This window comes from Dyella sp. SYSU CM1112 (assembly GCF_058216415.1).
Genome location: NZ_JBZEGI010000015.1, coordinates 1 through 110995, shown reverse-complemented (window position 1 = coordinate 110995; position 110995 = coordinate 1). Strand labels below are relative to the sequence as shown.

Genomic DNA, 110995 nt, shown 5'->3' with positions numbered 1-110995 from the left:
GCCAGCGTCGAACAGTACCGGCGTCTCGATACCGTCCATGCCGACCCAATCCAGCGCGCCGATCAGATGCGGCTGCGCCTGCGTGGCAACGTCGGGCATGGCGCCGATAGCGTCAGAAATGTGCTTCACGGTGATCAGCTCGTTATGGAAAGGGCTTGGGACGGATACGCTGGATCAAGGAGCCTTTTGGATATGGCGCAATGCCGCTATCGCCAAAGCCGCGTTCACTTGCAGCACGCCATTGGACATCTTGCTGCTGCGAAGCAAGAGATCATGGATCGTTTTCGCATCCAGCTTGGGTTCCAGCGACAGCAATAACGCAACGATGCCACTGACATGTGCGGTGGCCATCGATGATCCGGAGGTGAAGTCGTATCCGCCACCGGGTTGCGTCGTGAGAATGTCGTCACCCGGTGCGCTGAGCACCCCGGAAGGTGCTGGCGAGGCGCTGCTGGTGCGAACCACGATCACACCGCGATCATCATCGGGAAAGCCATTCAGTATGCCGCTCGGTGGCATCGCCGCGATCACGATGCGGCCCTGATCAAGCAGCTGCGCAAGCAATCGGTTGAGCAGCGGATCGGCCGGTCCACCCAGGCTCAAATTGATGATGCGCGCATCCGTATCGAGGATGCCGGCCAGTGCCTTGGCGAGCGTAAAGGAGTTGCAGCGCGCGCTTGGCGAGGAGGGCGGATACCAGCACGCTTTGTAAACACTGAGCATCGATTTGGGCGCGATGCCGACAATGCCCTGGTGGTTATTGCCGTCTGCCGCGATGATGCCGGCGACTTCGGTGCCATGATAATCACGATCGAACGCAGCAGGATCATCGCCGACGACATCATGCACATCGCGGATGCGCCCTTGCAGTTCGGGATGCGTCGTGTCTACGCCGGTATCGACGATAGCGATATTGACGCCTGCGCCCTGGCTGATGTTTTGCGCAGCAGCAGCATCGGTTTGCACGAAGCCACGTTGAAGATTGACGTAAGGGTCGTTGTACGTCTGTGCGTGCGCGGGGTTGCCGGCAGCGGTATCCGAGTACACCGAAAAGTTCTGCAATGGCTGCGCCAGCTGCACGCGGCGATCCTTGGCTAGCACCTTGATCAGCGCATCGCGAGAAACACCCGGTGGCGGTTCCAGCACTACGCAGTACAAGCCGAGCGGCTTGATCGGCCAGCCGGCCACTTCGCGCAGGCCGTAACTTTGCTTCAATGCCTCCAGCTCGGAAGAAGCGCGCTCTCCCGCACCGTAGTACTTCGGCGGCGCATAACCCAGCAAGCTGGATCCGGCATGCGTGCTGGGCGGCGTGACCGGATTCGCTACCGCCAGCACGATGTCGCGCTGACTGTTCATGGCGGCGACATGAGTCATCGCAGCAGGGGTGGTGGCCGGTGCGTTTTTTGCCGACGCAAGCGGACGCGTCGATGCACACCCACTCAATGCCGCCATCGCCAGGGCAAGCAGAATGACGCAATGCTTCATGGCGTAGCGACGGGCTCCGCCAACCGAATGCCATGCGTTGCGCGCAAGTGGCTCACTACTTCTTGTGTGGAGGAAGCGGCATCCACCGATGCAACGGTGTAAGCGCCTACGTCATTCGGTCCGCCGACTACCTGCAAGTGGAGTGTGTGCAGCAAGGCGTTCCAGTCGGTCAGCGACATGCTGGCATCCGGCACGACGCGAATCGAGCCGGCGGCGACCGGTGCCGACGGCTGGCTCAGCGTGCGATAGGCCGGTGGATTGTCCGTCGAGTGCAGCTTCATGCCCAAGACGCCAATACCGATGGCCTGCACCAGCACCGCCGCCGCCAAGGCACGGCTCACCCATCCTCCCGAACGGAAGCGCAGATGACTTTCCTCCACGTCGGGGGCGTCGATGCGATTCAACAAGTGCTTCAATCCTGCGTCCGGATCGACCGGAATATCCGACGGAAGCGACAAGGCAAGCCGCAGCCGGCTTTGCTGCGCAAACTCGGCACGGCAGGATTCGCACTGAGCCAAATGATCGCTGAGCCATTCGCTTTGCTCAGGTTCGGCGCTGTTCTGCAATACCCAGGGCATGGCCTCCCAGGCACGCAGGCATTCCTGGCTGGAATCGGTAGGGAACGTCACGACACGCCCTCCTTGTAGGTGAGTGTGCTTTCGGCCAAGGCCGGCAGCACGTTGCGCAATTTGACCCGCGCGTGAAACAACCGCGCTTTCACCGTACCCACAGGGCAATGCATGATGGTGGCGACATCCTCCAGCGTATGGCCCTCGCCATAAACCAGTTCAACCACGACACGTTGATCGGCCGACAAGCGTTCCAATCCTTTGCTCAGCCAATCGCGCAGCTCGCGATCTTCGTCCGGATCCTCGGTGGGGCCATATTCCTCGAGTCTGTCGCTGTCATCGACCGGCTCGTCGCCGCGTTGCCGCAACGTTTTTAGCCCGCAACGATAGGCAATACCCATGATCCAAGTGGAAACGCGCGAGTCGCCACGGAAATCGCCAGCCTTCTGCCATGCGATCCAGAAGCAATCGTTGATCACTTCTTCGATGACATCGGGGCGGCGTGTCAGCCGGGACAGAAAGCGGCAAAGCCTGCCGTGGTAGCTGTGATACAGCGTCGCCAGCGCAGCACGGTCTCCCGCCGACATGCGCTGGAGCAACATGCGATCAGTGGCGTCGGTCTGGATATCGACTTCGTTCATAGGCGCGTAGACGCATGGTCCAGTAACGGTGAATTACCCGTTGAGTGCCGGCCTGGTGCCAAAAGGTTGCGTGGACCTAAAAGGACCAGGCGATCGTCGCCACCCAGGGGGCGGCGGCCAGGCCGGCCCAGCGACGCCGCATCGCCGGGTCGATCGCGATCCGGTCCAGCTCCACCCGCCAGGGACCACTGGTCCATACCAACCCTACCTGCCCGTATTCATATAGCCTGCCGCTGTCATGGTTATAGCGGCCATATTCGACACTATAAGACCCCAGGAAGGATTGGGCGGCGCCGACTCCGGCAGAAAAGGAAAGATGCGGCGCCAATGGCCAATGGACATTGAGGTCCGCCGCGCCGCGCGGCTGATGGTTATTGCCCTGGCCGGTGAGGTAAACGGCCGACAGGCCCAGGGTAAGCACGTCGCGGTAAATCCAGTCGACGCCGGTTTCGGCACGGTTGAACGCGCTGGCGCGAGCGTTGCCGGGGTAGTCGTAATAGAGCAGGCTGGCTTGCATCTGCCAGTTGCTGGAAAGCACCCAATAGCGCGCGCCCTGCACTTGCAGCTCGGAGCTGTCTGCCGATGAACGCAGTTCGGTACTTCCCGCCGCGCTGAACGACCAGCCTGCGGGAGACGTCCAGGACAGCGATCCTTGCAGGGTCGGGGTAACCGGAGTGATGGCAACTCCCCGATCCACCAGTTGCGAACCGAGCGCCACTGTACCGTTGATGGATTGCGCGCGCGCTATCCTGGGACAAACGAGGACGAGGGTCGCCGCCAGACCGATCGCGAAAATTCCCACACTGCCGCGCACGCCAACGTGATGCCATTTACGCCAGCTAAGGCGTCGGCACTCGCGCTCTTTCGCGCCGATCGTGGACGGCATCATGGCATTTGCTATCCGCGCACACAGGGGTGCCGGGCCGGCTCCCGGCCGGCCGCAGCCCAAAACATTCCAAGCGTGTAGGGGTAGCGAATAAGCACCGTCACATCATGCGTTGTTCGTGAATGAAGATTGTTCGTGGCGCTGAGTTTATATCGATCCACCAAGACAACAACGTGTCACGAGTGAAGCGTGCTGAGATAGGTAATCAGATCCTCCAGCTGTTTTGAATCATCCAGGCCGTCGTATTTCATCTTGGTACCGGGCACGATTTCCTTGGTGCGTTTCGACAGGTAGTGCTGCAGGGTATCGGCCGACCATACCCAATGCGTTTGCGGCAGCGCATCCGAATAGTGGTAGGTCGGCAGGGTGCCGGCAGTACGTCCGATCACACCGAACAAGCTAGGGCCTTTTTTATTGTGCCCCTGGATAGTGCTGTGACATTCGGAGCATTCCGTCTTGAATACTTTCGATCCCGCCGCGGCATCACCGGCGAAGGCGGCCGAAGAGGCCAGCAAGCAGCCCATAAAAAGCCCCGCGGCCCCAAGAGACCGCGGGAAGGGCCTCAAACATAATCTGATCACGTTCTGGAACTCCTGTGTTTCTTTGCATCGTTTTCAAAATGCCAGGCTCGCCGTGAGCGAGAACTCATCCAGGTCTCTGGCGTTTTCCGGCGGGAGGCTTGGTTCGAAGCCGAAGATGTCCGTGCCGGAGCCATTGAACTTCGTAAAGCGGAACCAGGTGGCGGCGAACTTCATGTTCGCGATGGAGGTAAACGAGCCGTCCTTGCCGAAGGGTGTCCAGAACACGCTAAACAGGTTGCTGGTGGTGTTCGGATCGCCATAGGGGATGTATCGCACGACATCGTGCGTACCCGTGCTCACCAGGTGGGAAACCGTCACGCCGTAGCTTTGCTTGAAGGTGTAGGTGGCTGACATGGTCCGGTCGTGGGCCACCCCATTCGGCAAGGCGACCAGTCCAGTCGGACTCACCGGCGTGCTGCCGTAGCGGCGACGTTCGTAAATGTCGACGTAGGCCAGCTGCACGATATTGTCGCGATCGCCGAGAAACTGATAAGTCAGGTCGTAACCGAGGTCGGTGATGCTGTCGGCCGGGCCCGTGCGCGGCAGCTGGCGCTTCGTGGTCAGTGCCACCACGCCGGCCGAGAAGAACTGCCTCTTCATATCCTTCATGTAAGCGAAGCGCAGATAGCCGGTGTCGCTCAGCTTGCCGGGATCGCCCGAGAGGGAGTAACCGAGATTGTCCTGCTCGGCAGTGGACAAGGACGTATACGTGCCGATCTCGCCGTACCAGTTGGAGTTATACAAACCGTACAACGTGGTGCCCACGACGCGATTCGCCCAGGCAGCGGTGCTGGACAGATTGAGCAAGGTGCCGGAGGTGCTCGGCGGCCCAAGGCTTGATGCGTCGGGCAGTGCGCCGATCGGATCGTCGAAGCCAGGGCTGTTATTGACGCTGATACCAATGGTGGCGTCGTTCTGGCCTACGTTCAGATCCTTGAGCACGAAGCGCAGATCGACATTGCTGAGCTTGGTGCTGAAATGATTGCTGCCGTCGTTGTCGGTTTCGATTTTCACGAAGCCGCCGATGTTGTTCGTCAGCCGGCCGGCCAGATAGATATCGGCCTCCGTAAGCTCGTTCGAACTTTGGCCTTGGGCAGGGACTGCACGCGTACCGGTAAGTTGCGCGGCGACCGGAATCTTGAAGCCGTTGCCGTCCGTATCGGTGTAGCCGTTCGCCTTGAAACGCATACCGTACGGTGTCAGTGCGGGACCGTAGGCACCGGCGTGGCAATCCGCGCAGGCATTACCCGTCTGGCGCGCATACGCAGGCACGGCTTCGGCGCGTGTGCTGGCCAGCAATAGGAGCATGGCCGAGCCGTACCAGAAGGAGTGGCTCCTGGCCCAGCGCAATCGTCCCGAATGCCGCGTCACACTTCGATTCGGAAAAGACAGCATGGGATCTCCTTGTCTCGGCGATTACAGGGGAGTGAATAAAGAACGAAGCGCATCAGCAACGGCGCCGCTGGGGCAACATGGCTTTCAACACACCATCGCGCAGTACGAAGTGGTGCCACAGCGCGGCGACGATATGCAGCGACACCAAGCCGAGCAGCAGCCACGCGGCGTCCACATGCCAGGTGGTCAGGGTGTCGGCGAGATCTTCGTTTTCGGCCACGATGGCTGGCAGCGTCGCGCCGAAAAAATGCACCGGCCTTCCTTCGGCATCGCTCAGCGCCCATCCAAGCAGAGGTAGCGAGAGCAGCAGTGTGTAAAGCGCGATGTGCGTGAGTCCGGCCAGCAGTCGCACCATCCGCGAGGCGTGGCTGGTATGCGGCAGCTTGCCCAGGCGTAGGCGCAGGATCAGGCGAACCACGAAAAGAATCAGTACCAGCAATCCAAAGTGCCGGTGTCCTTCCAGCAGCCATTCCTCCAAGCTGCGGCCATAGACCTGGTCGCGTACCAGGATCAGTGTTGCCGCCATGCCCACACACAACACGGTGAGCCAATGCAGGACCACCATCGCCTTCGGCCGGGCAGGCACCACGGCATCGTCCGCTTGGCGAGACGTGTCGCGCAGGGATGACTTCACCCCTTCGGAGGCAAACGATGCGTTGCTGGCTCGTGTGGGACGAGTCCCGTTTTCAACCTTCATATCGTGATGCCCTTGCATGCCGTCGCAGCGCTGATCCGCGCATCCAACTACGCGTGGCACGAGGATGCATGCGTTCATCCCCTGCGCACTTTGCCGGGTGAGTGTCGGATCGCGGCGGGAAGGTTGCCTGGCTCGCGCGCAAGTTCATGGACTTCGCGCATGCCGAGGTTGCAGCAGTGGCGCAACTTTTTTTGAGCGCACCGGCACTCAAGTGCATGAACCACTTCTTGCGTGCACGGTCCGGTTGAGCACATGCACATCGAACGCATACCCCTGCAAAAGCATGGCGACAGCCGCGGGATGCTCGTTGCCCTGGAACAGGATCGAAACGTGCCCTTCGACATCCGGCGCGTGTATTACCTGTTCGCCACGAAATGCGACGTGCGGCGCGGGCGGCATGCCCATCGCCGTCTCAACCAGCTGGCCGTGGCGGTACGTGGTTCGGTGACGTTCCTGCTCGACGATGGCGTGACCGGTCCGGTCGACGTTGTGCTGGACGATCCGTCGCAAGGGTTGGTGCTGGGAAATATGGTGTGGCGCGAACTCTACGATTTCAGCGACGACTGCGTGCTGATGGTGCTGGCCGACCAGCTCTATGACCCGGCCGACTACATCACGGATTACGCCGAGTTTCTTCGCGAGGTAAACGGCAGCATGTTCAGAGAGAAAAAGGCGTAGCCGCATGCCAAGGCCGTTAGTGCTTATCGGAGCAGGGGAGTTCGCGCAGATTGCGTGCGAATATTTCGACCATGACAGCGACTACGAAGTCGTGGCTTTCAGTGTAGAGCGCGACTATCTCACGCAAACGAATCTGGCACAGCGCCCGGTGGTGCCGTATGAGTTGCTGGAGCGCGAGTACCCGGCTGCCGATATCGACGTATTCGTGGCGATTCCGGCGACGCAGCTCAATCGTCTGCGTACGCGTTTTTACCGAGATGTGAAACACAAAGGCTACCGATGCGCGACCTATATCAGTTCGCGCGCCTTCGTATGGCGTAATGCCCAGATAGGCAAAAACAGTTTCATTTTCGAGAATAACGTGATCCAGCCGTTCGCAAGCATCGGCGACAACTGCATCTTGTGGAGTGGCAATCACGTGGGGCACCGCACGGTTGTACGCGATAACGTGTTCGTTGCATCGCATGCGGTGATATCCGGCTATTGCGATATCGGTGAAAACAGCTTTATTGGCGTCAATGCCACGTTCAACGATGGCGTCAAGGTCGCGCACGACAACGTCATCGGTGCGGGAGCCTTGGTCACCGGCGACACACAGCCGGGCCTGGTTTACATAGGATCGCCCGCGCGTGCTTTGGCCGGCCGTTCCAGTCTCGACGTGAGGCTTTGACTGCCCATGCTTGCCTGGACCAAGCAAGGGCTCGTGTTCGAGACCGCGCGGCATAGCGTGGGTGCCTGGATGCGGCACTCGGCGTTGACGCCCACGCCTTATCGCCTCGATAACGATCTCATACGCGTCTATGCCGGTTTTCGCGACGACCAGGGCGTCAGCCGGATCGGTTACGTGGATGTGCTGGCGAACGAGCCGCGGCGCGTCGTTCGCGTGGCGCAAGAGCCTGTGCTGGATATCGGGCGCGGCGGCTGCTTCGACGACAACGGCATGATTCTCGGCGACGTCGTCGATGCACCGGGCGGCCTGCATATGTTTTACGTGGGCTTTCAGCAGGTCGCTAAGGCCAAATTCCTGGCATTTACCGGCTTGGCGGTTTCCACCGATGGCGGCAACACTTTCCGGCGCGTACAGGAAACGCCCCTACTGGATCGCGCACCGGGACGCAGCACGATCGGCGCCGTGCATTCGGTCATCCGTGAAAATGGATACTGGCGTTTGTGGTATGCCGTGGGCGACGACTGGGAATATATCGGTGGCCGTCCATTTCCGCGCTATCACATCCGTTATGCGGAAACCGACGACCTTACGAACCTGCCTCGGCACGATCACGTGTGCCTGCTGCCGCAGGGTGGGGAATACCGCATTGGCCGTCCGCGCGTTTATCGCTTCGGCCGCCAATACGTCATGTACTTTACGCGCGGGCATCGCAACGGCGACTACTTTCCGGGTATGGCCTTCAGTGATGATGGCATGCGATGGCACCGCCGCGACGAACGCCTGGGCATGACGTTATCCGACGGCGGCTGGGACTCGCGGACGATCTGCTATCCCGCCTTGATCCGTCAGCGCGACAAGCTGCTCATGTTTTACAACGGCAATGACATGGGCACGGACGGATTCGGCGTGGCGGAAGCGCCAGCCATGCTGCTGGCTGGAGATACGGATGTTTACGATTAGGCCTTACGTCGCGGCCGACGCGAAGGTTTGGGATGCCGTGGTGGCGCGTTCACGCAACGGCAATCTGCTGCACCGGCGCGGCTATATGGATTATCACGCCGACCGCTTCGTGGATTGCTCCTTGCTCATCGAGCGCGACAACCAGGCCATCGCCGTTTTTCCTGCCACGCGGCAGCAACACGTTGTCGTCAGCCATGGCGGCCTGACCTATGCCGGGCTGATTGCCACCGAAGCATTGCGCGCCGAAGCGACGCTCGCCGTATTCGATGCGATCGGCGAGCACTATCGCAACACGCAGGCAACGAGCCTGATCTATAAGCCGGTGCCGCACGTCTTTCATCGCTATCCCATAGAGGAAGATCTCTACGCCTTGCATCGCGTTGGCGCCAAGCTGGTGCGCCGGGATATTTCCTCGGTGATCGCGCTGGACAGCTCGATCGGCTATGCGCCGATGCGCAGGCGCTCCATCAGGCATGCGAGCCGGCAGGGCATCACGCTGCACACCGGCGGCGATCCCGCCGCCTTCCATGCCTTGCTTGCGGACGTATTGCGTCGACATGGCGCGGTGCCGACGCACAGCCTGCAAGAATTGCAACTCCTGCAAGCCCGGTTCCCCTCCGACATCGTCTTGCACCAGGCTTATCACGAAGACAGCCTGGTCGCCGGGGTCATCGCGTATGACCTCGGTCACGCGGTGCATGCGCAATACATTGCGGCCTCGCAGCGGGGGCGGGAGCTGGGCGCTTTGGACATGTTGTTCGATGCCTTGATTACGAACACGTATGCACCGAAGCGTTATTTCAGCTTCGGTATTTCGACCGAGCAGGCAGGTCGCGTGCTCAATGGCAGCCTGATTGCGCAGAAGGAATATTTCGGCGCTCGCGGTGTCGTGCACGATTGCTACGAGTGGGCGCTGGCATGAGCATCCCGTTTCTCAGCCTGAAAGACGCGCATGCCCGCTACGCGGATGAGCTCAAGGCCGCGGCGGTGCGCGTCATCGATTCCGGCTGGTATGTGCTGGGCAACGAATTGGCTGCGTTCGAGCGGGAGTTCGCCGATTATTGCGGCGCACGCTTCGCGGTAGGCGTGGGCAATGGCCTGGATGCGCTGTCGTTGACGCTACGCGCTTACAAGGAACTCGGCCAGCTGCGCGACGGCGACGAGGTGATCGTGCCGGGCAATACCTTCATCGCGAGTTTTCTTGCCATTACTGAGAACCGCCTGATTCCTGTGCCGGTGGAGCCGGATCCCATTCGTCATACTATCGATCCGGCCAAAGTGGAAAAGGCCATCGGTTTGCGCACCCGGGCGATCATGGCGGTGCATCTTTACGGGCAGCTCGCCGATATGACAGAGCTTGGCACGATCGCCCGCCGACGCGGACTGCTGCTGATCGAAGACGCGGCGCAGGCGCATGGCGCAATGCAGGGCGGCCGCAAGGCCGGCGCGTTTGGCGATGCAGCGGGCTTCAGCTTTTTTCCCACCAAGAACCTGGGTGCCCTGGGCGATGGCGGGGCGGTAGTGACCAATCATATGGAACTCGCGCATTGCATCGCGGCGCTGCGCAACTACGGTTCGCTCACCAAATACCATCATCCGCGCCAGGGCATCAATTCGCGGCTCGATGAAATCCAGGCGGCGATGCTGCGGGTGAAGCTGAAGCATCTCGATGAAGACATCGCTCGGCGGCGCCAGGTAGCCCGGCGCTACCGCGACGGCATCCGCCATCCGCTGATTCAACTTCCACTTGCGGCGCAGGAAGAACAGCATGTATGGCATCTGTTCGTCGTGCGCAGCACGTACCGCGATGCCCTGCAGCAGCACTTGCAGGGCAGGGGCGTGCAAACGCAGGTGCACTATCCGGTGCCGCCCCATCAACAGCCGGCTTACCCGCATCTGCACGCCCTGTCCCTGCCGCTGACTGAAGCCTTGCAGCGTGAGGTGCTCAGTCTTCCGATCGGGCCGGCCATGAGCGATGCGGATGTCGACACCGTCATCGATGCGTGCCGGACTTTCGTGGCGTCGGCATGAGCATGCTTCGCGCTAGCGGGTATTCGGCGATGGCGACCGCCGCGCGTCTGGTGTCGGCGCTGGTGGTCGTCAAGTTGGTGGCATGGTTTGCCGGACCTGCGGGTGTCGGACGGCTGGGACAATTCATGAGCCTGATGTCGCTGTTGGCCATCCTGGCCGGTGGCGGCATCGGGACCGGTATCGTGAAGTACGTGGCCGAATACCGGCATGACGCTGCCAAGCTCGCACGCCTGTTGTCGGCGGCACTTTGGTATGCGCTATGTGCCTCGTGCCTGATGGGATGCCTCACGCTGTTATTCAGTGGTCCGATCACGCAATGGCTGTTGGGCGACCGGCACTATCAGAGCGTGATCGTGGTCTTGGCGGTGGCTCAGTTCGGGATTGCGCTGGCCAATTACATCCTCGCGGTCGTCAATGGCTTCATGGACGTGCGTCGTCTCGCGCTGATCCAGGTGCTCGGATCGCTGGGCGCCGTCGCGGCGGTGGTGCTGTTCGCTTACCTGTTCAAGCTCTACGGCGCCTTGCTGGCCCTGATCGTCGGGCAACTGTTGCTGTTGGTCATCGGCTTTCCCGCGTTGCGACGCAGCGGCTATTTTCGCCCCGGCATGTTGCAGGCACGCTTCGACCGCGACATGGTGTTGCGATTGGCGGCGTTCTCGGTGATGACGTTGACATCCGCCTTGCTTTCGCCATTGGTAAGCATCGGTGTGCGGGATCATCTCGCCGCCCATTTCGGCTGGAATCAGGTGGGCTATTGGCAAGCAGTGAGCAAGGTCTCGGATGCCTACCTTCTCTTCATCACTACCGCCATCAATATCTATTACCTGCCCCGATTGGCTGCTGCGAGCGGTCGTGATGCATTGCTGCAGGAATTGCGCGAGGCGTATCGCTACATGTTGCCGGTGGTCGTGGCGCTGGCCATAGTGGTTTATCTCCTGCGGGGATGGGTGACCCGCGTGCTGTTCACTGGCGATTTCGCGGCGGCCGATGCGTTGTATGCCCCGCAGCTAGCCGGCGATGTGCTCAAGATCGCCTCGTTTCTTCTTTCCTACCTGATGCTCGCCAAGGCCATGACGCGATTGTTCGTGGCGTCGGAGTGTTTTTTTGCGGTGACTTACCTGGTGCTGGTTTATCTGCTTACCGCGCGCTTCGGTCTGGCGGGCGCCATGTATGCTTTTGCGGTCAATTATGCGTTCTATCTCGTCTTCAACGTGTGGATCGCACGGCGTTACCTGGGGAGCGTATGAAATGAAGCAGGACATGGCCATGCATCCGTACGGCTTGCCGCTGGTCTCCGTGCTTATCCCGGCCTTCAACCATGCGCGCTTCGTACGGCGCTGCCTCGACAGTGTGCTGGAGGATCCTTACCCCCATAAAGAGCTTGTCATCATCGACGATGGCTCGACCGATGGCACGCCCGATCGCATCGCCGAATGGATAGCCGAGCATGACGGTGAGCTCGCCATCGAATATGTGCAGCGGGACAACCGCGGCATTGCCGCTACGTTGAACGAACTGGCGGCGCGTGCGCGCGGTTCCTTCCTGCGGCTGGGGGCCAGCGACGATTACTTGCTGCCGGGCGGCCTCAGCGTGCAAGTCGGCTATTTGATGACACACCCTTCCAAGTGGGCGGTGATCGGCGATTCGGTGGTGGTGGACGAGGATGGCAAGACCATCCATGCCAGCGGCATGCGTGATCTGCACGGTGCCGATAAACGTCTTTATCGGTCGGAAGAGGGGATACGGCGCGCGGTGATCAGCCAATGGGCCGTAGGTGGGCCGGTGACGCTGATACGGCGCAGTGCACTGGAGACGGTGGCGGGCTGGAGCGAAGGCTTGCGCATCGACGACTGGGATTTCTTTCTTCGCCTGGCCGCGCACGATGCGCTGGGTTTCGTCGACTTGCCGGTTTGTGGCTACCGCCTGCATGGCACCAACGTCAGCCGCACGCGGCATACGCCTACGCGCATTCTCAATCTCACCGAGGCGCAGCGAGTGGCGGTGCAACGCATGCAACTGTTCGACGAACCTTGCCGGACGCTGTTGCGAGCACAGTCGCATTACCTCGGCGCAAAGATTTCATTCTTGCAGCGGCGAGTGGGATGGCTGGCCCTGCACGCTCTCGCGTACGCGATGCTGGTGCTGATCGCAAAGATCCGCCCCCCGACGGTGCATCCGGTCTTGGAGCGTGCATGAGAGCGCTGCTCCGTTTTCCTTCGATATATCTAGGGCTGCCGCTGCTATTTGCGTGCGCCCTTACGTGCATCACCTACACGCTTCCGATCGGTTACGCCGAAGGTTTGTGGCTGCTGGCGGGTGCGGCGTTGATCATCATGCTGCTCGATCTGCTGGCGACTGTGTGCATGCCAGATAGGCCATCTGTTCGTTTGCCGGTTTATGTCGGTACGCGTGGCGCATTCATCGCATTGGCTTTTGCTTGCGCGATCGTCGCGTTCTGTCTGCTCGACCTCACGCTTTTTCCGATTCCATTGATCAGCAATCCCACCTCGTACGCCAACTTGCAGGGCGGCCGGGAACATGTGCGACATATCTCGGACATGTGCTGGGTACTGCCGCCTATCGGCATGCTGTGCGTGCGGCATCGGGCGGTGAGGTATGCGCTGATTGCGGTGGGTTTGCTGTTCCCGGTACTGGTCATTGACCGCAACCGTGTTCTTGCTGCGTTATTTGCTTCTGCTCTGGTAATCGCGCTGCGGCGAGATTCTTCCAAACCGCTGCCGTGGAAGACGATTAGCGTGCTCCTGGTTGCCGGATGCGTAGTGTTTTCGGTGTTGGGCATACTTCGCTCGGGCACGCTGGATTACGTGAGCCTGCCGTTCAGTCCGCTGTTCCGCGCCGCGCCGCAAGGCTTCAAGTGGCTGCTGCTTTACGTCACCGCGGGCCCGTACAACTTCGGCGCCATCCTGGCCAAGCACTACGTCAACAACACGTTCCTGTTTAACCAACTGGTGCCGTTGAGTGGATCGATCGCCACGGCGGGTACCGGCATTCCGCTGGATGCGTCGAACATCAACGTCGGCACGGAGTTCTTTCCGTTCCTGATGGCATGGGGGCCGCTTGGCGCGATCGGCGCCATGTGGGTGCTGTACGCCATGATGGCCTGGAGCGTGCGGCTGCTGGTCCGCGGTATGGGCTTGTTTCCGCTGCTGATCTTTTTGCGGATGTCCTACGTGTGTGTGATGGCGCCGTTTGCGCCGCAGGCTTTCACCTGGACCAACCTTGGATTTATCGCCCTTTGCCTGCTCATGCAGATGGTGGCCGCATGGCTGCCGAACAGGCGCGCCCATCGCGGGCAAGGGTCTTTGCCAGCTTTTTGACGAGACAAAAAAATATGCAACAGGACGAAATCTATTTGATCGACCTCTGGCGAATCATCGTGCGCGAATGGAAGTGGTTCATCGCACCGCTGCTGCTGGTCGTGATCCTGGCGGTGGCATACACGCATACCGCGAAACGGCAATGGGAGGCGACTGCCTGGATCCGCATCGGCCGTATGGGTGACGCACCCAAAAACCAGGATCCGCAAGTTGAACCCCTTGCACGAGTGCTGGAGCGCCTGCAATTCCGGCCGTTCCAGGATCAGGTGCTCGAGAGCCTGAACATCCTGCCTGTTTCGCCGGACGCGGCACTCTATCGCAAGAGCTTGAAACTGGAGCCGCTGCCTTATGCAGGCCCGATGGTGAAGCTCAGTGTGCGGGGCGATTCGCCACAACGGGCTGCTCAGTTAGCGCAGGCGACTGTCGCACAATTGCAGAAGATTCATCAGCGGCTGGAAGCGGCGCCATTGAAGATTGCGCAAGGCCGCCTGGATGAAGCCGAACGTGATCTGCAGCACGCCGAAGCCGAGCGGGATCGCTTGCTGCAGAACGCGGTGTCTAGCGGTAAGGATAGTCAAACTGCGCTGCTTGCCAGTGTCGTGCTCACGAACAGTGACCAGGAAATTCGTGAGCTTCAGCGTACCCGCAGCGAACTTACCGAACTCCTTAGCAGCGCTTACACGTACGAGACATCATTGGCGTGGCCGGTCTACGTGCCCGAGAAGCAAGCCTTTCCCAATCCTCCACTGATGTGGGCGGCGAGTATGTTGATCGGAGGTTTGCTGGGTGCTTTTGCGGCGGTTGTCAGAAATGCATGGCGCAGGGCCGGGGTGCATGCAGCACATGCCTGATACTCGTGTGCGACCGTATCGATAGGCTGGCTCGATCCCGGCGATATGGAAAATCAAATTCCGCTTGTCTGCGTTAGCCCGGATACTCGACGGCAGCCAACCTCGCCGTCGGGGCCTAGCCATGTTTGCGTTTTTCCGTTCGAAGGGTGCGCGTCGCCCGATATCGTGTTTGTGCCTCGATAGGTCGAGCCAATCGCCGAGTTGGTGGCGCCATGCGTTGCTGTTCAGGACGTTGTGCCTGCTGGCATTGTTTTCGTCGGCCCCGATTTTTGCCGGAACATCGCCGGCAGCGCCTGTGAAGCTGCCTGTTTGCGCGGCATGCCATGGTCCTCACGGAGCGGGTTCGGCCACAGGCGTACCGCGCATTGCGGGCATGAATGCGCAATACCTCTCTCACGCGCTGGGCATGTTCAAGACGCGCAAGCGAGCCAGCCCCGTGATGCAGCCGATTGCGCAAACGCTTTCTGATTCGGATATCGCGGCGTTGGCACTTTATTTTTCTGAGCAGCATCCGCCCTTGGCGCCAAACCCTCACCCGGTACCTGCCGATCTGATCGAGGCGGGAAAAACACTGGCGGAACATGGCGGCCACAACCACGTCCCCGCGTGCTTCAGTTGCCATGCCGCCGGTGGCCGCGGAAACGGCCAGCGTTTTCCGAGCATTGCAGGAGAGCCGTTCGTGTTCGTGATCGATCGCCTGCATGAATTTCAGGCTCGCGCTCGCACCGGCAAACCCAAGCCGGGCACGATGACCGACGTGGCATCCCATCTCACCGAAGCACAGATCCGCGATGCGGCAGCGTATCTCTCTGTACTGTCGCCGGGGCAGTCGCATAGCTGATCGAAAACGGCATACGCCTTATCGCGATCCACGTGCCGGTCGGGGAGCGTTACGGATCTGCACGCAACCGCCGCCGCGGATTCCGGCACTTACCGCTTGAGTCGATGACGGTCGACGCCAGCGTCGTTCGCGCGCCGGTTTCGATGCGTCTGTCATAGCCGACCGCGCAGTTTTGCCGGCGACGGGAGATCGAAGTGGATATGCCTTACCAACCTGGCCCCGAGCATCGGGCCGCGTCATTGGACCCTGCGCAGCTGCTGGAAACGCAGCGCGCGTTCGATAGTGTTGCAGCGGATTACGACGGCCCGCGCGGCAATAACGAGCTGATCCAGCGCATGCGGCTGACGATGTGGGACACCGTGCAGCGAGAAATTCCCGAGGGTTCGCGCTTGCTCGACCTGGGTTGCGGTACCGGCATGGATGCCGTGGCATTTGCCGAACGCGGTTATCGCGTGGTTGCCAGCGATTGGTCGCCGCGCATGGTGGAGCGCACGCGCACACGCGCTACCGATGCAGGGCTGCACGAACGCGTCACCGTGGTGCACGTAGGTGTTCATCAGCTCGATCAGCTCAGCGATCGCTTCGATGGTATTTATTCGAATTTTGGGCCGCTCAATTGCGCGCCTGATCTCGCTGCGGTTGCAAATCAATGCGCACGCATGCTGAAGCCTGGCGGCAAACTGGTGTTCTCGGTGATCGGGCGTGTTTGCCCTTGGGAATGGGCCCATTACGGCTTGCGTGGGCGCTTCAAGCGCGCTGCCATACGCGCCGCGCGCGGTGCGACGGCCGTGGGTATGAACCGCCATACGATCTGGACCTACTACTACCTGCCGCGTGAGTTCTACCGTGCGTTCGCGCCGCATTTCACGCTGGAAAGCTACCGCGCGCTGAGCCTGTTCATGCCACCGCCTTATCTGGTCGAGCATTACCGTCGTCGACCCGGCTGGTATGAGCGGCTGGGACGGCTGGATGATCGCTTTGGCGGTTTGCCGCTGTTGCGAGGCATGGGCGACCATTTTCTGATCGTGATGCGCCGGCGCTGATTTATGCGGGCTTCCCATGCAACCGTGCATACGCGCCTGGAAGGCGGGGCATCCGTTACGGCCGAGGGCGTGTCGAGCGCCCCATTGACGATGGCGGCACGACGCATCGGTTTGTCATCGGGTGGCCGGGCCTATCGGGTGGATCTTCGCGATCACCTGATTTTCCCTGGGCTGATCAACGCGCACGAACATCTGCATGTCAATGCAGTGCCACCGTTATTGGCCGGTGCGCCTTTTCCTAACAGCTATGCCTGGATCGACGCATTCCAGGCGCACTTCGAACGGCCGGAGGTGAGGGCTGCCCTGCAATGGCCCAAGGCGCTGCGCATGCGGCATGGCGCGTTGAAGAACCTGCTTGCCGGCGTGACCTGCGTGGCGCATCACGATCCGTGGCATCCCGCATTCGATGCGGTGGATTTTCCGGTGACCGTGCTGCGTAACCAGGGCTGGAGTTACGCCTTGGGATGGCCGGGGTACGGGCCGCCGGTCGAACAGAGCTTTCGGGCTACGCCGTCGGATTGGCCTTGGCTGATTCATCTGGCGGAAGGAACGGATGCGGTGGCGCAGGCAGAATTGGCGCAGTTGGATCACATGGGATGCCTGGCGGCGAATACGGTATTGATCCACGGCGTCGGTTTGAGCGAGCAGGACGTGGAGCGTGTGATCGCCAACGGCGCTGCGGTGATCTGGTGTCCAGGCAGCAACCGTGCCTTGCTTGGCCGCACGCTCGATCCGCGCCGTTTATGCGCAACTGGGCGCCTGGCACTGGGCAGCGATTCGCGCCTCAGCGGCAAGCGCGATTTGCTTGAAGAGCTAAGCGATGTGGCGACGGATGGTGGATTATCGCCTGCGCAGTTGCTTGCACTGGTCACGGCACAGGCTGCGCGCATCTTGCGCTTGTCAGGGCGTGGTGGGGTAGCGCCCGGGATGGCCGCCGATTTGGTGATTGTCGAGGATCGCGGCGGGGATCCTGTCTCCAGTTTGGTCGGCGTGCCGCGCAGCGATATCCGCGCGGTGATACGCAACGGCGCGCCTTGCATCGCCGATCCCGATTTTGCCGAATGGTTTGCGATGGCCGGTGTGGACGCCGTGCCGGTCCATCTCGATGGAAAATTAAAGATGATGGCCCGGTCGCTGGCCGATCCTGCACTGCTTGCACTTGAGCCGGGGCTTGCCCTGGCAAGCGGGCAGCGCGTTGGCATTGCCGGTGCAGCGAGGTGCGGCTGATGTCCGAGCCGATGATGCTTGATCCACTGAGTGCGTATGCACTCTGGGCGGATAGTTACCCGGCGCAGGCACACAACCCGGTGATGCAGGCCGAGGAACGCGCGATGCTGGCATTGATGCCCGCTTCACTGCGGACACAGAACGTGCTGGATGCAGGATGCGGTAGCGGGCGCTATATCCTGCACGCGCTGTCGCGTGGTGCATCGCGTGTCATGGGTGTCGATCTTTCCGATGCAATGCTGAAACGTGCCGGCAGCGAGTTGGATATGCATGGACGCGATGCCGAGATCTTGCTGGCGCAAGGCGAGTTGACTGCATTGCCGGTGCCGGATGCCTGGGCGGATCTGACGATCAGCGGATTGGTGATCGGCCATGTGGAAACGCTGGCGCCGGCCCTGGCCGAGCTGTGCCGTGTTACGCGGCCGGGCGGCACGATTCTGTGCAGCGATGTTCATCCGATCGGCCATTCGCTTGGCTGGCGGCGCGATTTCCGTCGCGACGGCCAGCGCTACGCGGTGCGTCATACGCACTATTTTTATAGCGACTGGCATGCGGCCTGCGCTGCGCATGGCTTGTCGATCGAGCGCGTGCTGGAGCCGATGCTCGATCCCATCGATATTCCTGCCGGCGCGCATTTCGACCCCGTCGCGCTGGAGGTTCCGGTTGCGCTGGTATTTCAGCTAAGGCGCACATCTTGATGCCATCTTTTTATTTTCCATGAGCCGCCCACGTACTTTACTGATCAACCCTACCGTCACTTCGCGTGCAAGTGCGCGGTTTCCCTTGTCGTTGCTGCATCTTTCAGCCGCGCTGGATAGAACGGGCAGCAGCGAGGTGATCGATGGCAATGTCGATCGCGATTTCATCGCAAAGACCTTGCGCACGATGGCGCACGATAGGTTTGACGCCGTGGGCATCAGCGTGATGGGTGGTCCGCAGACCGAGCCGGCGATCGCGGTTTCCGAGGCGATTCGCGAGCATTTTCCAGCCACGCCGATCATCTGGGGTGGTTATTTCCCCACCCTTTATACGGATGTGGCTTTGGGTGCGCCGTATGTCGATTATGCGATCCGCGGGCAGGGCGAAGAAACCTTGCCCGAGCTGGTCGCTGCGCTGAGTGGACGCGCCGGAAGCGATATGGCGCGCATCGGTGGTTTGTCGTGGAAGAACGACGGCGCGATCGTGCATAACCCGAATCGCCGATTTTCGTTGGCAGGCCCGGATGAGGTGCTGCCTTACGACAAGCTTGGCGATCCGCGGCGTTATCTGGCGCGAACCTTTTTAGGAGAACGTACGGCAGCGCATCAGGCGGCGGTGGGCTGCCGTTTCCGCTGTACGTTCTGTGGCGTAGCCGCCATGTTCGGTGGTGCGACGGCACTGCCGGCAGCGGTGCGGCTGGAGCGCGAGCTCAGCTATCTCAAGTACGAACTGGGCGCGGACTCCATCCAGTATTTCGACCACAACTTCTTTGATCGCGAAGAAGACATGATTCCGCTGCTCGATGTGATGGCCAAACTTGAGCTGCCGTGGTGGTGTTATGCACGCTCCGATGCGCTGCTCAAGTTGTCGAGCAGTTCGTGGGAGCGCGTGCGCAAGAGCCGGCTGCGCATGGCTTACATTGGCGCGGAATCACCCAGTGGCCAGATGCTGAAGGAAATCCGCAAGGGCACGCGGCCGGATCAGACGTTGGAAGTGGCGGAACTGTGCCGGCGCAATGGTGTGATACCGGAGCTGTCCTTCATGGTGGCGCCACCAGAGAACACCGAAGAGGAAACCGAACGTACCTTCGAGTTCATCCGCGAATTGAAGCGCATCAATCCCGCCGCGGAAATCATTGTCTATGTCTACACGCCGCTGCCGGAAAGCAGCCGGCATGAAAAAGACCGCGGCAAGCGGCCTTCGACCCCCTTGCTCGATGTGCATGGCGAACCGGTGATATTCCCGCGTACGCCGGAAGAGTGGACGCAGCCGCAATGGGTCAATTACGCCTGCCATGCAGATGCGCCCTGGCTGACTGACAAGATGCGTCGCCGTATCCATGATTTCGTGACTGTCTTGCGTTGCCGTTTTCCGACCGCACAAGACATGCGTTCGCCGCCGTGGGCGAAGCGCGCCCTGAGCGCTGCCGCGGCTTGGCGCTACCGCTATCGCCGCTATGACCGGCCATGGGAACTGGAACTGGCGAACCGGCTGGTGCGTTTGCGCATGCCGCAGGTTTCGGGCTTGTAGGCGCCATGGTGCATATCGCCCAGATCAATGTGCTGCCGCCGCCGCCCGCATGGACGCTCGGCAACGTGCTGGAGCAATGGCCGTCGCTGCGTGACATCGCCGAAGCGGTTGCCAGTGCCGGTGTGCGGGTGTCGGTGATTCAGGCCGCGGCGCACGCGGAACGGTTGACGCGCCACGGTGTGGATTACCACTTTGTGCCGAGTGATAGGGTTGCCCTGGCGTCGCGCGGAAAGCTGTTTGCCGACGTGCTTCGCGAAATGGGCGCCGATCTGCTGCATGTGCATGGCTTGGGATTTGCCGAAGAGGCATTTGCCGTTTCCAAGCATTTGCCGCAGATGCCCATCCTGCTTCAGGATCATGCAGATCGGCCGCCACGCTGGTGGCGCAGACCGCTATCGCGGCGCTGGTATGCGGCGGCTTCCGCGGTGGCGTTCACCGCTCCGGAGCTTGCACAACCGTTCGTGCAAGCGGGTGTGTTGAGCAGGCGAACGCCGATGTTTGCGATTCCGGAATCCAGTAGCCGCTTCACACGCGGCAGCCGTGCCTTGGCGCGTGCGGAGACAGGTCTCTATGGCAATCCGTGCGTGCTGTGGGTAGGGCATCTGAATCGCGGCAAGGATCCGCTCACGGTACTCGATGGCATCGCGAAGGTGTCCGCGCGTTTGCCCGGACTTCAATTGTGGTGTGCGTTTGGCAAGGCGCCGTTGCTGCGGGAAGTGCAGCAGCGCATCGAGCGTGATCCACGCCTGCTTGGACGGGTGCATTTGCTGGGCAAGGTGCCGCATGCGCAAGTCGAAGCGCTGATGCGTGCCTCGGACATGTTCGTATCCGGCAGCCATGCCGAGAGTTGCGGCTACGCGCTGATGGAGGCGATGGCGTGCGGCGTGATGCCGGTGGTGACGGATATCCCTTCGTTTCGCGCGCTGACCGGACACGGTCGCACGGGGTATTTATGGCCTTGCGGAGATTCGGGCCGCCTCGCCGAGGCGCTGGTTTGCGCCTGGGCAAGCCGCCCGCGGCCGGAACAAGTGCGCGCACATTTTGATGCGAACTTGTCGTTTGCAGCCGTCGGACGCCGATGGGCGGATGCGTATGCACAGGTGCTCGGCGCCCAGCATTGGAGGGCTGCGTGAAGATCGCGCTGGTGGTTCCGGGTGGTGTCGACCGTAGCGGCACGCATCGGGTGATTCCCGCGTTTCTTGCCTTGATCAAGCGATTGGCGCGCAAGCACGAGGTGCATGTGTTCGCCTTGCGGCAGGAAGCGAAACCGGGCCGATGGCCGCTTGCCGGCGCTACCGTGCATAACATGGGCGACGGTTGGCCGCGTATTCGCGCGATCGGTGCCCTTTGCGCCGAACATCGACGTGCACCGTTCGATGCGGTGCATGCCATTTTTTCCGGCTCGTGCGGCGTGGTGGCGGTGGCTGCGGCCAAGCTGCTGCGGCGCCCCAGCCTGGTACATATTGCCGGGGGCGAACTGGTGGCCTTGCATGAGATCGGCTACGGCGGCTGCCGCCAATGGAAAGGGCGGTTGCGCGAAGCCGTCGTGCTGCGTTGTGCAGACATTGTGACTGCCGCGAGCACGCCGATCATCGACTCGCTGCGTCGTCTCGGTGTGAGCGCGTGGCGGGTTCCGCTGGGCGTGGATCTGCAATGCTGGCCGGTGCTCGCGCCGCGCAGGCGCCGGACAGGGCCTGCGCGATTGATCCATGTCGCAAGCCTCAATCGCGTCAAAGACCAGACGACACTCTTGCGGGCACTGTCACGGGTGGTCGAGGCGGGCGTGGATATCCAGATGGACGTCGTGGGTGTGGACACGCTCGATGGCGAAATGCAGCATCTGGCGCAACAGTTGGGCGTGCAGCGGCAAGTAAATTTCCTGGGCTTCAAGACGCAGCAAGAGTTGCGTCCGATCATGGCTTCGGCGGACCTGTTGGTGATGTCATCGTTGCACGAAGCAGGGCCGCTGGTGTTGCTCGAAGCGGCGATTGCCGGCGTACCGACAGTGGGCACGGCAGTCGGACATATCGCCGAATGGTCGCCGGTGGCAGCGATCGCGGTAGCGGTGGGAGATCATGCTGCGCTGGCGGATGCCATCTGTCGGGTGCTGGAGGATGAAGATCTGCGGCTTCGATTGGCGGCGGAAGCACAACGCCGCGCCATGCTGGAAGACGCCGATCACACGGTGCGTGTGTTCGACGCCTTATACAAGCATGTTGCAGGAGCCGATCTGGTGCAGTGACCGATACGCGGTGTGTTTGGGTGTATGGCCGCTGTTGGACGCGCGATTTCTTGATTCGTCGACCGTGATTTTCAGGTGGGAGGCGTCGGCGTTTCCAGCGCAGCGCGGACCACATAGAGCGCGTCCATGCGCGGCACCGGATGAATCAATCGGGTGAGCATGCGGCGCAAGCGTGAGGCGGTGACCCAGTTTTGTCCCTGCAACCAAAGCTGAGTACGAATCATGTCCGCACGCTCCTGGATGGCTTCTTCGGTGGGTGCAAAGCGCTGTGTGAGGTACTGTCGGAGCTCATGCAAGGAGCGGCACCATTCGACGCCGGGAAAGCTATGCAGCCACAGTTCTGAGCTGGAAACCTTGGTCAGGGTGTTCCGGCGCGATAACACACGCAGGAGTGCCGGGGTTTCACGTTCGAGGCGTTCGAGAAGTACGCGGGGAACGGCGTGATGGTAATAGCGGTCGACCAGGCGCAGGGGAGGAAGCGCCCACCAGGGAGGGGAGCCGGTCGGACTGTCCCAAAGCACACTCCAGTCGCTGGCGACCATGCGCGTGGCCAGCAACGAGATATCGTTCAAGTGCAGCAAGCGCAAACTGCGTCCGCAGATATTGCCCGCTGCATGCAAGAGCAGATGGCTCATCAAGGCGCCGTTAGACGGATAAGGATTAAGACCCGGCTCAGGCCGACAGGGATAGATGCGTTGGGTGATATCGATGCGAGCGATCGGCAGACGTTCCTGGATGCGCGTATGCAACTCGATATTGATGGGCGTATCGCGATGTTCGCCCAATCCCGGTAGGGGTTGTCCTTGTGCCGGCTTGAAGACGCGATGTTTCCACTGGGTGAAGGAATGTAGATAGCCGAGCTCGCGTAGTAGCTCGGTGGTGCTTTCCACATCGTTTTCGTGGACCAGCAGATCGATGTCGGCCATGGGACGATCGCCGGGTGCGTAGAGTCCGAGCGCGTGCAGGGCGGCACCTTTCAAGGGAACGATTGCCAATCCGGCGATGCGGGCGCTCAGGTCGATTTGCCGTAGTAGGTCGACGATGCGCTGGTGGCGTCGTTCGACGTGCTCGCGTTGTTCGGCAAGAAACTGTCGCCATGGTGATGGCTGCCAGCTGGAGTAGCGATAGAGTAGTGGCGATACACCATGCGCAGCGGCGGCAGCCGAAGCCAGGCGCCATTCCAGTTCGTTCCATGCCGGCGCGGGACGGCCTGGTTGTGCCTGCGCGAGTTCGACGGCCAATGTTTCGGTGGCACGTCGCAAGGCAGCTTTAACGGTTCTGAGCGGTGGCAACATGATGTAAGGCTGGTGTGTGGCATGTCGTGGCCGAGGGCGACGGCAACGTAGCGTTTTCAGTACGGTGTGCTTGCTCGGTGGCGATCAGTTCATTCCACTGCGCCTCGAGCGAGGTGCATGCGTGGCGATGTTCCGGCGTGTCCGTCGCCTTGACTTGCTGCAGCGTGACTTGGGTATGCAACAGATCGCGCACGCGTCGGTAGAAATCCGAGGTATAGGCGCCGCGAAACATCATGGCGAGATCATCGCTGTCCAGCCAATGGGTTTTCTTGCCGAGCTGCGCACGGACCTGTTCGTAGAATTTCGTACCGGGCAAGGGATAGGAAACGCTGACGCCGATATCGTCCGGTGCGGCCAGCGTAATCAATTCACGGGTGGCGAGCAGGTCGGGCAGTTGTTCGCCGAGATAGCCGAGTTGGATGAAGAAGCCGACGCGGATGCCACGTTTACCGAGCCGTTCGCGCGCCTCGATCAGGCTTGCGACTTTGGTGCCCTTGGTCATGGCATCCAGGATGCGTTGGCTACCGCTTTCCGCCCCGATCCATGCCTCTGCGCATCCGGCTTTTGCGAGCGCGTCGGCCATGCGCTCGCTGATCAGATCGGCGCGGGTCTGGATGGTGAATGGTACGGAGCCCTTTTCGGCATCGATGTATTCGGCAAATTCGGTGACCCAATCGACATGGAAGCCGAAGATGTCATCGGCCATCCAGATGTGATCGGGTTTGAATGCGCGCTTCAAGTAGATCATTTCCGTGGCCAGTTCCCTGGCGCTGCGTTGCTTGTAGTGATTGCCCCAGATGGGTTTCGCGCACCAGTTGCAGCGGAACGGGCAGCCGCGTGAGGCCGCCATGTTGAGGCTGAAATAGCCGTGCCTGTCCTGCCATAGGGTGCGGTACTGTTCGATGTCGATCAGATCCCAGGCGGGATGGCCGACGACGCGCGGATCGGGAGGAATCGCGCCAATGCGCGTCACGCGCGATTGACCGTCCACAAGCGTTGCGGTGCCGGACAGATTGCCGATCCATTCCTTTGTGGAAATATCCGGATTGCGATCCAGCCGCTCTACCAATTCGATCAGCGGTGCAATGCCTTCGCCGATAAGCACGGCATCCGCCCCGGCCGCAAGAAAGGCGTCGGGGTGATCGGAGGCATCGGAGCCCGCTACGATGACGCGTGCGCCTTGTGCATGGGCGTCGGCGATCATCTTGCATGCCGCGTCGCGCATGCGGCTCAGGCACATCTTGGTGAGATAGTTGAAATTGTCTTCGTAGAAGACCACGAGATCCGGACGCGCTTCCTGCAATGACGCTTCATACGCTTCGACGCCTTCGGCCACCATGGCGTCGAACAGCGTCACAGGGTGGCCCATTTCTCTTAGCAACGCAGCGATCTGGATCGTCGCGAGCGGTGGATAAGGCTTGCCACGCTCCCATTGTTTGCGGTCGTAGTTGAGGAAATAGGAGTGGCCAACCTGAATCTTTAGCATTTCGGAGAACGCCTCGCGCGTAGCCGCAGGAAATCCGCAGCGTCACGGTCGATGCAGGACATCCCATGGCGCTGTTGGGCGTATGTGCTTGGAAATGACGATTCGGTTGCGGCGCGGCGCGAAAAGTGAAACAGCTTGTTACGTTTGGATGGCTGCGCGCGTCAACGGCGCCATGCAACTTTTCCGCTGGATGCTGGCACTTACTGGAAGTATTCGATGGCCTGGGCCTGGCGTAGTCGTCGCGAATCAGGCGGAGTTTCTGAAAACAATGACAGTATTGCTCTCTGCCAGGTCCACCGACGATATCGTCGCCGACCCATTCTGTGAGAGGCCGCGCCAGCTCTTCTCGACCTGCAAGTGGGTGCTTGGCGGATGTTTCGTCTTTGAAAGTTCAAGCCGTCCTCTGCTGGACCTGGTAGAGGCGGCGTATGGTGGTTTGCCGGCACATCAGTTGGCCAACGCATGGCCGGAATTCCGTGTGACGTTACGTCTGGTGTCGCGTCACCTGCCTTCCTATGTAAGCGATCCGCCTCCGGTAAGCATGCAATCGGGGGGCGGCATGCTGTGCGGCGTGATGGATGCATCGAACTACGTCGTACTGATGCCCGATGAGCGTCGCGCTTTGATCGTGGCCTCGGAAGACATGCTTGGCTACCCCTATCACCTGCGTTATGAACTGATCGAATTTACGGTGTTTACGCTGGCGGCACGAAGCCTGGGGCTGATTCCACTGCATGCGGCCTGTGTCGGCCGCCGGGGCAAGGGCGTGTTGCTACTGGGTGCCAGCGGTTCCGGTAAATCGACGCTTGCGTTGCACAGCCTGTTAAGGGGATTGGACTTTCTTGCCGAAGATGCCGTATTCGTACATCCGGAAAGTCTGCATGCCACGGGGGTGGCGAACTACTTGCACGTCAAGCCTGATGCGCTCCGTTTTGTCGAGGATGATGAGACATGTCGTTGGCTGGAAGGTGCGCCTCTTATTCAGCGACGTAGCGGCGTCGAAAAGCTGGAAGCGGATTTGCGAGAGAGTGGCGGCCATCTCGCGTCAGCGCCTTTGAAGCTGGTCGGCGCGGTGTTCGTATCCAGCACACTGGCCGATCATGCCGATGGATTGCTACAGGCGATGCCCGCCGAGCAGGCCATGCAGCGATTGGCGGACGACCAACCTTATGCGCTCGGACAGTCGGGATGGAATGCCTTCGCAGATCGGCTGGTGCATTCAGGCGTGCACGAGCTTCGACGAGGCCGTCATCCGACGGCATCGATTGATGCTTTGCTGAAACTTTTAAAGTGACCAAGCGTGGCTTGGCTATGCGCTCCGCGATCCCCGGCCGACAGGAGCGCGCGAGAATATGCGGGGTGTGATTGGCCCAATGCGGCGTGGCATTGCTGCGGCATGCGATGGTGTGTGAATTCATGGCAATGACGAATGCATCACGTAGGCCGACTGGGCACGCATTCGAAGCGTTTGTGAGTACGCTTCCTCGCGCTGACCTGAGGCGCATGATCGTGTATGTCGTGCTGTCGCTTGGAGGCGCGCTGACAGGCAGTTTGTCGGCGGTTTTCCTTGTGCCGCTGGTGCAGCCGGGCCATGCGCTGTCGTTCGGACGCTTTGCGTTCGAGCGGCATGGCAACGTTGACGTGCAGGCTGTCTGGTTTCTCGCAGTGACGGTGGTTTTTGCACTGCTGCGCTGGCAATCGGCCCGGTTAGGTGCCTATCTGGTCGGTGCCTATGGCATGAGTTTGCGGCGAAAGGTTCATGCCCGCCTGATCAGTGCGCGCCTGGCTGCATTGGCCAATTCGACGTCGGCGGAAATCGCCAACGTACTGACGCATAACGTGGAGCTCTTGACGCAGGGGTTCGGGGCGTTGCTACAGCTTTTCGTGGCCGCCGTCACCTCGATCGTCAGTCTCGGACTTGCGTTCTGCGTATCGCCCTCGCTCATGCTTGCAGCACCTTTGCTGGCTGCGCTCGGTGTGATCGCATCGCGTGCGTACAGTCGCGAACAGGTGCAAGTCAGCCGTCAGTACGTCATGGATATGACGCGCTTGTTCTGGCTTAGCGAAGATTTTCCCAGGCGTCTGCGTCACGTGCGTTCGTTCGGGCGTGAGGATGCGGAAAAAGCCGGTTATGGAGCCATTTCCGATCGGCTTGGCCATGGCTACCGGCGGCAGCTGGAGCTTGTGGCGTCGGGAAGGTTGATGCTGGAATTGCTGGGCGCTGTCGGTATCGCGGCGCTCTTCGTACTGGCAGGACGCTGGCGAGGTATCGATCATGCTTCGCTTATCGCCGTGTGCTTATTGCTCGGTCGACTTTTGCCTTATCTAGTCGCTACGCGTCAAAGTTTTCAGCAGCTACGTTCAGCCACACCCGCCTTGGAATTGTGGCAGCGATATATGCAGTTGGATGTCGAGCGGGCATCTCCGGCTCCAGTGCGTGGCATCGGAAACGGTCATGCGCTGCATATTGAACGAATAAATTGGAGGCCTCCCTCTGCAGGTCTTGAGATCGAGCATCTGGTTCTTGTGCCCGGTGAGCTGACGCTGATCTGTGGCGATTCCGGAATAGGCAAGAGCAGCCTGGTCGATGTGTTGGCGGGTATGACGGCGCCCGATTATTTCGTGGCACGCATAGGTGCGGAGCGGATTGATTTTGAGCAGTACCAGGCACTTGTTGGGCATGGCGCCTATGTAAGCCAGCATGTGCGGCCGTGGCAACAAACAGTGCGCGAATGCCTTTGCTGGGCAGCTCCCGATGCGACGGACGAAATGATGTGGAGCGCGCTGGATGACGTTGGCTTGCGCAAGAGGCTGGCGCATTCGGCATGTGGTTTGGACACGGCATTGAGCAGCGCATCGAGCCGATTTTCGGGGGGCGAATTGCAGCGTCTGTTGCTTTCACAAGTCATTCTGCGTCGGCCTTCCATAGCGTTATTGGATGAGGCTACTAATGCGCTCGATGTGGCTTCCGAGTTATCCGTCCTCGCGGCGATCAAGCAGCGCTTGCCAAATACGGTGCAGATTGTTGTATCGCATCGCCAGGACGTGATGTCATTGGCTGATACGTGCGTAAGCATTGCGAGTGACCGCGTTGAAGTGTCTGGCAAACATCGCCGTACGCTGCATGTGAAGTGTTGAAAAGTCGGGGCTCCCGCGCTTTTGTCAACGAAGTGTGAAAGAGGCGGTCTGCATATCATATTCCTGAACACACATGCGCTTGTTTGAAAATTGGCAATTCCCTAAGCGATTCAGCTGCTACATTTTGTCTCCCGGTGATTCATCTGCCTTCATCAGGGAGCGCCTATGTTCCATATTCAAGGAAGTTTTATCCGCACGGCAATCGTGGCGACCGTTTTCGCGGCAGGAGGTATGTCTTCGATTGCTGCTGATACGACAGCTATTGCCGATGCGCCGTCTACTGGCTTAGGTCAATCGTGGCCGAATGCGCCGGACGTTAGTGCGAGCCCTCATTGGCACGTATATATTTTCATGCTCCATGGCATCAAATACGTGCAAGTAAATGATTTGAACGGCACGGTGCACGCAGCGATCGAGATTGTGAATGGCACTTCGATGGTGCTGCCGATGGGTGTTGATTCACTACGCGTTGTCGAGAGAGTACGAAGTGCGGTGATATCCCGAAGAATGCCCGGTGCGGAGATTGTGTATAGCGATGCCACCACAACGGTATTGGCGGTACCTCAAAATGACGGCACCACGAGGTTCTACACGGAGGATACTTGCACGAGTCCTTACAGTTGCTCGTCGGGCAGCAATTGAGGTCTTGCGTCGAAGTCGGCTAGCTGACCCAGAGCCGCATAGGTGCAGGAGCGCTCGATTTCTGCAGTTCCAGGGTCCCGCTGCGGAGCAATGCGGTTATTTTCATGTGATCGTCCGATGAGCGCACATGCAGTTGTCCGTTGAAAATTTCAGCGTGACTGCGCATTTCGTCTACATCGCGCGCATAGGCTCCCAGTTTGGCGCCAAGTTGGCGTCGGCGCTCGTTATGGAATAGCGCATGGGCAATGCCATCATCGCTGTAATGGCCTTCGACGCATATGACGATCCATCGTTGCCCGTTTGTTTCTCCGGCGCGAACCTTCAGGTGGACCAGCGAGCAGGTGATTTTTGTACAGACATGCGCTATTGCTTCACAAATGGCGCGATATGCCGCTGCGAGTACAGCCGGTTCCAGTGAATGGAAACCACGGCCTTTGATCTGGCAACTGTAGGCAATGCCTGCTTCATCCAGTGTACGCGCAACGGTCTCGTGAAGCGCCGCGGGTAGCCCGCGATCGCGCCATGCTACAGGGTGCAGGCTTTCGGCTAAGCGATAAACCTGTTGTTGTGCGGCGAGTGCCTGCTTATAGAAAGCATGGTCTTCGATATTGGGCACGACGCGGCGCATCTGTTCCAGGAAGCGATGGTTGTTCACGTGAAGCGTGCCTGCCACGAACTCCAGACTCTCTGCGGCTTGTCGCAAACGGCGCTCACTGAATTGGAGGCTCTGTCGAGCTGTGCTCTGCACGTTGGTCGCTATGAACTTTTCTTCCGTTTCTCGCGTCAGTTGTGCGCTGATGCGTGCCCCCATGGCGTAAAGCCCGGTAATGGCGAAGCCGAGGAACAGCTGTGTTTCGATAAGAGGCAGGTCAGGAGTGTCGGCGTGTAGAAGGGCATTGCAGGTGATGGCAAGTGTTCCGCCCAGCGCCGCTGCGCGCCAGCCGTGTTTGAGCGTCAGCCATGCGACCGGGATGAACATGGCCATTTCGATGATTTGCCTCTGCGTTGCATCCGTCTTCAGGCTCATCCATGCAAAAAGCAAAAGAATGGGTACGAACAGGCAGACCGCATCGACAACGAGCTTGCTACGGATGATTCGCTCGACTTGGGCGCGCATGTGTCCCTTGTGGTAATCCAGTCGTGCGATCAGTGCCCACGGGACGATGGAAAGCAGCGTTACGTAGTTTCCGATGAAATAGCCCGCCGCCATGATGGGTTGCGCATGGAAGGATCCGTCCGGCACGCGCACCAGGGAGACGGAAATATAGCTGTACCCCATCCAGAGGGTTGAGGCGAGCAGGACGCATACGAGGAGTACCTTGATGTCGACCAGGTGTTTCGTAGGGAAAAGATTCAGCCGGCTTCTACACCACCACACCAAGGGCATCGCAAGAATGATTGGCGGGATGGATCGCATCATCACCCAGGCCGGACCAAATGCATGGAGGCAGAGATAAGCCTCATAGGCGTTAGGTATGGCTTCCCCGATGGCGAGTGCGAACCAGTATCGGTAGGGGATCAGAAGCAAACAGATTAGGCGCAACGCCGCGTGCAGATGCCAGTGAGCGTCGGAAATAGGGTGCAAAACCGAGAACGCGAGCGCATAGCCTGCGCCCACGGCAAACTGCCTCAGAACTTTATTTTTCCACCACTCCTTCCCCATTCACTGCGCCTTGATGATTGTTTCGCCGGTGAACTTCAAACGTGCGCAAAAATCGGTGAAATGGAACAACCGCAGACGTGAATTTCGCGTAAACCCATCCGCAACGTAGCCGTCTTTTGGAGAAAACCAGAAATGGTTCGCACACTGTGCTTAAACATCGGCACATTTTGCGTCTCAATCAACGAGAGTTGGATGAGTCGCATGGTTTGATTCAACGCAATGCACAAAGCAGTGACAAGAGAACTGAGCTTGTCATTCCGGAGCAGTCGCGGCAGAAGAATCTCATTTCAACATGTGATGCGACGGCGGATGATTGCCGCCATTGCAGTGAAGTTAGTCGGCATCGTTGTAGCGCAACTTTCACTGAAAGCTACCCCTGCAAGCATGCGCGACCTGTCAACGGAACTGCTCTCAGCCATTCCAACAGGGCGTGCTTACGGAGGGGGGCGAAGCATCGCAATACTTTTACGGTGGGATGGTGCGGCGGCACTAAATTCCTGGTGCCCGGAGCGGGACTCGAACCCGCACAGCCTTGCGGCCGAGAGATTTTAAGTCTCTTGCGTCTACCTGTTTCGCCATCCGGGCTGGAGGCAGCTACCGAGGGAACGGCAGCAGGCGTGGGATCGTAACATGCTACCCATGCCTCGCGAAGCAGATAGATCTGGTTTGGTGCTGCCTGGCGTCAGGCCACAGCGCTTTCGATCGGAATGTCCGGTCGAGCGTATTGCGCCAGGCGTATGGTTGAGTTGGGTCCAGACATTTCGACACAGGTGCTTCGGCCTGACCGGTTATGCTCGTCACGAGCAGTTTCTCGTGCGAGCTGAATCGCCGGCCCTAGCCTTAACTGGCTGAACAGGGTGGCCGATTCTCGGCGAATGCTCCATTCGCCATCGGGCAACTGTATGAGTGAGTAGATCACCATCGGTACGCTCCATTCGGTTAGCAACAACTAGCCTTGCTGGGGTATACGACACCTGTGATTCCCGGACTTGCTCCCTAAATGATGACATCAAACCCGGCGCCCGTATGTAGGGGATTTCCTACATGCGTGTAAGCGTCAGAGGGAGGGGGCGTATTTGGGAAATCCTTCCAAAACGGGGAGTTGTCGTCTTGCAATGTTTTAGCCGTACGCCTACTTTGCGGGTTGCACCAACCCAGGGAGGGCGCAAGATGATCGATGTCGTGCTCGTGGATGACCACGAGCTGGTACGTACTGGTTTCCGGATGATCCTGCAGCAGAAGGACATCCGCATTTGCGGCGAGGCTGGTACGGCCGAGGATGGGCTGCGTCTGATTCGTGCGGTCAGGCCGAATATCGCCCTGGTCGACGTGCACATGCCGGGCATGAGTGGTATCGAGCTCACCGAGCGTGTGGCCAGAGCTCGTCTTGCGACCCGAATAATCGTCGTAACCGTGGTCGACGACGCCCGTTTTCCAAAGCGGTTGTTGGAAGCAGGGGCGCACGGTTATCTGACCAAGAGTTGCGCGGCTGGGGAGTTGCTGGATGCCGTGCGCCAAGTGGCGCGCGGGCGGCGTTATCTCGCGCCAGTCGTGGCGCAACAATTGGCGCTGGCCACGCTCGATGGTGAGTGCTCTCCCTTTGACTCGCTCTCCAGCCGGGAACTGGAGGTGGCCTTGGCACTCGTACGAGGCAAGCCATTGACCGCTATCGGTGAACAGCTCAGTCTGAGTCCGAAAACAGTGTCCACTTACAAGCAGAGACTGATGGAGAAACTGCATGTGGAACACATTGTCGGCCTTGCCCACTTGATGACCGTGCATGGCGTACTGGATACGCACAACAATCAGGTCGGAAACGAAACCGGCACGTTGTCGGTCGAGTCATAAAACAAAAAAGGGCCGGTGCTTCCGGCCCTTTTTCTATTCTCAAATACAGTATGAATGATCAGGAAAGCTTGCTGTCGCGCTGATCCAGCGATTCATCTTCCTGCGTGGCGGCCTGTTTGCTCTCCTCACCAACGGGTGTGGTAATGGGAGCGTGCGGATGTTGCGGCATGGATAGCAGATCGCCTTGCTCGGGCTGATGAACCAGCGGAGCTGGTGTGACGACACTGGTCGAAGCCGATGCCGATGCGTCGGTTGCTTCGGCAGCTACGGGTTCGATGATCTGAGCAACCTCGGCATGCTTCCACGGCTCGCTCGACGAGTTCACCTCGGCCTCGTTCGCTGCAGGTGCTTCCTCATGAGGCACTGTCACAGTCACCACACCCGCTACATGTGGCAACGAAGATTCAGCATCATGGCTGGGCTGGGAGACGGCCTTTTCGACTTCCACGACTGGTTCACGGGGTGGGATCGGTGGCAGCACCGGCAGATTGAACGACGAGGGGACGGGTGCTGGTGCGACGATCAAAGGCACGTCTTCCTGCATGTCCTGTTTTGCCGGATGTCCGTATTGAGGGACCTCTGAAACGGCCTTCACGGGTTCAGCTTCGATCACCACGGGTTCGACCGAAAGATGCACGTTTGCAGGCGCAGGGCCAGCAGTGGTGACGGGCACGTGAGTTGCAGCCGAAGGCTCAGAAACAGGAGCCATAGGAGCTGGCGCGCTGGCCGCTTCGACCGGCGTCTGGGACGCAGCCGGGGCTGCTGCAGCCTGCTTTGTGTGTGGAATGTGCTCGGCGCTGGAAGAGGTGGGATCATCCCGATCCTCATCATCAACATCGAGTGCATTGATCTGCTCGTCCTGAACGGCAGTAGCGGCCGCACCTTCGTGACGGCGGCGGCGGCGGCCACCACGACGGCCACGACGGCGGCGCGACTGGCCTGCGTTTTCCGTCAGAGCTGCGTCGGCCGCATTGGGTGCGGTTTCACCTGTGGCTACCGCGGTGGTTGTTGCTTCGGCCGACTTGGGCTGCTCGACGGATTTTGCGGCCGGAGCGCCGGTTTGCTGCGGACGTTCGGCCTGGGGCTGACGTGGCTGGCGTTCCTGCTGGGAAGGTTTGGCAGATGCAGCGGTATTCGGCTGTTTGTTGCGCTGTTCGGTCGTTGCCGTTTCACCGGCCGCTTGGGGCGACTTCTGCTGACGTTCCTGCTTGGCCCCTTGCTGTTGCTGCTGCGTACGAGCTTGCTGCGATTGCTGCTGCTCGTTGCGCTGACGCTGAGCTTGATTCTTGCCCTGCTGTTGCTGCTGGGTGTTTCCGCGAGCGCTTGCCGGTTGCGTCTCGCGCTGCGGCTGACGTTGTTGCTGAGCGTTATCACCCTTTGCACGCTCATTCCGGCGCTTGTCCTGTGCCTGGCGAGAATCCTTGCGTGCCGCGACGGGGGCCGGAGCAGGGGCTGGCGGAGCGGCGTTGCCGCTACGTAACCAGCCAAAAAGACGGGAAAGAATGCCGCCTTGTGGCTCGGCAGGAGTGGCGACGGCTTGGCGTCTGACTGGGGAAGCTGCAGGGGCAACAGGGGGCGATTCTTGCTCTTCGCGTACCGGAGCAGGACTGGCAGGCACGATGCCACTTACCGCAGGCTGTTCGCTACTGCCCAATACTTGCCCCATCTTCCTGACGACATCGGCCTCTTCAGCGGTGAGGCGCTCGTAGCTGGGCTTGCTGTGCTCGCCCATTTCCGCTTCGCGTATGCGCTGGATCTCGATGTGCGGTGTTTCGAGCTTCTCGTCCGCCACGATTACCACATGCACCTTGTTGCGCAGTTCGATTTCGACCACGCTGGCGCGCTTTTCGTTGAGCATGAAATTGGCAACGGCGGATGGTGCCTGCACCAGCACCTGGCCGGTGTTGTCCTTCATGGCGTGCTCTTCGATCAATCGCAGTGTCGAGAGCGACAGCGATTCCACGCTGCGGATATGGCCATGGCCATCGCAACGTGGACAGACAATCTGCGTAGCTTCGCCGAGGGATGGGCGAAGACGCTGACGTGACATTTCCAGCAGCCCGAAGCGGGAGATGCGGCCGATCTGGATACGCGCGCGATCCAGCTTGGCGGCGTCCTTGAGACGCTCTTCCACCTCGCGCTGGTGTTTGACGTTGTCCATGTCGATGAAGTCGATGACGATCAGGCCGCCCGCGTCACGAATGCGCAGCTGCCGCGCAATTTCTGCTGCGGCTTCAAGGTTGGTATTGAATGCCGTCTCCTCAATGTCGCCGCCCTTGGTGGCCTTGGAGGAGTTGATGTCGATGGCGGTCAGGGCCTCGGTCTGGTCAATCACGATCGAACCGCCGGAGGGTAGACGCACGGCACGCTCGAAGGCGCTCTCGATCTGCGTTTCGATCTGATAGCGCGAGAAGAGGGGGGTGTCTTCCCGGTACAGCTTGAGCTTGCGCAGGGCGTTGGGCATGACCTGCTGCATGAACTCGCGGGCATCGTTGTAAAGCGATTCCTCGTCGATCAGGATCTCGCCGATGTCATTGCGCAGGTAATCGCGCAGCGCACGGATGAATAGCTTTGACTCCTGATAGATCAGGAATGGCGCCTTTTGCGCCTGCGCGGCAGCCGAGATGGCCTTCCACAGCTGTAACAGGTAATCGAGGTCCCATTGCAGCTCTTCGGCGTCGCGTCCCATGCCGGCAGTGCGCACGATGAGCCCCATGTCGTCGGGGACGGTCAGGTGCTCCAGGGCCTCTTTAAGGGCTTGCCGGTCTTCTCCCTCGATCCGGCGCGACACGCCGCCGGCCTTCGGGTTGTTCGGCATCAAGACCATGTACCGACCGGCCAGGCTGATGAAGGTAGTGAGCGCAGCGCCTTTGTTGCCGCGTTCTTCCTTTTCGACCTGTACGACGACTTCCTGGCCTTCCTTCAGCAGTTCGCGGATGCTGGACTTGTATGGATCCAGGCCCGGGACGAAGTACTCGCGGGCGATTTCTTTTAGCGGCAGGAAGCCATGACGCTCGGCGCCATAGTCGACAAAGCAGGCTTCCAGGGACTGTTCGACGCGAGTGATGCGGCCTTTATAGATGTTGGCTTTCTTCTGCTCGCGCGAAGGGATCTCAATATCAAGGTCGTAAAGGGCTTGGCCATCTACGATGGCCACACGCAACTCTTCACGCTGAGTTGCGTTAATCAACATTCTTTTCATTGTGGTTCCTCGGCTTGGCCGCGCGTCGCGCGCCGCGGTGGCGCCGGGTGTGGCGGCCTGTCCGGGGATCGCGCCGCTGCGGTAAAGCGGCAAATAAACGGTAACGTTCCCGATACCGGGCGATTCTTGGCACGCACGCTGCGATGTCTGGCTAATTCGAAACCGGACAAGCAGCTACCCGAACCGTTACGATTAATGGGTGTTCGCGACCGGCTGCCAACGAGGCGGCCGGCTCAAACCTCGCCGGCGTAACAGGCGGGCGCCAAGTCCTTACTGCAATGTCGGCGGACCGGGCTGAGCGCTGTACGAGTATCCTCTCAACCCGGATTTTTTTCAATGCAGACGGTAACTTCGCCCGATGTACCTCAAGGGGTGCGTCAACTCGAGATCGGCCCGGAACGGGACGGCCAGCGTATCGACAACGCTTTGATGACACTGCTCAAAGGCGTGCCGAAAAGCATGATTTATCGCTTGCTGCGCACCGGGCAGGTACGTGTGAACGGCAAGCGCGCGAAACCGGATACGCGTCTCAGCCAGGGCGATATCTTGCGCATTCCGCCCGTTCGGGTGGCAGAGCGACCGGCTGGGCAGGTAGGCGCGCCGGAGAGTGCCATTGCCGCCGTCACGGACGCCGTCATATTTGAGGACAAGCACTTTCTGGTTATCGACAAACCCTCGGGGATGGCAAGCCACGGAGGCAGCGGCGTCAGTTTCGGTGCCATCGAACTCCTGCGCCAAGCTCGCCCCAAGGATCATCTGGAGCTGGTGCACCGGCTGGACCGTGATACCAGCGGCGTGCTGGTCTTTGCCCGCACCCGAGCTGGCCTGACCGGGTTGCAGGCTGCCATCCGTGCGGGAGAAGTCACGAAGCAGTACCTATGTCTGATGGTGGGGCGTCCTTCCAAAGCGCGGTTCGACGTCAATGCGCCCTTGCTCAAATCCGTCCTCCAGGGCGGGGAGCGTATGGTGCGCGTCGCCGAGGGGGGCAAGCCTTCCTTGACGTTCTTCCAGGAAATGGAGCAGTACCCCGGCGCGCGACTTATGCAGGCCACGCTGGGCACGGGACGCACGCACCAGATCCGCGTCCATGCCGCGCACGTCGGTCATCCGCTTGCTGGCGACGTGAAATACGGGGACCGGGAAGCAAACAAGCGTTTCCGCGAACGGGGATTGCTGCGGCTGTTCCTGCACGCCTCACGTATGTCCTTTGAGCTGGACGGGCGCATCTATGATTTTTCGACGCCGCTACCGGAAGATTTGAAGAGCTTTCTGAATGCGCTTGGCACTAAAGGAAAAAGCGCGCGCTAACTTCCAGCGAGCGCAGCAGGGTCCCCCCCGCCAGTGCCGACTCGGCCAAAAGCGCGCAGGCAGTGTGTGCCAGTGCAATAGGCAGCACGCTTCGTGAGCGCAGGAAACACCAGGCCCACCAGAGTTCTCCGACGAAGCACAGTTGCATGAGGACGCCATTGGGCGTGTGCATCAGCGCGAAGATCAGGGCAACCAGCACAATCGCCCATGCCGGCCGCCAAAGCCTGTGTTCGAGGCGGGGCAGCAAAACGAGCAACATCAGCCATTGTTGCAACCATGCCCAGGCGACGTAGGCCAGCACATGGGTAGGTCGTAACCAATGAGGCGCATGACCGTAGAAAAGTGCCAGCCATGCGGTCACCGGCAGAGCAGCCATGGGCCATAACCAATCGCTTGAATGGGCTGGCCATCGCCAGAGACGGGGAATGTGACGACGTTCAATCGCCAGCGCGAAAACCAGCCCTCCCGTGAATGCGACAACACCCAATAGCGTGGGGCGCAAGCCCCAGTGCAGGCCCGCCACCAGCCATAACGGACCTAGCAGACAGCCTGCAACCTCGATCCATGGCCGGAGTCGTCCTTTTACCGGACGCAGCACCAGCCATACCAAGGCGATGAGATAAAGCAGGCACGCCATCCACCACTCCACTTCCCGGGCAGGTGGGGCTGGCTTTGCTTGCGGCGTTGTTCCGGCAGGTACGATCAGTGCGGCCGGCCAGCGTGCTCGCAGCTGGTCACGCAGCGCCAGCATGGTTTCCGCACCGATGCCAGGCGGCAGCCGGAACAGCGGCATAGGCCAATGGGCCGCTGCGCTCGCAGCGATAGGTCCGAGGTCTGCTGACGTCGCTCGATGAGGCAGATCAACCGAGACATCCTGCAAGCGCGGCATGGGCTCGGTAGTCAGCAATTGCACGGAAGCCACGCGCACGGTGGCTTTGGCAGGAATCTGGATGCGCAAGCGAAGCATCCAGGCAGCCTGGGGAGGGACGCATTCGCTCTTACGCGCCAGTCCGCGTAAATCAACGCGCAGCATCTGCGTATCGGGTGTAAACATGCTGACATTCGGAACCACGCATGCAGGCGAGCGATTGCCTTGCCAAACGAGTCCAAGCGTTCCCGGCGTGCTGCTACGTAGCTGCACGACCAGGATGGGCCAATGCTTCAGATCGAGCGCCCACGCAATCGGCAAGCCTAGCTCGAACGGCGTTCCGTCCTCGCTGGCAATGCTTAGCGCACCATCCTGTTCTTTCACCGTCGCGTGCCCGAAGGCCCTGCCGGCGATCAGGTCATGGGATTGGCGCAGTTGCCATTGCCATAGCGGTTGATCGGACTGGACGAGGGCGAGCGTTTGTTGTGCGCGACCGAACAGCTGCGCGCCGGTAATGCGTGAGGCAAGGTAACCGAGAGCGATGCAAACTATGGCGGTGACCAGCCCATAGCCGGCTACCGCCGAGACGGCGTGAAGGCGCCGACGGTTGCTCAACGTTCAAGCAAAGCGTTGACGCGCGCCGCGCAGATGAAATCATTCAATGACAAACCGCCGACATCATGCGTAGACCAGCGCAGCTTGCAATGCCCGTAGCCTGCCTCGATATCAGGATGGTGATCTTCATGGTTTGCCATGAAACCCACCGCATTGATGAAGCCAAGGGTGTGATGGAAGTTCTCGAACCGGAAATTCTTCAGCAGTGCGTCACCTTCTTCACTGAGCTTCCACCCGGGCACCAAGGGTAACAATGCACCGATAGCCGCTTCGTCCAGCGCATGTTCCTTGCCTTTGCGCGGCTGGCAATGCTGGGAGGATAGCGGAAGAGTGGTCATGGCAGATCTCCGTGATGTTCGCAGAAGCGCCGAAACTGTACGCGAAAAGATGTGGGTCCGGGCATTCGGCACGAAACAGGACTAAAATGGTGCGGTATGAGGCAACCCTGTTGGCGAGGGTGCCCTGGTTATTTCCGGAGCAGGCATGATCGAGATTTCCGAACGCGCACAGCAGCATTTTCTGCGCCTATTGTCGCAGCAGGGCATCGATGGGCTCAGCATTCGCGTGCGCGTCACCTCACCCGGTACGCCGGCAGCCGATTGCGAACTGGAGTTCTGCGAACCGCAGGAACTCAGCGGGAACGAATGGACCGTCGAATGCACCGGTTTCGATTTTCATATCGAAGGCGACAGTGCTTCGTGGCTGGAAGGTGCCACCATCGATTACGAGCCCAATCAGACAGGCGGCCAACTGAACATTCGCGCGCCCAAGATCAAGGGTGAACTGCCGGGCATGGAAGCGGGATTGGTCGAGCGGGTGCGTTACGTGTTGGATGCCGAAGTGAATCCGCGTATCGCCGCGCACGGTGGGCGCGTGAGCTTATTGGAAATTGATGCCAACGGCGTGGTCATCCTGCAGTTTGGTGGCGGATGCCATGGTTGCGGCATGGTCGATGTCACGCTGAAGCACGGTGTCGAGAAGACCTTGCGCGAGCGTGTCCCGGAAATCACCGAAGTGCGGGATGCAACGGATCACCAGCGAGGGGATAACCCCTACTACCGCAAGAAGGAAGGTCAGTCCGCCATGGGCTGAGCTCGCTTCTGCGCTCAATCCTTTTCCTTTTGGTGGCGCCGTAGCAGCCAGATGAACACGCTGGCCGAGACCAGGCCAAGTGCCAGTCCCATGCCGGCCCCCCACAGCATCCCATCGTTTCCGTCCAGTGCGCGACCGATAAAAGCGCCAAGCAGAAACAAGACAGGTAAGGGTAAACAGCCCACGTCCGTACTCCACGCGTGCAAACCTGAATCGTGATGCAAAAAAAGCAAGGCCCGCAACTTTGGTTGCGGGCCTTAGGCATATCGTGGCGGCAGATCGTTAACGCTAATCGCCTTGAATGTGTCCTTTCAGCGTATCGAGTTTGCTTGGCAAGGATGAGAAGTAAGCAGCAATATCTTCGATGTCCTGATCGGAAAGCGTGCCGGCAAATCCCTTCATGATCGGATTATTCCGGCGTCCATCCTTGTATTCGTGCAAGGCCTGCTGGATGTATTCATTGTACTGGCCGGCCAGACGCGGATATTGCGGATCGACGGCGTTTCCGTCGGCGCCGTGGCAGGCGAAGCAGGCGGCGGCCTTGGTCTTGCCATTTTGAATGTTGCCAGCCGCAAACACCGGTACCGAGACCAGCACAAGGGCCATACCAAACGAGAGCAGCGTAAGCGCGCGTTTCATGCAGGTGGAATCCTTGGCTGATTACTTCGGAGCAATACTGGACAAATAGGCGGCGATGTCCTCGATCTCTTGATCGGAGAGGCTCTGCGCCTGCGCCATCATGGTCGGATGCGTGCGGTCGCCCGACTTGTACTCATGCAGCGCATTGATGATGTATTGCTCGTTCTGGCCGGCGATTTTGGGAACCGGATATTGCGGGTACGCGTTATTGGTGCCGGGAACACCATGGCAGCCGTTACAGGTGTAGACGAGGATGCGGCCGTTCTTCTTGTCACCGGTCGCGTGGGCCGAACTGCAGCAGAGCAGCGCGGCGGTGGCAGCCAGCCCAAACAATTGCAATCGAGTCATCAAGAGGATCCCCACGGTTCCAGCGGATGCGTGCAACGTATTCCGCCGAGTATAGAGGCTGCCGACGAGCCGTCACAATGGGAGGGCAAGAGGGGATGGTAGCGACAAAAAGCCGCGCAGCAATTCCATGCATGGTTGAGGCCCACAAGGATCTCGGAGCGAATCTTGTGGGGCCGCTACTGGATGAGCCTCTTCAAAACAGGCTCTTGATGATATGGATGCCAGCCGCGTATTCGCCTATCACGGTGCCGAAGCTGACCAGGAAGAAATTCAAGAGGGTACGCGCCACGCGGTTCGTCCACCAGCCGCTCCAGTGCACGATATCGTCGCGAAGATTCTCGAAATCCGCGACACGCGGGCGGCGCGCCCACACTTCAACCATGGCACTGATGCCGCCAGCGGGAATGCCGGGGCGAAACGGTTTGATCGGGGCCGCCACGAATGCGGCCAGCACACTTAGCGGATGGGCTCGTGCAGCCAAGGCGCCAATGGCGGCGAAACACCCCGTAAACAGCACCCAATCGCGCAAAGCCTGTGTCCCAAGCACGGTATTGCGGTGAAAGGCATAGCCAATGGCCGCGAATACCAGCAGCACCAGCCCGACGGCCAGCCATTTCGGCCATTGCGTCTTGGGCGGTGTCTTGGCGAGTTCGGCCACCGTTGCCGTGGGATCGGACTGTTGTACGCGCAGGTGCTCGCATAGACCTTTCAAATGGCCCGCACCGATCACCACCAGGACTTTGCATGGGTTGGCCGTCACCGAGCGGCCAGCCTCTTCGCGTAGCCGTGCCGCCATATACGCATCGCGTTCGGCAATCAGGCTGCCGTACAGCGGTGCCGACTCGCTGGCAAATTCGCTGAAGGCGCTTTCCAGCATGTCACCTTCTTTGAGCTTTTCGATCTCTTTTTCGTCGATGGTCTCGCGTTCGAACACACTGGCCAGCAGACCACCCAGCAAGCCGAAGCGCTGCCATAGGCCGACGCTGCGCCAGGCGCGCTTGAGCGTGGTGCCCACCTCGCGATCGATCAGCCACAACGGCACATGGCGTTCGGCAGCACCGTCCATGGCCGCTTTCATTTCAGCACCAGGCTGAATGCCGTACTGATCGGCAAGACGCTTCTGAAAGGTGGAAAGCACCAAGCTCGCCGCGACCATGCCCGCCTTGCCTTCGCGAATCACGCGGAACAGATCCATTTGCTTGAACGCTTCCGGATCGCGCATGCCTTGGGCACGGCTTTCACACAGTTCCACCGCGACGGCATCGAACGATTCTTTTTCCAGCAAGGCTTGTACCGCCTGCACGCTGGTACGCGAAACGTGCGCCGTACCCAGCACCACATATTCCACGCCATCACGTTGCACACGCTCGATCGGCTGATTTTCGAGATCAGCGGGTGTGGCAAACATAGAAGTGTCGGTTGCGCTCATGCGAAGGATGCAAAGGCAGGAGGGATACGCTCAGCATGGAGATACCGAGAACCCGGCACAAGTCGGCACACGCCAACGTGCGAACGGTTAATCACGAAAACGGCGCAACAGATCGCCATAAGCATCAATGCGGCGGTCGCGCAGGAACGGCCAAATGCGCCTTACGTGTTCGCTGCGCGCCATGTCGATATCGGCGATTAGCAACTGGCGACCGTCGACATTCGCCTGCGCCAGGAATTCGCCCTGGGGTCCCGCAACAAAGCTGCTGCCCCAGAACTGAATGCCTGCACCCACACCGGCCGGATCCGCCTCGAAACCGGTGCGATTGCAGGCTAGCAACGGTAAGCCATTCGCCACCGCATGGCCGCGTTGTACGGTAATCCAGGCCTCGCGCTGGCGATCTTTCTCGGCCTGTTCGTCGTTCGGGTCCCAGCCAATGGCCGTGGGATACAGCAGCAGTTCCGCCCCGGCAAGCGCCATCAGTCGCGCAGCTTCGGGGTACCACTGATCCCAGCACACCAGCACACCCAGCCGGCCGACCGAGGTGTCAATCGGCTCAAAGCCGAGGTCGCCGGGTGTGAAATAGAACTTCTCGTAAAAGGCCGGATCATCCGGGATATGCATCTTGCGGTATTTGCCCGCGATAGCTGCCGAACGATCAAATACCACAGCGGTGTTGTGATACAGCCCAGCCGCGCGCTTTTCGAACAGTGACGCCACCACCACCAGTTTCAGCGCTTCGGCCAATTTTCCGATGCGTTCAGTGCTATGACCCGGGATGCTTTCGGCGGCGTCGAATTCGCTTACCGCTTCGTGCTGGCAAAAATACGGGCCGTTATGCAGTTCTTGCAGCAGCACGAGCTCGGCGCCGGCTGCGGCGGCTTCGCGCAGACCAGCTTCGATGGCGTCGAGATTGGCGTCGCGACTGCCGCGATGGGTCTCTTGCAGCAGCGCGACTTTGAGCGTCTTGGGATTCATGCAGGGAACCTATTCGCCAGCGCAGCGAGGTGGGTTACATAGTGTAGCGGCAGCGGTGGATGATCCGTGCCGGCCGGTTGCCGGAGATCGGCATCTGCCTGGTTTTCACGATGCCGGAAACGGCCGGCGGTCATGCAATGGTTACTGCGCGCGTTTATTCAAGCGATCGCGCGGCCTGCCAAGGATCAGCCGAGCAGACCTGCAGGCAGTTGCATGGTGATGCAATGCAGGCTGCCGTTCTGCCAGATCAGCGGGCGGCAGGGGATTTGCACCACGCTACGTCCCGGATGCGCCTCGCCAATGATACGTGCCGCTGCATCGTCCGCCGCATCGCCGTAAGCCGGTACCAATACCGCACCATTGACGATCAGGTAATTCGCATAGGAAGCCGCCAGGCGCCGACCATCATCGAGGATGGGTTTGGCCCACGGCAGTGGATAGAGCGCGTAAGCCTCTCCACCCGGCGTACGCAGCGCAGCCAACTCCTCGCCCATGTGTTGTAGCTCGAGATGATGCACATCGTTGGCGTCGTCGCAGGCTTGATACACGATGCGATGACCCGGTGCAAAACGCGCCAATGTGTCGATATGCGCATCGGTGTCGTCACCTTCCAGATAACCATGGTCGAGCCATAGCACACGCTGCGCATGCAAGCTGTCGCGCAATATCGCACTCATGTCTTCGCGTGACTGTTCGGGATGACGCTGCACGAGGCAACGCCAGGTGGTAAGAATGGTTCCCGCGCCGTCACTTTCGATGCCGCCGCCTTCCAGCGCCCAGTCAATACGCTTGTGTGCGGCTGAGCCAAACACGCCCGCGTCCACCAAGCCTGCAATCAGCGCATCGTCCTGTTCGGCACCGAACTTTCCGCCCCAGCCGGTAAAGCGAAAATCCGTCAGCAGAAAACGGTCGTTCTCATCGCGCAACGTAATCGGCCCGGAATCACGCAGCCAGGTGTCGTCATACGGCAAGGTCACGAAACGGATACGCGTCATGTCGGCGTTCGAGCCTTGCAGTTCCGCTTCGACATGCGCGCGCAACGCGGCATCCGCCACCACGATGATCAGCGGTTGGAATCGCGTCACGGCGGCGGCTAGCGCGACATAGGTCGATTCCACGGCAGCAAGCCGCTCGGCCCAGTCGGTGCCGGTATGCGGCCAGGCAATCAATACGGCGGCCTGCGGCTCCCATTCGGCCGGCAGGCGCAAGCTGGAATCGGTCATGAAACAGCACTCGCGCTAAAGATGAAGTGCCCGCAGAAGCGGGCAGGCAAGTGCATCAGTTTACAGCCAGGGGCCGTGGGCGAGTAAGCGATACGGCTGGCGGGCTGAGCCGCGCGGCCAAATCCGGCTGCTCATTCCACGCGTGGTATCAATTCACTGCGCCGGGATTGCGGTTATTGCCAGCGGGCGTATTGAGCACGGAGTGAATCACGCGGCTCCTTTCGAAATAGACGATGAAGTGCGCATATTCCCAGCGATTGATCGTCGGGTGCCTGGCGCTATCGCCACCGCGCGGCGAGAGTTTGCGCAGCGGCGCACCATACATCTTCTCGACCTGGGCCATGGTCAAGCCCCGCGCCGGCAAATGCATGCCCTTTTCCTGCTGGACGCGTTGAGTCAGCGTTTCCTGGGCATGGAGGGGCTGGGGTGCGATCAACCCGGCGCCCATGGCGATAGCTGCCAACAAAGGCAGGGTATGACGATGCTTGAACATGATCCCCTCTCCGCGCAAAGCGTTGCTGCGCCGTTGTAGCAGAACTGCCGGGACCGTGCCAACGAGCAAAACCGGCAGATGTGACCCAGCCATGGCTTTACTTCTTGCTTGTTTCAGCAAGAGTCCCGGTAACGGCTCCGCTATCATGTGCGGCTGCGGGCTCCAAGCCCGGTCCGAGTTACTGTCCGATGATTGCGTTTCGCCACTTCGCCCTGCGCCGAGGCAGCCGGCTGCTGCTTTCCGATATCGATCTGGTCATTCAGGGCGGCTGGCGCCTGGGCGTGGTCGGTCGTAATGGCTGTGGCAAGTCCAGCCTGTTCGCCGCGCTGCAAGGACAGCTGGAGGCCGATGCCGGCGAGTTGGATATGCCAGCGAAGCTGCGTCTTGCGTCCGTGGCGCAGGAAACACCGGCATTACCGGACCCTGCGATCGATTACGTGATGGGCGGCGACGTGGAACTGGCTACTGCATTGCGCGACGAGCTTGACGCCCAGGCGCGCGGTGATACCGAAGCGATGGCCCGCGCGCATCACCGCATTGAAGAGCTGCACGGCTATGACGCGCGTGCCCGGGCCGGGCGCTTGCTGCATGGACTCGGTTTCAGTCCCGATACCCACGAGCGCGCGGTACGCGAGTTCTCCGGCGGCTGGCGCGTACGCCTGAACCTGGCGCGTGCGCTGATGGCGCCATCGGAGCTGCTGCTGCTCGACGAGCCTACCAACCACCTTGATCTGGATGCCGTGCTGTGGCTGGAAGAATGGCTGCGACGTTATCAGGGAACCCTGCTGGTGATCTCGCACGACCGCGAATTCCTCGACGGCGTCATCACGCACACGATGCACCTCAACGAGGGCAGGGCGAAACTCTACGCGGGCAATTACAGCGCGTTCGAACGGCAGCGTGCCGAACAATTGCGGCTGCAGCAGATCGCTCACGAGCGCGAACAAGTCGAGCGAGTGCATCTGCAATCCTTTATCGACCGCTTCAAGGCAAAGGCCAGCAAGGCCAAGCAGGCGCAGTCGCGCATGAAGCGGTTGGAAAAAATGGCTGGCACCGAAGCCGTGCGCGCGGAGCGTCCTTTTCGCTTTGAATTTGCCGCACCCGAGCGCCTGCCGGATTCCATGCTGCAATTGGAAGACGTGAATGCAGGGTACGCCTCCCTCCCGCCTCCGCATGAAGGAGAGGGGGTGAGTGTCGTGCTGGCCGATGTGCGTTTCCGCCTTGAGGCTGGCGAGCGCATTGGCTTGCTGGGTCCGAATGGCGCAGGCAAATCCACCCTGGTCAAAACGCTGGTGGGCGAGCTTTCTCCGCTTGCCGGCGAACGCAAAGCGCACAAAGACCTCAAGATCGGCTACTTCGCCCAGCACACCGTAGAAAGCCTGCACGAAGGCGCGAGTCCCTTCAATCACTTGCAAGACAAGGCACCGGGTATCAGCGCTCAAGTGCTGCGCGATTTTCTCGGTGGCTGGAATTTCGCTGGCGACCGCGCCTTCGAATCCGTGGATGGTTTCTCCGGTGGCGAGCGCGCGCGCCTTGCCCTGGCGCTGATCGCCTGGGATAAACCCAATCTATTGCTGCTCGACGAACCGACCAACCATCTCGACCTGGATATGCGCGAAGCACTCGCCGATGCGCTCGCCGATTTCGACGGCGCGCTCGTCCTGGTTTCGCATGACCGGCATCTGCTTGGCATGGTTTGCGACAGTTTCTGGCGTGTTGCCGACGGCAGCGCCGAACCGTTCGACGGCGACCTGGATGATTACGCGCGTTGGCTGCGCGCGCGTGGTGCCGCGCCGAAAAAAAACGAGGCGGAAGCAAAACCTGTCGAATCCGCGGCCGATCGCAGGCGAGCTGCCGCCGCGCAGCGCGAGAATGAAAAAGCCTCGCGCCAGCGCGTCAAGAAAATCGAAACGCGCGTGGCGGCTATCGACGACGAGCTTGCCATGCTGGAGAAAAAGCTTGCCGATCCGGAAACGTATAACGGCCCTACTGCCGAATTGATGAAGCTCGGTCAACGCCAATCCGAATTGCGCAAAGAGAAAGAAACCCTCGAAGCCGAGTGGCTCGAACTGTACGAACTGCTTGAAGCCTGACATGCATGCTCATCCGCTCGCACTGACATGCTGGTTGCCCGCGTTGCAGCGTTTCGATCCGGCGCATCCTCTGCGCCTTTTGCTGCGGCGGGCCGATCGTCTTCCTGATAGTGCACAAGGCTATCTGGGGGGGCTGGCCTCCTATTTTGAATGCGGCGGTGATGCCGTGCCTGCGGCGGCCTTGGTGCGCGACTATCTGGCAGGCGATGCAGAGGGGTTTTCGTGGCTTGCCGCCGATCCTGCGTGGGTACAACCGGATCTCACCGGTGCGCGCCTGATGGCATGCGGCCACATGCAGTTGAGCATGGATGATGCCCAGGGTCTTGCCGAACCTTTGCGTCCGATCTTTGCAGAAGAAGGCATGTCCCTGGACATCGCTTCGCCCGATCGCTGGCAACTGCGGTTGCCCTTGCAAAGTACGTTCCCTGACTTTGCCGCGCCCGAGCAAGCACTCGGGGCCGATTTGTACGAGCACTTGCCTGAGGGAGCGCATGGCCGTCGCTGGCGCGTGCTATTGAACGAAGTGCAAGTGCTGCTGCACCAGCATCCCGTCAATGTGACGCGTCGCCAACACGGCTTGCCACCGATCAACAGTCTATGGTTCTGGGGTGGGGGCTCGTTGCCGCCTCGCGTTACTGCGCACGTAAACGGCGTGCTGGGAGAGGACGTTCTGTTGCTCGCACTTGCGCGACGCGCGGGCATTCCCGCGCAATCACGCGAAAGCGCATGGGCCGATACAGTGCAACGAGGTTGGTTGATCGACCTGCAGGATCAAACGTCCGACGAGATCGCCTCCCGCTGGTGGACATCGCTGCAAGCGCTATCCCGCCAACATGCGGTGCTATACGCTTTCGCCAGCGGGGAGCGCTGGTTGCACCATCCATGGCATCGATTGCGTTTCTGGCGAAGGAACAGCGGGTGAGCGCCTTGATGTTGAAGCGCCGCCCGCTGCTGCGCGAGCCAATGGGTTGGGGCGAAACCCTGCATCCTGTTTTGCAACGCATCTACGCCGCGCGCGGGGTGTTTAGTCCTGAGCAGGCTCAGCATCGTTTGAATCATCTGCTGTCGCCGCAGCATCTGGGCGGCATGCAACAAGCGGTCGCGCTGTTGGCACAAGCGATTCGCGACGACGCTTCGATTGTCATTGCCGGGGACTACGATTGCGACGGCGCCACCGGTACGGCGGTGGCCGTACGCGGTCTGCGGCAGTTGGGCGCGCGCCGCGTGGAATACGTGGTACCCCATCGATTCGTGCACGGTTATGGCCTCACGCCGGAGCTGGTGGCTTCATTGCCGTCACACGCTCAACTCATCGTCACTGTTGACAATGGCATCGCCGGCGTAGCCGGTGTAGCGGCGGCGCAGGCGCGTGGCATGCGGGTGATCATCACCGATCATCATCTGCCCGGTGAGCGTTTGCCGGACGCCGATGCCATCGTGAATCCGAACCTGCACGGCGATGGCTTTCCCAGCAAGGCCCTTGCCGGCGTAGGCGTGATGTTCTACGTGCTGCTGGCGTTGCGCGCCCATCTGCGAGAGCAGGGTGGCTTCGCGTCCAACGCCGAACCCGATCTGTCGAACTTGCTGGATCTGGTCGCACTCGGAACGGTTGCCGATCTGGTTCCGCTCGATTTCAACAATCGCATTCTGGTCGAGGCAGGCATGAAACGCCTGCGCAGCCGTCGCGGGTGTGCAGGCATCGTCGCGCTGATCGAAGCCAGCCAACGAAGCATTGAAACCGTGTGTACGAGCGATTTGGCTTATGCCGTCGGACCACGCCTCAATGCAGCGGGCCGGCTTGAAGATATGCGGGTGGGCGTGGAATGCCTGCTCACGGATGATTCCGCCGAAGCGCGCCGCTACGCCGACTGGCTGAGTACCATCAATCAGGAGCGGCGCGATCTGCAGGCGACCATGGTTGCCGAGGCGGAAACCATGGTGACAGCAGCAACAGCCGTCGAGCTGCGTGCGATCGGCGTCACCTTATTTGAACCAGGCTGGCATGCGGGGTTGGTGGGCTTGGTCGCCTCCAAGTTGAAGGAACGCCTGCATCGTCCTGTCATCGCCTTTGCGCCCGCCAGTGAAGACGACACCAAACAGTTGCGTGGCTCAGCGCGTTCGATACCTGGCTTTCATATACGCGACGCGCTCGCCGCGATCGATGCGCGCCATCCTGGTCTCATCGAACGCTTCGGCGGCCATGCCATGGCAGCAGGCCTGAGTTTGCGCGCCGAACATTACGCATTATTCGCCGATGCCTTTGATGCCATCGCGCGAGAGTGGTTGAACGAAGAACAGCTGCAGGCAGTGCTATACACCGACGGAGAACTGCCCGCCGGACTGTTTACGCTGGACATGGCGCGAACCCTGAGGTTTGCCGCGCCCTGGGGTCAGTCCTTCCCGGAGCCGATATTCGATAACGTGTTTGAGTGCGGCACCTGGCGTCCGATGGGCGAGCGACACCTGCGCTTGAGTTTGCGCGATCCTCGCGATGGAGGAACCCATGACGCCGTCATGTTCAATGCCTATGATGGACAGCCGCCCCCCGCGCGATTGCACGCCGCTTTCGAGTTGACCATCAATGACTGGCAAGGCAGGGAATCGCCGCGACTTCTCCTACGCCATATCGAAGCAATCTAGGGCCTGTCTGCCCGCCATGCCGCGTCATCGCTCAATCGTGTACCGACGTACACGCCTTCGCGCTATCTTTATCTGGCGCGCAAACAGCTCACAGCGCGAGCCACGCCAATAGTGTAAACAGCTCCCGGTCAACCTCCGGAGCGGTGCGGCGTGCATGCGCCATGGCGCTATTTTTTTGATGGATGCGGGACGTGCATGGCGCCTGCGCCACGCTCCTCCACACAGGTTGGTGAATCCGATAACCCGCCATCGATCACGATCGTTGCCTGCACGACTTGCTCGGCGGCGCGACGTGACGTGGGAGAGGGACTTGGGCCACCGCGAAGCTGCTGGCTCACATCCGGATCGATGCGATACGAAAGTGCGGTTTGCACGCGCGCCGGAAGCGGAGTGTCGATGGTGGCCAGTTGCGTCTTGCGCGGCGATGCATCCGGAAGGCCCCATTGCGCCACGGCACGTGCGCGCCGATCATCCGTAACCGGCTCGGACTGCCCGAGCGTCAGACGTCCGGCACCTGGAAGTTTGAGCAGACTGATTCGCTCATACGGTCCGCGTCCGCCAAAACCGTTTGATTTTTTCATAACGCGTGCCTCGCTGATCTCGTCCATTGGTCACGGCATGCAACAGATAGCGATGGTGATCCGCATGGCGCGTATTTATCAAGTGCAGAACATGGGAGAGGCGGATATACGCGTCGCCCTCGTCCAGAATCGCGGGCAAGCGGATATCTGGGTGCGTCGCGTGGACAGCTGGGGCATGGCGCAGGGCGATGCGCGCTGGTTTATCACGCGTGACCGGAACGACGCCACCTGCTGGGTCTATTTCGGCAGCATCGGCGAAGCGCAGGTGCTGGTTTGTTTTGTCGACAGCTATGGCGAAACCGGCTGGCGCGATCCGTCGCGCGCACGAAAAGGTTGCTTTGCTTCACGACGCGGGTTTAGTTGACGGCGGCAGCTTGATCACCGGAAGGGTGTCGAGATTGAGCGAGCTTTGCACGCGATTCGCGGCCTGCTGCGCAGCGGAAGGTGTGGTGAATTGGCCGGCAGCCAAAATCGTCCACGCCTGGTTTTTTTCATCGACCACGGCGACCTGCGTGAAAGGCAGACCCACGCCTAGGGCCTGGAATCGCTTCGCAGCCATGGCCGCCTCATCGCTGGTGACGTACTGCCCCAGTTGAATGGCGTAGGCAGGTTGCCCGGCTGCCGGTGCCGGCGCGCCTACCGATGCCTTGATCGTCAAGGCACCCATCTGCAAGGGAGGTGCTGCGCTAGCCGCGGCAGCGGGTGATGTTGTGGCAGGCGTTGATGTCTTTTTTGTGACAGCAAGCGATTCGCTCGGATGTGCCGTCGTGACAAGTTCACGCACGGCCGTCACCCACCGATCGGCAGCCGTGCTCATGGCATGCCGCCACGTATCCGGCGCCATGGCACCGGCCATAAAGGCGAGTGTGCCGAACAACAGAATCAGCAATACGAATCCGAACTTCGCGAACATATAGTCGGACCAGCTCCGGTAGCACAACAAATGTGTACGCTATGTCATTGCCACATGGCAATGTGTCACATGCGTTCGCCATATTGCTATGGTTGAGCAAGGAGGGCTACAGTCCCCGACCGGGGGGAAGCAGATGCAGTTTCAGAGGGATTCTGCGATTGATCTGCCAGGGGCCGCTCCAGTGTCCATCGGCAACGCATTGCCGCCTTCCGTCATCAACGGGGGGTAGTGCATGAGCGATCATCTGGAATCCAATCTGCTTGGTACCTCGGTGCAATTCGCACACGTCGTCACGCAGATTCGACGGATCGCAAAATTCGATGTCACCGTGCTGATTGGCGGCGAGACGGGTACCGGCAAGGAGCTTGGCGCTCGTGCCGTGCATTATCTCAGCGCACGGGCAACGCGGCCGTTCATTCCGGTCAACTGCGGCGCATTGGCCGATTCGCTGGTTGAAAGCGAATTGTTCGGCCATGAGCGCGGTGCATTTACCGACGCCAGGCAGGCAGCACCTGGACTTATCAGCGAAGCCGAAGGCGGTACGCTCTTCCTCGATGAGATCGACACCCTGTCCATGAAAGCGCAGGCATCGTTATTACGCTTCCTCCAGGACGGCACGTATCGCCGCGTGGGCGGAACGCAGACCCGCCAGACCAACGTACGGCTGATCGCAGCCAGCAATGCCAACCTGGAAGAACTGGTCAAAGGCCGTCACTTCAGGCGAGATCTGCTTTACCGGCTCAAGGTCATGCCGCTGGTCATGCCGCCCTTGCGCGAACGTGGCGACGATGTCATCGAACTCGCGCAAGCATTCCTCGACCGCCTCAACCGGGATTACCGTGGTCGCACGGTGTCCAAGCGCTTTCACCCAGAGCTGCTGGTGGCTTTCCGTCGATACAGCTGGCCAGGAAATATTCGCGAGCTGGAGCATTTCGTGCAGCGCGAGTACCTGTTGTGCGAAGACGAGATCCTCAACGCCGCGCTGCCTTCGGATATGGCCGCACCTCATCCCGGCGATGACCGTTACGAGGCGCCCTTCAAGCAGGCCAAGGCATCGGCCATTGCTGATTTCGAGCGACACTACGTTGCCTCGGCCATGGCACGTGCACATGGCAACATTTCCCGCGCAGCCCGCCTGGCCGGCCAGGACCGCAGCGCCTTCAGCAAGCTGGTCAGCAAATACCGGGTCGCGTTCGCGACCGAACAGGAGCAAGATTCCAGCGAACGCTAAAGGCTACTGCGAGGCTCCTATCGTGACCGGCTACTCCGTGCGTGCTGTCGCCGACGCGATCATGGAGTTTCTTTCCGCCAACCCGGCGTGCGCCGACACCATCGAAGGCATCGAACAATGGTGGCTGCGTCCCCGCGGCATCCATCCTCCGCGTGACCTCATCGCCCAAGCGCTGGAACTTTTGGAAACCGAAGGGGCTGTGCACAGTCGCCAAACAGGCGGCCGGGTGATATGGCGGCTTGACGCCTCCGATCGCATTTGATCTGCGAGTTCATCTTGCATGACGGCACATCGCCTCGTGCTCATCTGAAATTTTGCATTTGTCCTGAATCTTGCGTCGCCATTGCGACGCGATGACGAATTTTTCTGCGCCGTCTCCATGCATCTTTATCAATCGGTACGGTTTAGGTGTGGCGTATTTTGCACACTGGGTGAGTTCTTGCACGGAGCGGTCTTTGCGCGTGCATGCATCGTCTTACCGCACGCGTCGAACTGATCGATCAACCACTTGCGTCCGTACATTTCGTAAAGCGCTTCGTGCAATCACGGCGACATGGTGTGAGAAAAAATACACGCTTGTCGAGCATGCGCGCGACGCGCTTGGCGAGATATGTAAGGAAATCAATATTCTTTGCGTATGGCACGCCTTTTGATTGTGGTGAAACGTAAACGCACGCGGCAGCGGTTTTGCGCCGCCACATCCATGAGGCCAGTTCATGACAGTCGAAAGCATTCAACAGAAGCTATTGCGTGTGCGGCCGCCGCGCGTGCGCATCACTTATGACGTGGAAACCGGCGGTTCGGCCGAGAAGATCGAGCTTCCGTTCATCGTCGGCATGTTTGCCAATCTCTCCGGCGAACTTGATGCGAGCGCGTTGCCGGCGTTGAAAGATCGACGCATGCGCGACATCGATGGCGAGTCGTTCGACAAGATCCTTGCCGAGAGCACGCCCACGATCAAACTCAATGCGATTCCCGATTTGATCGCGGGCGGTAGCAAGAAGCTGCAGGGCACGCTGCAGTTCACGTGCCTGGCGGATTTCGAGCCACTTGCCATCGTCAATGCCGTGCCTAGTCTCAAGCAGCGTTTCGATGCGCGCGGGGATTTGCGTGGGTTGCAATCGATGGCCGAATGCAACGACTCCTTGGCGGCGTTGCTGGACGCATCGATCGCCGATGCGGATGCCTTGGGTGCGCTCAAGCAATCTTTCCCGACCGATGTGCCTGCCGACTGGAACAGTGTTGCGATCAATGTATCCGACACACCCGTGCAGACACCTGCCGGTGCGCAGACGCCGACGGCGCTGGTCACGTTGCTGGTTGCGCAGATGGCCGGTAATACCGATGCGGCTACCGCTGCCAAGGCAGCGGCCGATGCAGCGCAGACAGCCGCCGCCAATGCCAAGACCGCTTCCGACAACGCGGCTACCGCATTGACTACCGCCCAGAAGGCCGCAACGGATGCGACCGCCGCATTGGCTGCCGCGAATGACGCCGCAAAGAATGCTTCCGGTGACAAGGCGATTGCCGACGCCAATGCTGCGGTGGCCAAGGCCAAGCAGGCCTCGGACGATGCCAATAACGCATTGCTGCTTGCCACTGCGCAGGCGAGTGCTGCGAAAGAATTGGCCGACAGCACCGCCAAGGCGGCGGGGGATCGCCAGCAGGCTTTCCTCTCCATCGATCCGCTTTCCAAAGCGCGCCGCCTGGTGGGACGTTTCGCCAACGAGATCATTGTGCCGATGAGCAACAAGGATCTGACTAATGTCGCGTTGGGCGCCAATGGTCTGATCGATGAGCGCGCGGGCGGTATCGATACACAGATCGGCAAGCAGCTCGACGCCGTCATGCATGCCAAGAATTTCCAGGAACTGGAAGCGACCTGGCGCGGCTTGTTCTACGTGGTGTCGCGTACGGAAACCGGCACGCTGCTCAAGCTGCGTGTGTTCAATGCCAGCATGGATGATCTGCGCAAGGAATTGGAGAAGGCGGCGGACTTCGATCAAAGCTGCATCTTCAAGATGATTTACGAGGCCGAATTCGGCACCTATGGCGGCTTACCCTACAGCTTGCTGCTAGGTGGCTACGAGTTCGATCACTCACCGAACCACATGTCGCTGCTCAGCAATATCACCAAGGTGGCGGCGTCTGCGCATGCGCCTTTCATTGCGGCGGCTGCTCCGGGCTTGTTTGGCCTGGATGGTTTCGACAAGCTCGCCAAGCCGCGTGATCTCAGCCAGTTGTTCGAATCACCGGAGATGGCGCAGTGGGTGGAATTCCGTGGCAGCGAGGATTCCCGCTATGTCGCCTTGGCCTTGCCGCATGTACTGCTGCGCTTGCCCTACGGGAAGGATTCGCGTCCCGCCGAAGGCATCAAATACGAGGAAACCGTGACTGGCGACAACGGTCCGGATCACGGCGCTTTCCTGTGGGGCAATGCCGCTTATGTGATGGCTGAGCGCATCACCAACGCGTTCGCCATCTACCACTGGACGGCGGCGATTCGTGGCGTGGAGGGCGGTGGGCTGGTGGACGGGCTTCCCGTCTATACCTATCGCGACGATGCCGACCTGGTGAACATGATCTGCCCCACGGAAGTGTCGATTACCGACCGGCGCGAAAAAGAGCTCAACGACCTGGGCTTCATTGCACTGTGCAACTGCAAAGGCACCGGGCAGGCCGCGTTCTTCGGCGGACAGACCACCAACTCGCCGCGCCAGTACATCAGCGATGAGGCCAACGCCAACGCCAAGCTCTCCGCGATGCTTCCCTACATCCTGGCCGCTTCGCGTTTCGCGCATTACATCAAAGTGCTCATGCGCAAGAAGATCGGTGCCTTCCTCACGCGCGGCAACGTCGAGGCTTTCCTCAATACCTGGATTGCCCAATACGTGCTGCTGGACGACAACGCGTCACAAGAAGTGAAGGCCAGCTATCCCTTGCGCGCGGCGCAGATCACCGTCACCGACGTACCCGGATCGCCGGGTTCGTACAAGGCGACGGTGTTCATCAAGCCGCACTTCCAGCTCGAAGAGCTGACCACGTCGATTCGCCTGGTAGCGGATCTGCCAGCAGGCTAAGCGCGCGCCGCACTCTTTGATCTCACCCGAGGAACGAACATGGATCTGATTCTCTTGCAACCCGGCGACTCCTCCGTTTTCGGTGGCGCGAACGGCTGGAAAGGCGGCGGCAGCCTGATCGACGACACCTGGCGCGATGAAGTGCTGAAGCTGGGGCAGTGCCTGGAACTGGTGTCGGTGCACCAGGGCATGAAACAGCAAATCACTACTGACGTGAGCAACTCGGCGCGTACGTCGGGACGCCCGATCATCACCGAGTTCACCTGCGTGAAGTACGTCGACAAGACCTCAGTGAAATTCTATGAGTATTGCTTGCGCGCACAGCCGTTGGGCAAGGGCGACAAACAGCCGACCAAGATCTACATCGCACGCAACTCGGGCGACAAGACCGCCAACATCCTGACCATCGAACTGCGCGACGCGATCATCAGCGAGATCCAGTTCCAGTCCAATCCGGATGACATGCCCACAGAGCAGTTCAAGCTCAACTTCACCGAAGTGCTGTGGACGTACACCGTGCAGCAGGCCGACATGGGTACGGCCGGCAACATGGCGGCTGGCTGGAGTATCGCGCGCAACCGACCGATCGGTCAGTTCACGTCGTAAGCAACAACGAGCTCCAGCTGGGGGAGGTGGTGTGTGCAATTCCTGATGGAGCGGTTGGTGAACCGTACGGACCCAGAGATGGGCCAAGAACCACCGTTCGACCTGGCGTCGGCGGTGGCAGCGCAGATACAGCGCATTGTCGAATGCCGCCCATACGTGGGTGGCCGCGGCATCAGCGTCTGCGATTTCGGCATGCCGAACATCGTCGAGTTCGGTATCGGCATGGTCGACCATGAGCGTTACGGCGCCAAGCTTGCCGACGCGATCGCCCGTTACGAACCACGCCTGCATGACGTGCGCCTGGAATGGTGGCCCACGGGAAAGGCCTTGCGCCCTCGTACCCTGATCGTGCACGGCATGCTGAAAGAGGACAGCGAACCCAGCGTGTTTCGCTTCGAGCTGCCGTGCCCGGATGAGGTTGCATGAACAGCGATGCGCCACGGCTGAAGATGTGGTTCGAGCAAGAGCTGGCTTCGCTGCGCAGCGAGGCGGTGACGTTCGGCGCTTCATTTCCGGCGATTGCCAAGACCCTTGAACTCAGCGGGGGCCGCAGCAGCGATCCGCACGTCGAGATGTTGATGGAATCGTTCGCCTGGCTGGCGGGACGCTTGCGCTATCAGCTGGAAGTCGACCAGGCGGTATTGCCGAATGCCTTGCTTGGCCTGCTTTATCCGCATCTGGAAGCACCGCTGCCGTCGATGCTGATCGGCGAAATCGAAGTGCGCCCGGATGGCGCCAACTTCGTGCACGGCGCCACGCTGGACCGCGGACGCTATGTCTACGCGATCGCGACCAATGACGTGGGCCAGCATGTACGGTGCCGTTTTCGTACCTGCTACGCCACGCCGCTGTGGCCGCTGAAGATCACTGAGCTGACGACGATTGCCGCCAACGCCTATCCGCTGGACCCTGGTGATACGCGAACGCTTTCCATCGTGCGCGCCACCATCACTGGCATGGGCAAGGATCCGATTCACGCGTTGAAAATGCCGTTCCTGCGGTTCTGCATCAACGCCGAACACAAACAGGCCTACGCACTTTACGACGCGCTGACTACGCATCTGGTCCGCATGGCCGTGCGCATTCCGCAAACCGGCGAGCTGCGTTATCTGGATGCCTCGCAGCTGAGCTGGTGTGGTTTCAAACCGGAAGAGGCGATGCTGGGGGTCAATCCGCTCACGCATCCGGGTTATCGGCTGGTGCAGGAATATTTCGCCTTTCCGCAGAAATTCCTGTTCTTCGAAGTGGCAGGTTTCGATCTCAGCGGCATCGACAGCGATTTCGAGTTGCTCTTCCTGCTCGACATCCCGCCATCCAAGAGCAACAACCTGGACCGGGAATTGCTGCGCTTGAACTGCCTGCCGCTGATCAATCTTTATCCGCAGCGCATCGAGCCGTTCGTGCTGGATCAGCAGCATTACGAATATCGTGTGATCGGCGACGAGCAGCATCATCGCTTCTGCGAGATCTACAGCATGCAAGAGCTGCTGTCGATTCGGCCAGACCGCAGCCCGCGCCCGATTGCACCGTATTTTTCGCTGGATGATTTCCAGCAGATCGACAAGCTGGACTATTTCTACGCCACCCGGCGCGAAGTCAACCAGACCGGTGCGGTGCACGGTACCGAAACGTATGTGTCTTTCCTTGACCCGGAATTTGATGTCGTGCAGCCGGCCGAGGAAATGATCGGTGGTACAGCACTGTGCACCAACCGGCGACTGCCATCCCAATTGCTGATCGGCAGCGTGCTTTATCTGGAAGGTGCCGGGCCGGTGACGGCGCTCAAGGTGGCCAGCAAGCCCACGCCAAACCAGCCACCGCAAATGGTGGGCGATCGTCCATGGGCGCTCGTTTCGCAGTTGTGCCTCAACCATCTTTCCTTGGTCAGCACCACGCATGGGCCACCGGTGCTGAAGAACATGTTGCGCCTGCACGTTGGACCGGCCAGCGTCACCGGTTATCGGCAGATCGATGGTATCCAGGCCTTGAATGCGCGGCGCATCCAAAAACGCATGCCGCGACGCGAAGCGTGGCGCGGTTTCGTGGATTGTCTGCAGGTGCGCGTGCAGGTGGATCTAGGGCATTTCGAAGGCGGCAGCGCAGTGCTGTTCGGCAGCGTGCTGCACCACTTTCTGGCCTTGTATGCGGAGGTGAATACCGTCGTTGAACTGATTCTCGAATCGTCCGATCGAAGGGGAGAGCTTAAATCATGGGAACCGCTGACTGGCGCACAGGTGAACCTCTAGCCAGCCGCTTGCGCAAACGGCCGGCGAGTTTCGACTTCTTCCAATGGGTGCGCCTGGCTTCCTGGCCGGCGCGCAACACGGTCACGCATGAGTTGACCGTACATGGCGTGCGCCAGGTCGGTGCGCGCCTGCGTTTTCGTGGCGAATTGTCGCCGGCGTTTCCGGGCAGCGAGATTTCTGCAGGCCGCTTGCGCACGGTGAAGCGCAAAGCGTCGACCGATCCGCGCATCGAATTGTTCGTCTCCAACTTCGTGCTGTCCGGCGTGCTCGGGCCGTTGCCCGACAGCTTCGCGGAGTGGGTGCGTCAGCGCATGGCCGAGCGTGATCCAGCCATGGCCGAATTTCTCGACATCTTCAATCACCGCATCAGTACGCTGCGCTACGAACTCAAAGCGGCCAGCGTGCCTGCTTTCGATGCCTTGCGCCCGGAATATACGCGCTATGCGGAAGCGGCCGGTGCGCTGATGGGCCTGACGGCCTTCGAAGGCGAAGGCGCACGCATCCTGGCGCGGCGCGTGCCGATCCCCAAGCGTGCGTTGCTGGCGCTGTGCGGTTTGGTCGGTGACGGGCGCAAGAGCGCGGCGCAAGCCGCCATCGTGCTGGGCATCTATTTGCGTGCTTCGGTGCGCGTGCAGGAACTGATCGGTGCATGGCGTGATATCGAGTCGCGTGATCGCACCTTGCTCGGGCAGCGACGTCTTGCCGACACGGCGCCGTTAGGGCGCCGGTTGTGGGTCAATCATGCGGCGGTGGGTTTGCACGTCGGTCCGGTGGACTACCACCGCCTGTGCGCGTTATTGGCCGACCGGGCGCGCCTCGACGAAGGTGTGCACGACGCGCGTTTCGGCAATGCCTACGTTGGCCTGGCGGCCATGGTGCATTACCTGTTCGATCGGCATGTCGATGTCGTGGTGACGATCGCGGTTGAGGAAAAGGGCATTCCTCCCTCCATGTTGTGGCGCCCGCGCCGTATCGCCGGCTTCGGCAGCAGCCACGGTTTGCGCCTGGGCCAGACCGCATGGCTTAGCGGACAGCCGGATGCACCGAGGCAGGTGCGTTTCACGATCGGCATGGATGACGTGGTGGAGGCCGCATGAGCGCAGTCATGGACAACACCGCCGGGCGCACCGCGGTCAAGCCGATCGGCAAGCAAGGTGAATCCAGTTCGCCTTTGCTGTTTCTGCATTGCGGCATCTTCCTCGCCGGCAACCAATGGCTCAGTGACGAAACCTTCCGCCTGCTCTCGTTCGAAGGCCAGGAATCGGTTTCCGAACCGTTCGACTACACCTTGCAACTGCGTGGCAACACGTCGCCGAACAACGGGCGCGTCTTGAATTTCGATGCGGTGATCGGCCGGCCGGTAACGGTGGGCGTCAACGATCCGAGCGTGCAGGACAAACCCGATGCGACGGTGCGTTTCATGCAGGCCTTGCACACAGGCAGCGCACCCAACCTGACGCTCTACAACGGACTGGTTACGTCTTTCGCCATGGATGAGCCCGGCGTCTATCGCCTCGGCATGAAACCGGCCCTGTGGAAACTCACGCTGACCAATCGCTACTACATCCATGCGCAGATGAATGTGCGCGACGTGATCGCCAGCCTGATGCGCGCGCACTACATCGATTATTCATTGGATGCCGTGTCCGGCGACGACAACATTGCCGTCGCGCGCGTGCAGGACTGGCTGCAGGCGGGCGAGAGTGATTATGAATTCCTGCGCCGCATGATGACGAAGGCGCACATCTATTACTACGTCAGGCACACCGGCAACAGCCATACCGTAGTGTTTGGCAATCGGCCGGCCTATCCCAAGGCTTTCGGCGGTCGTCCCTTACGCTATACGCACACCACGATCGAAGAGCTGGGCATGCATCAAAACGATGTCGTGTTCCAGTACAGCTATCAGCAGACCTTGAGCAGCACCGGCGTCAACGGCGTTTTCGTGCATCAGGAAAACGCCTTCGAGCAGGACCCGGTCGCCACTTATCAGACCTTTGGTTCGTTTACGCCGGCCGATCCCGGCGAGCTGCCGTTCAATCAGTACCGCACGTATCAGTACGGCATGAGCAGCGCCACCGTTCGCGCCTATGTGCGGAACACCGCTTCGTGCATGGCAGCTTCTTCGGAACAGCTCAGCGGAAGCAGCACGTGTACGGGATTGCGTGTCGGTTACCAGTTCACGCTCAACGGCAATATGGCGAAAGATGTTCATCCCTCGCCGGTGCAGCCCTCGCTGGAAGGCAAGCCTTTCGTACTGAGCAAGGTGCAGCACAAGGCCAGCGCGGATGGCGGCTATACCAACAGCTTCGAAGCGACCGATGCGGGCAGCATGCTCACCGCCTTCTCGGTGCAAGACACGCAGCAGGGCGCGGTGCTGGCCAAGGTCGTCGATATCGCCGGGCAGGGGCCCACCGATTGGCGCTATTACGAGCCGAGCAATTTCGATCCGGAATCCAATCGCCTGCGCGATGCGGATGCCACGCCGCAGGACCTGATGGCGAAAGGTGTTTATGTACAGTTCTCCAGTCCGGGTTCGCCGACCAAGCCGGTATGGGTGAAGCTTTCCGCGAGCATGCAGACGGTGCCGGAGATCGGGGTCACCGTGCTGGTCGCGCGCGCCAATGACGAATCCGAGCTGCCCGAAGTGCAGCAAATCATCCAGGCCAACGGCAGCCTGGTGGTGACGCCATCGGGTTGGACCGCCAACACGCACGTGGGCAGCAATTACTCCACGTCGTATGGCGACGGACAGAGCATCCGCTTCGGCCGCACGTCCGCCTACGACCTCGATCGCGCGGTCGGCATCGTGTCGTCCACGTACGAATCCGGCCAGTATCGGGACACCAGCTATTCGCAAGGCGGAAGCTACAGCTATGCCACGTCCGAAAACGGGCCCGATGGATTGCTCAGCCGCTCCGATTCCTTCGGCTGCAACTACAGCACGCACGAAGGCAAGGAGGTATGGAGCAAGAGCACGATAGGCACGAGCACCAGTTATTCGACCATCGGCGATACCTATAGCGAAGACACGGTAACGGGAACGAGCACGCGGATTTCCACCCAGAACATCGTGAAAGGCCAGTCTTCCACCAACCAGCAGAGCAATGTCAGTACGGTTGGCCTGAACAATAGCCAGGACACCATCGGCTTGACGAGTTCGCAGTCGTTTACCGGCGCGAGCGACGGTATGTCGGTGGTGGGGCTGGCGACGCAGGTGTCGATGACCGGCGTACGCCAGGACGTGTCGGTGACGGCGTCGTCCGACGCCACGTCGGTCACCGGTATTTCCGAGTCGGTGGCAGTCACCGGCAGCAGCGACAACACCTCGTTGACCGGCGTCAATTCGCAAATCAGCCTGACCGGTTCCAATACAGGCATCTCGCTGACCGGTGCGTCGTCGCAGATTAGTCTCACCGGCGAAAGCACGGACATGAGCATCGTCGGCAGCACGACCCGCATGAGCATCACTGGCAGCAGCACTGGACTGTCGGTGACGGGCGATTCCACCGAGATCAGCGTCACCGGCAGCGAAACGCGTATCGGCATGCACGGCAGTTCCACCAGCGTGGACCTGACCGGTAGCGGTGTTTCCGTGACGATTGCTGCCGCCCGTGCTTCGACGGACATCGTGGGCGTCAGTATTTCCATTCCAGTGATCTACATCTACGTATGAGGCGCGCATGAAAATCATCAAACCCATGACCTTGGGCCTGATGCATCGCCCCTACCGCTGGCAAGGGCGGGATCGGTTGCTGGTCGCCACGCTAAGCTTCTTCACGCTGGGCGGTCGCGCCGATGTGTTGCTGCGCGACAACCTGCAGTGGCGCAAGGTGATGGCCGCGTTGCCGCCGGGTCGTCCATTGGATGAACTGATGCCCAAGGCGCGCGGCGAAGTATTGGTTGCCGGTAGTGCTTACGCTTCACACGGGTTGGCGGTGACCGAGCAAGCGGTGCGCTTGCAAGTGGGCTCGATCGATAAACATTTGCACGTCATCGGTGATCGCGAATGGATGTACGGCTTGCTGCCCCTGTTGCAGATCACCGAGCCGGTGCCGTTCATTCGCATGCCGCTGACCTGGGAGCGCGCGTTCGGCGGGGAAGGACATTCCGGAAATCCAGATGGGCGCGGTTATGCACGTCATCCATGGGCTGCTTTCTTCGGGCGCAATCGTGGCCACATGCCCAATGTGGAAGATCCGGCGTGTCCGGTGCGTCGTCCGTATCGCCGCTATGCACCGGCAGGCTTGGGTGCGCTCGACGTAGGTTGGCTGCCGCGCCGTAAATGGATCGGTACCTACGGCCGCCGCTGGCGAGCACAAGCGATGCCCGGCCTGGCCGACAACACGCATCCCGAGTTCTTCAACGCGGCGCCGCTGGATCAGCGCGTGGAGGGCTATTTCGAAGGTGGCGAGGCTTATCGCATCGAAGGCATGCATCCCAACCTGCCGGCGATCGAAGGCTGGCTGCCGGAAATGCGTCCGCGTGCTTTCGTACATCGCAAGGAAGCTCCGGCCGATGCGATCGAGGAGGTCTCGCTTGCGTTCGACACGGTTTGGTTCTTCCCGGACGTGGAACTCGGCATAGCGATTCATCGCGGCGAAGTCACCGTGCAAGACAGTCTTGCACTGGATGTCGAAGCGCTGATGGTGGCTTACGAACATGCTGCGGATGCGCCTCGCCCGCTCTCGCATTACGGCGAAGTGCTCGCCCTGCGCCTGAATCGCGACACGGCCGTGCGGCACGTCTTCAACGAAGCGCCACTGACTCCCGAGCCGAGCGCAGCCCTACGCGCGGCGCGCAATCAGGAAGACCAGCACGAACACGAACAGCGGCAAGCAGCGCGTGCTGCACGCGATGCCGCCATGGCCGCCGAATTCGAATCCTCGGGTGGCATGCCACCAAGCACCCCTTTGCCGCCGTCGGCCCCGCCGCCGCTGGCGGTGCCATCCGCTGCCGCCGTGAAGCGTGGCGACTTCGAGCTAGGTCCCTTGCTCGATAGCGCCGAGCGTGCCGCGACGGCTGTCAAAGAGCAGGCGGAAACACTACGCAAGGAGGCTGCTGCGCAACTGGCCCAATTGCCCTCGGCACCGATGCCCGCAGCGCAGACGCCGGATCAGGCGCTGGCGCGCGCGGCCGGCCACGACGCCACCATGGATGCATTCAAGGCACTTCCTGTGTCGCCCGCACAGCCGGCGCCTTCAATTGAATCGCTGAAAGATCTGCAGCGGCGCGCACGCCTTGCCGCACCGACAGCCACTGCGCCGGTGCCGCCCCTTTCTCCGGAAGCGGCCGCCGCGATCGGACAATGGATCCTGTTGCGCGTGCGCGAAGGCGGTTCGTTGCATGGCTGTGATCTGGCCGGCGCCAACTTGCGTGGCGCCGCGCTGTCTGGTGCGGACCTGCGCGGCGCACTGCTGGAAGCTTCTGATCTCAGCGGCGCGCAGCTGGATGGCGCGGACCTGAGCGAGGTCGCCCTCACCGGCGCCAACATGGACGAAGCCGATTGCACGTCGGCACGTTTCGATGGCGCCAATCTTTCCCAGACGCGTGCCCATCGCGCCGTGTTTCGCGGTGCGAGCTTCTGCAGTGTGCAAGCCGGCGAATCGGATTGGCGCCAGGCGGATCTCGCCGGTGCGCGGTTCGAACAATGGGTAGCTCCCAACATCGTGCTCGAAGGCGCGAACCTGGAACACACCACGCTCAGTGACTGCGTGTTGCTGCACGCCAAGGCAGATGGCAGTCGCTGGTCGCATTCGGTGTGGCGGCATACGGTCGCGCTTGGATCCAGCCTGGTCGATAGCGAGTGGAATGAGGCCGCGTTGAGCCGTTGCGTGCTGATGGAGTGCCGTCTCAGCGACAGCCGCTGGACGAGCGCTGCCTGGAGTCGCGTGCAAGCAGGCGGCGGCGCGGATTGGAGCCGTGCCGATTTGCGCCGGATGAGCGCCACGCATAGCAGCTGGCGCGACGCGACACTGACGGATGCCCAGCTCACCGATGGTGAATTCCGCGAGTGCGATTTCAGCGGCACCTGTCTGCATCAGGCCGTGCTGGAGCGCACGCTGTTTTACCGGTCGCTGTTCATGGGCGGCGTGCTCACCGCCTGTCACGCCGAATCGGCGGATTTCTTCCAGGCCATGTGTCGCCGTGCCGATTTCAGCGACGCGGATCTGTGTGGCGCCAACTTCATGCAAGCCGAATGCACGGAAGCACGCTTCGAGCACGCACGGCTGGATGGCATCCGCATCGAGCCGGGCAGGAGGCTGGGCGAATGATCCAGTGGCAGGACATCGAGCATCTGCAGCGGCTGGGGCGCCCCGTGCACGGCGTGGATCTGGCCGGGCTGGACGGCAGCGGACGCACCATCGACAAGCTGGTGCTGAGCCGTGTCAGCTGGCAAGCCGCACCATTGGGCCATAGCCGTCTGCAAGCCGTGACCTTCGTCGATAGCGACCTGCGCGGTGCCGATCTGCGCAGTGCCGTACTGGAGGGGTGCAGCTTCACGCGCTGCGATCTACGCGGTGCGATCTGGGCCGGCGCCAACTTGACACAGTCGGCACTCACAGACTGCATCCTGCAAGAGAGCCAGGGCGCAGGCAGCACCGTATCCATGAGTGCGATCACCCAATGTGATTGGCGTGGCGCCTGTCTGGCCGACACCACGTGGCATCGCACGGCCCTCTCGCAATGCAAGCTCGATGGCGCCAACTTCGAACGAGCCACCCTGGATCAGTCGGTATGCATCGATGTCGATTTTCGAGTCCTGCGCCTTGAAGGCTTGATCGCGCAGACCGCCGTTTTGCGCAAGGCATGTTTCGACGGCATGGATCTGCGTTCGGTGCGCTTGCATCGTTGCCTGCTCGAAGGAGCGAGCTTCGTGGACGCCGATCTGCGCGGTGTCGACATGCGCGAGGCGAATTGCCGGCAGGCACGTTTTGTCCGCACGGCACTGCAAGGGGCGGACTGTTCGCGCGCACTGATGCTTGACGCGACCTGGGAAGACGTAAATGCGGATGCGATGACCTGCGAGGGCACCATTTTCCAGGGCGCATCGTTGACCCGCGTGCGACTGCCTGGTGCGAAAGCCAGCGGCAGCGTATGGGATCACAGTCGCATGACGAGCGTCGACCTGGCCGGCGCCGACCTGCGCTATGCGCGCTTCGATCACGCGAATGGCGAGGGCATCGATTTGCGCCGCGCGGATCTCACCCAGGGCAGCCAGCACAACACTCGTTTTTTTCAGGTGGACATGAGCGGGGCGAGGCGTACCCGTTTGCGTGGCACCTCATCCGCGCGCCTGGCCGCCGAAGCGCGCTCACTTTCCATGGAGATGCAGTGATGTTTGCAACCAGCCGACGAAATGTTTTCCGTCAGACGCCTCAACTGTCCGAGGCGGTGATCCATGCAGCGCTGGGCGATGACGAATGGCGCCTGGAGGATGGACGTTCGGCGCGACAAGCCACGTCCTGTCTGGTCACACCGCAAGCAGGCGATCGCGTGTTGCTGGTCTGCATGGCGGACGACAGTCGTTATGTATTGCACGTGCTGATGCGCCAGGATCGTTCACAGGCCACGTTGTCGGTGCCGGGAGCGGAGAAGCTTTCCATCTGCCAGGGCAGCGTTGATGTCTCCGCCACCGAAACCATAGCGTTGCGCGCAGGTGGCGAGATGGCACTTACGGCCGTGCGCGGACCGTTGTCGTTGACCGCTTCCCACCTGTTTGCCAGCGCCGCCGAATCGATGGTGCACATCGCGCGCAGCTACATCGGGCAGGTGGAGCAGTTCCTGCTCGATGCGAAGCAGTTGCTGCGGCTGCATGGCGAGCAGGTCATCGTCACCGCCAAGCAGGACGCCAAGATCGATGCCGAGCGCATCAGCCTGGGTTGACATCGCCATGTTCGTGAATACCAACCTGGGCGTGCTTGATCTCGGATTTCCGGACGTGTGTTTCGTGCCGGTGCTGGGCGTGCCCGTGCCTATTCCCTTTCCGAATATTGCCTTGTCGTTCACGGATATTCCGGCGCAGTTCGAGGTTATCGTCGGTGGCGGCCTTGGAGAAAATCTCGTCACCATCGGTGCGATCAGCAATGGCGACCAGGCCGGCGCCGAAGGCGGCGTGGTCTCGCATCTGATCATGGGCCAGTTCCGTTCCTTGCTGGGTAGCTTCAAAGTGTTCATGGGCTGCATTCCCTGCACCCACATGCTCGGCCTGGTGGGACAGAACGGATTGCTGCCGAATGCACCGGGCATTTCGCTGACACCGGCCCAGGTCACTGTGATGGTGTTCAGTTGATGCGTACATCACTTGCCCGCTTCGCTTGCTACGTGGCGCTGACCTGCGCATGGCTGATGCTTGCCGGTTGCAGCGCGATTTCCAGTCTGATGCCATGGCATACGCCCACCACGAGCATCAAAAGCCTGCGCGTGGCGGCACCGCCGGGCGCCAATCTCAATTCCGCCACGGCGTTGGACCTGGTGTTCGTCTACGACAAGAGCAGCACGGCGATGTTGCCCAAGACCGGGCCGGAGTGGTTTGCGCAGAAGACGTCGCTGCAGAACGCGCTGGGCAAGACCGTTGACGTGGTGTCGCTGCAAGTGCCGCCGGCGACGGTGGTCGATCCCGTCAAGCTGCCCAAGCGCGCGGGCGATGCCATCGCCGTGTATGCATTCGCCAACTATCTCGCACCCGGCGGCCAGGCGCGCAGCGATATCACCCTTTTCCGTCATGCCGTGATCTGGCTGGCACCCACGCAAATCACCATCACCGAACAGTAGGCCCGAATCATGAGCGCCATCGTCGACAACTCGCCCTTGCTGCCCGAGGCCATCTCGTGGTCCGAAGGCATGCTGCTGTCGCCGCAGCACTTCCAGCAGAACGACATCTATTGGAGCACCATGCTGCACTACCAGATGTCGGTGCTGCAGCCATTTTGCTGGGGCGTGTTGGATCTGGCGGTGAGCGCCACCGAACTGATCAAGGGCAGGGTGGTCTTCGAACGCCTTCGCTGCGTGATGAACGATGGACTACTGATCGATTATCCCGGCCATTTTCTGCCGCAGGAGCTGTCGCTCGATCTGTCCAAGCACGATTGGACGGCCGAGCCGCGTGTGCTGGTGCAGTTGCGCGTACCGATCCGCGGCAAGGGGGCTGCCAGCAATATCGGCGATATGCAGCGTTACACCACCGAGCGCGGCAATCTGGAAGCCGACGAAAACACCGGCAAGGATGACATTCCCATTGACCGGCTGCGCCCCAAGATGAGCCTGGTGGCGGGCAGCTCGGTCGCCAAATGCTACTGCTCGTTTCCGCTGCTGGAATTGCGTGGCGATTCGCGCGGCGTGCATCTCACCGACTACCACCCGCCGATGTTGCGCGTGGATGCCTCGGGCTTTCAGGGCGATGCCTCATTGCAACGCATGTTGAAAGATCTGTCCGAGGCGCTATGGAAGAAATACCGCGAACTGCTCGGTATCCGCGCGGATGAACGCGGCGAGCCGCGTTACGACAATGGCGCCAATGCACAGATCATCGCTGCACGTCATCTCGTGATGGGTTTGCCTCGCTTCGATGTGCTGCTGCAATCGGGCGTGGCGCATCCTTATCATCTTTATGTGGCGCTATCGGAACTGGTGGGATTTGTCGCGGCAACGCCGGGTGCACCGCAGCCGCCTGCGATGAAAACCTACGAGCACAACCAATGCATGCCGCAGTTCCAGCTTGCCATCGATTATGTGCGTGATCAGCTGGACCGGCTGAACGCGGATTACACCATCCTCGATTTCGAGCAAGTGGGCGCGTCCGGTTTCCGTTGCCTGCTTCCGCAGGGCATTTCCACCGATAGCTTGCTGATCGAGCTGACGCCGCGTGCCGGGCAGGATGGCGCCACGCTGGGCCGCTGGCTGGATAGCGCCCATATCGCGACCGAAGAGTTGATCTATGTACTGGTGCGCCGGCGTTTTCCGGGTGCGCGCGTGAAACCGGCCAGCGCAACCACCGTTACGGCGCTGAATTTGCGGCCCGGTGCATACGTCTACGAAGTCAGCAATGGCAGCATCGATGTGAGTGCCGATACCTCGCGTCCGCTGATCGCCGAGGCGCGCACCCTGGTGATTCTCGGCGAGCCTGACGACAACGTGCCTGCTGCGATCACGCTGTACCTGCCGCGCAATCCGTCACGCGCCAACCGCAACGGAACGGAGTGAGCGATGCCTTCCGTCGACGCCGGCCGCACCTCGCTGTTGAGCTACTTTGCTCGCTTCTACGAGGAAGTGGCGCGCATCAAGCTGGCGTCGGACAAGGGCGAACTGGTGCGCTTGTTACAGCCCGAAGCGCCGCATGTGCAAGTGGATGCACACGAGCTGGCCGAACGGGTGTCCAAGCGCCTGCTGGAGGTGCTCGATCGGCAGACGCGCAAAATCACTATCACCTCCGACGCGGAAGAGGAGGCGTTCCGGCGCACGCGTTACGTGATGCTGGTGCTCGCCGACGAGATTTTCATCCTCAACCTGCCCTGGCCGGCGGCGGAGCATTGGCCGGAGCACTTGCTGGAATACGCCATCTTTCGCACCCGCATCGCCGGACGCCGTTTCTTCGACTATGTGCAGCAGTTGATCGATACGCGCGATCGTACCCAGCTGGACAGCGATTTTGCCGCGGTGCTTTTGCTGGCCCTGCAACTGGGTTTCCAGGGCATGTATCGAGGGCGTGCCGATGCGCTGCGCGACTACCGCAACAAACTCTATCCCTTGGCGAGCGGGCACAAGCTGGGTGGCGCACAGGAACAGATGTTTCCGCAGGCTTATGAGTACACGGTGGTATCTGATCGGGACAATACGCGCGTGGCCCTGGCTCCGTGGTTGCGCGCGGTGGCTTATGGCGCGATCGCCTACCTGATCGTGTCGTCGGTGGTATGGCTGCTGCTCACCTGGTCGCTGCTCGGTGCCATCGGCGGTGCGGCATGAGTCGGCATCGGCACGATCGAGCGAGGACATAGCACGCCATGGTGTCTGCTTTCGCCATCGTTCTCGTGCTCGCACTGGTCGTTTTCGCGGCGCTGCTGTGGCTGCTATGGCGCGCGCGTCAGGCCAAGGCGACGCCGGCATCGGCCGCCGCGGCGGCACCGGCCAAGCGTTGGCGATGGGTCAATCTGCGCGATGCGGTACGGAGCGCTTACCAGACATTGGATCGTGGCGTGCGCTATGTCCTGGCACGCAAAGACTGGCGTTATCGCAGTTCCTGGCTATTGCTGATGGGGTTTCCGGGGGATGGCAAAAGCAGTATCGCTGCATCCATTCCCGAAGAACTGTTGCGCATGTTGCAACGGCGCGATGCGAAACAGGAGGCGTATTTGCGCAAAGCGGCGCCCGCTTCCGACTGGCATTTCCTGGAAAAAGGCATCCTGATCGATCCGAAGGCGTCGATCGGCGAGCCGGTGGGCAAGGCAGACCCGCGATGGCCGGCCTTGCTTGGCGATATCGATAGCCTGCGTCCAGACCGTGCGCTGGACGGCATCGTATGGGTGGTATCCGCCGCGCGATTGCTGGCCGCCACCGAGGTAGAGCTGGCCGCCTTGGGGCGTCACGCCTTTACACGCTTGCATGAACTGCAGGATGCATTCGCGTATGCGCTGCCGGTTTACGTGGTAATCAGCCAGTGCGATGCCGTGCAGGGGTTCAACGCATTCTGGAACGCGCAGAACCCTGGCCTGTGCACACAGATGGCGGGGTGGTCGAGTCCCAGCATCGACGACAACGGCTTGCCGGCTGAGTGGGTCGACAAGGCTTTCAGCAAGGTTATTGAAGGTTTGCGCGCGCTGGTGCTGGAGGCCGCTACCAGCAAGGACGAGATCCAGCAGGTCGACGACTTCTTCCTGTTTCCGCAATACATGCGCACGTTGCAGGTGCCGGTGCGCAACTTCCTGAGCATCGTATTCAAGCCCAACGTCTATGAAACGCGTGCGTTTTGCCGCGGCGTGTATTTCACCGGCGTGATAGGCGCCAAGGCAAACCCGGATGCCGATAAAGCACCGCGCAAGGATATCGCGTTTGTAGCGGGATTATTGCGCGACAAAGTGTTTGCGGAGCAACGCCTGGCACAACGCACCCAGAAGGGCCTGCTCGCGCGCAATCGGCTGATACGCCGCCTGCAGATCGGGCTTGTGGCAGGTGCTGCGTCGTTAGCTGTCGCACTACCGTGGTCAGCCACCCAGGTGAACAAGCATGCCGCCGCGCTGCGCGATACCATCATCGACATCGGCATCAGCAGCCGCACGCTGAGTCAGCATAGTTGCCTCGATCAGGGGCGTGTTTACCGGCTCATCACGCAGGTTGCCGCGCTGGATCAGAACACCAGTTATCTCGCCATTCCCTTGTCCTGGGTCGATCGGCGCATCCATCACGGCATCACGGACGTAGTGTCGAAGAATGCGTTGGAGAGCGTGGTATTTCCCTCGATTGCCTGCAAATTGCAGCAGCGCATCGCAGCGCTCGGCGTGGCGAGCTTGAGCGTCGCTCCGCAGTCGTCGCCCGGCGCGGCCTATGCCAGCGACCAGGCGCAGTTGAAACAGCAATTGGCGGATCTGGACGCACTGGAAAAAAACCTCAACCGTTTCGCCGCCATAGCGCAGCCGGGATTGCAGGCGGAGCGGCGCAAATTGCTGCAGGAATTCGCGGCACTGTGCGAATACGTCTACGGCGCCAAGTTGCCCTCGGACGCGCTGAAGGCAGACAGCGCCTTGTCCGACGCGTTGATCCCGGCCACGTTCGATGATGTGCCATACATCTCGGACGCATTGCACGAACGGCTCTCGCAACAGTTCGATCGCATGGCGAAGCAGGCCAGGGACGATCTGCTGCGCAGCGCGGGTTCCGGTGTGACCTTGCTGGCGACCTTGCAGCAGGGCAAGCCGCCGCTGCTGCCGCCTTTGCGTAACTTCAACGATTGGCTGGGCTGGGTTCGCAGCGAGTGGTTGTTGTCGACCGCCGACGACAATCTCTGCGTGCAGATGAGCAACGAGATCAAACCGGGCATCACCATCTTGGTCCACGACCATCACTACAGTCCGGACCTGGAAAACACCTTGCAGTATTTCAGCACCGCGCAGTGCTATCAGCCTGCGGAAGATAGCTTGCGGGCGTCGGTGCTGACGCCGTATCTCAGCAATACGCCGGGCGCCAAACCGGCTGGAGGTGGTCCGGCCCCCAATGGCGAGGCGACCGGGCTGAAAGCCTTGGCCGATGTCAGCTTCATGAGCATCGAGTCGCCCCAAACCTATAGCTGCAACGGTGCCGCGGGTGGATGGCGCGCCAGCACCTTTGATTCAGTGCTGGCTGATTTGCGCCAATACCAGGTCTTTGTCGGCCAGCAAAATCTTCCAGCCGATGCCTTGCAGACCGACGATCCACTGTATGACAAGCTCGCGCGCCTTCAACTTGGCTATGCCTTGCAGGACGCCTTGGCACGCAATCAACGCATTCGTCTGAGCGAGGCGTTGGATGCCGGGCTGGATGCCACCTCGCAGCTCGATCGTCAGCTTTCCTCGGAAAGCGCGAACGCATCGGCAGCGGTCGGGCCGCTGGTGCAGTCGTTGCGGCAAATCCGCCAGTTCGGTTTTGACGAGCTGGCCAATGAAGTAGGTCAATGCGCGCAGAACTATGCATCCAGTGCGTTGTTGAACGTGTCGGATCTGGCGTCCTCCAGCCATCTCTACGATCCACCGGTGCAACAGGGAGCGACCGACGATGCCGGCACGATTTTCGATCTGGGTACGACCCCGGTGCTGCAGGCATATCTGGATCGCCAGCTTATGCGCGTGCAAGTGCTCGCCGGTTATGCGGCACCGTTCGTCACGCTGTTGAAGCAAACGACGGGTGTCAATAACAGCCATCGGTTGAACACGCAGACCGACGACTACTGGGGCAAGACCATCGACGAGCTCAATCGGGCGGTGCAGTTTGCCGATCCGGCCGGGCAGGTCGCGCAGCTCAATGATTTTTTCCTCAAGCAGCTGTCTGCGATGAGTTACGCGAACTGCAACGGCCTTCTCAACAGCTACGCGTCGCCGGCGCCGGATAATGATTTGTTTTCGGATCGTCGCCTGGGTGTGCTGCAGATGGCCAAGGCGGCGTGCGCCGGCAGTGGCGAGGCGGATTCGAATCTGCATTACATTCGTATCGGCATGCTGTTCAACAGCCAGCTTGCCGGCCATTATCCCTTTGGTCCGGCTGATTCCAGCGATGTGTCCCCTGCCGTGGTGAAGGCATTCTTTGTTTATTACGACAAGGAAAAGCCCGAACTCGAAACGTGGCTGAAGACCGCCACGGGCGGCAAGGCTGCGCAAATGAAGGCATTCATCGGCCAGCTTGATACGGCGGAGGCCTTCTTTGCAGGTAATTTGCTGGCCACGCCGCAAAGCGCGCCGTTCACGGTCGATGTCGGGTTCCGCGCATTGCCGGCGAGTTCGCCCATCAGTAATCAGTTGATTGCGTGGACGCTGCATGCCGGTGACAACGCAGTGTCGTGGCCGGGCCATGCGACGCCACTTTCGTGGGGTATTGGCCAGCCGGTCTCGCTGGATCTGCAATGGGCTGATTTATCGCGCTACACGCCGTTGCCCGATGCCAGCCAGCCCGATCTCACCGTCAACGGCTATCAAGCCGAGTATCAGGCCGGTGGCGCGTGGGCATTGCTGCGCCTGCTGGACCAACACAGGTCGGGTACCACCTCGACGGATGCACTGAATCCGAATCAACAGTTGTTGCGGTTCCAACTGCCGGTGTTGGCCGGACCTGCCGCGTCCAATGGGCAACGGCCTACTGAGAAGGCGCAGTTGTATCTCACGATGACGCTGTCGTCCGTCGATCCGTCGAGCAAAGCCGTCGTCCCGCTAACCGTACCTGCATTCCCGCGCGCCGCCCCGGTGCTGTGGTGATCGCGACTCAGGAGCTATGTCGATGAACGCATCCGCACCCATGTCATCCCACGAAGACCTGCCGGGGCTCGCAGCGGCGCCATGGGACGATGGCGGCTATTTCGAACACCACCTCGGCGTTTCGCTGGAGCGGCTGTTGATGCCTCTGGATGGCAGCCATCCCACCGGTTTGCCGGTGCGTGGCACGATGGTGTACCGCATGGTGGAGCAGGCACGCCGCAGTGACGATGCGACCTTGCCGATGGGATCGTGGGCAGTAGAGCTCAAGCGTGCGAACTGGCCCAAAACGTCCTCGCTGATCGCCAGCGTGCTGAGTGGCAGCGCCAAGGATCTGCAGCTTGCTGCGTGGCTGCTGGAGGCGGAAATCCATCAGCGTGGTTTCGCTGCGGTCGCGCCATGCATCACCTTGCTGCGTGGTCTGTGCGATCACTGGTGGGAAACATTGCACCCGCAAGGCGATCACGGTGATTTCGACGCACGCATCAATATCGTGCGCTGGCTCAACGAGAAGCTGACACCGGCGTTGTCACTCGTTCCGCTGGTGGACGATGGCGAGCATGTGGCGAGTTGGTCGCAATGGGAGCTTGCGCATCATTACGAACGCTTGCAGGCGGTACATGGGAAGTTGCCGGAAGAAGCGCAGGAGGCCGCAAGCCTCGATCAGCTGCGCGACTTTTTGGGCACCATTCCGATCGACCATTTGCGTATGAGTTATGCAACCTTGGTCGCCGGGCGAACGTCCGTCGCCGAGTTCGAGGTGTCGTTGCGCCATCACCTCGGCGGCGAAGCTCCGTCGCTCAGTAAGCTCGATGATTTCCTGGCGCGTGCCCAGTCGCCGTTACGCAGCGAGATAACGCGCCGCGGGGAGCCGCTTGAGATGCCATCCGGCCCGACGGAAGCCGAGGCAGCGCCGGCTTCGGGTGTGGCAGTGTCGGAAGAGCTCGATAGTGGTCAGCCCGGTAGCGATACGTCCGGGGCTTTCAGCGACCGCGATCGTGCTTATCAGGCCTTAGCCGAGATTGCGGAGTTCCTGATGCAAATCGAGCCGCACAGCCCGGTGCCTTATCTGCTGCGCCGGGCCGTGCGTTGGGGCGCATTGAATACGGCCGAGCTTTATCAGGAAATTTTCATGAAGTCGAACGCGCAAATCAACGTATTCGAATTGCTTGGCATTCAGGCTGGAGTGGATGAAGCCGACCAATAAATGACGAGAGGACCGGCGCTCTTGCTTTCGTTTTGATGCGGAGCGCGCGAGTCGTCAAGTCACGATGGTGTTGGCTTCTGAAGTGTTCGGAGGGTGAATCATGGCCGTGGCTGAGAGCTGTTTCACCGATGTACCCCACGACTCGGTGGTCAAGGGGATCGGTATCGAGATCGATTATGAAACGTTCTTCAAGCAATACCTTGCGGGTGGTATTGCAAGATTGCCTCCCGCGCCGCTCGTCGCCCGAGGCTGGGCCTCGGCGATGGTGATGTGTTGGCGGTCCTGGCAGGCCAAGGGTGTCGTGGCTGCCGGGCATCCGCTGTTGGTGTGGGACATGGTTGCCGGTGATGGCCATTTCACCGCATTAATGTTGCACGCACTGCGTCAGGCATGGAGCGAGTTTGCTGTATCGGGATGGCAATTCCGTTATGTGGCCTGTGTCGCTCCCGGCACGGATATTGAAGGTTGGTTAATCGAAGCCGGTTTGACGGACGCACCGGAGTTGATGGTCACCGCGGATTCTCCGTGGGACGGAAACGACCCTGTCATGCAGGAGGATTCGTATTCCCCGGTAGTGCTGGTCACCTACGGTTACCTGCGCACGATGTCATGTGCTTTGCGTGCGGTGCACTATGGCCAGTGGCTGGAGGGACGAGTCAAGTTCGACTCGCCGCAGACATTTAACTATGTCTGGTCGCCGATGGACAACGAGGTTTCCGTACCCGCGGTATTGAGGCGGCGATATCAACGCACATTGACCAGCGCGAGCGTGCAGTTGCCCATGGTTGGTTTGGATATGCTGCAGAACTTGCGTAAGGCCAGCGACGGACATTTTCTGTGGTTGGCTGCAGATCGCGGGATAATCAGGGAGAGCGATATCCGATTGGGCGCCCTTTCTCCTTATTCGGATGATGGAGCGGAAGGTGCCAGGGCGTGCATCAACTTTCATGCGTTTGCGCTCGACGCGTCGCTGAACGGGGAATGGGTGTATCAGCGGCAGATGGCCGAATATGGAGTGGTGACGCAGGCGATCTTGGGGGATGCAACACAGGCCATTAGCGAGAGCAACGCCGCCACGGTTTCACGTGTGTTGGATGGCGCGCATCCTGATATGGCTTTTCGCTGCATCGACCTGGCGCATGAATGGCCCACTGGGACACCCGCAGCCTCATACCTTGCGCTGCTTCACTCCACGGACTACGACGCGGAGGTATTGCGCCATGTGCTGGAGGAGTGGGCCGAGGCACCTCCTGTGCTGGCGAATGCAGAACAGATGAGTTGGCGGCAGGCGTTGGCACAAGTATGGAGCCGCTGCTCGCGAGGATCTTGCGATTTGCCGTTCCGGCATCGCCTGGGCGTTCTTGCCGCGCGCTGGGGTTATCTAAGTTTGGCGCGATCTGTGTTCGAGGCCGATTCCAATCATTTTTGCCTCGCCTTTTGCGAGTGGCTGGGCGGTCGTTCGGAACGTGCGGGGAGCTATCTATCCCGTTTGCCGGACGATGATTGCGAAGCGAACGCTTTCAGGCAGGAGTGGATGGCGCGAGCGCATCGCTGGCAAACCCTTGATTGGTACGACTCAGCTTGTGCATGTGACGGCGATCTTTCCATCGAGCCGTTGGGGCTTGAACATGCGCAAGCATTCCATGCCAATTATGCCGATCCTCAGATAGGCGTGCTCACGCGTCTTCCGGAGCTGGATACCGTGGACGACGTATGCGCGTGGATGGCTATGCAAGAGCAGGATCCCCGGCGCGCAACGTACGCAGTGATGCATGTCGATGTAGGTTTCATCGGAGTGGTGAGTTGTCACTCTTGGCGCGATGCCGGCTATTTCTACTTTTGGATCGGTAACGAGTATCAGGGTAACGGTTATGGCAGGCGGGCGGCTCGCCTGCTGTTCCGGCAGGCAGGAAGCCAAGGTATGCGCTGGCTGTTTACTTCCGCGTACCAAGAGAACGCACGTTCCATCGAAGCATTGGAGAACGTGGGTTTTCGGCGTCTCGGCGTTAGCGCCGTACCTCCCGACGAGGATCTGGTGTTCTTTGTCCATGGGCCGGACGAAGAGCTGGCGTCGCATGCGCGGCTGGCAACGGTACTGGCCGAGTTGAATTCATCCATTGCGTTGAAGGACGAACGGCAATGAGCACGACGAGCAAGAAGCGCACGCATAGTGCTGCCTTCAAGCCAAGCATCAGTAAGCCCTCCAAGGATTTGGCGGTTCCGATTGGCAAAGGGCAGGAGCTTGCCGCGCAGAGCAGCAACAAGTTCAAGCGCCGCAAGTTGGCGGCCCCGCCTACGCACAAGCAAATTCAATCCGACGCACAGCGTTTTGGTGCCTCTATGGGCAAGCGCTTCGTAGCGCTCTCGGACACAAAGCGCGCGAAATCCATCATTAAGATGGAAAGTCTTGCTGGTGAGTTGGAGAAGCAGAATAAAAGCCTGCTTCCTTCGAACCACGCCAAGCGTGTGGAAGGTCTGCTTACGGGAAAGAACGTAACGGGCAAAGCTTTCCGGGCCATTGAACCCGGTCTGGATGAGGCGACGCAGTCGCAGACGACTGCGTCATTTCACAGCGGCTTTTCATCCGCGATCAGCAAGGATAAATCCGGTGACGCGCTAAAATTTCAAAAGGCTTTCTTGCGTGTGCAGTCGGCCATGCGAATGAAGACAGAACATGTTGTCGCACCGGTAAGTGAAGGTGGATCGATCTTTGGTCAGCAACATCCAACCCGCAAAGGCATCCCGAAGGTGCAGCAAGGCGGCAGCGCCCATAGTCACGCCGATCGAGAGCGTGCTGCCAATTGGGTGAAGGAGGGCGTCAACTATGCATCACGGACAAAATCGAAGGGAGTGTTTACTCCGCTTGTACGCACAGTGGTAGCAGCCGGTTCTGGCACCCTCGATCGCATGTCGTTCCCATTGTCGGCGGGCAATGTGTCCGGTGGTATGTTCGGTAGCAAGTCAAGCAAAGAGCAGACAACGGCGCGCGAAACCTTCAAAACCATGGTCAATACCGCCGCGGAGCGGGTGAAAATCCAAACGGACAAGAGCACGCAGAAAGTGACAGCCAGCAAGGTTTACACGGAGCGTCCTGGCAGTCCGATACGCAAATGACGATGAGTCGCGACGAATTGTGTATTTCGGCGTAGGTTATCGGCTGAAGAAGGAGTTCATGTGCGGGTTGATTGATCCGGATCAACGGACCGATTCACACTTCTTGACATGCTTTTGCTTGCTTTGGCGCGATGATCGCGCTTGGATAATTCACACAGCAGCCAGGTGGTTTTCCATGATCGAACTCATACCCAATCTTCCCGCCGGCATCCTTGGCTTCCGCATGCATGGGCTGGTCACCGCCAACGATTACGAGAGCGTGATGGTGCCGGACATCGAGGCGGCGTTTGCGCTCAATCAAAAGCTGCGCCTGGTAGTGCATGTGGGCGACGACTTTACGGGGTTTGCCCCCGGGGCCATGTGGGACGACGTCAAGCTGGGATTCCGGCATATCTCTGGATGGGAGAGGACGGCGCTCGTGACCGACGTGGGTTGGATACGTGTCATGGCAAGCATGTTCGGTTTTGCCATGCCCAGCCATTTCCGCCTGTTCGGCAATGAAGCGCTCGACGAAGCCATACGCTGGGTGGCCCAGCCTTTTTAGGCTGCCAGATGCGGGCACGCATGGTTCTGGATCGAGGCATATGGCAATGGGATGTATCAGGCCTGTTACATCTTGCAAGCGGCGCATGCTTATGTTGAAGTCCATGCCATGAACACCCGTGCCGACAGCCTGTTCGTTTTCGACACCGCCTATGCGGTGCGGTCGGCTGTGGCCGCCAATGGCCTGAATAACAACGTCAATAATAATAACCGCCATCGCGGACGGGCCGGCGTGTAGACGAAAGCAGCAAACGACACACGCAAAAGGGCCCGCCAAGTGCGGGCCCTTTTGTTTTCGCGGTTTCACGAGCCAGCAAAGGGAATCAAGTCATGTGCGCCATCTTTGGAATGTTCGATCTTCAGCCGGGTGATGACCTGGCTGCGTTACGTCTGCTGGCGCTGGAGTTGTCCCAGCGCCAGCGTCACCGTGGCCCGGACTGGAGTGGCGTGTTTGTGGATGCTGGCGTGATCCTGGTGCATGAACGTCTTGCCATCGTGGATCCGGCCAGCGGTGCGCAACCGTTGCGTTCCCGCGACGGTCGCCTGGCCTTGGCCGTGAATGGCGAGATCTACAACCATCGCGAACTGCGCGCGAGCAGCCGCTATGACTTCACGACAGGCTCGGATTGCGAGGTTATCAATGCGCTTTATCAGGAAGAGGGCGTGGACTTCCTCGGCAGGCTCAACGGTATTTTCGCGTTCGCACTGTGGGACGGCCACGAGCAACGCTATCTGATTGCGCGCGATCCGATCGGCGTATGCCCGCTGTACTGGGGGCATGACATGCAGGGCCGGCTTTGTGTGGCCTCGGAGATGAAGGCGCTGGTGGGAGTTTGCGCGGACGTCGCTCCGTTTCCGCCGGGTCATGTGTATGACAGTGCGAGCGGTGAACTGAAGCGTTATTACCATCGTCCGTGGCGCGATTACGCGGTGACGAAAGACCATGCACCCGGTCCTGGCGAATTGCGCCAGGCGTTCGAGCAGGCGGTGCATCGCCAGCTGATGACGGATGTGCCTTACGGTGTGTTGTTGTCCGGTGGCCTGGATTCCTCGCTGGTAGCCGCGTGCGCTGCGCGCTATGCGCGCGAGCGTGTGGAAGATGACGATCGCAGCGAGGCATGGTGGCCGCGCCTGCATTCTTTCGCTATTGGGCTGGAAGGCTCGCCGGACTTGGCAGCAGCGAAAGTGGTGGCGGAAGCATTGGGGACTGTGCATCACGGATTCGTCTACACCTTCTGGGAAGGACTGGATGCACTGCCGGAAGTCATTCGCCATATTGAAACCTACGACGTCACGACGATTCGCGCGTCGACGCCGATGTATCTATTGGCGCGGCGGATCAAGGCCATGGGCGTGAAGATGGTGTTGTCGGGCGAAGGCTCGGACGAAATCTTCGGCGGCTATCTGTACTTTCATAAAGCACCCTCGGCGGAAGCCTTCCACGAGGAAACCGTGCGCAAGCTAGATGCACTGCACAGCTACGACTGCCTGCGTGCGAACAAATCGATGATGGCGTGGGGCGTGGAGGCGCGCGTTCCGTTCCTCGATCTGGAATTCATGGAAGTCGCCATGGGCATGGACGCCGCGCACAAAATGGCGGGCAACGGGCGCATCGAGAAAGCGGTATTGCGCGAGGCTTTTGCGGGTGCGTTGCCGGAATCGATCCTGTGGCGTCAGAAAGAGCAGTTCAGCGACGGCGTCGGCTATGGCTGGATCGACGGCCTGAAAGCCCACGCCGAACAAGCGGTCAGCGATCGGGAATTTGCCGCCGCAGCGGCACGCTATCCGTTCAATACGCCGACGACCAAGGAGGCTTATCTGTATCGACGCATCTTCGAAAAATATTTTCCTGGCGAAGCCTGCGCGGCCACCGTGCCGGGCGGCAAATCGATCGCCTGTTCGTCGCCGGCGGCGTTGGCCTGGGATCCGGCCTTTGCGGCAATGGCCGATCCATCGGGGCGTGCGGTGCTTGGCGTGCATACGCATGCCTTGGAGGCGGTTGTTGAGTGAAGGTGTGTTTCAGGCGGCCGGAGGGGTGCAAGGGTTTTTCAGGCATCCCTTCGTTACGGGTTTAGGTCATTGAAGATGGCCATGTGGCAACAGGCCGGCAGTCGAATTCGAGGAGTTGTCCAGCTTGAGTTCGCTGCATGGAGAGAAACCGCAGGGTGATGCCCAGACCCCGCGCAATCAGCGATGCAGAAAAGGCTACGGCAGTAGACAGCATCCGGTTGCCTGTCGAACGGCCTTCTCTCGAACCGGCCCGGCGCCCGGCTGGCATTATGCGGGTTCACACTGAGGCGTTCCGGCGACTTATGCCAGCCATGCCTCCGGGCATCGATCAGCGCGATGAACTGGGCTCTGGCGCCCGTGGTTTGCTACGATAGTTGTTTAACTCGCGCCCCTCCGGGCGCCATCCCACCAGGTTCAACCCAACATGATCGAAACCAATCCGATCCTTGCGCAGATCGCGGACCTCAAAGGCCGCATCGAGTCGCTTAGGGGGTATCTTTGACTACGACACCAAGCGCGAGCGCCTGGAAGAAGTAAGCCGCGAGCTGGAAAGCCCCACCGTCTGGGATGATCCGCCGCGTGCGCAGGAATTGGGCCGCGAGCGCGCCCGTCTCGACACCATCGTCAGCGGCATCGATCACATCACTTCCGGCCTGGCCGACGCCGGCGAGCTCGTGGAGATGGCGGCGGCGGATGGCGACGATGCCACCGTGCAGTCCGTACAGAACGATGTCGCCAAACTTGAGGCGAACGTGAGCAAGCTGGAATTCCAGCGCATGTTCTCCGGCAAGATGGATGCGGCCAACGCCTTCGTCGACATCCAGGCCGGCGCCGGCGGTACCGAAGCGCAAGACTGGGCCGAAATGTTGCTGCGCATGTATTTGCGCTGGTGCGAGTGGCGCGGCTGGAAAACCGAGTTGATGGAAGTGAGTGCGGGCGACGTCGCCGGTATCAAATCCGCCACCTTCCGCGTCGAGGGCGACTATGCCTATGGTTGGCTGAAGACCGAAATCGGCGTGCATCGGCTGGTACGCAAGAGCCCGTTCGACTCCGACAACCGCCGGCACACCAGTTTCACGTCGGTGTTCGTATCGCCGGAAGTCGATGACGACATCGATATCGAGATCAACCCGGCCGACCTGAAAACGGACGTCTACCGCTCGTCCGGCGCGGGTGGTCAGCACGTCAACAAGACCGAATCGGCCGTGCGTATTACCCACGTGCCGACCGGCGTGGTGGTGGCCTGCCAGACCGAACGCAGCCAGCATGCCAACCGCGATCGCGCGATGAAAATGCTGGCCGCCAAGCTGTACGAACTGGAGATGCAGAAGCGCAATGCCGAGAAGGATGCGGTAGAGGCCACCAAGTCGGATATCGGCTGGGGCAGCCAGATCCGCAACTACGTGTTGGACCAGAGCCGCATCAAGGATCTGCGCACTGGCATTGAGCGCACCGATACGCAGAAAGTACTGGATGGCGATCTGGACGAATTCGTCGAGGCGAGCCTGAAGGCGGGCCTGGATGCCGGCGCCAAACGCCTCGATGCCTGATGATGAATAGGCCCGGCTGCTGATGGGAGAGTCCTACCATGCATGGCAAGAAATGTTGCGGAATGCTGTTCGCGTGCGTCGCGCTAGCGGCGTTCAGCCATACGGTGAAAGCGCAGCCTGGCACCTTCGGCCAGGACGTCAAGCAGGATGCGAAAGACGCCGGGCATGACATCGGCAACGGTGCCCGCGACGTCGGACACGCGACCGCACATGTGGCCCGATCGATCGGGCACGGCGCGAAAGAAGCTGGGACGGGCATCGGACACGGTGCGAAGGAAGCCGGCCACGGCATTGCACATGGCGCGCGTGAAGGTTGGGATGCCACCAAGCACGCAGTCAAGCAGGTGTTTCATAAGGGCGATTGACGAGCAGCGACAGGTTGAAGGAACGCCTTCCGACGTTGCCCGGCAATCAAGCACGACATAAATAAGCGTTCGACCGTCGGCGCGAGCGCCGACCATAAATGGAATCTCCATGAGTGAACCTACCGACAATCCGATCGTCGACGAGAACAAGCTGATCGCCGAGCGTCGCGAAAAACTGAAAGCGCTGCGCACACAAGGCATCGCGTTCCCGAACGATTTCAAAGTCGATAGCTTTGCGGGCGACTTGCAAACCGAGTTTGCCGATAAAGACGTCCATACCGCCGAAGCCATCGAGGCGGCTGCGCGTCGTGTGAAAGTGGGCGGCCGCATCGTGCTCAAGCGCGTGCAGGGCAAGGTGAGCTTCGTACAGTTGCAGGATTTCACTGGGCGCATCCAGCTTTTTGTGCATCAGGGCACGGTGGGCGAAGCCACCTACGAAGCGTTCAAGAGCTGGGACGTGGGTGACGTCGTCGGCGCCGAAGGCGTGCTGATGCGTACCAAGACCGGCGAGCTGTCGGTGAAGCTTGATCGTTTGCGCCTGCTGACCAAAAGCCTGCGCCCGTTGCCGGATAAGTGGCACGGCCTCGCGGATGTGGAACAGCGCTATCGCCAGCGCTACGTCGATTTGATCGTGACCGAAGAAGCGCGCCGCACCTTCATGCTGCGCTCCAAGATCATTGGCTACATGCGCAAGTGGCTGGAATCCGAGCCGCGCCGTTTCATGGAAGTGGAAACACCGATGATGCACGTGATCCCGGGCGGCGCCACGGCGCGTCCGTTCATCACGCATCACAATGCACTGGATATCGACCTGTACCTGCGCGTAGCACCGGAGCTGTACCTGAAGCGCCTGGTGGTAGGTGGCTTCGACCGCGTCTATGAAATCAACCGCAACTTCCGCAACGAGGGCGTGTCCACGCGACACAATCCTGAGTTCACCATGCTGGAGTTGTATCAGGCTTACGCTACCTATCATGAGATCATGGATCTTACCGAAGCGGTGATCCGCGATACGGCGGCGCAAGTGCTCGGCACCACGAAGCTGAACTGGGAAGGCGCGGACATCGATGTCGGCCCGGCTTTCCGCCGCTGGCGCATGGAAGACGCCGTGCTGGAACTGAATCCCGAGATCAAGCGCGAAGAGTTGCGCGATCGCGAGGCGATGGCGGCCCACGCCAAACGCCTCGGCGTGCAGGTCAAGCCGGGTTACGGTTGGGGCAAGCTGCTGCTGGAGATTTTCGAGAAGACGGTGGAGCACACCTTGGTGCAACCCACGTTCATCATCGATCATCCGGTGGAAGTGTCGCCGCTGGCGCGCGAGAACGATACAGACAAGGGCATCACCGATCGCTTCGAGCTGTTCATCAACGGCAAGGAAATTGCCAACGGCTTCTCCGAATTGAACGACCCGGAAGACCAGGCCGCGCGCTTCCAGGCGCAGGTCGATGCAAAAGAATCCGGTGATGACGAAGCGATGCACTTCGATGCGGATTACATCCGTGCACTGGAAGTCGGTTTGCCGCCGACCGGCGGTCTGGGCATCGGCATCGATCGCCTGGTGATGCTGCTTACCGACTCCTCATCCATTCGTGATGTGCTGCTGTTTCCCTATATGCGTCCCGAGGCGTAATGCGTTCTTTCTCCCTCTCTCCCTGGCGAGGAGAAGGTGAGGGGAGGAGCAATCGTGCGTGCAGCAACACGAATGTTGATGCGGCCACGCTTGCGAGGGGGAAGCGTTTTGGGGTGCTGGACAGGCTGGAGCCTGGTTTTGTATTACAGGGCAAGATGGCTTTCGACCAGCCCTGAAGCTTGAGGGCCGCCTGTGCTTCGCCATCTTGCCATCTCTGTCACGATAAAACTTCGCCAGATCCCATCGTCCCGGCCTTCGCCGGGGCGATGGCCGGTAAAAGAGTCATCGACTCAAAACTCCAGCTCCTGCGACGCGCACAGATAATCGATCATCGGCGCGAGCCGTTTGTAACTGGCCACCATATACGGCATCAATTCCGACGAACATGCCAAGGCTTCGTCGAACTGTTCACCTGCTGCGAAATCCTTGCGTTTGAGATCGTCGATCAACTCGTGATCCGCATCGAATCCGCGCGGCGGCCGTGTCAGTGATTCGCCCCAGAAGCCAAAGTGTTCGCGAAATGCTTTGCTCTGGGTGGCGCGCTTCCAGGCAGCGGGGTTATCTGCCAGAAAAGCGCGAATCCGTTTCAGTGCATCCGCCTCTGGATGCCACATGCCTCCGCCAACGAAGCAATCGCCGGGCTGGATGTGTACATAAAACGAAGGCGCCGGAATCTCATGCCGGCGCTCATGGAAAAAGCGTGCGCTTGCCCAGGGTTTGTACGGATCCTTGTCGCCGGAAAAGCGCGTATCCCGGTGAACACGAAACAGCGAACCGCCATTCTTGCGCGGATCGGCGCGATAGTGCGCGCTGATTTTCGCCAGAGGCGCTTGCATGTCCGTGATCAGTTGCAGGAACGGATCGCGCACGTCGCGCTCGTAATCGGCTTTATGCGCCAGAAACCATTGGCGGTTGTTGTTGCGGGCCAGCCCTTTCAAAAAGCGGAAGGTAGCGGGTGAAAAGTAGGCACGGGACATGTTTGCGAGTGGTCCTGTCAGGCGATGACGCCAGCCTCGGTGGCGAGCTGTTCGCCCCAGGCTTGCAGTGGATCGAGCAAAGCGGCTTTATCGCTTGCCAGAGGCGTGGTGCGCAACTGGGCAATGTGGGCGAAGTAATCCGAGAGAGTGAGCGTGGTAAGCGGAGTAGGTCGCGTGAGGCGGGTGATGCGGAAAGCCTCCCATCGCGCGCGCTCGTCCGGCGTCAGTGTCTCCGGCCAGTTGCGTGCGCGATAGCGAAACAGCAGTTCCGTATAGCGCGGATCGCGAAAGTCGAAGCCACGCTGGCCGAGCTGTTCGGGCGGCGTAGCTCTTACCTCGCGCAGCAGGCGTTTATCCGCATCCGGCAAAAAGCCGCTATAGAGAGCCAGCTCCGGATCTTCCGGTGGCGGCAGTTGCGCCGCCTGCTGGAAAATGCGGCGCAGTTTGTCGCCGAGATCCGTTGCAGCGCGCAGTGTGTCGGCGTGCGCAAGGCAGCGGTCCACATCCAACTGCAATCGCTGCGTATCCACGCCTTTCAGGGTCGATAACGGCGCCAAGGCGGGAGAGCGATTTGCATGCACGGTGCGAAGCGGAACACGTTCAACGCCCTCCGGCAAATCGGCGCGCGGGGTAAACATGCGATCGGCGATGTCATCCGCATCCAATGCCAGCCAATTCGCCGGGTCTTCGCTTAAGTCATAGACAATGATTTCGCCTGGCCGCGAAGGATGCACCGCCAGCGGCGCAATGATCGCGAGGCAACAACGGCTGGCTGGATAACGCGACGAGACGTGCACCAGCGGTGTCATGTGGATGGTGTCGAGCAGTTCGAAAACGCGCTGCTTGCGACGCAAGCTGAAATGCCACTCCCACAAACGCGGCTGGCGCACGCGGATGAGTCGCGCCAGATCGATCAGTGCCTCGACGTCCGACAGCGCGTCGTGCGCGCGCGCCTGCTGCAGATGATTGGCGCTGGCCAGGTGCTCCAGCTTGAAGCTGAGGGCGCCGTCATCGTGCGTGGGCCACACGATGCCTTCCGGTCGCAGCGCCGCGCACATACGCACCAGGTCGATCAAATCCCAGCGCGAATTGCCGTTTTCCCATTCGCGCGCATAAGGCTCGAAAAAATTGCGATACAGAAGCTGGCGTGTGAATTCATCGTCAAAACGCAGCGAGTTGTAGCCCACGCCGCAGGTACCCGGCGCGGCAAGCTGCTCGTGTACGCGGGAGGCGAAATCCGCCTCGATCAAACCTTCGCGCTCGGCCTGCTGCGGAAGGATGCCGGTGATCAGGCACGATTCCGGGCTCGGAGGCATCTCATGCGAAGGTTTGCCGAAAAACATCACCGGCTCCTCGACGACTTCCAGCTCCAGCGTCGTGCGAATGCCGGCAAATTGGACGGGGCGGTCCCGTCTGGAATCGGTGCCGAAAGTTTCGTAGTCGTGCCAGAAGAAAGTCTGCATGCGGGAATGATAGGGGGAGCGGCGCATGCGGAACAGGGAACGCGAACAGGCATGCATGCGCCATAAGCACATGTCCCGGGCTTGGCCCTGCCTACATCCACGTGGTTGGAAAGCAGCCCTTGAGGCATGGGTCAGCGCTGCACGTCCTCATCTCCTGAGCCCCGCTTTGCTAGACTGCGGCCCCTAGGAGGGCGCATGAGCCAAGCGAACGAAGACCACCTCATCTGGATCGACCTGGAAATGACCGGTCTGGATACCGATAACGATTCGATCCTAGAAATCGCCACTATCGTCACCGACAAGGATCTGATCATCCTGGCCGAGGGGCCTGTATTCGCCATCCACCACGAGCTGGAGCGGCTGGAAGCGATGGATGCCTGGAACCGCAACCAGCATCGCCGTTCCGGCTTGTGGGACCAGGTGGCGATGTCTTCCGCAACGCATGCCGAGGCGGAGGAGGCGACACTGGATTTTCTCAAGGCGTGGCTGCTGCCCGGCAGGTCACCGATGTGCGGCAATTCGATCTGCCAGGATCGCCGGTTCCTACATCGCCAGATGCCGCAGCTCGAGCGCTTTTTCCATTACCGCAATCTCGACGTTTCCACGCTCAAGGAGCTGGCGCGTCGCTGGGCACCGACCATCAGCCGCGGCTTCAGCAAGGAATCCGCGCATACGGCATTGTCGGATATTCGCGATTCGATCGATGAGTTGCGTTATTACCGCCAGTACATGGGAGCGTTGGGCGGGGTGGAGCAGAACGCATGATGATCGACCCGTTCGCCACGGTGCTCGATTGCAACGGTCGTTCGCTGGTGCTGGATCGTCCCCGTGTCGTCGGCATCCTCAACATCACGCCGGATTCGTTTTCCGATGGCGGCCAGTTCGCGACGCTGGATGCTGCCGTCGAGCATGGCCTGCAACTCGCACAAGAAGGCGCCGACATGCTCGATGTCGGTGGCGAGTCGACCCGCCCGGGCGCAGCCGACGTATCGGTGGATGAGGAATTGAGCCGCGTCATTCCCGTCATCGAACAACTCATCGCACGCACGTCGCTGCCGATTGCCGTGGATACATCCAAGCCCGAAGTGATGCGCGCGGCCGTGGCAGCCGGTGCCGGCATGATCAACGATGTGTATGGATTGCGCCGCGAAGGAGCATTGGATGCGGTCGCCGAATTGGGCGTGCCGGTATGCCTCATGCACATGCAGGGCGAGCCGCGCAGCATGCAGGACGCGCCGCATTACGACGACGTGGTCGGCGAGGTGCATCGTTTTCTCACAGACCGGCTGTTCGCCAGCGAGCTGGCCGGCATCGACCGGCGCAAAGTGATGGTCGATCCGGGTTTCGGCTTCGGCAAAACGCTGGAACACAATCTGGCTCTGCTGCGTCGCCTGGAACGCTTCGCCGATCTGGGCAGTGGCGTTTATGTAGGGCTGTCACGCAAATCGATGATCGGGGAGATCACCGGCCACACGCTGCCGGCGGAACGTGCCGCCGGCTCGGTAGCCGCCGCCATGATCGCCGTGCAGCGTGGAGCGCGCGTGGTGCGCGTGCACGACGTGGCGCCGACCGTGGACGCCTTGAAGGTATGGCATGCAGTCGATGCGGGTGATGTGCCGGAACGGCGGGATGTTCCCAAGGCGCCGCGCTGGCCGGATGACGACTGAGCGCTGAACAGGACCGGCGCCGCCATCGCGCCTTCTTCACCCCCCTTGCCACAAGGTATTTTTGTTGCGGCAGCAGCGCAGGCAAGGCGGTAAAGGTAAGCTTCTTGGGTGCCGGATGGGCCATGGTCCTTCGGCATGGCAAGGCGGTCGCAAAAGCCGGCCCCGCAGCATTTCAAGCAGGACGTTTCATGAGTCAACGCAAATATTTCGGTACCGATGGCATTCGTGGTCGGGTAGGTCAGTGGCCCATCAGTGCAGACTTCATGTTGCGGCTTGGGCGTGCATTGGGCGTGGTGCTTGGCAGGGCAAGGAAATCTCCGGGGCGTCCCCTGGTACTGATCGGCAAGGACACGCGCGTATCCGGCTACATGTTCGAATCGGCGTTGGAAGCCGGGCTGGTGGCGGCTGGCGCGGATGTGCGCCTGTTCGGACCCATGCCCACACCGGCCGTGGCCTACCTCACGCGCAGCCTGCGTGCCGATGCGGGCATCGTGATCAGCGCCTCGCACAATCCGCATTACGACAACGGCATCAAGTTCTTCTCTGCGCAAGGCGAGAAACTTTCCGATGAGATCGAGGAAGCGATCGAGCAGGAAACCGAAAACGAATTCACCACCGTGGATTCGGAGCATCTCGGCAAAGCCGTGCGCGTCACCGATGCCGTCACGCGCTATGCCGAATTCTGCAAAGCCACCGTGCCCGAGGATTTCAGCCTGGCCGGCATGAAAGTCGTGCTGGATTGCGCACACGGTGCCACCTATCAAGTGGCGCCCAAGGTGTTCAGTGAACTCGGTGCGGAGCTGTACCTCATCGGCGACCGGCCCGATGGTTTCAACATCAATCAGAACTGCGGCTCGATGCACCCGCAAGCACTGCAGCGCGCGGTGGTCGAACACCATGCCGACATCGGGTTTGCTTTCGACGGCGATGGTGATCGCGTGCAAGTGGTCGATCGCCTCGGCATGCTGGGCGATGGCGACGACATGCTTTACGTGCTGGCCTGCAGCTGGAAGGCACGCGGGATGCTGAAGGGGCCCGTCATCGGCACGCTGATGAGCAACTACGGTTTGCAACAAGCACTCGCAGGTCTTGGTGTGGAACTGATTCGCGCCAATGTCGGCGACCGCTTCGTGCTGCAAAAACTGAAAGAACACCACGGCGTGCTCGGCGGTGAAACCTCCGGACACCTGCTTTGCCTGGATCGCGCGACCACCGGCGACGGTATCGTGGCAGCGCTGGCGCTGCTGGAAGCATTGAAGCTATCCGGGCAGGATCTGGTCGCCGCACGCCAGGGGCTGAAAAAAATGCCCCAGGTGATGATCAATGTGCGCGCGCCCGGCGCACGCGAAGCCTTGAATACCGATGCGGTGCGCAAGGCGCTGGCCGATACCGAGCAGGCGCTTTACGGGCGTGGTCGCGTGGTGCTGCGAGCATCCGGCACCGAGCCCTTGGTGCGCGTGACGGTGGAAGCCGCCGACGAGACGGAAGTCAGGCAGATGGCCGAACGCCTCGCGGACGTCGTAAAATCCGTCACCGAACGCTCGTGAACCAGTAGCGCCAGGCACGCCGCCGGCACTGCGAACAGGTCCCCAGGTCGCCATGGAGTGGAGCCTGTCTACGTGTATCCAGACAGACTCCGAGGCCCGACGTGCACCGCCCCTGCGGTGGCGGAACACAAGTCGACCGCACGCCAAACCTGGAAAGCCTCATGGACACACCGGTAACAAGCAAGAAAGTTCCCACCCTCGATATCCGTCGCTACGACACCGATCGTGCCGCTTTTGTGGCCGAACTCGGCGCGGCCTATCGCGAATTCGGTTTTTGCTGCATCAGCGGCCACGGTCTTTCCCCGTCACTGATCGATGGCGCGTACGACGTCTTTCAGCGCTTTTTCGCGCTGCCCACCGATATCAAGATGAAATACCACGTGCCGGGTTCCGGCGGTGCGCGTGGTTATACGCCGTTCAAAGTGGAAACCGCCAAGGACAGCCGCTATCCCGATTTGAAGGAGTTCTGGCACGTCGGCCGCGAGATCGATCGCGATTCGCGTTATGCCGATCGGATGCCGCCGAATCTGTGGCCGTCTGAAGTCTCCGGTTTCCGCGAATACGGCTATGGCTTGTTCGAAGCGCTGGATCAGCTGGGCGGCCGTCTGCTGCGTGCGCTGGCCTTGCACATCGATCTGCCGGAAAACTACTTCGACGACAAGATCGACCAGGGCAACTCCATCCTGCGCCCGATCCATTACCCACCGATCACGGAAGAAAACATTCCCAATGTGCGGGCCGGAGCGCACGAAGACATCAACTTCATCACTTTGCTGGTCGGCGCCAGCGCCGAAGGTTTGGAAGTGCTGACGCGCGACGACGAATGGCTGCCGATCACCACCGAAGGCGATGCCATCGTGGTGAATATCGGCGACATGCTGCAGCGCTTGTCCAACCACGTCTATCCATCCACCACCCATCGCGTGGTGAACCCTCAGAACGCCAATGCGCGCAAGCCGCGTTATTCCGTGCCGTTCTTCCTGCACCCCAATCCCGATGTCGTGCTCGATCCCTTGCCCCAATGCATAACGCCGGACAATCCAAGCCGCTACGACACCTCGATCAACTCGCACGAATACCTCATGCAGCGCCTGCGCGAGATCAAGCTGATCTGATTAGCCGCTTCATATCCTGGCAAGCCTACCCCACCTCAACCCTCCCCTGCATGCAGGGGAGGGGGTGAGAGCTCGCATACATGCGCTTGTGGTGCCGGGGCGACATTGCATCGCTTCGCATGCAGTTTTTCAGAGAGCTCCACCGCAGCGCATAGCACCATTTGCATCGACATATTTCAAAACCGCGAAGAACAGTTCCCTTCCCTACGTGCAGTAGGGGAGGGGTAGGGTGGGGTGAAGCCTTCCATTTCGCAGCAAGCTCACTCAACCCGCCTCAGCCCTCTCTTGCGGGCGGAAAGGTGGCAACACGCACTATTCAAAATCCCACCCATTCGCAAACGCAATGCATGTGCTTCTCATTGCGCAGCTTCAGTCGATAACCGGCTAAAGTCGCGCAGTTATCCAGGGAGATCGTTTCATGTCCGCCGCGCACCGCCATCATCAACACAAAGAAAAGCATTTCACCTTTTCGGATACGGTGCGTGACGTCGTCATTGGCATGGCCGATGGCCTTACCGTGCCTTTCGCGCTGGCGGCGGGTCTGTCGGCGGCGAGTGTGGCCAGTCGTGTGGTGGTCGTGGCCGGCGTAGCGGAAATCGCAGCCGGTGCCGTAGCGATGGGGTTGGGCGGCTATCTCGCTGCGCGCGGGGAAATGGATCACTACCATGCCGAGCGCAGCCGCGAATTTCGCGAAGTGCGTGAGCTTCAACGCGAAGAAGAACGCGAAATCGTCGACATCTTCAAAGGCTACGGATTGGATCGCACCGCATGCGAGCCGATCCTGACGCACTTTCGCAACGATCATGAAGCCTGGGTGGATTTCATGATGCGTTTCGAACTGGGTCTCGAAACGCCAGAGCCGGGTCGAGCGCTACGCAGCGCGGCAACCATCGGTGGTGCTTACGTGGTGGGCGGCCTGGTGCCATTGGCGCCCTATATGCTGATCGATCGATTGCAGCCAGCGCTGCTGGTTTCCATTGTCTGCACCGGTATCGCACTCGCGGTGTTCGGTGCTGCCAAAAGCCGCTTCACCGGCGTCAGTACGTTGCGCAGTGCCGTGCAAACCGTGTTGATCGGCGGACTCGCTTCCGCCACCGCGTTTCTGCTGGCGCACTGGATCGGTGGGTGAGCCGGCCACGAGCCGGCTCGTACCTCCGCAAGAAGCGATTAATCGTGCGCCCGATAACGACGGGATTGCCGGGCTGACATCTTCAGCGCGAGGCGATCCGGCATCAGCTTGAAAAGTGATTTGATCGTGCGATTCACTCGGCCCGTTACGTACACCGCATCGCCACGCTCCACCGCATCGATGCCTTCCTGCACCACATCCTCGGCGCGTTGCCACATGAAATCAGGCAGCTTGTTCATCAGCGCGCGTGTGCCGGTGACGTCGTGGAACTCCGATCGCGTAAAACCTGGGCATAGCGCGCAGACGTGGATGCCAAGCTCCTGGTTTTCCAATGCGAGTGATTGGGAAAACTTGATCAAATAAGCCTTGCTCGCCGCGTACAGCGTGTGCTTCGCCGTGCCGGGTACGTGGCCGGCCAGCGATGCCACATTCACGATGCGGCCGTATTGGCGTTCGCGCATGCCACGGATCAAGCGCCACGCCAGCTCCGTTGGTGCGGTCACCAGCACGCGAAGAAAATCCGCGTGTACTTGCCAATCGCTTTCGTCGAAGCGTCCCGGCACACCGTAGCCGGCATTGTTGATCAGCCAATCCACCCGCAGCCCGCGTTCGTCCAGTTCGCGGCAAAGCTGCTCGACGGCATGCGGCATAGCGAGATCGGCCGTCAATACCGTTACATTCACGCCATGGGCACGGCGTACGTCGTCAGCTAACGTTTCCAGGCGGTCGGTGCGTCGCGCCGTCAGCACCAGATCATGTCCGCGGGCGGCAAGAGCACGGGCGAAGGCCGCTCCGATGCCGGCGGAGGCACCGGTAACCAGGCTCAGCGGGCGGGCTTGGGTCATGGGCATTCCTAATAGGCAGTAAAGGGTGGAGCGCCGCAAGTTGCTGCGTCTCCGAGCGGTGGCTAAGCTTGCCAGCTTTCTTTGCAACGGATGCGGTCATGCGGAAGAAACTTGTTGGTGGTAACTGGAAGATGCATGGCAGCCGATCGATGGCGGATGGCCTGGTGGAAGAGATCGCCAACGCCAATCCATCCAGCGACATCGACGTGCTGATCTTCCCGCCCTATCCGTATCTGGCCCAGGTTGTGAGCAAGTTCGGGGATTCCGGCCTGGGTTTCGGCTCGCAAGACATCAGCGAACATCAAAACCCCGGCCCCCACACCGGCGAAGTGTGCGCCGCTATGGTGGCGGACGTTGGTGCCCAATGGACTCTGGTCGGCCATTCCGAACGCCGCCATCACCACACCGAAAGCGACGAAAAAGTTGCCCGCAAATTTGCTGCAGCCCGTGCTGCAGGTCTTACGCCCATTCTTTGCGTAGGGGAGACCCTGCATCAGCGCGAATCCGGCAAGACCATGGACGTGATCGCGCATCAGCTCGGCGCCGTGCTCACTCTGAGCGGCGTTGCCAGCTTCGACACCGCCGTGATCGCCTACGAGCCGGTCTGGGCCATCGGCACCGGCTGCAACGCCACCCCCGAACAAGCCCAAGAGGTGCATGCCTTCATCCGTAGCCAACTCGCGCGGGAGGATGCTATGATTGCCCGTCTGACCCGGCTGCTTTATGGCGGTAGCGTCAAGGCGTCCAACGCTGCGGAACTGTTCGCGCAGCCGGATGTGGATGGAGGGTTGATCGGCGGTGCTGCACTGGTAGCGACCGAATTCCTGGCCATCTGCGACGCAGCCCGTTAAGCGACACCGACTCTTACGCGAGACACCATGTTCGTCATCTTCAGCGTGTTTTACATCCTGATCGCTGCGGCAATGATCGTGCTGATCCTTATGCAGCGCGGTGCCGGTGCAGACGCCGGTTCCGGCTTTGGCGCTGGCGCCTCGGCCACAGTGTTTGGCGCGCGTGGTTCGGCCAACTTCCTGTCGCGTTCCACTGCCGTGCTCGCCGCGCTGTTCTTTGCGCTCAGCCTCGGCATGGGCATCTACCTGAAGACAAATGGCGGTGCCATTCGTCAGCAGCAGGCCAACAGCGATCTGGGCGTCATGTCGGCTCTTGGCAACAAGGCCACCAAGCCGCAAAATGCGCAACCCGCTGCGCCGGCCCAGCCGAAGGCAGCCGTACCGGCCACCGGCAACGGCGACGTGCCGTCCGCACAGCCGGCACCGGCAGCCAAAACACAGCAAGGTGAAGTCCCCGCCGCCACCCCGGCGCCGGCTTCAACCAGCAAGCACTAAAAACGAAACAACACCTGCCCAGGTGGCGGAATTGGTAGACGCACTACCTTGAGGTGGTAGCGACGCAAGTCGTGGGGGTTCGAGTCCCCCCTTGGGCACCAACACCATGCTTCAGGATGTTTCTTATAGTCCCAGAAGCTCAATGAAACCCGCTGCTTAGCGGGTTTTTTGTTTCTTATTGGTCTCAGGCGAATTCACGGAAGCGCAACAATTTGTGTATGCTTTTGAGTGTTTTTTAAATTCATACAATTTGATATTGGCCTTTCCCTTGCTTAGTTTTGGGCCTGCTTTAATAGTGTTGTAAGGACAGGGGAATGGACCTTCGGATTGAGGATCTTCTGGATTTTCCTAGTATCCAGCAGCTTGCGGGAGCTCTTTGGCGGCAACCGTCAAATGGCAAAGGAGCTGCCGTGCTGGTGGGCTCCGGCTTCAGTAGAAACGCCGAACGAGCTACGGCAGATACACCAGAGCCGCCACTATGGAGACATCTTCTGGATGAGATGGCTCGGCGGCTTTATCCCCACGACCCGACTCGTGCAACGTCCGATCCGCTGCGGCTTGCCGAGGAGTTTCGCGCTTACTTTGGGCAAAGTGCGCTTGATGACTTTATAAGGGCTGCGATTCCTGACGCATCTTGGTATCCAGGCACTGCTCATAAGCGACTTCTTGAACTCCCTTGGACGGAGGTATTGACGACCAATTGGGATACCTTGCTTGAAAGGGCTTCAAAAAAGGTTCTCACGCATAACTATGAGATTGTCCGATCGACTTCTGACTTAGCCCACACGCGGTCACCTCGAATAGTGAAGCTCCATGGAACCGTTGGAGGAAACGAACCATACATATTCGCGGAAGAGGATTATCGAACTTACCCCGTTCGACATGCGGCGATGGTTAACTTCGCTCGCCAAGCATTTATAGAAAATGAGTTGTGCTTACTTGGTTTCTCGGGAGATGATCCCAATTTTTTACAATGGTCTGGATGGGTTCGTGATCACCTCGCCAATGCGTCTCGGCGAATTTATCTTGTTGGGGTACTTGGCCTTGGACCCGCAGCACGAAAACTCCTTGAGAGCAGGAATATCGCTCCTATTGACCTGAAGCCTTTGGTCAAAAATCTTCTTCCTCAGGACCAACATGCTGTTGCCAATGATCGTTTCCTTAGCTTTTTAGAAAGCTCAAAACGACCGATGAGCTATGAATGGAATGCATCTATTGTAACTCATCAATCTCTCATACCGGCGCATGAGGTAGAACTTCTCAAGAAGCCCGAGTACGTAGCCTCAAAGCTGGTGACTTTATCGAGAGAGCTTAACGAAGAGCGTAAACGCTATCCGGGTTGGTTGGTCTGCCCAAATGCATCTCGCCGCCAAATAATTTTTCAAATCGATGGAATTGAGGGCAAGTTGCGTACTGCTAAGCATGCACTAGAAAAGCAGGCCAAAAAATCTTTAGCTGTCGAATTAGCATGGCGCTATGACGTTTCATTTGGTCATCTCTCAACGCTTGCTTATGACTTCATTGTAGACGTTGCTGCCAATCTAGAGAAATCAGATTTAGACAAAAACGAACAAAGGTTGTTGGGAAGTGTGTTACTTCGTCATGCTCGCGAGATTGATGACGATGAAGCGTTCGACCGTTGGGAGAAATTCATGCTTGATCTCGGTCAATTTGATCAAGATGCTATAGCCGAGGCTCACTATCAACGCTGCCTTCGATGCCGAGATAGAGCTGAATTTGATCAACTAGAAAGAGAGGTCGGAAGCATCGAAGGGCATGACCCGGTTTGGCAAATGCGTAAAGCTTTCCTTTTGTCCACTCTTCGTCGATGGGGCGAGACTGAGTCACTTATGTCTGCCGCGCTTGATGATATTCGTGATCGATCAAGTGACGCGCGAGATTCGCTATGGTTGCGGTCTCGACGGACCTGGTCCCAGTGGCTGTTGTATACCGCCTCTGTAAAACGGAAACTTGCTGAAAGGCCAGATTTTTCTGGAGAAAACCTCTTTCGCTGCAATCCTTACGAAGAAATTAGAACTATTCGATCTGACATTCATGAAGAGTTGAGAGATCAACGTGCGATAGAGGCAGAAAGCTTCATTCCTTTATTCGCTCCGGGAACATACCGAGACAACTCCGATACTATCTATTTTCGGTCAACACCAAAGGCATCAGCGGAGCATAGCCTCATGCGCCTGATGGAGACGGTGGGAATTCCGGTTTCCTTCTATCGTTTCAATATGCTCAGTTTTTTTCCTGAGGCGCTATCACTGTCAAAGGAAGATAGCGTTAGGTGGTACCTACAGGCTGCGCAATACGCTAATGACGAAAAACTTCCCCTGACGGTAGCAAACCTAGGTCGAATATCGATCGCACTGCTGGATCGAGTGTTCGTCGCTTCTCTCAAAGAAAGTGTCCTTTCTGCGCTCAACTATTGGCGCAATCGAGCGAACGCTCCTAACCCCCAAGATGCTGAGTCGGCTGCCGCTCCGATAACTGGACTGGTGTCACTTCTTTACCGCCTGACTCCACGACTGGAAGACGATGAGATCAAGGAGTGTTTTTACTTGGGAATGGAGTTGGCGAAAAACAGAATTTTTTTCCGTTTGCCGTCTTCCATGGAGGCGATAGCCAACCTAGTGGAACATGCTGCTCTATCGATGTCGGTCGATGCTAGAAGCAGTGTGAGTTTGGATGCTTTTGAATTTCCTCTCGCTAGTGAGGTTGGGGCTAATCATCCAAGCGATAAATGGCCCGACCCGTTTCAAGCAATTAAGTGTCTAAAGTTGCCAACTTTACGGAAAGTGGAGCCGACAAGATGGTCTATACGCGTGGCCACACTTTTGAACTTAAGCGCCGATACAGCGCATAGGTCAAGCGCTGTTATGCGATTGGTTGGCCTTTCCTTAAAGGGGGAACTGACTACAGCCGAACAGGTCACGTTTGGATCTGCAATTTGGTCAATAAGAGATGCTGCTAATGGATTGCCCGCTGGCACTGGCTTGCATGCTGCCGTATTTACGAAGCTTCCTCATCCTAGTGACGTTGATCCCAAAGTATTGCTTAAGGCGTACCTCTTCTCTGACTCAGATAGCACAAGGAGAGATATTCATTGGCTCTTGGCTTTGGGTTACGCAGCATCAGCGCCTTGGGGTGGAATTCTACCGGCGGCGACACAAGCAAAAAAATTGTTGAGAGTCATCTTAAACGGCGTTAAGGCAATCATGTCGAAGGATAGCCATGACCTCGGCGTTTCTTTTTCTAGGAGACAATGGGTAGCGAGCGCGGGTACTGCTTTAGCAGTATCAATATTTCCGGCCATGAAAGGAAGAGTAAGCGACGATCTGTTCAAAGAGATATTCAATGCCATCAGCTCCCAGTCCATTGCCTTAGCAATTTCCGGACTTCCCTATATTGCTGATAGAAAAAGGGCAAATTCCATAGAAGAAGTAATTCAACATGGACTCTTCAGTGGCGATCAGGAACGCGTCACAGCGGCCACGCAAGCAATCTGTAATTGGCTACGGCTGTGCAAAAAGAGCCGACATATAGCTCCTCCTATGAGACTTATCGATTCGTTGCTTATGGCGTTGGAGGCACGTCAGGCGGCCGGTCTTGTAGCTATTCTTTACTGCTGTAGCGAATTGCTGCGGGGGGATTATTTTAATAGGAGCATGGAGAAAAGGCTCAGGAAGGCCATAGTCACAATTGCAATGGACTATGATTACAAAAACATTGAACCAAAAGATCGAAAGGCTATTTCTGCGTCGATGGTCAGAGTCGAGTGCGTTCGAATCTTGCAAGTCATGCAGTTGAGAAGGGGTGACGAATTTCTACGTCACTGGCTCGAAAACGCGAAGAACGATCCTTTAGTAGAGGTTCGGCACGCAGCTATTGGGGAACCAGATTCTGATGAGGTGTAGTGCTGCCCTGCGTCGGCAGTTCAAGTCCTATAAGGGGCTCGAACTACTTCAAAACTTGGGATAAGGAAGTTGAGCTCTTGCTCTTCAAGCATATTCCACGATTGCTGTTGTGTACGAATCTCCAATGGCTTTGAAATTTATACGTATGAATTAATGAATTGGTGAGGAGACACCGCATCGTGGAGCAACATGGGAAGAGGTTCGTAAGGCGTTCAACCGGACGTACCAGTCCGTCATTGGCGCGAACTCTCCGAGCATGGCTTTAAAAAGCTCATGAAGGATGAAGCTGCTGCTCGCGAAAAAATGGTCGCAGAGAAGGGCGGATCATGAATATGTTCCGACTCGATATGTTCCAGGCGAAACTTCCGCAAATCCTCGGGTACGTCTCCTACCCATTCGACCCAAGTGCGACACACCAGCCTCCACGTGATGTGTCGCGGGCAAGGATCATGCGCGCACGAACGTTTAGCCGAAGCCTTCGGCCTTCAGCAGTTCATCGTTCTGCTGACGAAGTACATGCAAGGCTGCATGCAGTCCTTCCACTTGGGTGGAGTTCAATGGCCATTGATGCGCCCCGGGTGGGGCACCCATGGTTCTCGCTCGGTGGAAAGCTTCGCTGTTGCTTAGCAGCTTTTGGATAACGTGGATTGCCAAAGCTGCTTCAGCGATCTTCATGAGGCGTGCATGGCGTTCCGCGCGTTCCGGATCGATGCAACCTCGTTTTGGCGCGGGGCCAAGCGGCGTGAAGGGTTTTGGCGGGCGTGCGTGTGCCGTATGATCCGTGATAGCCACGATCAACTCCTATCTAGTTGGTTTTGGTTAGCGGGTCGTATGGGCTGCAACCCATGCGATCCGCGCCTTCACTGCATTGCTGCAATGGTCATCCACGTAGCCCAGCAAGCGACAGCGTGGATGACATGCCGAACATATCGAAACACCCTGCCTGTGTATGTAGGGGATTTCTGATTTTTAGGGTTGGGTGCTTGCAGGCGTGTCTGGATGTGTAGGGCATGGGCCGTTCCCGCGTGTGAACTGCCGCAACGTTGAATCATGCGCCTCATCGCGCGCTGCGCGGTCGAAGGGGCGTTGTGCTTGGCATGCGCTTGCATGGTCGGCGTGGCGTAGGTTGCAGACACCGAACTACGTTCCGGCTCGGTCATCGCGTGCTTCTTGGGCTGATCACCCCTCACTCGCCCAGGGTGGCGTGTTCCGGGCAGCCCGGCTTCAAACTATTTCACCGTGATGCGTGCCGTGTAGCTACATGTGCCTGCATCCTCACGGTTTCCGATCGCAACGCGGCTTGGCATTTCGAACCGTTAAAAGCCAGAGCCAGTCGGATCGATCCAATCTAGACAGATTGAAGTTTAAACCGATACCTTATTCCGGTAGCTGGAACACCTACAGGGGGTGGACCGGAGTCATGAAGGATCCTGGCCTGGGCACCGGTTCGGCGTGCGGCTTGTGACCTGACGACTTTTCAACGGTTACATGCACATGCATGGAGGGTGTTCTCTTGCAGGGACGTAGACGGCATGGTTGGGCGTGGCACGGGGTTATTCTGCCGCTGCTGATGGCAACACCGGTTCGGGCACAAACCGCATCTCCCCAGAATCCTCTTTCGCAACAGGCGCAGCAACAACGCGCCCAACAGCAGGCGCAAAATCTTCAGAAGCAGCAACAGGCGCCGCGCGTCAGCGCAGGGCAATTGCAGCCTTCTGTCACGTCGTGGCGTGTCAAAACGCTGCCTAAAGAAAGCCCTTGCTTTGTGTTGCGGCACTTGATGCTGGAAGGCCCGCACGTTTCATCGTTCGGTTTCGCACAGCGGTATTTGAATCGCTACGCCAGACGTTGCGTGGGCGAACAAGGCCTGCGCCAGATCGTGGCACGCGTTTCCGATCGGATTCTGGCCGAGGGCTACATCACTACTGAAGTGAAGCTGCCGGAACAGAATCTTTCTTCCGGTACGTTGAAGCTGGTGGTTATACCGGGAATGTTGCAGGGGTTTCGCTTGGCGCCAGGTTCAGCGCCGATCGACTGGCGCAGTGCTTTTCCGTTGCGTCCAGGCGATTTGCTAAATCTGCGCGCGTTGGAACAGGGCTTGGAGCAGATCAAGCAGGTGCCCTCGCAGGATGTGCACATGAACATCGAACCTGGCGATCGACCGGGAACCTCGGTGGTGGTGTTGATGGCGGTGCGTACGAAGCCATGGCGTGTCACGCTCGGTGCCAATAACGAAGGCTTCAAGAGCACCGGGCGCGATCAAGGCAGCGTCAGCCTGGCTATTGATCAGCCGTTGCGCATGAACGATGCACTCACGTTGAGCGTTAGCCATAGTTTGCCGTTGAGCAACGACGAGGTCGGCTCACGCAACTGGGCCGTGGATGAGCGCATTCCCTGGGGATGGTGGGATGTGGATATCTATGCCAACAGCTACGGTTTCTTTCAGCAGTTGCTGGGGGGTACGCAAACCTTTCGCAGCAGCGGCACCGCACAGACATTCGGTGTTCGCGTCAGCCGCGTTGTGCATCGAACGAAAAACGGGCGCACAACGGTTCAGGCCAGTATCGATGGACGAGAGGCGAGCAACGATATCGATGGCACGGAAATCGCTGTACAGCATCGCCACACGCGCAGCGTCAGCCTAGGCATTGCGCAGCGGCAATACATCGGTGCTGCACAGCTGGATGCAAGCATTACCTATCAGCACGGCGTGCCATGGTTCGACGGGCAATGGGATCCTTCCACGCCGAATGCACAAATTCCCCGTTTCGATTATCAGCTGGTGCTTTCCGATGTGGCATTGCAATGGCCGCTGCGTTGGGGTTCGCAAACGTTCTCGCTGAGCAGTGCGCTGCATTCGCAGTATTCGCCGGACCGCTTGTATTCCGAAGACTATATCGGTATCGGCGGCCCATTCACTGTGCGTGGATTTGAAGGCGATGACGTGCTTTCCGCCGAGGATGGTTATTACTGGCGCAACCAACTCACGCTGCCGCTATCGCGCAGCGGCATGGCGCTTTATACGGGTTGGGATTATGGCCGGGTATGGGGACCTGATTTTGCGTACGTGCACGGGCATGTCGTGAGCGGCGTGTTTGTGGGTACACAAGGTGCAGTCACTTCGCATATTCAATGGGACATATCGCTGGGTTGGCCGTTGATCGCGCCGGCCTGGCTGCCGACTACACAGGCCTTGGTGAAGGCGTCGGTGCAGGTGATGTTCTGAAAAGGGGGCGCGACCTGGAGGTCGCGCTGACGGTTCAGGGGGCAAGCGAAGGCTTGCATAGACCGTAGTGGTCAGGGAGTACAACATGGCAGAGCTGGACAACAAGACGCTGATTCGTCGTGGGGGTGTGGCTGTATCCGCGCATCCGCGCCATGGTCTTTCCATCGCGCGCTTGCGGCTTGCACCGCTGGCGGCCGCATTGAGCTTATGCCTGTGCACGTTTCCCAGCGTGGCCCAGCAGGTTCCCTCGGGTGCGACTAACACCACTACTGGCGTGGCGGGCAACGGTGTCCCCATCGTCAACATTGCCGCGCCCAACAGCAATGGCGTGTCGCTTAATCAATACAACCAATTCAATGTCGATCAACACGGCGCGATCCTCAACAACAGTGCTACGACGGTTGCCACGCAACTGGGCGGCTACATTCTGGGTAACTCTCATCTCGTGGGCAGCGGCCCGGCGAATGTCATTGTCAATCAAGTGACCTCCACGTCACCCAGCACGCTCAACGGTTATATCGAAGTGGCGGGTACGTCGGCGGCTGTGGTAGTGGCCAACCCGAACGGATTGAGCTGCAACGGTTGCGGCTTTATCAATACGACACGCGCCACGTTGACGACGGGTACGCCGGTATTCGGCGGTTCGGGAAGTCTGGCGGCTTTTCGCGTTACCGGCGGGACCATTGGTATCAACGGCAGTGGGCTCAATGCGAGCAATGTCGCGCAGGTCGATGTGCTGGCGCGTGCGGTGCAAATCGATGCGGCCATCTATGCACATCAGCTCAACATCGTTACCGGCGCGAATCTGATCAACTACAACGGCCTGGGCCTGCAGGTGCTGCAAGCGCAGGGCGCCAAGCCACAGCTCGCATTGGATGTGAGTGCCCTGGGGGGCATGTATGCCGACAAGATCACTTTGATCGGCACCGAGGCGGGCGTTGGCGTCAACAGTCAGGGCGTATTGCAAGCTCAGCAAGGCGATTTCACGCTAAGCAGCCAAGGACAAGTCGTGCTGGGTGGCTCGACGACGGCGACAGGGCAATTGAGCATTACCGGCGTGCAAGGCGTGCAGAGCAGCGGCACGCTTTACGCACCGGGAGCGGTGCAGATCACGGGTGGTCCGGTCACGCTGGCGGGCATTGCTGCATCCAGTAGCGGGCTGACTATTCAAGGCAGCAGCGTGCAATCCAGCGCATTGCTTGCTGCGGGCATGCAAAGCAACGGCACCTTGAGCGGTAGCAGTGCCTTGCAGATCAGCAGCCCAGGCACCGTCACGGCAACCGGCACGAATGCAGCGTCCGGAAGCGTAAGCCTCACCAGTAGCTCACTCAACGTGGCGGGCTCGACCCTGCTGGCGGGGGGCTCGCTGGCGTTAGGCGCGATGTCCGGTGATCTGAATGCATCGAACAGTTCGTTGCAGGCGCAAGGTGCGGTCACCGTGGCGACGACGGGCACCCTGACCACGACGCAGACGGCGTGGGAAGCCCCGCAATGGGATATCGCGGCCAATGCGTGGAACAACGCCAGCGGGCAAATCGCTCAGACGGGTAGCACGACCACCGCCGTGAAGATTGCTGGCGCGATAAGCAACGTCGGCGGCACCTTGATCAGCAATGGCAGCTGGCAGCTTCAAGCGGGCAGCCTGGATAACAGCCAAGGTCATATCACCGGTGCCGGTACCGCAGATATGACCGTTTCCGTTACCGGCGGTGTGACCAACACCGGCGGACAGCTGGTGAGCAACGGCGCACTTGCGCTGGTTACGCCGGGTGCGGTGAGCAGTGCAGGGGGAACGATCGGTGGCCTGGGCGATGTCACGCTCCAAGCAGCCAGTGTTGACGTTAGCCAGGGTGGCCAGCTGATCAGCCAGAACGGTGCGCTGACGGTGACGACACCGGGAGCGATCAACGACAACGCCGGCCTGATTCAGGCCTCTCGTGCGCTGACGCTCAACGCGAATAGCCTGGATACCACGGGCGGCGCAGTGAAGGCATTGGGCAGCGACACGCTGGGCCTCACCATCGCGCAGTCACTGACCAATGGTGCCAACGGCGTGATCGGTGGCAACGGTGCGGTCAACGTGCAAGCAGGCACGCTTACCGTGGGCACCGGCAGCACGGTGACCGGTAACGCACTCACGGTTGATATCGCGGGTACGACGATCAATGCGGGTGCATTGCAGAGCAACGGCGTGTTGAATGTCACCACCGCGGGGCTCACCAACAGCGGGGATCTGCTCGGCACCAGTGGCCTTGTGCTCATCGGCACAGGCGCGATCGACAACACCGGCATCCTTCAGTCGGGCGGTGTATTGACCATCGCTGCTACGAATCAGTCTGTCAGCAATGGCGGCACCATCGCCGCGAACGGTACGACCTTGCTTACCGCGGCGAACTTGACCAACACCAAGGGTAGCCTGATCAACGACGATAGCGCTGGCAGCACCACGACGGTGACGCTCAGTGGGACACTGGGCAATGAAGGCGGCACCGTTGGCGGTCTGGGCGACGTGAGCCTTACGGCGGCCAATGTCGATAACAGCGCGGGCGGTCAACTGATCAGCCAGAACGGTGCGTTGAGCATGACCGCATCCGGCGCGATCAACAGCAACGCGGGATTGATCCAATCCGCGAATGCGCTAACGATTCAGGCGCAGAGCCTGGATAGCACGAGTGGCGCGATAAAGGCCATCGGCAGCGATGCATTGACGTTGAAGATCAGCCAATCGTTCACCAACGGCGCCGATGGTGTGGTGGGCGGTAATGGCACAGTCAATGTGCAGGCAGGTAGTTTGATCACCGGTGCGGGCAGCACGTTGAGCGGTAATGCGCTGAGTGCGAACGTGGCGGGTCTCACCACGAACGCCGGTGCGATACAAAGCAATGGCGTGTTGAACCTCACCACTGCAGGTCTCAACAGCAGCGGTAACGTACTTGGCACCACCGGTGTGAGCCTCATCAGCAGTGACGCGGTGACGAATACGGGCAGCTTGCAATCGGGCGGTGCGCTGACGATTGATGCCACCGGCCAGTCATTTATCAATAGCGGCGCGATCGCATCCAATGGCGCCATCACGGTTACCGCAGGAAGCCTCGCCAATACGAACGGAAGCCTGGTCAACGGTGATTCGTCAGGCAGCGCGACCCGCGTGAATCTGACCGGCGCTTTGAGCAACGCAGGCGGCACCATCGGCGGTATCGGTGATGTCACTCTCAACGCCACAGGCATCGACAACAGCGCAGGGGGTCAGCTGATCAGCCAGAACGGCGCGTTGACACTGACCACATCCGGTACCTTGAACAACGCTGGCGGCCTGATTCAATCGACCACAGCATTGAGCCTCATGGCGGCAAGTGCCGACAACACGGGCGGCAACATCAAGCTGCTGGATCCGGCGACGCTCAGCCTGACAGTGTCCGACTTGCTCAACAACGGCACAGGCGGTTTGATCGGCAGCAACGGTGGGTTGAACCTGCAGGCCGGCCAACTCGACAACCAAGGCACGCTGACAAGTGCGAGCGACATGTCGCTGACGACGTCGCAGGCCTTTACCAACGCGGGTACGCTTCAAACGGGCGGCCACCTCACCCTCAGCGCGGATGGCCTTACCAACCAAGGTACCTTGATTGGCGTGCAAGGCGTTGCGCTTACGAGCACGGGTGCCGTGAGCAATACCGGTAGCGTGGAGTCGGGCGCTGCACTGAGTTTGAATGCGCAAGGCCAAACCCTCAGCAACGCGGGCGGTACTTTGAGTGCCGACGGCGTCGTGACACTGGCCGCTGCCAGCCTGGATAACACCAAGGGCAGCGTGATCAACAACGATGCGTCCGGCAGCACCACGTCGGTTACCGTGGATGGCAACCTCGTCAATCAAGGCGGCACGATTGGCGGACTGGGTGATGTAGCACTCAGCGCATCGAGCATCGATACCAGCGCGGACGGGCAGCTCATCAGCCAGAGCGGTGCGCTCAACCTCACTGCGTCCGGTGCGATCAACGACGCCACGGGTTTGATCCAGGCGGCCGACGCATTGACGATCAATGCTGGCAGCCTCGACAGCACGGGTGGTTCGGTCAAGGCGCTTGGTAGCGACACACTGACGCTCAACCTCACGCAGGCGCTGACCAACGGCGCCAACGGCGTGATCGGCGGCAATGGCGCGGTAAATGTGCAAGCCGGCAGTCTCACCACTGGTGCAGGCAGCATACTCACGGGCAGCGCACTTACCGCAACCATCAGCGGCGCCACCACCAACGCGGGCACCCTTCAAAGCGATGGTGCCTTGAATCTGACCACGGCAGGTTTGACCAACAGCGGCATGCTGCTGGGCACGAATGGTATCGACCTCACCAGCACCGGCACCGTGGGTAATACCGGCAATGTGCTGTCAGGTGGTGCGCTGACGATCAAGGCGGCTAATCAGTCAGTGAGCAACAGCGGCACGATTTCGTCCAACGGCACGACATCGCTTACCGCAGCGAGCCTGACAAACACCAAGGGCGAGCTCGTCAATGGCGACAGCGCAAACAGCACGACCACGGTGACGCTGACCGGTGCGCTGGCCAATGAAGGCGGCACCGTAGGAGGCTTGGGTGATGTAACGATCAGTGCTGCAAGTGTCGATAACAGCGCCGGTGGCCAGCTCATGAGCCAGAACGGCGGCTTGAGTTTCACCACAGCCGGCGCGCTCAATAACACAGATGGTTTGTTGCAAGCCGCTACGACATTGGGCTTGAGCGCCGCCTCGGTCGACAATGAAGCCGGCAAGATTCAATTGACCGGCACCGGTTTGCTCACCGCGAATGTCTCCGGCCTGTACGACAACAGTGCCGGTGGTTTGACCGGTGGCAATGGCAGCATGACGTTGGGTGCGGGAAGCATCAATAATGCGAATGGAGAGCTGGAAGCGACCGCCAGCGTCGCCGTGACCAGTCAAGCCGGATTGACGAACAACAACGGTTCAGTGATCTCCAACGGCGCGCTGTCCTTGAGCGGCACGGCCGTGAGCAATGCCGGCGGCGAAGTGGTGAGCGATGGCGCGCTGAGGCTGACGGCATCGAGTTTCGACAACACCAGCGGCACCGTGATCAACCGCAGCACGCAAGCGACGACCGTGCATGTCGGCGGCCTGGTCACCAATACGAACGGCGCCATCGGTGGCGACGGCAGCTTGAGTGCCACCGTGGGCGGATTGACCAATGCCGGTGGCAGCGTGATCGGCGCATCGGGATTGAGCCTGACCAGCACGGGCGCGCTCAGCAATAACAGCGGCCAGTTGTTGAGCGGTACGGCGTTGACGCTCGATGCGAGCGGGCAGTCGATCACTAACCGGCAAGGCGCCATTCAAAGTCATGGTGCAACGACGGTGACGGCTGCATCGTTGGATAACACCAGCGGTTCGCTGGTCGATCTGACGTCAAGCCAGTTGACGGTCAACGTCGGCCAGACGTTGACCAATGCAAGCGGCACATTGGGTACGCAGGGCAATGCGAACGTGAGTGCGGGTGCGATCAATAACGCCAGCGGGCAATTGATTGCCGGCGGCAATTTCACGCTCAATCCCGGTAGCACGCTCACCAACACGAGTGGAACCTTGCTTGCTGGAAACGTGCTGACGCTGCAAGGATCATCGGCGGTCAACAATACAAGTGGTGGCCGCTTGGTCGGCGGCCAAGGCATCAATGCGAGCATGGCCAGCCTGACCAACACGGGCGGCTCATTGGAAAGTGGTGGTGCGCTCTCGCTCAATACAAGCGGATGGAGCGGCGACGGTACCCTGGCGTCCAATGGCAATCTGGTGCTGACGCTGCCGGGCAATCTGACAATTGCCAGCGGCAGCAATCCGTTTGCGGGCAACGGTTCGCTGACCCTCGATCTGAGTGGCAGCCTGACCAACGATGGCACGCTGGAAGCACCCGACGGTGTTTCGATAACGGCCGCGAACATCACCAACACAAATGGCGCAACCATCGCCTCAGGCAATGCGAGTACCCATGGCGTGACGTCGCTGAACACCGGCGGCACATTGACCAACGCCGGCATCATCGAAGGAACCACGGTCAACGTGAATGCCGGGGTGCTCAACAACACCGGCACGGTGTTGGGTCAATCCGTCACGATCAACGCGGGTACGCTGATCAATGGTCTCGATCCCGGCAGTTCGAATCTGACAGATGGTTACGGCCAAGGCACGCTGGCGGCGAGTAACCAGTTAAATATCTACACCAGCAATCTCACCAACATCGATGCCACGATCTTGAGTCTTGGCAGCCTGACGATTGCCGGAAATGCAAGCGGCGGGTTGGCAAGCGTCGTCGACAATCGCTCCGGGCTCATCACTACGCAGAACATCAATGGCACACAGGACAACACCCTGACCATCGATGCCAGCACGATCACCAATGAGCGCCGGGTGCTCGATGTCAGCGGTGGCGGCGCGCCGACCACGAGCACGACCAATAACAGCCTGTCCTGCGCGTTCGGGAGCGGTGAAACAGTCTCATGCACGTATAGTGGCAGCTTGCTGGGCAATGTGGTCAAGCTAGGCACGTACACACAGAGTTCGCAAACCACACTGAACGGTGCAAGCGGGGCGTCTGAAATCGTGTCGGGTGGCAACCTGCTGTTGAACGGCAGCGCCATTACCAACAATGCCTCCACCATTGCAGCCGGGTACAACCTGGACGTCAACGGCAGCAGCAATACCTCCAGCGTCGTCAATGAAAGCTGGGAGCCGGGCTCGCTGTCGCAAAGCGTAACGGTGTGGTGGCAAAACGCGACGCCATTGCCCAACGGCTGGACGCGGGTCGGTACCTGCGAGGCCGGCTATCCGGGCGAAGAGGGCACTACCTTTTGCATGGCGATACAAGGCGTCACCGTACAGTCCACGACCACGCCGGGCAGCGGACTGAATGCGACGATCGAAGCCAACCAGAACATCACCATTTCGACAGGTTCGATCACCAACGAGGAGAGCGTCAACGGCAGCTCGGTCAATACGAGCGGCGGCAATCTCGGTTCGGCACGAGGCACCACCGTCAGTGCTTCCGGTGGCAGTGGTGTAAGTGCAAGTGGTGCATTATCCGGTAGCAGTGCAGGAACGGTGGGAGGTGTTACCGGATCGGGCGGATGGAATGGCAGTGGCGGCTTCAGCCCGCTTGGTAGTCTTGATCCCACTGGTGCACTGGAAACCCCTGCGCCGGCAGGGGCGCCGGTGGGTTTGCAAGGGCAGGGCATCTTTGGGGGCCTGCCGAGTTTCGTACCGCCCGGCGCGGTAGGTTCGACCACGCAGGTGCGGCAGATCATCGGCACGCCCGGCAACCCGTTGCCCAATCTCTCCGTGCCTACGAGCGGCCTTTTCACGATCAATACGGCACCGGGTCAGCCGTATCTGATCGAAACCAATCCGCTATTGACGAATTACCAGAATTTCATCACGGGCAGTTACTTACTCGGTCAGTTGAACTGGAACGGAGCAAGCACGCTACGACAGATCGGTGACGGTTACTACGAACTGCAGTTGGTCGATCAACAGATCGTCGATCTCACCGGCAAACCTTATGTTGCCGACAACACGAACAGCGAAGATCAGTTCGAGCAACTGATGAATAACGCCGTGTCGGTGGCCGGTCAATTCAACCTCACGCCCGGTATTGCACTGACGGCGTCGCAGATCGCCGATCTCACGCAGAACATCGTATGGCTGGTCAACGAAACGGTGGACGGCCAGACAGTGCTGGTGCCCGTCGTGTATTTGGCCAACGGTGGTTCCGGGCAGCCGGATGGCGCATTGATCAGCGGTGCGAATGTCAGCCTGAGCGCAAGCGGTACGCTTGCCAATAGTGGTTCCATACTCGCCAGCGGCAACGCCACGCTCACCGCCGATAATCTGCTCAATGCGGCCGGAACGATCAGCGCGGGACAAGACCTCAGCCTGGCGACCACCGATAATCTCAGTAATCTTGGCGGGACGCTGAGCGCCGGTCAGGATCTCACGGCGATTGTGGGCGGCACGCTGCGCAATGACACCTTGCTCAATGGACTTGGCAATGATGCAACCGCAACGTTGAGTGCCGGCGGTACGCTCAGTGCCGTCGCGGGCCAGGACCTTCAGTTGGATGGCGCACACATCAGCGGATCCACGGTATCGCTCGGCGCCGGACAGAATCTGGCGATAGGCGCTGGACCGCAGTTGCAATCCTCTTCCATCGCATCGATTGCGGGTGGCATGAGTTGGGGCACCCAGACGACCACCACGCTGGCCTCGATCACCGGTAGCAACATCAACCTTACCGCAGCGAACGATCTCACCGGCCAGGGCGCTCAAGTGAGTGCGACCGACTCACTCAACGTGATCGCCGGTCACGACATCGATTTGGGCAACGTCACCAACACCACCACGAGCGGGTTTTATCAGGTCTATCACAACGGCTCGAGCAGCGGCTCGACCATGGATCAGCAGGTAGTGGGAAGCCTGTTGAGTGCGGGCAACAACGTCAACCTGGTCGCGGGCAACAACCTCACGCTGACGGCCTCGACGGTCGCGAGCACCAACGGCGCCGTCAATGTGATGGCAGGCAACGATCTGAGCTTGAGTACAGCTCAGGAGCAGCACAACAGCCTGGTCTTCACCTATGGACATTCGGGCGGAGGGCTTTCAGACACCGACAGTGTCGGGGTGCAATACGATCAAAGCAGCGTGGCAGTTGGAAGTGTGTTGAGTGGCAACACCGTCAATCTGCTCTCCGGTGCAAACACCACCTTGACCGCCGCGCAGATCGTCGGCACGAATGGCGTTACCGCTCAAGCCGGCGGCAACCTCGTGCTTAACACCGGTACGACAACATCGCGCGACGAAACCGCAAGCGACAGTGACCAGGCCGGCTTCATGGGTGGCGGCGGCTTTAGCGTGATGCTGGGGGAACGTGATACCAGCAGTGATACGGTTATCCAGCAAAGTACACCGGTCGGTACCGTGCTCGGCAGCACCAATGGATCGGTGACGTTGTCCGCCAATCAGAACGTTCACCTGACTGATGCAACGGTGTTGAGCCAGACCGGTACGACCATCGTGGGCAAGAATGTCACCATCGATGCTGCGCTTGGCACCACGAACGTGACTCAGCAGGAACAGCAGAACGTAGGCGGCATCATCGCCGGCGTAGGTGGCGGTGTTGCGAACGTCGCCAATCAGCTGGCGCTTGATCAGCAAGGCGCCAGCAAAACGAGTGACTCGCGCGTGCAAGCCCTGTATGCCATGCAGGGCGCGCAAACCCTGTTCTCGCAGGGGGCTGGCAACGGCATGGGCCTGGGAGGGCAGACAGGCATGCAAGCGCTCTCCAGTGCGCCAGGCAAAATTGCCAGTGGTTACGAAAGCGGCGGTGCGCAAGGCGCGCTAAGCAATTCCGGCATGAGCTTGCGCATTGGCGCGACCGAAAGCGAATCGCGCAGTACTACAACGCAAACCCAACAGACGTCCTATGGCAGCAGTATCGGCAGCACGAACGGCGACGTCACTATCGCGGCGACGGGTGGCAACCTCAACGTCATCGGCAGCCAGATCAGCGGACAGAACGTGACGTTGGCTGCCGCGCAGGATCTCAACGTGCTGAGCCAGGCGCAGCAATCCACATTGCATCAGAGTACCCACTCAGGCAGTGGTTCGATGGGCGTCAGCATTGGCCAGACCAACGGTATCTTCGCCAGTGGTTCGATGGCCGAAAGTTCGGCGCAGGGCAATGGCACCACTTACGCAGATAGCACCGTCAACGCAGCCGGTACATTGACGCTGGCCAGTGGCGCAAACACCACCATCGAAGGCGCTCAGCTGAGTGGTCAGACCATCCAGGCAGCGATCGGTGGCAACCTTGATCTGGTCAGCCAGCAGAACACGAACAGCTACAGCAGCCATCAATCGCAGGCCAGCGGAAGCTTCAGTTACGGTGGCGGCGGGGGAAGCGGCGGCGGTAGCTATAACCAAGGCCAGATGCAATCCAGCTATGCCAGCGTAGGGGACGTAACAGGCTTGAACGCGGGCAGTGGCGGTTTTCAGATCACGGTAGGCGGTAACACCCATCTCACCGGTGCCGTGATCGCGAGCAGTGCCGATCCAAGCAAGAACACTCTCGATACCGGATCACTCACGTACAGCAACCTGCAGAACAGCGCCAGCTACAGCGCGAGCAGTGGAGGCATGGCTGGCGGCTACAGCGGCAACGGTGGAGGCATCGATAACAGCGGCGCCAGCATCATGCCCAGCGGCCTGACCATTCCGCAGACCGGTCACGAAAGTAGTACGACGCAAGCGGCGATTGCACCGGGCACGATCACGATTAGCGATAACCAAAACCAGGACCTCAGCGGACTGAGTCGCAACGCAAGCCTCGGTGAT

At 60.0% G+C, this 110995-nt stretch carries 87 protein-coding genes, 2 tRNA genes and 1 pseudogene; 62 read left to right on the top strand and 28 right to left on the bottom strand.

Features of this window, described 5'->3' with window-relative positions:
• The 8 genes and pseudogenes from AC4HNJ_RS18265 to AC4HNJ_RS18230 form a co-directional block, all read right to left on the bottom strand.
• Positions 1-99 (bottom strand): annotated as a pseudogene (locus AC4HNJ_RS18265) (GTP cyclohydrolase FolE2); the annotation flags it as partial.
• 75 nt (positions 100-174) lie between these two features.
• Positions 175-1485, bottom strand: a complete 1311-nt coding sequence (locus AC4HNJ_RS18260) for a S8 family serine peptidase (protein ID WP_490481034.1) — start codon at positions 1483-1485, stop codon at positions 175-177.
• The gene (locus tag AC4HNJ_RS18255; RefSeq protein ID WP_490481037.1) at positions 1482-2063 is read right to left on the bottom strand and encodes an anti-sigma factor; all 582 of its coding nucleotides are present in this window, start codon (positions 2061-2063) and stop codon (positions 1482-1484) included. Before AC4HNJ_RS18255 ends, AC4HNJ_RS18260 begins: the two co-directional genes overlap by 4 nt.
• A gap of 47 nt (positions 2064-2110) precedes the next feature.
• Positions 2111-2695, bottom strand: coding sequence for a sigma-70 family RNA polymerase sigma factor (locus tag AC4HNJ_RS18250; protein ID WP_490481033.1), 585 nt, complete (start codon positions 2693-2695; stop codon positions 2111-2113).
• Between the two features lie 76 nt (positions 2696-2771).
• Positions 2772-3584 carry a TorF family putative porin gene (locus tag AC4HNJ_RS18245; protein ID WP_490481032.1) on the bottom strand — a complete coding sequence of 271 codons (813 nt, stop codon included), beginning with the start codon at positions 3582-3584 and terminating at the stop codon, positions 2772-2774.
• A gap of 173 nt (positions 3585-3757) precedes the next feature.
• Positions 3758-4105 carry a c-type cytochrome gene (locus AC4HNJ_RS18240; RefSeq protein ID WP_490481031.1) on the bottom strand — a complete coding sequence of 116 codons (348 nt, stop codon included), beginning with the start codon at positions 4103-4105 and terminating at the stop codon, positions 3758-3760.
• 90 nt (positions 4106-4195) lie between these two features.
• Complete coding sequence (locus AC4HNJ_RS18235; RefSeq protein ID WP_490481030.1) at positions 4196-5557, bottom strand: cytochrome C; 1362 nt, start codon at positions 5555-5557, stop codon at positions 4196-4198.
• 52 nt (positions 5558-5609) lie between these two features.
• Entirely contained in the window at positions 5610-6254 is a 645-nt protein-coding gene (locus tag AC4HNJ_RS18230; protein WP_490481029.1) for a cytochrome b, read from the bottom strand.
• Positions 6255-6506: 252 nt separating this feature from the next.
• Here AC4HNJ_RS18230 and AC4HNJ_RS18225 point away from each other — a divergent pair, with 252 nt between their 5' ends.
• From AC4HNJ_RS18225 to AC4HNJ_RS18150, 16 genes are all read left to right on the top strand, one after another.
• A complete protein-coding gene (locus tag AC4HNJ_RS18225) occupies positions 6507-6932 on the top strand; it encodes a sugar 3,4-ketoisomerase (RefSeq protein WP_490481028.1) in 426 nt (141 codons plus the stop codon).
• Between the two features lie 4 nt (positions 6933-6936).
• Positions 6937-7602 (top strand): acetyltransferase, encoded by a 666-nt coding sequence (locus AC4HNJ_RS18220; RefSeq protein WP_490481027.1) that lies wholly within the window; start codon positions 6937-6939, stop codon positions 7600-7602.
• A 6-nt stretch (positions 7603-7608) separates the two neighbouring features.
• On the top strand, positions 7609-8562 hold the full coding sequence (locus tag AC4HNJ_RS18215) for a hypothetical protein (RefSeq protein ID WP_490481026.1): 954 nt from the start codon (positions 7609-7611) through the stop codon (positions 8560-8562).
• Entirely contained in the window at positions 8549-9484 is a 936-nt protein-coding gene (locus AC4HNJ_RS18210; RefSeq protein ID WP_490481025.1) for a GNAT family N-acetyltransferase, read from the top strand. The genes AC4HNJ_RS18215 and AC4HNJ_RS18210 overlap by 14 nt, the downstream gene beginning before the upstream one ends.
• Positions 9481-10593, top strand: a complete 1113-nt coding sequence (locus tag AC4HNJ_RS18205; RefSeq protein ID WP_490481024.1) for a DegT/DnrJ/EryC1/StrS family aminotransferase — start codon at positions 9481-9483, stop codon at positions 10591-10593. Before AC4HNJ_RS18210 ends, AC4HNJ_RS18205 begins: the two co-directional genes overlap by 4 nt.
• On the top strand, positions 10590-11840 hold the full coding sequence (locus AC4HNJ_RS18200; protein ID WP_490481023.1) for an O-antigen translocase: 1251 nt from the start codon (positions 10590-10592) through the stop codon (positions 11838-11840). Before AC4HNJ_RS18205 ends, AC4HNJ_RS18200 begins: the two co-directional genes overlap by 4 nt.
• Position 11841: 1 nt before the next feature.
• Positions 11842-12789, top strand: a complete 948-nt coding sequence (locus AC4HNJ_RS18195; protein ID WP_490481022.1) for a glycosyltransferase — start codon at positions 11842-11844, stop codon at positions 12787-12789.
• Complete coding sequence (locus tag AC4HNJ_RS18190; protein WP_490481021.1) at positions 12786-13931, top strand: hypothetical protein; 1146 nt, start codon at positions 12786-12788, stop codon at positions 13929-13931. Before AC4HNJ_RS18195 ends, AC4HNJ_RS18190 begins: the two co-directional genes overlap by 4 nt.
• Positions 13932-13945: 14 nt before the next feature.
• Positions 13946-14782, top strand: coding sequence for a Wzz/FepE/Etk N-terminal domain-containing protein (locus AC4HNJ_RS18185; protein ID WP_490481020.1), 837 nt, complete (start codon positions 13946-13948; stop codon positions 14780-14782).
• Positions 14783-14903: 121 nt separating this feature from the next.
• Complete coding sequence (locus tag AC4HNJ_RS18180; RefSeq protein WP_490481019.1) at positions 14904-15623, top strand: c-type cytochrome; 720 nt, start codon at positions 14904-14906, stop codon at positions 15621-15623.
• Positions 15624-15823: 200 nt separating this feature from the next.
• Positions 15824-16666 carry a class I SAM-dependent methyltransferase gene (locus AC4HNJ_RS18175; RefSeq protein WP_490481036.1) on the top strand — a complete coding sequence of 281 codons (843 nt, stop codon included), beginning with the start codon at positions 15824-15826 and terminating at the stop codon, positions 16664-16666.
• 3 nt (positions 16667-16669) lie between these two features.
• Positions 16670-17893, top strand: coding sequence for an amidohydrolase family protein (locus AC4HNJ_RS18170; RefSeq protein WP_490481018.1), 1224 nt, complete (start codon positions 16670-16672; stop codon positions 17891-17893).
• Positions 17893-18591 (top strand): class I SAM-dependent methyltransferase, encoded by a 699-nt coding sequence (locus tag AC4HNJ_RS18165; protein ID WP_490481017.1) that lies wholly within the window; start codon positions 17893-17895, stop codon positions 18589-18591. The genes AC4HNJ_RS18170 and AC4HNJ_RS18165 overlap by 1 nt, the downstream gene beginning before the upstream one ends.
• A gap of 19 nt (positions 18592-18610) precedes the next feature.
• The gene (locus AC4HNJ_RS18160; protein WP_490481016.1) at positions 18611-20122 is read left to right on the top strand and encodes a B12-binding domain-containing radical SAM protein; all 1512 of its coding nucleotides are present in this window, start codon (positions 18611-18613) and stop codon (positions 20120-20122) included.
• Positions 20123-20127: 5 nt separating this feature from the next.
• Positions 20128-21255, top strand: a complete 1128-nt coding sequence (locus AC4HNJ_RS18155; protein WP_490481035.1) for a glycosyltransferase family 4 protein — start codon at positions 20128-20130, stop codon at positions 21253-21255.
• Positions 21252-22364 (top strand): glycosyltransferase family 4 protein, encoded by a 1113-nt coding sequence (locus AC4HNJ_RS18150; RefSeq protein ID WP_490481015.1) that lies wholly within the window; start codon positions 21252-21254, stop codon positions 22362-22364. The genes AC4HNJ_RS18155 and AC4HNJ_RS18150 overlap by 4 nt, the downstream gene beginning before the upstream one ends.
• A 71-nt stretch (positions 22365-22435) precedes the next feature.
• On the opposite strand, the gene AC4HNJ_RS18145 is transcribed toward AC4HNJ_RS18150, so the two are convergent.
• Together AC4HNJ_RS18145 and AC4HNJ_RS18140 are read right to left on the bottom strand one after the other, a co-directional pair.
• Complete coding sequence (locus AC4HNJ_RS18145; protein WP_490481014.1) at positions 22436-23659, bottom strand: nucleotidyltransferase family protein; 1224 nt, start codon at positions 23657-23659, stop codon at positions 22436-22438.
• Positions 23634-25145 (bottom strand): B12-binding domain-containing radical SAM protein, encoded by a 1512-nt coding sequence (locus AC4HNJ_RS18140; protein ID WP_490481013.1) that lies wholly within the window; start codon positions 25143-25145, stop codon positions 23634-23636. Before AC4HNJ_RS18140 ends, AC4HNJ_RS18145 begins: the two co-directional genes overlap by 26 nt.
• A gap of 148 nt (positions 25146-25293) precedes the next feature.
• Between AC4HNJ_RS18140 and AC4HNJ_RS18135 the strand changes: the two genes are divergently transcribed.
• The 3 genes from AC4HNJ_RS18135 (at position 25294) to AC4HNJ_RS18125 (ending at position 28925) form a co-directional block, all read left to right on the top strand.
• Positions 25294-26439 carry a phosphoenolpyruvate carboxykinase (ATP) gene (locus AC4HNJ_RS18135; protein WP_490481012.1) on the top strand — a complete coding sequence of 382 codons (1146 nt, stop codon included), beginning with the start codon at positions 25294-25296 and terminating at the stop codon, positions 26437-26439.
• A 176-nt stretch (positions 26440-26615) separates the two neighbouring features.
• Positions 26616-28283 carry an ATP-binding cassette domain-containing protein gene (locus AC4HNJ_RS18130; protein WP_490481011.1) on the top strand — a complete coding sequence of 556 codons (1668 nt, stop codon included), beginning with the start codon at positions 26616-26618 and terminating at the stop codon, positions 28281-28283.
• 165 nt (positions 28284-28448) lie between these two features.
• On the top strand, positions 28449-28925 hold the full coding sequence (locus AC4HNJ_RS18125) for a hypothetical protein (protein ID WP_490481010.1): 477 nt from the start codon (positions 28449-28451) through the stop codon (positions 28923-28925).
• Positions 28926-28944: 19 nt separating this feature from the next.
• Here AC4HNJ_RS18125 and AC4HNJ_RS18120 read toward each other — a convergent pair whose 3' ends face one another.
• A complete protein-coding gene (locus AC4HNJ_RS18120; RefSeq protein WP_490481009.1) occupies positions 28945-30543 on the bottom strand; it encodes an MASE1 domain-containing protein in 1599 nt (532 codons plus the stop codon).
• A gap of 543 nt (positions 30544-31086) precedes the next feature.
• Positions 31087-31173 (bottom strand) — tRNA-Leu (locus AC4HNJ_RS18115).
• Between the two features lie 585 nt (positions 31174-31758).
• Here AC4HNJ_RS18115 and AC4HNJ_RS18110 point away from each other — a divergent pair.
• Positions 31759-32436: a response regulator gene (locus tag AC4HNJ_RS18110; RefSeq protein WP_490481008.1), complete on the top strand. Its 678-nt coding sequence runs from the start codon at positions 31759-31761 to the stop codon at positions 32434-32436.
• Positions 32437-32494: 58 nt separating this feature from the next.
• On the opposite strand, the gene AC4HNJ_RS18105 is transcribed toward AC4HNJ_RS18110, so the two are convergent.
• A complete protein-coding gene (locus AC4HNJ_RS18105; RefSeq protein WP_490481007.1) occupies positions 32495-35638 on the bottom strand; it encodes an Rne/Rng family ribonuclease in 3144 nt (1047 codons plus the stop codon).
• 336 nt (positions 35639-35974) lie between these two features.
• On the opposite strand from AC4HNJ_RS18105, the gene AC4HNJ_RS18100 reads away from it, so the two are divergent.
• Entirely contained in the window at positions 35975-36946 is a 972-nt protein-coding gene (locus AC4HNJ_RS18100) for an RluA family pseudouridine synthase (RefSeq protein WP_490481006.1), read from the top strand.
• Here the strand turns inward: AC4HNJ_RS18100 and AC4HNJ_RS18095 are convergent.
• Positions 36924-38429, bottom strand: a complete 1506-nt coding sequence (locus AC4HNJ_RS18095; RefSeq protein WP_490481005.1) for a CPBP family intramembrane glutamic endopeptidase — start codon at positions 38427-38429, stop codon at positions 36924-36926. The two genes, AC4HNJ_RS18100 and AC4HNJ_RS18095, sit on opposite strands and share 23 nt — an antisense overlap.
• Positions 38426-38767 (bottom strand): 4a-hydroxytetrahydrobiopterin dehydratase, encoded by a 342-nt coding sequence (locus tag AC4HNJ_RS18090; protein WP_490481004.1) that lies wholly within the window; start codon positions 38765-38767, stop codon positions 38426-38428. Before AC4HNJ_RS18090 ends, AC4HNJ_RS18095 begins: the two co-directional genes overlap by 4 nt.
• Before the next feature lie 145 nt (positions 38768-38912).
• On the opposite strand from AC4HNJ_RS18090, the gene AC4HNJ_RS18085 reads away from it, so the two are divergent.
• Positions 38913-39521 carry an NfuA family Fe-S biogenesis protein gene (locus tag AC4HNJ_RS18085; RefSeq protein WP_490481003.1) on the top strand — a complete coding sequence of 203 codons (609 nt, stop codon included), beginning with the start codon at positions 38913-38915 and terminating at the stop codon, positions 39519-39521.
• Between the two features lie 14 nt (positions 39522-39535).
• Here the strand turns inward: AC4HNJ_RS18085 and AC4HNJ_RS18080 are convergent, their stop codons facing one another.
• The 7 genes from AC4HNJ_RS18080 to AC4HNJ_RS18050 form a co-directional block, all read right to left on the bottom strand.
• Positions 39536-39706, bottom strand: a complete 171-nt coding sequence (locus AC4HNJ_RS18080; protein WP_490481002.1) for a hypothetical protein — start codon at positions 39704-39706, stop codon at positions 39536-39538.
• 103 nt (positions 39707-39809) lie between these two features.
• Positions 39810-40160 carry a c-type cytochrome gene (locus AC4HNJ_RS18075; protein ID WP_490481001.1) on the bottom strand — a complete coding sequence of 117 codons (351 nt, stop codon included), beginning with the start codon at positions 40158-40160 and terminating at the stop codon, positions 39810-39812.
• Between the two features lie 21 nt (positions 40161-40181).
• The gene (locus tag AC4HNJ_RS18070; RefSeq protein WP_490481000.1) at positions 40182-40508 is read right to left on the bottom strand and encodes a c-type cytochrome; all 327 of its coding nucleotides are present in this window, start codon (positions 40506-40508) and stop codon (positions 40182-40184) included.
• A 193-nt stretch (positions 40509-40701) separates the two neighbouring features.
• The gene (locus AC4HNJ_RS18065) at positions 40702-41937 is read right to left on the bottom strand and encodes a TraB/GumN family protein (RefSeq protein WP_490480999.1); all 1236 of its coding nucleotides are present in this window, start codon (positions 41935-41937) and stop codon (positions 40702-40704) included.
• A gap of 87 nt (positions 41938-42024) precedes the next feature.
• Positions 42025-42915, bottom strand: a complete 891-nt coding sequence (locus tag AC4HNJ_RS18060; RefSeq protein WP_490480998.1) for a carbon-nitrogen hydrolase — start codon at positions 42913-42915, stop codon at positions 42025-42027.
• Positions 42916-43100: 185 nt separating this feature from the next.
• Entirely contained in the window at positions 43101-44138 is a 1038-nt protein-coding gene (locus tag AC4HNJ_RS18055; protein WP_490480997.1) for an agmatine deiminase family protein, read from the bottom strand.
• 148 nt (positions 44139-44286) lie between these two features.
• Positions 44287-44631, bottom strand: coding sequence for a hypothetical protein (locus AC4HNJ_RS18050; protein WP_490480996.1), 345 nt, complete (start codon positions 44629-44631; stop codon positions 44287-44289).
• 188 nt (positions 44632-44819) lie between these two features.
• On the opposite strand from AC4HNJ_RS18050, the gene AC4HNJ_RS18045 reads away from it, so the two are divergent.
• From AC4HNJ_RS18045 to recJ, 3 genes are read left to right on the top strand one after another with little or no spacing between them, the layout of a single operon-like run.
• Entirely contained in the window at positions 44820-46724 is a 1905-nt protein-coding gene (locus AC4HNJ_RS18045; protein WP_490480995.1) for an ABC-F family ATP-binding cassette domain-containing protein, read from the top strand.
• A gap of 1 nt (position 46725) precedes the next feature.
• Positions 46726-47646: a phosphoglycerate mutase gene (locus tag AC4HNJ_RS18040; RefSeq protein ID WP_490480994.1), complete on the top strand. Its 921-nt coding sequence runs from the start codon at positions 46726-46728 to the stop codon at positions 47644-47646.
• Positions 47607-49364, top strand: coding sequence for a single-stranded-DNA-specific exonuclease RecJ (gene recJ / locus AC4HNJ_RS18035; RefSeq protein ID WP_490480993.1), 1758 nt, complete (start codon positions 47607-47609; stop codon positions 49362-49364). The genes AC4HNJ_RS18040 and recJ overlap by 40 nt, the downstream gene beginning before the upstream one ends.
• Before the next feature lie 167 nt (positions 49365-49531).
• On the opposite strand, the gene AC4HNJ_RS18030 is transcribed toward recJ, so the two are convergent.
• On the bottom strand, positions 49532-49945 hold the full coding sequence (locus tag AC4HNJ_RS18030) for a hypothetical protein (protein WP_490480992.1): 414 nt from the start codon (positions 49943-49945) through the stop codon (positions 49532-49534).
• A gap of 37 nt (positions 49946-49982) precedes the next feature.
• Between AC4HNJ_RS18030 and AC4HNJ_RS18025 the strand changes: the two genes are divergently transcribed.
• Positions 49983-50309 carry a 7(1) septoil knot domain-containing protein gene (locus tag AC4HNJ_RS18025; RefSeq protein ID WP_490480991.1) on the top strand — a complete coding sequence of 109 codons (327 nt, stop codon included), beginning with the start codon at positions 49983-49985 and terminating at the stop codon, positions 50307-50309.
• Here the strand turns inward: AC4HNJ_RS18025 and AC4HNJ_RS18020 are convergent.
• A complete protein-coding gene (locus tag AC4HNJ_RS18020; RefSeq protein ID WP_490480990.1) occupies positions 50289-50858 on the bottom strand; it encodes an SPOR domain-containing protein in 570 nt (189 codons plus the stop codon). The two genes, AC4HNJ_RS18025 and AC4HNJ_RS18020, sit on opposite strands and share 21 nt — an antisense overlap.
• A 232-nt stretch (positions 50859-51090) precedes the next feature.
• On the opposite strand from AC4HNJ_RS18020, the gene AC4HNJ_RS18015 reads away from it, so the two are divergent.
• From AC4HNJ_RS18015 to lysS, 25 genes are all read left to right on the top strand, one after another.
• Complete coding sequence (locus AC4HNJ_RS18015) at positions 51091-52089, top strand: sigma-54 interaction domain-containing protein (RefSeq protein WP_490480989.1); 999 nt, start codon at positions 51091-51093, stop codon at positions 52087-52089.
• Between the two features lie 22 nt (positions 52090-52111).
• Entirely contained in the window at positions 52112-52351 is a 240-nt protein-coding gene (locus tag AC4HNJ_RS18010; protein WP_490480988.1) for a hypothetical protein, read from the top strand.
• A 454-nt stretch (positions 52352-52805) separates the two neighbouring features.
• On the top strand, positions 52806-55169 hold the full coding sequence (gene tssC, locus AC4HNJ_RS18005) for a type VI secretion system contractile sheath large subunit (protein ID WP_490480987.1): 2364 nt from the start codon (positions 52806-52808) through the stop codon (positions 55167-55169).
• Positions 55170-55208: 39 nt separating this feature from the next.
• Positions 55209-55775 carry an Hcp family type VI secretion system effector gene (locus tag AC4HNJ_RS18000; RefSeq protein WP_490480986.1) on the top strand — a complete coding sequence of 189 codons (567 nt, stop codon included), beginning with the start codon at positions 55209-55211 and terminating at the stop codon, positions 55773-55775.
• A 57-nt stretch (positions 55776-55832) separates the two neighbouring features.
• Positions 55833-56201, top strand: a complete 369-nt coding sequence (locus AC4HNJ_RS17995; RefSeq protein ID WP_490480985.1) for a hypothetical protein — start codon at positions 55833-55835, stop codon at positions 56199-56201.
• A complete protein-coding gene (tssF, locus tag AC4HNJ_RS17990) occupies positions 56198-58021 on the top strand; it encodes a type VI secretion system baseplate subunit TssF (RefSeq protein WP_490480984.1) in 1824 nt (607 codons plus the stop codon). Before AC4HNJ_RS17995 ends, tssF begins: the two co-directional genes overlap by 4 nt.
• Positions 57985-59118, top strand: coding sequence for a type VI secretion system baseplate subunit TssG (gene tssG / locus AC4HNJ_RS17985; RefSeq protein ID WP_490480983.1), 1134 nt, complete (start codon positions 57985-57987; stop codon positions 59116-59118). The genes tssF and tssG overlap by 37 nt, the downstream gene beginning before the upstream one ends.
• Positions 59115-61697: a contractile injection system protein, VgrG/Pvc8 family gene (locus tag AC4HNJ_RS17980; RefSeq protein WP_490480982.1), complete on the top strand. Its 2583-nt coding sequence runs from the start codon at positions 59115-59117 to the stop codon at positions 61695-61697. The genes tssG and AC4HNJ_RS17980 overlap by 4 nt, the downstream gene beginning before the upstream one ends.
• Before the next feature lie 7 nt (positions 61698-61704).
• Positions 61705-64296 (top strand): DUF2169 domain-containing protein, encoded by a 2592-nt coding sequence (locus AC4HNJ_RS17975; protein ID WP_490480981.1) that lies wholly within the window; start codon positions 61705-61707, stop codon positions 64294-64296.
• On the top strand, positions 64293-65360 hold the full coding sequence (locus AC4HNJ_RS17970; RefSeq protein ID WP_490480980.1) for a pentapeptide repeat-containing protein: 1068 nt from the start codon (positions 64293-64295) through the stop codon (positions 65358-65360). The genes AC4HNJ_RS17975 and AC4HNJ_RS17970 overlap by 4 nt, the downstream gene beginning before the upstream one ends.
• The gene (locus AC4HNJ_RS17965) at positions 65360-65908 is read left to right on the top strand and encodes a DUF3540 domain-containing protein (protein ID WP_490480979.1); all 549 of its coding nucleotides are present in this window, start codon (positions 65360-65362) and stop codon (positions 65906-65908) included. Before AC4HNJ_RS17970 ends, AC4HNJ_RS17965 begins: the two co-directional genes overlap by 1 nt.
• On the top strand, positions 65883-66314 hold the full coding sequence (locus AC4HNJ_RS17960; RefSeq protein WP_490480978.1) for a DUF4150 domain-containing protein: 432 nt from the start codon (positions 65883-65885) through the stop codon (positions 66312-66314). Before AC4HNJ_RS17965 ends, AC4HNJ_RS17960 begins: the two co-directional genes overlap by 26 nt.
• Entirely contained in the window at positions 66314-66796 is a 483-nt protein-coding gene (locus AC4HNJ_RS17955) for a hypothetical protein (protein ID WP_490480977.1), read from the top strand. The genes AC4HNJ_RS17960 and AC4HNJ_RS17955 overlap by 1 nt, the downstream gene beginning before the upstream one ends.
• Before the next feature lie 9 nt (positions 66797-66805).
• Positions 66806-68224: a type VI secretion system baseplate subunit TssK gene (tssK, locus tag AC4HNJ_RS17950; RefSeq protein WP_490480976.1), complete on the top strand. Its 1419-nt coding sequence runs from the start codon at positions 66806-66808 to the stop codon at positions 68222-68224.
• Positions 68225-68227: 3 nt separating this feature from the next.
• On the top strand, positions 68228-68983 hold the full coding sequence (locus AC4HNJ_RS17945) for a DotU family type IV/VI secretion system protein (RefSeq protein WP_490480975.1): 756 nt from the start codon (positions 68228-68230) through the stop codon (positions 68981-68983).
• 38 nt (positions 68984-69021) lie between these two features.
• Positions 69022-72951, top strand: coding sequence for a type VI secretion system protein (locus AC4HNJ_RS17940; protein WP_490480974.1), 3930 nt, complete (start codon positions 69022-69024; stop codon positions 72949-72951).
• Positions 72952-72973: 22 nt separating this feature from the next.
• The gene (gene tssA, locus AC4HNJ_RS17935; RefSeq protein ID WP_490480973.1) at positions 72974-74155 is read left to right on the top strand and encodes a type VI secretion system protein TssA; all 1182 of its coding nucleotides are present in this window, start codon (positions 72974-72976) and stop codon (positions 74153-74155) included.
• A gap of 100 nt (positions 74156-74255) precedes the next feature.
• Positions 74256-76298, top strand: coding sequence for a GNAT family N-acetyltransferase (locus tag AC4HNJ_RS17930; protein WP_490480972.1), 2043 nt, complete (start codon positions 74256-74258; stop codon positions 76296-76298).
• Positions 76299-76495: 197 nt separating this feature from the next.
• Positions 76496-77269, top strand: coding sequence for a hypothetical protein (locus AC4HNJ_RS17925; RefSeq protein ID WP_490480971.1), 774 nt, complete (start codon positions 76496-76498; stop codon positions 77267-77269).
• Positions 77270-77444: 175 nt separating this feature from the next.
• Complete coding sequence (locus AC4HNJ_RS17920; RefSeq protein WP_490480970.1) at positions 77445-77813, top strand: SpoIIAA family protein; 369 nt, start codon at positions 77445-77447, stop codon at positions 77811-77813.
• Between the two features lie 108 nt (positions 77814-77921).
• Entirely contained in the window at positions 77922-78050 is a 129-nt protein-coding gene (locus AC4HNJ_RS17915; protein ID WP_490480969.1) for a hypothetical protein, read from the top strand.
• A 92-nt stretch (positions 78051-78142) separates the two neighbouring features.
• Positions 78143-79822, top strand: a complete 1680-nt coding sequence (gene asnB, locus AC4HNJ_RS17910; protein WP_490480968.1) for an asparagine synthase B — start codon at positions 78143-78145, stop codon at positions 79820-79822.
• A gap of 424 nt (positions 79823-80246) precedes the next feature.
• Positions 80247-81372 (top strand): peptide chain release factor 2 gene (gene prfB / locus AC4HNJ_RS17905; RefSeq protein ID WP_490480967.1). Its coding sequence is split into 2 segments (ribosomal slippage): positions 80247-80321 and positions 80323-81372, totalling 1125 coding nucleotides; the frame shifts between segments, so codons are not numbered across the junction.
• Between the two features lie 38 nt (positions 81373-81410).
• Positions 81411-81737, top strand: coding sequence for a hypothetical protein (locus AC4HNJ_RS17900; RefSeq protein ID WP_490480966.1), 327 nt, complete (start codon positions 81411-81413; stop codon positions 81735-81737).
• Between the two features lie 109 nt (positions 81738-81846).
• Positions 81847-83367, top strand: a complete 1521-nt coding sequence (gene lysS, locus AC4HNJ_RS17895) for a lysine--tRNA ligase (RefSeq protein ID WP_490480965.1) — start codon at positions 81847-81849, stop codon at positions 83365-83367.
• A gap of 290 nt (positions 83368-83657) precedes the next feature.
• Here the strand turns inward: lysS and AC4HNJ_RS17890 are convergent, their stop codons facing one another.
• Both AC4HNJ_RS17890 and sbcB read right to left on the bottom strand, forming a co-directional pair.
• The gene (locus AC4HNJ_RS17890) at positions 83658-84344 is read right to left on the bottom strand and encodes a DUF2461 domain-containing protein (RefSeq protein WP_490480964.1); all 687 of its coding nucleotides are present in this window, start codon (positions 84342-84344) and stop codon (positions 83658-83660) included.
• Between the two features lie 17 nt (positions 84345-84361).
• Positions 84362-85807 carry an exodeoxyribonuclease I gene (gene sbcB / locus AC4HNJ_RS17885; protein ID WP_490480963.1) on the bottom strand — a complete coding sequence of 482 codons (1446 nt, stop codon included), beginning with the start codon at positions 85805-85807 and terminating at the stop codon, positions 84362-84364.
• 195 nt (positions 85808-86002) lie between these two features.
• Between sbcB and orn the strand changes: the two genes are divergently transcribed.
• The 5 genes from orn to AC4HNJ_RS17860 all read left to right on the top strand — a co-directional run bounded on the left by orn (position 86003) and on the right by AC4HNJ_RS17860 (position 91265).
• Complete coding sequence (gene orn / locus AC4HNJ_RS17880; protein ID WP_490480962.1) at positions 86003-86572, top strand: oligoribonuclease; 570 nt, start codon at positions 86003-86005, stop codon at positions 86570-86572.
• Positions 86569-87474 carry a dihydropteroate synthase gene (gene folP / locus AC4HNJ_RS17875; protein ID WP_490480961.1) on the top strand — a complete coding sequence of 302 codons (906 nt, stop codon included), beginning with the start codon at positions 86569-86571 and terminating at the stop codon, positions 87472-87474. Before orn ends, folP begins: the two co-directional genes overlap by 4 nt.
• A 188-nt stretch (positions 87475-87662) precedes the next feature.
• Positions 87663-89021: a phosphoglucosamine mutase gene (gene glmM / locus AC4HNJ_RS17870; RefSeq protein ID WP_490480960.1), complete on the top strand. Its 1359-nt coding sequence runs from the start codon at positions 87663-87665 to the stop codon at positions 89019-89021.
• A 161-nt stretch (positions 89022-89182) separates the two neighbouring features.
• The gene (locus tag AC4HNJ_RS17865) at positions 89183-90136 is read left to right on the top strand and encodes an isopenicillin N synthase family dioxygenase (protein ID WP_490480959.1); all 954 of its coding nucleotides are present in this window, start codon (positions 89183-89185) and stop codon (positions 90134-90136) included.
• A gap of 418 nt (positions 90137-90554) precedes the next feature.
• Positions 90555-91265: a VIT1/CCC1 transporter family protein gene (locus AC4HNJ_RS17860; protein WP_490480958.1), complete on the top strand. Its 711-nt coding sequence runs from the start codon at positions 90555-90557 to the stop codon at positions 91263-91265.
• Positions 91266-91303: 38 nt separating this feature from the next.
• On the opposite strand, the gene AC4HNJ_RS17855 is transcribed toward AC4HNJ_RS17860, so the two are convergent.
• Positions 91304-92110: an SDR family NAD(P)-dependent oxidoreductase gene (locus tag AC4HNJ_RS17855; RefSeq protein ID WP_490480957.1), complete on the bottom strand. Its 807-nt coding sequence runs from the start codon at positions 92108-92110 to the stop codon at positions 91304-91306.
• Positions 92111-92208: 98 nt separating this feature from the next.
• On the opposite strand from AC4HNJ_RS17855, the gene tpiA reads away from it, so the two are divergent.
• The 4 genes from tpiA (at position 92209) to AC4HNJ_RS17835 (ending at position 97379) form a co-directional block, all read left to right on the top strand.
• Positions 92209-92961 (top strand): triose-phosphate isomerase, encoded by a 753-nt coding sequence (tpiA, locus tag AC4HNJ_RS17850; protein WP_490480956.1) that lies wholly within the window; start codon positions 92209-92211, stop codon positions 92959-92961.
• 27 nt (positions 92962-92988) lie between these two features.
• Complete coding sequence (secG, locus tag AC4HNJ_RS17845) at positions 92989-93456, top strand: preprotein translocase subunit SecG (RefSeq protein WP_490480955.1); 468 nt, start codon at positions 92989-92991, stop codon at positions 93454-93456.
• Between the two features lie 16 nt (positions 93457-93472).
• A tRNA-Leu gene (locus AC4HNJ_RS17840) sits at positions 93473-93557 on the top strand.
• A 213-nt stretch (positions 93558-93770) separates the two neighbouring features.
• Entirely contained in the window at positions 93771-97379 is a 3609-nt protein-coding gene (locus AC4HNJ_RS17835; protein ID WP_490480954.1) for an SIR2 family NAD-dependent protein deacylase, read from the top strand.
• A gap of 465 nt (positions 97380-97844) precedes the next feature.
• On the opposite strand, the gene AC4HNJ_RS17830 is transcribed toward AC4HNJ_RS17835, so the two are convergent.
• Positions 97845-98171 carry a hypothetical protein gene (locus AC4HNJ_RS17830; protein WP_490480953.1) on the bottom strand — a complete coding sequence of 109 codons (327 nt, stop codon included), beginning with the start codon at positions 98169-98171 and terminating at the stop codon, positions 97845-97847.
• Positions 98172-98949: 778 nt separating this feature from the next.
• Here AC4HNJ_RS17830 and AC4HNJ_RS17825 point away from each other — a divergent pair.
• Positions 98950-100605: a ShlB/FhaC/HecB family hemolysin secretion/activation protein gene (locus AC4HNJ_RS17825; RefSeq protein ID WP_490480952.1), complete on the top strand. Its 1656-nt coding sequence runs from the start codon at positions 98950-98952 to the stop codon at positions 100603-100605.
• 85 nt (positions 100606-100690) lie between these two features.
• On the top strand, positions 100691-110995 hold a 10305-nt coding region (locus AC4HNJ_RS17820; protein ID WP_490480951.1), incomplete at its 3' end, for a two-partner secretion domain-containing protein.

Bases quoted from the DNA above. Each gene is read 5' to 3' on its own strand.
- orn (WP_490480962.1), top strand. From the start codon at position 86,003: ATGAGCCAAGCGAACGAAGACCACCTCATCTGGATCGACCTGGAAATG.
- AC4HNJ_RS17945 (WP_490480975.1), top strand. From the start codon at position 68,228: ATGCCTTCCGTCGACGCCGGCCGCACCTCGCTGTTGAGCTACTTTGCT.
- AC4HNJ_RS18140 (WP_490481013.1), bottom strand. From the start codon at position 25,145: ATGCTAAAGATTCAGGTTGGCCACTCCTATTTCCTCAACTACGACCGC.
- AC4HNJ_RS17890 (WP_490480964.1), bottom strand. From the start codon at position 84,344: ATGTCCCGTGCCTACTTTTCACCCGCTACCTTCCGCTTTTTGAAAGGG.
- AC4HNJ_RS18200 (WP_490481023.1), top strand. From the start codon at position 10,590: ATGAGCATGCTTCGCGCTAGCGGGTATTCGGCGATGGCGACCGCCGCG.
- AC4HNJ_RS18105 (WP_490481007.1), bottom strand. From the start codon at position 35,638: ATGAAAAGAATGTTGATTAACGCAACTCAGCGTGAAGAGTTGCGTGTG.
- folP (WP_490480961.1), top strand. From the start codon at position 86,569: ATGATGATCGACCCGTTCGCCACGGTGCTCGATTGCAACGGTCGTTCG.
- tssC (WP_490480987.1), top strand. From the start codon at position 52,806: ATGACAGTCGAAAGCATTCAACAGAAGCTATTGCGTGTGCGGCCGCCG.
- AC4HNJ_RS17855 (WP_490480957.1), bottom strand. From the start codon at position 92,110: ATGACCCAAGCCCGCCCGCTGAGCCTGGTTACCGGTGCCTCCGCCGGC.
- AC4HNJ_RS18190 (WP_490481021.1), top strand. From the start codon at position 12,786: ATGAGAGCGCTGCTCCGTTTTCCTTCGATATATCTAGGGCTGCCGCTG.
- lysS (WP_490480965.1), top strand. From the start codon at position 81,847: ATGAGTGAACCTACCGACAATCCGATCGTCGACGAGAACAAGCTGATC.
- AC4HNJ_RS18235 (WP_490481030.1), bottom strand. From the start codon at position 5,557: ATGCTGTCTTTTCCGAATCGAAGTGTGACGCGGCATTCGGGACGATTG.
- AC4HNJ_RS17915 (WP_490480969.1), top strand. From the start codon at position 77,922: ATGAACACCCGTGCCGACAGCCTGTTCGTTTTCGACACCGCCTATGCG.
- AC4HNJ_RS17925 (WP_490480971.1), top strand. From the start codon at position 76,496: ATGGGCAAGCGCTTCGTAGCGCTCTCGGACACAAAGCGCGCGAAATCC.
- AC4HNJ_RS18165 (WP_490481017.1), top strand. From the start codon at position 17,893: ATGTCCGAGCCGATGATGCTTGATCCACTGAGTGCGTATGCACTCTGG.
- asnB (WP_490480968.1), top strand. From the start codon at position 78,143: ATGTGCGCCATCTTTGGAATGTTCGATCTTCAGCCGGGTGATGACCTG.
- AC4HNJ_RS18045 (WP_490480995.1), top strand. From the start codon at position 44,820: ATGATTGCGTTTCGCCACTTCGCCCTGCGCCGAGGCAGCCGGCTGCTG.
- AC4HNJ_RS17965 (WP_490480979.1), top strand. From the start codon at position 65,360: ATGTTTGCAACCAGCCGACGAAATGTTTTCCGTCAGACGCCTCAACTG.
- AC4HNJ_RS18030 (WP_490480992.1), bottom strand. From the start codon at position 49,945: ATGAAAAAATCAAACGGTTTTGGCGGACGCGGACCGTATGAGCGAATC.
- glmM (WP_490480960.1), top strand. From the start codon at position 87,663: ATGAGTCAACGCAAATATTTCGGTACCGATGGCATTCGTGGTCGGGTA.
- AC4HNJ_RS17835 (WP_490480954.1), top strand. From the start codon at position 93,771: ATGGACCTTCGGATTGAGGATCTTCTGGATTTTCCTAGTATCCAGCAG.
- AC4HNJ_RS17960 (WP_490480978.1), top strand. From the start codon at position 65,883: ATGCCGAGCGCATCAGCCTGGGTTGACATCGCCATGTTCGTGAATACC.
- AC4HNJ_RS17865 (WP_490480959.1), top strand. From the start codon at position 89,183: ATGGACACACCGGTAACAAGCAAGAAAGTTCCCACCCTCGATATCCGT.
- AC4HNJ_RS18075 (WP_490481001.1), bottom strand. From the start codon at position 40,160: ATGAAACGCGCGCTTACGCTGCTCTCGTTTGGTATGGCCCTTGTGCTG.
- AC4HNJ_RS18025 (WP_490480991.1), top strand. From the start codon at position 49,983: ATGCAACAGATAGCGATGGTGATCCGCATGGCGCGTATTTATCAAGTG.
- AC4HNJ_RS18125 (WP_490481010.1), top strand. From the start codon at position 28,449: ATGTTCCATATTCAAGGAAGTTTTATCCGCACGGCAATCGTGGCGACC.
- recJ (WP_490480993.1), top strand. From the start codon at position 47,607: ATGGCATCGATTGCGTTTCTGGCGAAGGAACAGCGGGTGAGCGCCTTG.
- secG (WP_490480955.1), top strand. From the start codon at position 92,989: ATGTTCGTCATCTTCAGCGTGTTTTACATCCTGATCGCTGCGGCAATG.
- AC4HNJ_RS18195 (WP_490481022.1), top strand. From the start codon at position 11,842: ATGAAGCAGGACATGGCCATGCATCCGTACGGCTTGCCGCTGGTCTCC.
- AC4HNJ_RS17930 (WP_490480972.1), top strand. From the start codon at position 74,256: ATGGCCGTGGCTGAGAGCTGTTTCACCGATGTACCCCACGACTCGGTG.
- AC4HNJ_RS18015 (WP_490480989.1), top strand. From the start codon at position 51,091: ATGAGCGATCATCTGGAATCCAATCTGCTTGGTACCTCGGTGCAATTC.
- AC4HNJ_RS18020 (WP_490480990.1), bottom strand. From the start codon at position 50,858: ATGTTCGCGAAGTTCGGATTCGTATTGCTGATTCTGTTGTTCGGCACA.
- AC4HNJ_RS18000 (WP_490480986.1), top strand. From the start codon at position 55,209: ATGGATCTGATTCTCTTGCAACCCGGCGACTCCTCCGTTTTCGGTGGC.
- AC4HNJ_RS18155 (WP_490481035.1), top strand. From the start codon at position 20,128: ATGGTGCATATCGCCCAGATCAATGTGCTGCCGCCGCCGCCCGCATGG.
- AC4HNJ_RS18220 (WP_490481027.1), top strand. From the start codon at position 6,937: ATGCCAAGGCCGTTAGTGCTTATCGGAGCAGGGGAGTTCGCGCAGATT.
- AC4HNJ_RS18070 (WP_490481000.1), bottom strand. From the start codon at position 40,508: ATGACTCGATTGCAATTGTTTGGGCTGGCTGCCACCGCCGCGCTGCTC.
- AC4HNJ_RS17975 (WP_490480981.1), top strand. From the start codon at position 61,705: ATGAAAATCATCAAACCCATGACCTTGGGCCTGATGCATCGCCCCTAC.
- AC4HNJ_RS18170 (WP_490481018.1), top strand. From the start codon at position 16,670: ATGCGGGCTTCCCATGCAACCGTGCATACGCGCCTGGAAGGCGGGGCA.
- AC4HNJ_RS18090 (WP_490481004.1), bottom strand. From the start codon at position 38,767: ATGACCACTCTTCCGCTATCCTCCCAGCATTGCCAGCCGCGCAAAGGC.
- AC4HNJ_RS18225 (WP_490481028.1), top strand. From the start codon at position 6,507: ATGCACATCGAACGCATACCCCTGCAAAAGCATGGCGACAGCCGCGGG.
- AC4HNJ_RS17825 (WP_490480952.1), top strand. From the start codon at position 98,950: ATGGCAACACCGGTTCGGGCACAAACCGCATCTCCCCAGAATCCTCTT.
- AC4HNJ_RS18260 (WP_490481034.1), bottom strand. From the start codon at position 1,485: ATGAAGCATTGCGTCATTCTGCTTGCCCTGGCGATGGCGGCATTGAGT.
- AC4HNJ_RS18205 (WP_490481024.1), top strand. From the start codon at position 9,481: ATGAGCATCCCGTTTCTCAGCCTGAAAGACGCGCATGCCCGCTACGCG.
- AC4HNJ_RS17920 (WP_490480970.1), top strand. From the start codon at position 77,445: ATGATCGAACTCATACCCAATCTTCCCGCCGGCATCCTTGGCTTCCGC.
- AC4HNJ_RS17980 (WP_490480982.1), top strand. From the start codon at position 59,115: ATGAGCGCAGTCATGGACAACACCGCCGGGCGCACCGCGGTCAAGCCG.
- AC4HNJ_RS18110 (WP_490481008.1), top strand. From the start codon at position 31,759: ATGATCGATGTCGTGCTCGTGGATGACCACGAGCTGGTACGTACTGGT.
- AC4HNJ_RS18055 (WP_490480997.1), bottom strand. From the start codon at position 44,138: ATGACCGATTCCAGCTTGCGCCTGCCGGCCGAATGGGAGCCGCAGGCC.
- AC4HNJ_RS17940 (WP_490480974.1), top strand. From the start codon at position 69,022: ATGGTGTCTGCTTTCGCCATCGTTCTCGTGCTCGCACTGGTCGTTTTC.
- AC4HNJ_RS18215 (WP_490481026.1), top strand. From the start codon at position 7,609: ATGCTTGCCTGGACCAAGCAAGGGCTCGTGTTCGAGACCGCGCGGCAT.
- AC4HNJ_RS18240 (WP_490481031.1), bottom strand. From the start codon at position 4,105: ATGGGCTGCTTGCTGGCCTCTTCGGCCGCCTTCGCCGGTGATGCCGCG.
- AC4HNJ_RS18065 (WP_490480999.1), bottom strand. From the start codon at position 41,937: ATGAGCGCAACCGACACTTCTATGTTTGCCACACCCGCTGATCTCGAA.
- sbcB (WP_490480963.1), bottom strand. From the start codon at position 85,807: ATGCAGACTTTCTTCTGGCACGACTACGAAACTTTCGGCACCGATTCC.
- AC4HNJ_RS18040 (WP_490480994.1), top strand. From the start codon at position 46,726: ATGCATGCTCATCCGCTCGCACTGACATGCTGGTTGCCCGCGTTGCAG.
- AC4HNJ_RS18050 (WP_490480996.1), bottom strand. From the start codon at position 44,631: ATGTTCAAGCATCGTCATACCCTGCCTTTGTTGGCAGCTATCGCCATG.
- AC4HNJ_RS18160 (WP_490481016.1), top strand. From the start codon at position 18,611: ATGAGCCGCCCACGTACTTTACTGATCAACCCTACCGTCACTTCGCGT.
- AC4HNJ_RS18135 (WP_490481012.1), top strand. From the start codon at position 25,294: ATGGCTGCGCGCGTCAACGGCGCCATGCAACTTTTCCGCTGGATGCTG.
- AC4HNJ_RS18180 (WP_490481019.1), top strand. From the start codon at position 14,904: ATGTTTGCGTTTTTCCGTTCGAAGGGTGCGCGTCGCCCGATATCGTGT.
- AC4HNJ_RS17860 (WP_490480958.1), top strand. From the start codon at position 90,555: ATGTCCGCCGCGCACCGCCATCATCAACACAAAGAAAAGCATTTCACC.
- tssK (WP_490480976.1), top strand. From the start codon at position 66,806: ATGAGCGCCATCGTCGACAACTCGCCCTTGCTGCCCGAGGCCATCTCG.
- AC4HNJ_RS18185 (WP_490481020.1), top strand. From the start codon at position 13,946: ATGCAACAGGACGAAATCTATTTGATCGACCTCTGGCGAATCATCGTG.
- AC4HNJ_RS18250 (WP_490481033.1), bottom strand. From the start codon at position 2,695: ATGAACGAAGTCGATATCCAGACCGACGCCACTGATCGCATGTTGCTC.
- AC4HNJ_RS18210 (WP_490481025.1), top strand. From the start codon at position 8,549: ATGTTTACGATTAGGCCTTACGTCGCGGCCGACGCGAAGGTTTGGGAT.
- AC4HNJ_RS17955 (WP_490480977.1), top strand. From the start codon at position 66,314: ATGCGTACATCACTTGCCCGCTTCGCTTGCTACGTGGCGCTGACCTGC.
- AC4HNJ_RS17970 (WP_490480980.1), top strand. From the start codon at position 64,293: ATGATCCAGTGGCAGGACATCGAGCATCTGCAGCGGCTGGGGCGCCCC.
- tssF (WP_490480984.1), top strand. From the start codon at position 56,198: ATGAACAGCGATGCGCCACGGCTGAAGATGTGGTTCGAGCAAGAGCTG.
- tssA (WP_490480973.1), top strand. From the start codon at position 72,974: ATGAACGCATCCGCACCCATGTCATCCCACGAAGACCTGCCGGGGCTC.
- tpiA (WP_490480956.1), top strand. From the start codon at position 92,209: ATGCGGAAGAAACTTGTTGGTGGTAACTGGAAGATGCATGGCAGCCGA.
- AC4HNJ_RS18100 (WP_490481006.1), top strand. From the start codon at position 35,975: ATGCAGACGGTAACTTCGCCCGATGTACCTCAAGGGGTGCGTCAACTC.
- AC4HNJ_RS18245 (WP_490481032.1), bottom strand. From the start codon at position 3,584: ATGATGCCGTCCACGATCGGCGCGAAAGAGCGCGAGTGCCGACGCCTT.
- AC4HNJ_RS18255 (WP_490481037.1), bottom strand. From the start codon at position 2,063: ATGCCCTGGGTATTGCAGAACAGCGCCGAACCTGAGCAAAGCGAATGG.
- AC4HNJ_RS18085 (WP_490481003.1), top strand. From the start codon at position 38,913: ATGATCGAGATTTCCGAACGCGCACAGCAGCATTTTCTGCGCCTATTG.
- AC4HNJ_RS18175 (WP_490481036.1), top strand. From the start codon at position 15,824: ATGCCTTACCAACCTGGCCCCGAGCATCGGGCCGCGTCATTGGACCCT.
- AC4HNJ_RS18145 (WP_490481014.1), bottom strand. From the start codon at position 23,659: ATGTTGCCACCGCTCAGAACCGTTAAAGCTGCCTTGCGACGTGCCACC.
- AC4HNJ_RS18230 (WP_490481029.1), bottom strand. From the start codon at position 6,254: ATGAAGGTTGAAAACGGGACTCGTCCCACACGAGCCAGCAACGCATCG.
- AC4HNJ_RS18060 (WP_490480998.1), bottom strand. From the start codon at position 42,915: ATGAATCCCAAGACGCTCAAAGTCGCGCTGCTGCAAGAGACCCATCGC.
- AC4HNJ_RS17900 (WP_490480966.1), top strand. From the start codon at position 81,411: ATGCATGGCAAGAAATGTTGCGGAATGCTGTTCGCGTGCGTCGCGCTA.
- tssG (WP_490480983.1), top strand. From the start codon at position 57,985: ATGGGAACCGCTGACTGGCGCACAGGTGAACCTCTAGCCAGCCGCTTG.